Origin of the sequence: Methylobacterium sp. WSM2598, from assembly GCF_000379105.1 — a bacterium.
Taxonomy (GTDB): domain Bacteria; phylum Pseudomonadota; class Alphaproteobacteria; order Rhizobiales; family Beijerinckiaceae; genus Methylobacterium.
In genome coordinates this window covers 110493-220413 of record NZ_KB900609.1, presented here as the reverse complement: position 1 = coordinate 220413, position 109921 = coordinate 110493, and the positions used below count along the sequence as shown (strand labels likewise).

Annotated in this window: 106 protein-coding genes and 1 pseudogene (2 of these 107 only partly in view); 65 read left to right on the top strand and 42 right to left on the bottom strand. The window is 73.9% G+C overall.

The window, feature by feature from the left end; all coding sequences use genetic code 11:
• The 6 genes from MET2598_RS0101095 to MET2598_RS0101070 form a co-directional block, all read left to right on the top strand.
• Nucleotides 1-512, top strand: the 3' end of a protein-coding gene (locus MET2598_RS0101095) for an MFS transporter (RefSeq protein WP_012334471.1). The gene continues 892 nt to the left of window position 1, outside the view; 512 of the gene's 1404 nt are visible here — the last part of the coding sequence; its start codon lies off the left edge, out of view; the stop codon is at nucleotides 510-512.
• 83 nt (nucleotides 513-595) lie between these two features.
• Entirely contained in the window at nucleotides 596-2506 is a 1911-nt protein-coding gene (locus MET2598_RS0101090) for a bifunctional sugar phosphate isomerase/epimerase/4-hydroxyphenylpyruvate dioxygenase family protein (protein WP_018259576.1), read from the top strand.
• A gap of 14 nt (nucleotides 2507-2520) precedes the next feature.
• The gene (gene aroQ / locus MET2598_RS0101085) at nucleotides 2521-2946 is read left to right on the top strand and encodes a type II 3-dehydroquinate dehydratase (RefSeq protein WP_012334473.1); all 426 of its coding nucleotides are present in this window, start codon (nucleotides 2521-2523) and stop codon (nucleotides 2944-2946) included.
• 90 nt (nucleotides 2947-3036) lie between these two features.
• Nucleotides 3037-3747 (top strand): SDR family oxidoreductase, encoded by a 711-nt coding sequence (locus MET2598_RS0101080; protein ID WP_012334474.1) that lies wholly within the window; start codon nucleotides 3037-3039, stop codon nucleotides 3745-3747.
• 50 nt (nucleotides 3748-3797) lie between these two features.
• Nucleotides 3798-4292, top strand: a complete 495-nt coding sequence (locus tag MET2598_RS0101075) for a 2,4'-dihydroxyacetophenone dioxygenase family protein (RefSeq protein WP_198293047.1) — start codon at nucleotides 3798-3800, stop codon at nucleotides 4290-4292.
• A 105-nt stretch (nucleotides 4293-4397) separates the two neighbouring features.
• Nucleotides 4398-5663 (top strand): ABC transporter substrate-binding protein, encoded by a 1266-nt coding sequence (locus MET2598_RS0101070; protein ID WP_018259575.1) that lies wholly within the window; start codon nucleotides 4398-4400, stop codon nucleotides 5661-5663.
• Between the two features lie 102 nt (nucleotides 5664-5765).
• On the opposite strand, the gene MET2598_RS0101065 is transcribed toward MET2598_RS0101070, so the two are convergent.
• Nucleotides 5766-6656 carry a LysR substrate-binding domain-containing protein gene (locus MET2598_RS0101065; protein ID WP_018259574.1) on the bottom strand — a complete coding sequence of 297 codons (891 nt, stop codon included), beginning with the start codon at nucleotides 6654-6656 and terminating at the stop codon, nucleotides 5766-5768.
• Between the two features lie 122 nt (nucleotides 6657-6778).
• Between MET2598_RS0101065 and MET2598_RS0101060 the strand changes: the two genes are divergently transcribed.
• The 5 genes from MET2598_RS0101060 to MET2598_RS0101040 all read left to right on the top strand — a co-directional run bounded on the left by MET2598_RS0101060 (nucleotide 6779) and on the right by MET2598_RS0101040 (nucleotide 12646).
• A complete protein-coding gene (locus MET2598_RS0101060; protein ID WP_018259573.1) occupies nucleotides 6779-7771 on the top strand; it encodes a DMT family transporter in 993 nt (330 codons plus the stop codon).
• A gap of 156 nt (nucleotides 7772-7927) precedes the next feature.
• The gene (locus MET2598_RS0101055; RefSeq protein WP_012334479.1) at nucleotides 7928-9202 is read left to right on the top strand and encodes an ABC transporter substrate-binding protein; all 1275 of its coding nucleotides are present in this window, start codon (nucleotides 7928-7930) and stop codon (nucleotides 9200-9202) included.
• An 88-nt stretch (nucleotides 9203-9290) separates the two neighbouring features.
• A complete protein-coding gene (locus MET2598_RS0101050; protein ID WP_012334480.1) occupies nucleotides 9291-10166 on the top strand; it encodes a branched-chain amino acid ABC transporter permease in 876 nt (291 codons plus the stop codon).
• Between the two features lie 16 nt (nucleotides 10167-10182).
• Nucleotides 10183-11109 carry a branched-chain amino acid ABC transporter permease gene (locus tag MET2598_RS0101045; protein WP_012334481.1) on the top strand — a complete coding sequence of 309 codons (927 nt, stop codon included), beginning with the start codon at nucleotides 10183-10185 and terminating at the stop codon, nucleotides 11107-11109.
• Between the two features lie 28 nt (nucleotides 11110-11137).
• Nucleotides 11138-12646 carry an ATP-binding cassette domain-containing protein gene (locus tag MET2598_RS0101040; RefSeq protein ID WP_012334482.1) on the top strand — a complete coding sequence of 503 codons (1509 nt, stop codon included), beginning with the start codon at nucleotides 11138-11140 and terminating at the stop codon, nucleotides 12644-12646.
• An 18-nt stretch (nucleotides 12647-12664) separates the two neighbouring features.
• On the opposite strand, the gene kdsA is transcribed toward MET2598_RS0101040, so the two are convergent.
• From kdsA to MET2598_RS0101025, 3 genes are all read right to left on the bottom strand, one after another.
• Nucleotides 12665-13516 (bottom strand): 3-deoxy-8-phosphooctulonate synthase, encoded by an 852-nt coding sequence (kdsA, locus tag MET2598_RS0101035; RefSeq protein ID WP_018259572.1) that lies wholly within the window; start codon nucleotides 13514-13516, stop codon nucleotides 12665-12667.
• Nucleotides 13517-13631: 115 nt separating this feature from the next.
• Entirely contained in the window at nucleotides 13632-14153 is a 522-nt protein-coding gene (locus MET2598_RS0101030; RefSeq protein ID WP_018259571.1) for a GNAT family N-acetyltransferase, read from the bottom strand.
• A 9-nt stretch (nucleotides 14154-14162) separates the two neighbouring features.
• Nucleotides 14163-14744, bottom strand: coding sequence for a helix-turn-helix domain-containing protein (locus tag MET2598_RS0101025; protein WP_012334485.1), 582 nt, complete (start codon nucleotides 14742-14744; stop codon nucleotides 14163-14165).
• A 131-nt stretch (nucleotides 14745-14875) separates the two neighbouring features.
• Between MET2598_RS0101025 and MET2598_RS0101020 the strand changes: the two genes are divergently transcribed.
• Nucleotides 14876-15775 carry a hypothetical protein gene (locus MET2598_RS0101020; protein ID WP_018259570.1) on the top strand — a complete coding sequence of 300 codons (900 nt, stop codon included), beginning with the start codon at nucleotides 14876-14878 and terminating at the stop codon, nucleotides 15773-15775.
• 110 nt (nucleotides 15776-15885) lie between these two features.
• Here the strand turns inward: MET2598_RS0101020 and MET2598_RS0101015 are convergent, their stop codons facing one another.
• Nucleotides 15886-17226: a sigma-54-dependent transcriptional regulator gene (locus MET2598_RS0101015; protein ID WP_018259569.1), complete on the bottom strand. Its 1341-nt coding sequence runs from the start codon at nucleotides 17224-17226 to the stop codon at nucleotides 15886-15888.
• Nucleotides 17223-19097 carry an ATP-binding protein gene (locus MET2598_RS0101010; protein WP_012334488.1) on the bottom strand — a complete coding sequence of 625 codons (1875 nt, stop codon included), beginning with the start codon at nucleotides 19095-19097 and terminating at the stop codon, nucleotides 17223-17225. Before MET2598_RS0101010 ends, MET2598_RS0101015 begins: the two co-directional genes overlap by 4 nt.
• Nucleotides 19098-19304: 207 nt before the next feature.
• On the opposite strand from MET2598_RS0101010, the gene MET2598_RS0101005 reads away from it, so the two are divergent.
• Entirely contained in the window at nucleotides 19305-20654 is a 1350-nt protein-coding gene (locus MET2598_RS0101005) for a dicarboxylate/amino acid:cation symporter (protein WP_018259568.1), read from the top strand.
• Between the two features lie 83 nt (nucleotides 20655-20737).
• On the opposite strand, the gene MET2598_RS0101000 is transcribed toward MET2598_RS0101005, so the two are convergent.
• Nucleotides 20738-21943, bottom strand: coding sequence for an acyl-CoA dehydrogenase family protein (locus MET2598_RS0101000; RefSeq protein WP_018259567.1), 1206 nt, complete (start codon nucleotides 21941-21943; stop codon nucleotides 20738-20740).
• A gap of 304 nt (nucleotides 21944-22247) precedes the next feature.
• On the bottom strand, nucleotides 22248-23267 hold the full coding sequence (locus MET2598_RS0100995) for a TRAP transporter substrate-binding protein (RefSeq protein WP_012334491.1): 1020 nt from the start codon (nucleotides 23265-23267) through the stop codon (nucleotides 22248-22250).
• A 188-nt stretch (nucleotides 23268-23455) separates the two neighbouring features.
• Here MET2598_RS0100995 and MET2598_RS0100990 point away from each other — a divergent pair, with 188 nt between their 5' ends.
• The 6 genes from MET2598_RS0100990 (at nucleotide 23456) to gor (ending at nucleotide 28553) form a co-directional block, all read left to right on the top strand.
• The gene (locus MET2598_RS0100990; RefSeq protein WP_018259566.1) at nucleotides 23456-23818 is read left to right on the top strand and encodes a hypothetical protein; all 363 of its coding nucleotides are present in this window, start codon (nucleotides 23456-23458) and stop codon (nucleotides 23816-23818) included.
• 69 nt (nucleotides 23819-23887) lie between these two features.
• Nucleotides 23888-24316, top strand: coding sequence for a hypothetical protein (locus tag MET2598_RS0100985; protein ID WP_018259565.1), 429 nt, complete (start codon nucleotides 23888-23890; stop codon nucleotides 24314-24316).
• Nucleotides 24317-24458: 142 nt separating this feature from the next.
• Entirely contained in the window at nucleotides 24459-25166 is a 708-nt protein-coding gene (rpiA, locus tag MET2598_RS0100980) for a ribose-5-phosphate isomerase RpiA (protein ID WP_018259564.1), read from the top strand.
• A gap of 95 nt (nucleotides 25167-25261) precedes the next feature.
• Nucleotides 25262-25825, top strand: coding sequence for a DUF2059 domain-containing protein (locus tag MET2598_RS0100975; protein ID WP_018259563.1), 564 nt, complete (start codon nucleotides 25262-25264; stop codon nucleotides 25823-25825).
• A gap of 4 nt (nucleotides 25826-25829) precedes the next feature.
• Nucleotides 25830-27062, top strand: a complete 1233-nt coding sequence (locus MET2598_RS0100970) for an O-antigen ligase family protein (RefSeq protein WP_018259562.1) — start codon at nucleotides 25830-25832, stop codon at nucleotides 27060-27062.
• Between the two features lie 90 nt (nucleotides 27063-27152).
• The gene (gor, locus tag MET2598_RS0100965) at nucleotides 27153-28553 is read left to right on the top strand and encodes a glutathione-disulfide reductase (protein WP_012334497.1); all 1401 of its coding nucleotides are present in this window, start codon (nucleotides 27153-27155) and stop codon (nucleotides 28551-28553) included.
• 72 nt (nucleotides 28554-28625) lie between these two features.
• On the opposite strand, the gene MET2598_RS0100960 is transcribed toward gor, so the two are convergent.
• Nucleotides 28626-29039 carry a DUF3830 family protein gene (locus MET2598_RS0100960; protein ID WP_012334498.1) on the bottom strand — a complete coding sequence of 138 codons (414 nt, stop codon included), beginning with the start codon at nucleotides 29037-29039 and terminating at the stop codon, nucleotides 28626-28628.
• A 39-nt stretch (nucleotides 29040-29078) separates the two neighbouring features.
• Complete coding sequence (gene mdoH / locus MET2598_RS0100955) at nucleotides 29079-30896, bottom strand: glucans biosynthesis glucosyltransferase MdoH (RefSeq protein ID WP_018259561.1); 1818 nt, start codon at nucleotides 30894-30896, stop codon at nucleotides 29079-29081.
• Nucleotides 30897-31034: 138 nt separating this feature from the next.
• Here mdoH and MET2598_RS0100950 point away from each other — a divergent pair, with 138 nt between their 5' ends.
• Genes MET2598_RS0100950 through MET2598_RS0100935 form a run of 4 tightly spaced genes read left to right on the top strand, consistent with a single transcriptional unit; the run spans nucleotide 31035 to nucleotide 34202 of the window.
• A complete protein-coding gene (locus MET2598_RS0100950; RefSeq protein WP_018259560.1) occupies nucleotides 31035-31904 on the top strand; it encodes an NAD(P)-binding protein in 870 nt (289 codons plus the stop codon).
• Nucleotides 31904-32308, top strand: a complete 405-nt coding sequence (locus tag MET2598_RS0100945) for a 6-pyruvoyl trahydropterin synthase family protein (protein WP_018259559.1) — start codon at nucleotides 31904-31906, stop codon at nucleotides 32306-32308. The genes MET2598_RS0100950 and MET2598_RS0100945 overlap by 1 nt, the downstream gene beginning before the upstream one ends.
• Nucleotides 32305-33357 carry a glycosyltransferase family 4 protein gene (locus MET2598_RS0100940; RefSeq protein WP_018259558.1) on the top strand — a complete coding sequence of 351 codons (1053 nt, stop codon included), beginning with the start codon at nucleotides 32305-32307 and terminating at the stop codon, nucleotides 33355-33357. The genes MET2598_RS0100945 and MET2598_RS0100940 overlap by 4 nt, the downstream gene beginning before the upstream one ends.
• Nucleotides 33354-34202 (top strand): class I SAM-dependent methyltransferase, encoded by an 849-nt coding sequence (locus MET2598_RS0100935; RefSeq protein ID WP_018259557.1) that lies wholly within the window; start codon nucleotides 33354-33356, stop codon nucleotides 34200-34202. Before MET2598_RS0100940 ends, MET2598_RS0100935 begins: the two co-directional genes overlap by 4 nt.
• A 25-nt stretch (nucleotides 34203-34227) precedes the next feature.
• Here MET2598_RS0100935 and MET2598_RS0100930 read toward each other — a convergent pair whose 3' ends face one another.
• The 5 genes and pseudogenes from MET2598_RS0100930 to MET2598_RS0100910 all read right to left on the bottom strand — a co-directional run bounded on the left by MET2598_RS0100930 (nucleotide 34228) and on the right by MET2598_RS0100910 (nucleotide 37074).
• Entirely contained in the window at nucleotides 34228-34989 is a 762-nt protein-coding gene (locus MET2598_RS0100930; RefSeq protein WP_012334504.1) for an anti-sigma factor family protein, read from the bottom strand.
• Nucleotides 34986-35504, bottom strand: a pseudogene (locus MET2598_RS0100925) (sigma-70 family RNA polymerase sigma factor); the annotation flags it as partial. The gene MET2598_RS0100930 and the pseudogene MET2598_RS0100925, both read right to left, overlap by 4 nt.
• Before the next feature lie 42 nt (nucleotides 35505-35546).
• The gene (locus tag MET2598_RS41975; RefSeq protein ID WP_018259555.1) at nucleotides 35547-35702 is read right to left on the bottom strand and encodes a hypothetical protein; all 156 of its coding nucleotides are present in this window, start codon (nucleotides 35700-35702) and stop codon (nucleotides 35547-35549) included.
• A 51-nt stretch (nucleotides 35703-35753) separates the two neighbouring features.
• Nucleotides 35754-36104 (bottom strand): cupredoxin domain-containing protein, encoded by a 351-nt coding sequence (locus tag MET2598_RS0100915; RefSeq protein ID WP_012334507.1) that lies wholly within the window; start codon nucleotides 36102-36104, stop codon nucleotides 35754-35756.
• Nucleotides 36105-36114: 10 nt separating this feature from the next.
• A complete protein-coding gene (locus tag MET2598_RS0100910; protein WP_018259554.1) occupies nucleotides 36115-37074 on the bottom strand; it encodes a metallophosphoesterase family protein in 960 nt (319 codons plus the stop codon).
• A 149-nt stretch (nucleotides 37075-37223) separates the two neighbouring features.
• Here MET2598_RS0100910 and MET2598_RS0100905 point away from each other — a divergent pair, with 149 nt between their 5' ends.
• Both MET2598_RS0100905 and MET2598_RS0100900 read left to right on the top strand, forming a co-directional pair.
• Nucleotides 37224-38051 carry an FAD binding domain-containing protein gene (locus MET2598_RS0100905; protein WP_018259553.1) on the top strand — a complete coding sequence of 276 codons (828 nt, stop codon included), beginning with the start codon at nucleotides 37224-37226 and terminating at the stop codon, nucleotides 38049-38051.
• Nucleotides 38048-40846, top strand: a complete 2799-nt coding sequence (locus MET2598_RS0100900) for a molybdopterin-dependent oxidoreductase (RefSeq protein ID WP_018259552.1) — start codon at nucleotides 38048-38050, stop codon at nucleotides 40844-40846. Before MET2598_RS0100905 ends, MET2598_RS0100900 begins: the two co-directional genes overlap by 4 nt.
• Before the next feature lie 265 nt (nucleotides 40847-41111).
• Here MET2598_RS0100900 and MET2598_RS35780 read toward each other — a convergent pair whose 3' ends face one another.
• The 3 genes from MET2598_RS35780 to MET2598_RS0100885 all read right to left on the bottom strand — a co-directional run bounded on the left by MET2598_RS35780 (nucleotide 41112) and on the right by MET2598_RS0100885 (nucleotide 44480).
• Nucleotides 41112-42683 (bottom strand): L,D-transpeptidase family protein, encoded by a 1572-nt coding sequence (locus MET2598_RS35780; protein ID WP_018259551.1) that lies wholly within the window; start codon nucleotides 42681-42683, stop codon nucleotides 41112-41114.
• Between the two features lie 127 nt (nucleotides 42684-42810).
• The gene (locus MET2598_RS0100890; protein ID WP_012334512.1) at nucleotides 42811-43530 is read right to left on the bottom strand and encodes a papain-like cysteine peptidase; all 720 of its coding nucleotides are present in this window, start codon (nucleotides 43528-43530) and stop codon (nucleotides 42811-42813) included.
• Nucleotides 43527-44480, bottom strand: coding sequence for an acetyl-CoA carboxylase carboxyltransferase subunit alpha (locus tag MET2598_RS0100885; RefSeq protein WP_012334513.1), 954 nt, complete (start codon nucleotides 44478-44480; stop codon nucleotides 43527-43529). The genes MET2598_RS0100890 and MET2598_RS0100885 overlap by 4 nt, the downstream gene beginning before the upstream one ends.
• 257 nt (nucleotides 44481-44737) lie before the next feature.
• On the opposite strand from MET2598_RS0100885, the gene MET2598_RS0100880 reads away from it, so the two are divergent.
• The gene (locus tag MET2598_RS0100880) at nucleotides 44738-45865 is read left to right on the top strand and encodes a patatin-like phospholipase family protein (protein WP_198292993.1); all 1128 of its coding nucleotides are present in this window, start codon (nucleotides 44738-44740) and stop codon (nucleotides 45863-45865) included.
• Nucleotides 45866-45911: 46 nt separating this feature from the next.
• Nucleotides 45912-46697 (top strand): 3-hydroxybutyrate dehydrogenase, encoded by a 786-nt coding sequence (locus MET2598_RS0100875; protein ID WP_018259549.1) that lies wholly within the window; start codon nucleotides 45912-45914, stop codon nucleotides 46695-46697.
• Between the two features lie 32 nt (nucleotides 46698-46729).
• Here the strand turns inward: MET2598_RS0100875 and MET2598_RS0100870 are convergent, their stop codons facing one another.
• Nucleotides 46730-47974, bottom strand: coding sequence for an amidase (locus tag MET2598_RS0100870; protein ID WP_018259548.1), 1245 nt, complete (start codon nucleotides 47972-47974; stop codon nucleotides 46730-46732).
• A 197-nt stretch (nucleotides 47975-48171) separates the two neighbouring features.
• Between MET2598_RS0100870 and MET2598_RS0100865 the strand changes: the two genes are divergently transcribed.
• The 7 genes from MET2598_RS0100865 to MET2598_RS0100835 all read left to right on the top strand — a co-directional run bounded on the left by MET2598_RS0100865 (nucleotide 48172) and on the right by MET2598_RS0100835 (nucleotide 55447).
• The gene (locus MET2598_RS0100865; RefSeq protein ID WP_012334517.1) at nucleotides 48172-48561 is read left to right on the top strand and encodes a hypothetical protein; all 390 of its coding nucleotides are present in this window, start codon (nucleotides 48172-48174) and stop codon (nucleotides 48559-48561) included.
• Nucleotides 48562-48754: 193 nt separating this feature from the next.
• Nucleotides 48755-49087: a hypothetical protein gene (locus MET2598_RS0100860; protein WP_012334518.1), complete on the top strand. Its 333-nt coding sequence runs from the start codon at nucleotides 48755-48757 to the stop codon at nucleotides 49085-49087.
• A 51-nt stretch (nucleotides 49088-49138) separates the two neighbouring features.
• The gene (locus tag MET2598_RS0100855) at nucleotides 49139-52603 is read left to right on the top strand and encodes a helicase-related protein (protein WP_012334519.1); all 3465 of its coding nucleotides are present in this window, start codon (nucleotides 49139-49141) and stop codon (nucleotides 52601-52603) included.
• A gap of 9 nt (nucleotides 52604-52612) precedes the next feature.
• A complete protein-coding gene (locus tag MET2598_RS0100850; protein ID WP_012334520.1) occupies nucleotides 52613-52894 on the top strand; it encodes an RNA-binding S4 domain-containing protein in 282 nt (93 codons plus the stop codon).
• A gap of 127 nt (nucleotides 52895-53021) precedes the next feature.
• A complete protein-coding gene (gene fdxA, locus MET2598_RS0100845; protein ID WP_012334521.1) occupies nucleotides 53022-53360 on the top strand; it encodes a ferredoxin FdxA in 339 nt (112 codons plus the stop codon).
• A gap of 389 nt (nucleotides 53361-53749) precedes the next feature.
• The gene (locus MET2598_RS0100840) at nucleotides 53750-54343 is read left to right on the top strand and encodes a CarD family transcriptional regulator (RefSeq protein ID WP_012334522.1); all 594 of its coding nucleotides are present in this window, start codon (nucleotides 53750-53752) and stop codon (nucleotides 54341-54343) included.
• A 222-nt stretch (nucleotides 54344-54565) separates the two neighbouring features.
• The gene (locus MET2598_RS0100835; RefSeq protein ID WP_012334523.1) at nucleotides 54566-55447 is read left to right on the top strand and encodes an RNA polymerase factor sigma-32; all 882 of its coding nucleotides are present in this window, start codon (nucleotides 54566-54568) and stop codon (nucleotides 55445-55447) included.
• Between the two features lie 98 nt (nucleotides 55448-55545).
• On the opposite strand, the gene MET2598_RS0100830 is transcribed toward MET2598_RS0100835, so the two are convergent.
• Together MET2598_RS0100830 and MET2598_RS0100825 are read right to left on the bottom strand one after the other, a co-directional pair.
• Nucleotides 55546-56280 (bottom strand): 4'-phosphopantetheinyl transferase family protein, encoded by a 735-nt coding sequence (locus MET2598_RS0100830; RefSeq protein ID WP_012334524.1) that lies wholly within the window; start codon nucleotides 56278-56280, stop codon nucleotides 55546-55548.
• Nucleotides 56281-56361: 81 nt separating this feature from the next.
• Nucleotides 56362-57300, bottom strand: a complete 939-nt coding sequence (locus MET2598_RS0100825) for a LysR family transcriptional regulator (protein WP_018259546.1) — start codon at nucleotides 57298-57300, stop codon at nucleotides 56362-56364.
• 257 nt (nucleotides 57301-57557) lie between these two features.
• Between MET2598_RS0100825 and argJ the strand changes: the two genes are divergently transcribed.
• From argJ to MET2598_RS0100810, 3 genes are all read left to right on the top strand, one after another.
• A complete protein-coding gene (argJ, locus tag MET2598_RS0100820; protein ID WP_012334526.1) occupies nucleotides 57558-58796 on the top strand; it encodes a bifunctional glutamate N-acetyltransferase/amino-acid acetyltransferase ArgJ in 1239 nt (412 codons plus the stop codon).
• Nucleotides 58793-59485: an SIMPL domain-containing protein gene (locus MET2598_RS0100815; protein WP_018259545.1), complete on the top strand. Its 693-nt coding sequence runs from the start codon at nucleotides 58793-58795 to the stop codon at nucleotides 59483-59485. Before argJ ends, MET2598_RS0100815 begins: the two co-directional genes overlap by 4 nt.
• 85 nt (nucleotides 59486-59570) lie before the next feature.
• Entirely contained in the window at nucleotides 59571-59987 is a 417-nt protein-coding gene (locus MET2598_RS0100810) for a (deoxy)nucleoside triphosphate pyrophosphohydrolase (RefSeq protein ID WP_012334528.1), read from the top strand.
• Between the two features lie 139 nt (nucleotides 59988-60126).
• Here the strand turns inward: MET2598_RS0100810 and MET2598_RS0100805 are convergent, their stop codons facing one another.
• Both MET2598_RS0100805 and MET2598_RS0100800 read right to left on the bottom strand, forming a co-directional pair.
• Complete coding sequence (locus MET2598_RS0100805) at nucleotides 60127-60492, bottom strand: DUF427 domain-containing protein (RefSeq protein WP_012334529.1); 366 nt, start codon at nucleotides 60490-60492, stop codon at nucleotides 60127-60129.
• Nucleotides 60493-60496: 4 nt separating this feature from the next.
• Nucleotides 60497-61375, bottom strand: coding sequence for a methyltransferase domain-containing protein (locus MET2598_RS0100800; protein ID WP_012334530.1), 879 nt, complete (start codon nucleotides 61373-61375; stop codon nucleotides 60497-60499).
• Between the two features lie 377 nt (nucleotides 61376-61752).
• Between MET2598_RS0100800 and MET2598_RS0100795 the strand changes: the two genes are divergently transcribed.
• Nucleotides 61753-62592, top strand: coding sequence for a ComF family protein (locus tag MET2598_RS0100795; protein ID WP_018259544.1), 840 nt, complete (start codon nucleotides 61753-61755; stop codon nucleotides 62590-62592).
• Here MET2598_RS0100795 and cynS read toward each other — a convergent pair.
• The 4 genes from cynS to MET2598_RS0100775 all read right to left on the bottom strand — a co-directional run bounded on the left by cynS (nucleotide 62579) and on the right by MET2598_RS0100775 (nucleotide 66348).
• A complete protein-coding gene (gene cynS, locus MET2598_RS35775; RefSeq protein ID WP_012334532.1) occupies nucleotides 62579-63067 on the bottom strand; it encodes a cyanase in 489 nt (162 codons plus the stop codon). The two genes, MET2598_RS0100795 and cynS, sit on opposite strands and share 14 nt — an antisense overlap.
• A gap of 129 nt (nucleotides 63068-63196) precedes the next feature.
• On the bottom strand, nucleotides 63197-64129 hold the full coding sequence (locus tag MET2598_RS0100785) for an ATP-binding cassette domain-containing protein (RefSeq protein WP_018259543.1): 933 nt from the start codon (nucleotides 64127-64129) through the stop codon (nucleotides 63197-63199).
• Between the two features lie 4 nt (nucleotides 64130-64133).
• On the bottom strand, nucleotides 64134-64973 hold the full coding sequence (ntrB, locus tag MET2598_RS0100780; protein WP_018259542.1) for a nitrate ABC transporter permease: 840 nt from the start codon (nucleotides 64971-64973) through the stop codon (nucleotides 64134-64136).
• Between the two features lie 4 nt (nucleotides 64974-64977).
• On the bottom strand, nucleotides 64978-66348 hold the full coding sequence (locus MET2598_RS0100775; RefSeq protein WP_018259541.1) for a CmpA/NrtA family ABC transporter substrate-binding protein: 1371 nt from the start codon (nucleotides 66346-66348) through the stop codon (nucleotides 64978-64980).
• A gap of 267 nt (nucleotides 66349-66615) precedes the next feature.
• Here MET2598_RS0100775 and MET2598_RS0100770 point away from each other — a divergent pair, with 267 nt between their 5' ends.
• On the top strand, nucleotides 66616-68466 hold the full coding sequence (locus tag MET2598_RS0100770; protein ID WP_236728882.1) for a sigma 54-interacting transcriptional regulator: 1851 nt from the start codon (nucleotides 66616-66618) through the stop codon (nucleotides 68464-68466).
• Between the two features lie 63 nt (nucleotides 68467-68529).
• Here the strand turns inward: MET2598_RS0100770 and MET2598_RS0100765 are convergent, their stop codons facing one another.
• The gene (locus MET2598_RS0100765; protein WP_018259539.1) at nucleotides 68530-69657 is read right to left on the bottom strand and encodes an acyl-CoA dehydrogenase family protein; all 1128 of its coding nucleotides are present in this window, start codon (nucleotides 69655-69657) and stop codon (nucleotides 68530-68532) included.
• 217 nt (nucleotides 69658-69874) lie between these two features.
• Between MET2598_RS0100765 and MET2598_RS0100760 the strand changes: the two genes are divergently transcribed.
• Nucleotides 69875-70714 (top strand): SDR family NAD(P)-dependent oxidoreductase, encoded by an 840-nt coding sequence (locus MET2598_RS0100760; protein ID WP_012334538.1) that lies wholly within the window; start codon nucleotides 69875-69877, stop codon nucleotides 70712-70714.
• Between the two features lie 111 nt (nucleotides 70715-70825).
• Nucleotides 70826-72307, top strand: a complete 1482-nt coding sequence (gene zwf, locus MET2598_RS0100755) for a glucose-6-phosphate dehydrogenase (RefSeq protein WP_012334539.1) — start codon at nucleotides 70826-70828, stop codon at nucleotides 72305-72307.
• Between the two features lie 28 nt (nucleotides 72308-72335).
• On the opposite strand, the gene MET2598_RS0100750 is transcribed toward zwf, so the two are convergent.
• Nucleotides 72336-73136, bottom strand: a complete 801-nt coding sequence (locus MET2598_RS0100750; protein ID WP_236728881.1) for an FkbM family methyltransferase — start codon at nucleotides 73134-73136, stop codon at nucleotides 72336-72338.
• Between the two features lie 262 nt (nucleotides 73137-73398).
• On the opposite strand from MET2598_RS0100750, the gene MET2598_RS0100745 reads away from it, so the two are divergent.
• Nucleotides 73399-74076, top strand: a complete 678-nt coding sequence (locus MET2598_RS0100745) for an invasion associated locus B family protein (protein ID WP_018259537.1) — start codon at nucleotides 73399-73401, stop codon at nucleotides 74074-74076.
• A 274-nt stretch (nucleotides 74077-74350) separates the two neighbouring features.
• Nucleotides 74351-75607, top strand: a complete 1257-nt coding sequence (locus MET2598_RS0100740) for a nitrate/nitrite transporter (RefSeq protein WP_018259536.1) — start codon at nucleotides 74351-74353, stop codon at nucleotides 75605-75607.
• A 63-nt stretch (nucleotides 75608-75670) separates the two neighbouring features.
• On the opposite strand, the gene MET2598_RS0100735 is transcribed toward MET2598_RS0100740, so the two are convergent.
• Nucleotides 75671-76306 carry a glutathione S-transferase family protein gene (locus tag MET2598_RS0100735; protein ID WP_018259535.1) on the bottom strand — a complete coding sequence of 212 codons (636 nt, stop codon included), beginning with the start codon at nucleotides 76304-76306 and terminating at the stop codon, nucleotides 75671-75673.
• A gap of 297 nt (nucleotides 76307-76603) precedes the next feature.
• On the opposite strand from MET2598_RS0100735, the gene MET2598_RS0100730 reads away from it, so the two are divergent.
• Together MET2598_RS0100730 and tsf are read left to right on the top strand one after the other, a co-directional pair.
• Entirely contained in the window at nucleotides 76604-77653 is a 1050-nt protein-coding gene (locus MET2598_RS0100730; RefSeq protein WP_012334544.1) for a 30S ribosomal protein S2, read from the top strand.
• 113 nt (nucleotides 77654-77766) lie between these two features.
• Nucleotides 77767-78690, top strand: a complete 924-nt coding sequence (gene tsf, locus MET2598_RS0100725) for a translation elongation factor Ts (RefSeq protein WP_012334545.1) — start codon at nucleotides 77767-77769, stop codon at nucleotides 78688-78690.
• Nucleotides 78691-78774: 84 nt separating this feature from the next.
• Here the strand turns inward: tsf and MET2598_RS0100720 are convergent, their stop codons facing one another.
• Nucleotides 78775-79383, bottom strand: coding sequence for a helix-turn-helix domain-containing protein (locus tag MET2598_RS0100720; RefSeq protein ID WP_018259534.1), 609 nt, complete (start codon nucleotides 79381-79383; stop codon nucleotides 78775-78777).
• Nucleotides 79384-79527: 144 nt separating this feature from the next.
• Between MET2598_RS0100720 and MET2598_RS0100715 the strand changes: the two genes are divergently transcribed.
• The 3 genes from MET2598_RS0100715 to MET2598_RS0100705 are packed head-to-tail and all read left to right on the top strand — an operon-like array spanning nucleotide 79528 to nucleotide 82412.
• The gene (locus MET2598_RS0100715; RefSeq protein WP_018259533.1) at nucleotides 79528-80856 is read left to right on the top strand and encodes an MFS transporter; all 1329 of its coding nucleotides are present in this window, start codon (nucleotides 79528-79530) and stop codon (nucleotides 80854-80856) included.
• A gap of 34 nt (nucleotides 80857-80890) precedes the next feature.
• Complete coding sequence (locus MET2598_RS0100710) at nucleotides 80891-81460, top strand: MOSC domain-containing protein (protein ID WP_018259532.1); 570 nt, start codon at nucleotides 80891-80893, stop codon at nucleotides 81458-81460.
• 4 nt (nucleotides 81461-81464) lie between these two features.
• A complete protein-coding gene (locus MET2598_RS0100705) occupies nucleotides 81465-82412 on the top strand; it encodes a PDR/VanB family oxidoreductase (protein ID WP_018259531.1) in 948 nt (315 codons plus the stop codon).
• 32 nt (nucleotides 82413-82444) lie between these two features.
• Here the strand turns inward: MET2598_RS0100705 and MET2598_RS0100700 are convergent, their stop codons facing one another.
• From MET2598_RS0100700 to chpT, 7 genes are all read right to left on the bottom strand, one after another.
• A complete protein-coding gene (locus MET2598_RS0100700; RefSeq protein ID WP_012334550.1) occupies nucleotides 82445-82663 on the bottom strand; it encodes a hypothetical protein in 219 nt (72 codons plus the stop codon).
• Between the two features lie 533 nt (nucleotides 82664-83196).
• Nucleotides 83197-84087 (bottom strand): CheR family methyltransferase, encoded by an 891-nt coding sequence (locus MET2598_RS0100695; protein ID WP_012334551.1) that lies wholly within the window; start codon nucleotides 84085-84087, stop codon nucleotides 83197-83199.
• Nucleotides 84088-84127: 40 nt separating this feature from the next.
• Nucleotides 84128-85288, bottom strand: coding sequence for a protein-glutamate methylesterase/protein-glutamine glutaminase (locus tag MET2598_RS0100690; RefSeq protein ID WP_012334552.1), 1161 nt, complete (start codon nucleotides 85286-85288; stop codon nucleotides 84128-84130).
• Between the two features lie 88 nt (nucleotides 85289-85376).
• Nucleotides 85377-85742 carry a response regulator gene (locus tag MET2598_RS0100685; protein ID WP_012334553.1) on the bottom strand — a complete coding sequence of 122 codons (366 nt, stop codon included), beginning with the start codon at nucleotides 85740-85742 and terminating at the stop codon, nucleotides 85377-85379.
• Between the two features lie 16 nt (nucleotides 85743-85758).
• A complete protein-coding gene (locus MET2598_RS0100680; RefSeq protein ID WP_012334554.1) occupies nucleotides 85759-86268 on the bottom strand; it encodes a chemotaxis protein CheW in 510 nt (169 codons plus the stop codon).
• A gap of 107 nt (nucleotides 86269-86375) precedes the next feature.
• Entirely contained in the window at nucleotides 86376-89180 is a 2805-nt protein-coding gene (locus MET2598_RS0100675) for a hybrid sensor histidine kinase/response regulator (RefSeq protein ID WP_026190435.1), read from the bottom strand.
• A gap of 585 nt (nucleotides 89181-89765) precedes the next feature.
• Nucleotides 89766-90413 carry a histidine phosphotransferase ChpT gene (gene chpT / locus MET2598_RS0100670; RefSeq protein WP_018259528.1) on the bottom strand — a complete coding sequence of 216 codons (648 nt, stop codon included), beginning with the start codon at nucleotides 90411-90413 and terminating at the stop codon, nucleotides 89766-89768.
• Between the two features lie 603 nt (nucleotides 90414-91016).
• Between chpT and MET2598_RS0100660 the strand changes: the two genes are divergently transcribed.
• On the top strand, nucleotides 91017-91853 hold the full coding sequence (locus tag MET2598_RS0100660; RefSeq protein WP_012334557.1) for a 3'(2'),5'-bisphosphate nucleotidase CysQ family protein: 837 nt from the start codon (nucleotides 91017-91019) through the stop codon (nucleotides 91851-91853).
• Nucleotides 91854-91856: 3 nt separating this feature from the next.
• On the opposite strand, the gene MET2598_RS0100655 is transcribed toward MET2598_RS0100660, so the two are convergent.
• The gene (locus MET2598_RS0100655) at nucleotides 91857-92336 is read right to left on the bottom strand and encodes a hypothetical protein (RefSeq protein ID WP_018259526.1); all 480 of its coding nucleotides are present in this window, start codon (nucleotides 92334-92336) and stop codon (nucleotides 91857-91859) included.
• Nucleotides 92337-92467: 131 nt separating this feature from the next.
• Here MET2598_RS0100655 and MET2598_RS0100650 point away from each other — a divergent pair, with 131 nt between their 5' ends.
• From MET2598_RS0100650 to MET2598_RS0100640, 3 genes are all read left to right on the top strand, one after another.
• On the top strand, nucleotides 92468-93073 hold the full coding sequence (locus MET2598_RS0100650; RefSeq protein ID WP_012334559.1) for a DUF1134 domain-containing protein: 606 nt from the start codon (nucleotides 92468-92470) through the stop codon (nucleotides 93071-93073).
• 148 nt (nucleotides 93074-93221) lie between these two features.
• Entirely contained in the window at nucleotides 93222-94139 is a 918-nt protein-coding gene (locus MET2598_RS0100645; RefSeq protein ID WP_012334560.1) for a hypothetical protein, read from the top strand.
• Nucleotides 94140-94268: 129 nt separating this feature from the next.
• Nucleotides 94269-94529, top strand: a complete 261-nt coding sequence (locus tag MET2598_RS0100640) for a 3',5'-cyclic-nucleotide phosphodiesterase (protein WP_018259525.1) — start codon at nucleotides 94269-94271, stop codon at nucleotides 94527-94529.
• A 38-nt stretch (nucleotides 94530-94567) separates the two neighbouring features.
• Here the strand turns inward: MET2598_RS0100640 and MET2598_RS0100635 are convergent, their stop codons facing one another.
• Nucleotides 94568-96673 (bottom strand): ATP-binding protein, encoded by a 2106-nt coding sequence (locus MET2598_RS0100635; RefSeq protein ID WP_012334562.1) that lies wholly within the window; start codon nucleotides 96671-96673, stop codon nucleotides 94568-94570.
• Nucleotides 96674-96848: 175 nt separating this feature from the next.
• Here MET2598_RS0100635 and MET2598_RS0100630 point away from each other — a divergent pair, with 175 nt between their 5' ends.
• From MET2598_RS0100630 to MET2598_RS0100610, 5 genes are all read left to right on the top strand, one after another.
• Nucleotides 96849-97133: an LptM family lipoprotein gene (locus MET2598_RS0100630; protein WP_012334563.1), complete on the top strand. Its 285-nt coding sequence runs from the start codon at nucleotides 96849-96851 to the stop codon at nucleotides 97131-97133.
• 328 nt (nucleotides 97134-97461) lie between these two features.
• Entirely contained in the window at nucleotides 97462-98733 is a 1272-nt protein-coding gene (gene lysA, locus MET2598_RS0100625) for a diaminopimelate decarboxylase (protein ID WP_012334564.1), read from the top strand.
• 111 nt (nucleotides 98734-98844) lie between these two features.
• Complete coding sequence (locus MET2598_RS41970; RefSeq protein WP_018259523.1) at nucleotides 98845-99006, top strand: hypothetical protein; 162 nt, start codon at nucleotides 98845-98847, stop codon at nucleotides 99004-99006.
• Nucleotides 99007-99093: 87 nt separating this feature from the next.
• Nucleotides 99094-101739: a TIGR02302 family protein gene (locus MET2598_RS0100615; RefSeq protein ID WP_018259522.1), complete on the top strand. Its 2646-nt coding sequence runs from the start codon at nucleotides 99094-99096 to the stop codon at nucleotides 101737-101739.
• 102 nt (nucleotides 101740-101841) lie between these two features.
• Nucleotides 101842-102027, top strand: a complete 186-nt coding sequence (locus tag MET2598_RS0100610; protein ID WP_012334566.1) for a twin transmembrane helix small protein — start codon at nucleotides 101842-101844, stop codon at nucleotides 102025-102027.
• Nucleotides 102028-102169: 142 nt separating this feature from the next.
• On the opposite strand, the gene MET2598_RS0100605 is transcribed toward MET2598_RS0100610, so the two are convergent.
• Complete coding sequence (locus MET2598_RS0100605) at nucleotides 102170-103231, bottom strand: sensor histidine kinase (protein ID WP_018259521.1); 1062 nt, start codon at nucleotides 103229-103231, stop codon at nucleotides 102170-102172.
• Between the two features lie 264 nt (nucleotides 103232-103495).
• On the opposite strand from MET2598_RS0100605, the gene MET2598_RS0100600 reads away from it, so the two are divergent.
• Nucleotides 103496-103897 carry a hypothetical protein gene (locus tag MET2598_RS0100600; RefSeq protein ID WP_018259520.1) on the top strand — a complete coding sequence of 134 codons (402 nt, stop codon included), beginning with the start codon at nucleotides 103496-103498 and terminating at the stop codon, nucleotides 103895-103897.
• Nucleotides 103898-103924: 27 nt separating this feature from the next.
• On the opposite strand, the gene MET2598_RS0100595 is transcribed toward MET2598_RS0100600, so the two are convergent.
• Complete coding sequence (locus MET2598_RS0100595; RefSeq protein WP_018259519.1) at nucleotides 103925-105010, bottom strand: AI-2E family transporter; 1086 nt, start codon at nucleotides 105008-105010, stop codon at nucleotides 103925-103927.
• Between the two features lie 345 nt (nucleotides 105011-105355).
• On the opposite strand from MET2598_RS0100595, the gene MET2598_RS0100590 reads away from it, so the two are divergent.
• From MET2598_RS0100590 to MET2598_RS0100560, 7 genes are all read left to right on the top strand, one after another.
• Entirely contained in the window at nucleotides 105356-105643 is a 288-nt protein-coding gene (locus MET2598_RS0100590) for an acyl carrier protein (RefSeq protein ID WP_012334570.1), read from the top strand.
• A gap of 36 nt (nucleotides 105644-105679) precedes the next feature.
• Nucleotides 105680-106144: a 3-hydroxyacyl-ACP dehydratase FabZ family protein gene (locus MET2598_RS0100585; protein WP_012334571.1), complete on the top strand. Its 465-nt coding sequence runs from the start codon at nucleotides 105680-105682 to the stop codon at nucleotides 106142-106144.
• Nucleotides 106141-107286 carry a beta-ketoacyl-ACP synthase gene (locus MET2598_RS0100580; RefSeq protein WP_018259518.1) on the top strand — a complete coding sequence of 382 codons (1146 nt, stop codon included), beginning with the start codon at nucleotides 106141-106143 and terminating at the stop codon, nucleotides 107284-107286. The genes MET2598_RS0100585 and MET2598_RS0100580 overlap by 4 nt, the downstream gene beginning before the upstream one ends.
• Nucleotides 107283-108548, top strand: coding sequence for a beta-ketoacyl-ACP synthase (locus MET2598_RS0100575; protein WP_018259517.1), 1266 nt, complete (start codon nucleotides 107283-107285; stop codon nucleotides 108546-108548). The genes MET2598_RS0100580 and MET2598_RS0100575 overlap by 4 nt, the downstream gene beginning before the upstream one ends.
• On the top strand, nucleotides 108545-109315 hold the full coding sequence (locus MET2598_RS0100570; RefSeq protein WP_018259516.1) for an SDR family oxidoreductase: 771 nt from the start codon (nucleotides 108545-108547) through the stop codon (nucleotides 109313-109315). Before MET2598_RS0100575 ends, MET2598_RS0100570 begins: the two co-directional genes overlap by 4 nt.
• A 92-nt stretch (nucleotides 109316-109407) precedes the next feature.
• Nucleotides 109408-109689, top strand: a complete 282-nt coding sequence (locus tag MET2598_RS0100565) for an SH3 domain-containing protein (RefSeq protein WP_018259515.1) — start codon at nucleotides 109408-109410, stop codon at nucleotides 109687-109689.
• 155 nt (nucleotides 109690-109844) lie between these two features.
• Nucleotides 109845-109921 carry the 5' end (the start) of a zinc-binding dehydrogenase gene (locus MET2598_RS0100560; protein ID WP_012334576.1) on the top strand. It continues 946 nt past the right edge of the window, so only the first 77 of its 1023 coding nucleotides appear in the window; its start codon is at nucleotides 109845-109847; its stop codon lies off the right edge, out of view.

Below are 109921 nucleotides of genomic sequence, written 5' to 3'. Positions count from 1 at the left end.
TCCCCTTCGTCGGCAACCTCTCGGACCGGATCGGGCGGCGCCCGCCGATCATCGTGGGCGCCCTCGCCTCGGGCCTGCTGTCCTTCGGCTATCTCTACGCCATCAGCATCCACAACGTGCCGCTCGCGATCCTGATGTCCCTGCTGATGTGGGGCGTCGTCTACCAGGGCTACAACGCGGTCTATCCGAGCTTCTACCCGGAGCTCTTCCCGACCCGGACCCGCGTCTCGGCGATGGCGATCTCCCAGAACGTCGGCACGGCGATCACCGCGATGCTGCCGGCCCTGTTCACCGCGGTGGCGCCGCCCGGCGCGGCCAACATCCCGCTCACCATCGGGGCGCTCGCCTTCGGCATCACGGTGATCGCGGCGGCGGCGGCCTACAGCGCCCGCGAGACCTACCGCATTCCGATGAAGGACCTCGGCGAGCCGGGCGCGCAGCCCCTCGGCAAGCAGGATTACGAGCGCCTGCGGGCGCAGGAACTCTCGGGCGGCCGCCTCGCGGGCGCCTGATCCGACGGGCGGGCGCGGGGCAAGGCTCCGCGCCCGCCCGGTGCCGGGCTCCGGAAGCCCCACCTGCCAACGGGAGACCCCGCATGAAGCTCGCGATCGCGACCGTTTGCCTGAGCGGCACCCTCGGCGAGAAGCTGGAGGCCATCGCCGCGGCCGGCTTCTCGGAGGTCGAGATCTTCGAGAACGACCTCCTCTCCTTCAGCGGCACGCCCCGGGACCTGCGCCGCCGGGCGGAGGATCTCGGCCTCGCCGTCGCCGTCTACCAGCCCTTCCGCGACTTCGAGGGGATGCCGGCGCCGCAGCGCGCCAAGGCCTTCGCCCGGGCCGAGCGCAAGTTCGACACGATGCAGGAGCTCGGCTGCGACCTCCTGATGGTGTGCTCCAACGTCTCGCCCGACAGCCTGGGCGGGCTCGACCGGGCGGCGGAGGATTTTCGCGAACTCGGCGAGCGCGCGGCCCGGCGCGGCATGCGGGTCGGCTACGAGGCCCTGGCCTGGGGCCGGCACGTCAGCGATTACCGCGACGCCTGGGAGATCGTGCGCCGGGCCGATCATCCGGCCGTGGGCTTCGTCCTCGACAGCTTCCACGTGCTCGCCCGGGGCACCGATCTCGGGGCGATCCGCTCCATCCCGCGGGAGAAGATCGTCCTGGTGCAGATGGCCGACGCGCCCCGCCTCGCCATGGATCACCTCTCCTGGAGCCGCCACTACCGCTGCTTCCCGGGCCAGGGCGACCTGCCGATCCCGGCCTTCGTGGACGCGCTCGGGGCGACGGGCTTCGACGGGATCCTGTCGCTGGAGATCTTCAGCGACCGCTTCCGGGCGGGCTCGGCCCGCGGCGTCGCCCTCGACGGGCGCCGCTCGCTCCTCGTCATGCTCGACGACCTGCGCCGCCGGGCGGGCGCGCCGGAGGATCCCGCCGGGCGGGGGCCGGCCCCTCTCCTGCCCGCCCTGCCGCCGCGGGCCGCCTGCGAGGGGATCGAGTTCATCGAGTTCGCCATGGACGAGGAGGCGCGGGCCTTCGAATCGGTCCTGTCCGGCCTCGGCTTCGCCCGGACCGCCCGCCACCGCTCCAAGGCCGTGACCCGCTGGAGCCAGGGCGCGATCAACCTCGTGGTCAATACCGAGAAGGAGGGCTTCGCCCATTCCTTCCAGGTCACGCACGGCGCCTCGGTCTGCGCGGTCGCGCTGCGGGTCGACGACGCGGGCGCGGCTCTGGAGCGGGCGCGCGCCCTCCTCGACGAGCCGTTCCGGCAGGCGGTGGCGCCGGGCGAACTCGACATCCCGGCCGTCCGCGGCGTCGGCGGCAGCCTGCTCTACCTCGTCGATCGCCGCAGCGGCCTCGACCGCCTCTGGGACGTGGATTTCGAGCCCCTCGCTCCGGAGCCGGTCCGCGGCGCCGGGCTCGTCGCCGTCGATCACCTCGCCCAGAGCATGCGCCACGAGGAGATGCTGACCTGGCTCCTGTTCTACACCGGGCTGTTCGACCTCGCGAAGCTGCCCGTGCAGGACGTGGTCGATCCGGGCGGCGTGGTCGAGAGCCAGGCCGTCGAGGCCCCGGGCGCGGCCCTGCGCCTCGTCCTCAACGCCTCGCAGAGCAGCCGCACCCTCTCCTCGCGCTTCCTGTCGGAGGCGCTCGGCGGCGGGGTGCAGCACGTGGCGCTCGCCACCGACGACATCGTCGCCACCGTCGCGTCCCTGCGCGCCGCCGGGGTCGCGCTCCTGCCGATTCCGGAGAACTACTACGACGACCTGGAGGCCCGCACCGACCTGCCGCCCGAGACCCTGGCGCGGCTGCGCGACGGGAACATCCTGTACGACCGCGAGGGCGGGGCCGAGTTCTTCCAGGTCTACACCCGCGGCCTCCTCGGCGGCGGCTTCGCCTTCGAGATCGTCGAGCGGCGCGGCTATCGCGGCTACGGCGCCGCGAATGCCCCGATCCGGCTTGCGGCCCAGACCCGCCTGGCCCCACATCCGGCCCTCCCCACCCGGTAAGGCACGACCCCGTCATGCGCTCGATCCACGTCCTCAACGGCCCCAACCTGAACCTGCTCGGCACCCGCGAGCCGGGGATCTACGGGGCGCTGACCCTCGCCGACATCGAGGCGCGCCTGCGCGCGCGGGCCGCCGACAGGGTGGCGCTCACCTTCCGCCAGTCGAACCACGAGGGCGACCTCGTCACCTGGGTGCAGGAGGCGGGCGCCGCGGGGGCCGGGGTGATCCTCAATGCCGGTGCCTACACCCACACCTCGGTTGCCCTGCGCGACGCGATCGCGGGCGCCAAGGCGCAGGTGATCGAGGTCCACCTCTCGAACGTGCACGCCCGCGAGAGCTTCCGGCACCACTCCTACATCGCCCCCGTCGCGCGCGGCGTGATCGCGGGATTCGGCCCGCTCTCCTACGACCTCGCCCTCGACGCCCTGCTCGCCGGCTGACGGCGCATCCTCCCGTTGCAGTGTTTGCAGGTCTGCGCCCCGGCGGGGCGTGGCATACATCCGGCAACGACGCGACGATCGGGAGGAGACATGAGGTTCGACCTCGCGGGCCGCACGGCCCTGGTCACGGGCGGCCTGAGCGGCATCGGCGCGGGCATCGCGGCGGGCCTCGCCGAGGCGGGGGCCGCCGTCACCGTCGCGGACATCGCCGGCGGGACGGATCCGGACGCGGCGGGCCGACCGTCGCTGCGGCTCGACGTCACCGATGCGGGCAGCGTCGAGGCCCTGGCCGCGCGGCTGGAGGGGCTCGACATCCTGGTCAACGCCGCCGGCATCATCCGGCGCGAGGCCGAGTACGACCTCGCCACCTTCGAGCAGGTCGTCGCCGTGAACCTCACCGGGACGATGCGGCTCTGCACCGCCCTGCACCCCCACCTCGCCCGCAGCCGCGGCTGCGTCGTCAACATCGCCTCGATGACGAGCTTCTTCGGGGCCGGCCTCGCGCCCGCCTACAGCGCCAGCAAGGGCGGCGTCGCCCAGCTCACCAAGAGCCTCGCCGGCGGCTGGGCCAAGGACGGCATCCGGGTCAACGCCGTGGCGCCGGGCTGGATCAGGACGCCGCTCACCCGCGCCCTGCAGGAGGATCCCGCCCGCGAGGAGGCGATCCGCGCCCGCACCCCGCTCGGCCGCTGGGGCACCCCGGAGGACGTGGCCGGGGCCGCGATCTTCCTCGCCTCGCCGGCCGCCGCCTTCGTCACCGGCGTGATCCTGCCGGTCGACGGCGGCTACCTGATCTACTGAGGGAGGCCGCCGTGGCCGACGCATCGACGCCCGAGACCGACCCGCGCCGCATGCCTTACCAGCTCCCCTTCCCGCCCGAGGCGGGGGAGGAGATCGTGGTGCCGCGGGCGATCCCCGAGGACGAGCGGATCTGGGTGCCGCAGGCCGAGAACGTCTGGTTCCGGCCCCTTTGCCTGAACGCCTCGCAGGGCTACTGGGTCAACCTGCTGCGGGTGCGCCGGGCCGGCATCCTCAGCCGCCACCGCCACCCCGCCCCGGTCCACGGCCACGTGCTCCGCGGCCGCTGGCACTACCTGGAACACGATTGGGTGGCCGAGACCGGCTCCTACGTGTTCGAGCCCCCGGGCGAGACCCACACCCTCGTGGTGCCCGAGGATTGCCCCGAGATGATCACGCTCTTCCACATCACCGGCGTGATGATCTACGTCGATCCCTGGGGCAAGCAGACCGGCTACGAGGACGTCTTCACCAAGATCGAGATGTGCCGCCGGCATTACGGCGAGGTCGGACTCGGCGCCGACTTCGTCGATCGCTTCGTGCGCTGATCCGGGGACGGCCTCGACGGCCGGCTTGTGGCGCTTGCCGCCCGCGCTACTCTCCGGGAGAGCCGCCGCGCCCGAACGACGAGCGGCACCGGAGAGGAAACCCTCATGTCGTCGCACGTCTCGCGCCGCCGCAGCGGCGGGCTCCTGGCCTCCACGCTGCTGGCCACCACGCTCCTTGGCGCGGCCCTGGCCGCGCCGGCCGACGCCGCCGATCCCATCCGCATCGGCATCATCGCGGAGGCCCAGGCGCTCGCCGGCGCCTCGATCCCGCAGGCCGCCCAGCTCGCCGCCGACGAGATCAACGCCAAGGGCGGCGTCGACGGGCGCAAGATCGAACTCGTCACCTACGACGACAAGAGCTCGGCCGCCGACGCGGTCCGGGCCTTCCAGCGCGCCGCCAGCGAGGACAAGGTCCACGCGGTCATCGCCAGCTACATCAGCGAGGTCGTGCTCGCCCTCCAGCCCTGGTCGGCCCGGCTGAAGATGCCCTTCATCACCCCGGGCGCCGCCTCGAACGACATTCCCCTCAACGTCCACAAGGATTACGCCCGCAACAAGTACTCCTTCCACGGCTACCTCACCTCGAAGGCGCTCTCGCAATCGGTCTGCGACGCCGCCAAGGCGATCCTGGTCGAGGGCCGCAAGATGAAGACGGCCGTCATCATGAGCGAGGACGCCGCCTGGACGAAGCCCCTCGACGCCGGATACGAGGAATGCCTGCCGGTCGCCGGGCTCAAGGTGCTCGACCACATCCGGTTCTCGCCGAGCACGACCGATTTCAGCCCGATCTTCAGCCGCATCGAGGGCGCCAAGCCGGACGTGATCATCACCGGCATCTCCCATGTCGGCGTGCAGCCGACCGTGCAGTGGAAGAGCCAGCAGGTGCCGATCCCCATGCTCGGCATCTCCTCGCAGGCCACCAACGCCACCTTCTGGAAGGAGACCAACGGCGCCGCCGAGGGCGTGCTGTTCCAGATGTTCGCGGCGCCCGGGACCACCGTCACGCCCAAGACCGCCCCCTTCGCCGACGCCTTCAAGGCCCGGTACGGCAATTACCCGAGCTATGCCGGCTACACGACCTACGACGAGGTCTACTACATCGCCGACGCCGTGAAGCGGGCCGGCTCGACCGATCCCGACAAGCTCGTGGACGCGCTGGAGAAGACCGACTGGGAAGGCACGATGGGCCGCGTCCAGTTCTACGGCAAGGACGACGACTTCACCCACTCGGTGAAGTACGGGCCGGGCCTGATCTCCGGCATGATGATGCAATGGCTCGACGGCCGGCAGACCGCCGTGTGGCCCGCAACGGTGGCCAACGGCAAGCTGACCTTTCCCGCCTTCGTGAAGGCGGGTGCGCCTGCCGAATGATCCGCTGTCCGGACGATCACGTCCGGACAGCGACGCCACGGCCGCGCGGCGCGTGAGCCCGCGCGGCGCGTGAACGACGCCGACATCCGCATGGCGAAGCAATCAGCACGCGATGCCCGTGGCCGCGGAGGCAAGCGGGCGCGGCTGGAAGGCGTGCGCGATGGCGCCGGCAAGCTGGTGAGCGCTGTCGTCGGCAGCGCGACCGATCTTGATGATGAGCGGCGCGCAAGGGAGTTCGAGCAGCCCATGCTCCGGACCGACCTGCACCAGGTCCTTCGGCACGGCGCGAAGGGGCAGGACACCGATCGCCTCGCCATGGGTGATCGCGGTCCGCAGCGGCGTGAACTGGTTCGCGCTGAAGGCCACGCGCCAGCGCCGCCCGATCCGGTCGAGCGCCTCGACCGCCATGTCCCGCACGCGGCACCCCTGCGGGAACAGCGCCAGCGGCAGCGTGTCCAGCGACGCGGCGGCCGAATGCGGTGCCGCGACCCAGGCCAGAGGCTCCTCGGCCAACCGGATCCCCTGAATACCGGACGCCCACGTGACAAGGGCGAGGTCCAGATCGCCCGAATCGACCATGCGGGAGAGGTTGACCGACAGGTCGGAGACCACGTGGAATTCCACGTGTCGGTTCTCCCGTGAGAGCGTCCCGATGATCTCGGGCAGGATGAGCTGAGCATAGTCATCGGGTGTGCCGACGCGCAGGACATTCGTCTCGGGCCGATGCGCGACCTCGCGGACGAGTGCGTCGTTGAGCTTGAGGATCTCGATCGCGTAGCGGCGCACCATCTCTCCGGCCTCGGTGAGCCGGATCTCCCGCCCGCTGCCGCGCTCCACCAGCCGCTGGCCGACGACCTGCTCCAGGCGCTTCACCTGGAGGCTGACGGCCGACTGCGTCCGCAGCAGCCGCTCTCCCGCGAGCGTGAAGTTCTTCGCGTCAGCGACGGCGAGGAGGGTCCGCAACAGGTCGATGTCGACGTTCACGAGACCCATGACGATGTCTCATCCTCTCGATGATCCGAAGTCATTTCCCGACCTGGCCGCCGGCAGGCACCATCGCGGCGTCGAAATCCTAGGGGCTGTTTTGGCCCGCAAGCAAGCTGACGGAGACGGAAATGAGCGGCGACGCCGGTTCTCTTCGGGATTCCGGTACCGACCTGTGCGGTGCGGACCGCATCCTCGTCAACACGGATGTCCATCGGGAAGGGCAACCTTGCGTCAGCCTCGCTCCGAGGGCGGCGGCCTTCGCCGTCCTGGTCGCCGGCGGCATCTGCCTCGGCACGGCGCCGGTGGTCGTGAAGGCCACCGGCCTGCCCCCCGAAATCTCGGCCTTCTACCGCGTCGCCCTCGCCGCACCCCTGTTCCTGGCCTGGAGCCTCGCGGCTTGCGCGGGCAGGCCCCCGGCGCCGCGCGCCGCCGGGCGTCCCCTCGCCGCGCTGACCGGGCTCGCGGCCTTCCTGTTCGCGGCCGACCTCGCGGTGATGCACTACGCCATCGGCGCCACCAACGTCGCGGTCGCGACGCTCTTCACCAATTGCGCCCCGTTCTTCGTGGGCCTGTTCGGACTCATCGGACTCGCCGATGCGCCGACCGCCCGGTTCTGGCAGGCCCTGCCGGCGGCGCTGGCCGGCACGGCGCTGCTGATCGGCCTCGACGGGACGAATCCGGCGGGCGGTCTCGCGGGCAGCGCGGCGGCCCTCCTCGCAGGCGCGCTCTACGGCGGCTACCTGACCGTCGTGAAGGCGCTGCGGGCGAGGGGCGCGACGCCGATCCGCGTCATGGCGGCCGTCAGCGTCGGGAGCACGCTCCTGCTGCTCCCGCTGTTCTGGCGCCAGGGCATGCCGGTCCCGAACGCCGTCCGGGTCTGGCTGCTCCTCGCGGTCCTGGTGCTGTTCGGCCAAGTCGTCGGGCAGGGGCTCGTCACCGTCGCGCTCCGGCACTTGCCGGTGGCCCTGAGTTCCCTCGTGCTGCTGATCCAGCCGGTCGTCGCGGCGCTCCTCTCCCGGATCCTCCTCGGCGAGACGCTCTCCCTGATCCAGGCCTCGGGCATCGGGCTCGTTCTCGCGGCGATCGCCCTCGCGGCGATGCCGGTCCGACCGCAGGCTTAGCCGGACGCGGCCATGCAGCCCGTGCATGGCCGCGGCAGCGCTGCCATTCTGGTCGACCAAACCGGCCCGCGGGCGCTTGTTGTCCGGGAATCCCACGCTACACTTCGGCCTAAGCCGCATCGCGCAGACGAGAAGCGGCAACGGAGAGGAAAGCCCATGTCCGTTCCCGCGCCGGCCGCGCCGCGGCGGCACGCCCGTGCCCTGCTGGCCACGACCCTCCTGGCCTCGACCGTCCTGCTCGGCCTGCCGGTCCGCGACGCGCGGGCGGCGGATCCGCTGCGCATCGCGGTGATCGCCGAGGCCCAGGCCATCGCCGGCGCCGCGATCCCGCAGGCCGCCCAGCTCGCCGCCGACGAGATCAACGCCAAGGGCGGCGTCGACGGGCGCAAGATCGAGCTCTTCACCTACGACAACAAGAGCTCCGCGGCCGATTCGGTCCGGGCCTTCCAGCGCGCCGCCAGCGAGGACAAGGTCCACGCGGTCATCGCCAGCTACATCAGCGAGGTCGTGCTCGCCCTCCAGCCCTGGTCGGCCCGCCTCAAGCTGCCCTTCATCACCCCGGGCGCCGCCTCGAACGAGATCCCGCTCAACGTCCACAAGGATTACGCCCGCAACAAGTACTCCTTCCACGGCTACCTCACCTCCAAGGCCCAGTCGCAGGCGGTCTGCGACGCCACCAAGGCGATCCTGGTCGAGGGCCGCAAGATGAAGACGGCCGTCATCATGAGCGAGGACGCCGCCTGGACGAAGCCCCTCGACGAGGGCTACAAGGAGTGCCTGCCCCAGATCGGCCTGCAGGTGCTGGACCACATCCGGTTCTCGCCGAGCACGACCGATTTCAGCCCGATCTTCAGCCGCATCGAGGGCGCCAAGCCGGACGTGATCGTCACCGGCATCTCCCACGTCGGCGTGCAGCCGACCGTGCAATGGGCGAGCCAGCAGGTGCCGATCCCGATGATCGGCATCGCCTCGCAGGCCACCAACTCCACCTTCTGGAAGGAGACCAACGGCGCGACCGAGGGCGTGCTGTTCGAGATGTTCGCGGCGCCCGGGACCAACGTCACGCCCAAGACCGCCCCCTTCGCGGAGGCCTTCAAGGCCAAGTACGGCAGCTATCCGGGCTACGCGGGCTACACCGCCTACGACGAGGTCTACTACATCGCCGACGCCGTGAAGCGGGCCGGCTCGACCGATCCCGACAAGCTCGTGGACGCGCTGGAGAAGACCGACTGGGAGGGCACGCTCGGGCGCATCCAGTTCTACGGCAAGGACGATCCCTTCACCCACTCGATCAAGTACGGGCCGGGCCTCGTCTCCGGCATGATGATGCAGTGGCAGGACGGCAAGCAGCTGGCCGTCTGGCCGCAGACCGTCGCGAACGGGAGCCTGAAGTTCCCGAGCTTCGTGAAGGCCGGCACGCCCGCCAACTGAAGACCTCCGGTCCGCCCCGGGGGCGCCGCCCCCGAGGCCCCCGGCGAAGGGACCGCGTCCCTTCGCGACCCCCCCGTTCCGGATCCTCATGACCGCCCTTCAGATCCTCATCGACGGCTTCGCCATCTCGGCCCTCTACGCGCTGGGCGCCACCGGCTTCACCCTGATCTTCGGCGTCTCGGGCGTCCTCAACCTCTCGCACGGCGCCCTGATGGTCACGGCCGCGGTCGTGGCCTGGGCGGCGTCGAGCGAGTACGGGCTCGGCGCCTACGCGGGCGCGGCCACCGGCGTCGCCGTCTGCACCCTGCTGACGCTCGCCACCTACGGCGTTGTGGTGAAGCCGATCGACCGCTCGAAGGCGATCCCCGCCGAGGAGAAGGAGATCTTCATCCTCACCGGCACGCTCCTCTGGGGCATCATGATCCAGGAATTCATTGCCTACCTGTTCACCAGCAACGCCAAGACGGTGATGCCGATCGTCGAGGGCGTCGTCACCATCGCGGGCGTGCGCACGCCCTGGAACCAGATCTTCACCGCATTGGTCTGCTGGGGCACCATCGCCCTCCTGTGGGTGCTGGTGAACCGCACCCGCACCGGCAAGGTCGTGCTCGCCGCCTCGATGAACCCGCGCGGCGTCACGCTGCTGGGCTTCGAGTTGTCGAAGATCTACGTGGCGATCTGGGCGATCTACGGCGTGCTCGCGGGCATCGCGGGCGTGCTGCTCGGCCAGTTCCTCGGCGTCTCGTCCTACAGCGTCGGCCCGCTCACCGCGAGCGCCTTCTCGATCGTGGTGCTCGGCGGCCTCGGCAGCGTGTCGGGCTCGCTCATCGCCGCCTACGTGGTCGGCTACCTGGAGACCATCACGGCCTACCTGATCTCGCCGGCCTACCGGACCATCCCGGCCCTGCTCCTGCTGGTGGCGGTGATGTACGTGCGGCCCCAGGGCCTGCTCGGGCGCCGCTGAGCACGAGGAACGCCGCATGACCGCCAAGCTCCTCCGCAGCCCGCTCCTCTGGCTCAGCCTGATCGGCCTCGCCCTGGCGGCGGTGCTGCCCCTCTGGGTCTCGGGCTACATCCTCGGGCTCCTCACCGTCGCCTATTACTTCGGCGTGTTCTCGATGGCCTGGGACCTCCTGTTCGGCTTCGCCGGCGAGGTGAATTTCGGGCCGACCTTCCTGATCGGGCTCGGCGCCTACACGGCCGGCATCCTCAACGGCGACGGGGTCTCGATCCCGCTCTGCCTCGTCGCCGGGGCGGTGGCGGCGGTGATCGGCGGCCTCGTCCTCGCCCTGCCGGCCCTGCGGGTGCGCGGCCCCTATTTCGGCCTCACCACCGTCACGGCCGTCCTGATCCTGCAGAACCTCATCGTGGTCTTCGCCGACACCACCGGGGGCGAGATCGGCCTGACCGTGCCGGACGTGATCAGCGTCGACGCGGCCACCAATTACTGGCTCGCCCTGGGCTTCATGACGGTGAGCGGCCTCGTGCTCCTCGCCATCGCGACCTCGCCGGTCGGGCTGATCCTGCAGGCGAGCGGGCAGGACCCGGTCGAGGCCGGCGCGCTCGGCTTCAACGTCGCCAAGCACAAGCTGGCCGCCTTCTGCGTCAGCGCCTTCTTCTCCGGCCTCGCGGGGGCGCTGTTCGTCTTCTACATGGGCACGGCGTCGGTCGGCACGCTCGTCGACGTCTCGGTGGGCGTGCAGGTCATCATCGGGGCGGTGCTCGGCGGCCGGCGCACCATCCTGGGCGGCGTGCTCGGCGCGCTCTTCCTGATCACGGCGGGCGAATTGCTGCGCCCGCTCGGCGCCCTCTCGACCTTCGTCGTCTCCGCCGCGGCCCTCGCGGTGATCCTGTTCGTCCCCGCCGGCCTCCTCGGGATCCTCACCCGCCAGGGGCAGCGCGCGTGAGGACCCGTCCGCGTCACGAGGTGCGTCCATGACCGCAGCCGCCCTGCACCGGCCCGTGCCCCCCGCCACCGCCACGGCGGCGCCGCTCCTCGCCGTCGAGGGGCTGCAGAAGCGCTACGGCGGTCTCGTCGCCGTGAAGTCGGTGAGCTTCGCCATCCGACCGGGCGAGATCCTGGGCCTGATCGGGCCGAACGGCTCCGGCAAGTCCACCGTGATGAAGCTGATCATGGGCCTGGAGCGGCCCAATGCGGGCAGCGTGGTCCTCGACGGCACCGAGATCGCCGGCTGGCCCTCCCACCGGGTCGCCCGGGCCGGGGTCGGCCTCGTCTTCCAGCATTCCCGGCCGCTCCACCGGCAGACGGTGCTGGAAAACATCAAGCTCGCCCTGCTGCCCGACAACCTGCTGCGGCTCTTCGCCGACCCGCACGTGGAGGATCGCGCCCGCGCCATCGCCGAGCGGGTCGGCCTCGGCGCCGTCCTCGACCGGCGGCCCGCCACCCTGCCCTTCGCGGATCTGCGCCGGATGGAACTCGCCAAGGCGATCGCCCGCGACCCCAAGGTGGTGCTGGTGGACGAGCCCTTCGCGGGCCTCACCCAGGGCGAGGTGGCGGATTTCTCCGCGCTGATCCGCGGCTTCCGCGACGAGGGCAAGGCGGTGCTCCTCGTCGACCACAACGTGAAGAGCGTCGCGGCCCTCGTCGACCGGGTCTACGCCATGTATCTCGGCGAGCGCGTCGCCGAGGGCTCGGCCGCCGAGGTGATGCGCAACGAGACCGTGCGGCGCGTCTATCTCGGCGGCAGCATCGAGACCGCCGCCCGCCCGGAATCCTCCTTCTCGGGCGCGCCGCTGCTCGCGGTCGAGGAGGTCGGCGTGCTCTACGGCAAGGCCCAGGCGCTCCAGGGCGTGAGCCTGCACGTCCACGAGGGCGAGTTCGTCTCGATCGTCGGCCTCAACGGCGCCGGCAAGACGACGCTGTTCAACGCGATCTCGGGCCTCGTGCCCTATTCCGGGCAGATCCGTTTCGGCGGCGAGGCCCTGGCCCGGCGCACGCCCGCCTCGATCGCCCGCGAGGGCATCGTGCAGGTGCCGGAGACCCGCGAATTGTTCGGCGAGATGAGCGTGCGCGAGAACCTCGACCTCGGCGGCCAGCACCTGCCCAAGGCCGAGAGCGCGCGCCAGCTCGACTGGCTGCTTGAGCTGTTCCCGATCCTGCGCAGCCGCAGCGGTCAGATGGCCCGCACCCTCTCGGGCGGCGAGCAGCAGATGCTCACCATCGCCCGCGCCCTCATGATGCGGCCCAAGCTCCTGATCCTCGACGAGCCGACCCTCGGCCTCGCGCCGGTGATCCTGGAGCAGCTCTCGAAGGCCCTGGAGCGCCTGCGCCAGACGACGCCGATCACCGTGCTGCTCGGCGAGCAGAACGTGACCTTCGCGCTGCCCCACGCGGACCGGGTCTACGTGCTGGAACACGCCCGCATCGTCTGGGAGGGCACGCCGGACCGCTTCGCCGCCGAGGCCGGGACCGGGTATCTGTGAGGCGCGGAGGGCCCTGGCTCAGAGCCCCTTGGCGAGCCGGTCGAAGGCGACGAGGCGGGCGAGCAGGTCCGGCATCGCCCGCAGCGGCACCATGTTGGGCCCGTCCGAGGGGGCGCGGTCGGGATCCGGATGGGTCTCGATGAACACGCCCGCCACGCCCACCGCCACCGCCGCCCGGGCGAGCACCGGCACGAATTCCCGCTGCCCGCCCGAGGTCGCGCCCTGGCCGCCCGGCTGCTGCACCGAATGGGTCGCGTCGAACACCACCGGCGCGCCGCCCGTGACCTGCGCCATGATCGGCAGCGCCCGCATGTCGGAGACGAGGGTGTTGTAGCCGAAGGAGGCGCCGCGCTCGGTGACGATCACCTTGGAATTGCCCGCGCCCGTGATCTTGGCGGCGACGTGGGCCATGTCCCAGGGGGCGAGGAACTGGCCCTTCTTCACGTTGACGGCCCGGCCCGTCGCGGCGGCCGCGAGGAGCAGGTCGGTCTGGCGGCAGAGGAAAGCCGGGATCTGCAGCACGTCGACGGCCTCCGCCGCGGGCGCGCATTGCCCGGCCTCGTGCACGTCGGTGAGGACCGGCAGGCCGAGCCGCTCGCGGATCTCGGCGAAGATCGGCAGCGCCTCGTCGAGGCCGAGGCCGCGCGCCGAGCCCGCCGAGGTGCGGTTGGCCTTGTCGAAGGAGCTCTTGAAGACGAGGCCGAGGCCGAGCGGCGCCACGATCTCCTTGAGCGCCGCCGCGACTTCGAGGGCGTGGCCGCGGCTCTCGAGGGCGCAGGGCCCCGCGATCAGGCTGAGCGGGAGGTGATTCCCGAAGCGCACGGGGCCGACCGTGACGACGGGGCCGGGGGACGGGGAAGCGGTCGACATCGACGGGGTTTCCGGATCGCATGAGGTGCCGGCCCTCGCAGGCCATGATGGCATTCGCGAGGCGCCGCCCGGCGAGGCGCAGGCCGTTCGGGCCGGAGGTCCGGCGACCAGACACCTAAGGCAAGACTTTGTAGTAGAAGACCGTGTCGCAGGGCCGCCCGTCCGGCAGCAGCGCGTAGCCGGGGATCGCGCCGACCCGCTGCCAGCCCTCCCGTCGGTACAGCCGCTCCGCCTCGGGGCTCGCCGTGTCGAGGACGAGGAGCGTCTTGCCCGCCGCGCGGGCCGCCGCATCGGCCGCCCGCATCAGGGCCGCCCCGACTCCGCGGCCGCGGGCGCGGGTGAGCACCAGCACCTTGGAGACGTCGGCCCGGTGGGGCTGGTTCTCGGGCTGGGCGAGCACGACCTGCACGGTGCCGATCGGCCGTCCCTCCGCCTCGGCCACGATCAGGCGGCGCTCGCCGCGCCCGACGCTCTCGGCGACGCCCCGCCAATAGGCCAGGGCCGTCGCGGGGCGGAGCGGCGCCATGAAGCTCACCGAGGCGCCCGCCTCGACGCAGTCGATCAGGATCTCGGCGAGGGGCTCGGCCATGCCCCGGGCCTCCTCCCCGGACAGGGCGCGCAGGGTCGGGTCGGTCACGGCGGCACCTCAGCGGGGCAGGCTCCCGGCGGCGATGGCCACCAGGGTGCGGGCGGGTTGGTCGGCGGGGTTGTGGAAGGCGACCGGCCGGTCGACGCGCATCGCCAGGCAATCGCCGGCCCCCAGGTGATGCACGCTCTCGCCCAGGGTCACGGTGAGCGCGCCGTCGAGCACGACGACCTGCTGCTCCAAGGGCGGCACCCGCAGGCTGTCGTAGGCGACGGTGGCGCCGGGCGGGATCTCCACCTCGACGAGTTGGAGCGGCGAGGCGAAGCTCGGCGGCGAGAGGTTGCGGCGCCGGTAGCCCGTGCCGGGATCGCGCCAGCAGCTCTGCTCGGCCCGGCGGCAGAGCGGCGAGGCATCCTCCCGCGCCGCGGCGGCGAACAGGGCCGCGAGCGGCACGCCGAGCCCCGCCGCCAGCCGCTCCAGCACCGTGGCGGTCGGGCTGCTCTCCGCCCGCTCGACGAGCGAGATCATCGACCGGCTCACCCCGGACCGCTCGGCCAGGGCGTCGAGCGTCAAGCCCCGCTCCGCGCGCAGGGCCCGCAGCCGGGCCGCGAGACGGCCGTCGAGGTCCGAGGACGATTCCATGATTCAAGATTGAATTTCCGGTATCCTGGAGTCAAGCCCGGCGCGGCAGGCCAGGGGTCCGGTCGCGACGGGGTTGGCGCGAGGCCCGGCCCCGGTTATAGCTGCTGCTATAAGTGTGAGGGAGTGCTTTGATGCCGTCGAGACGCAAGGATCCCGGGCGGCGCCGATCAGCGGCCGGCCTCGCCGCCTGCCTGATCCTCGGCGCGGCGGCACCCGCCCGGGCCGAGCCCGGCCGCGCCGACCACCTCGACAGCGAGCACCTGTTCGGTTTCACCGAGGGCAGCGACATCGGCGTGCCGGGCGAGCGCGAGGTCGAACTGGAGACGACCGGCCGGCTCGGCCGCCGCGGCGGCCGCTTCCGGGCCTTCGATCCGACGCTCGCCCTGAAGCTGCCCGTGAGCGCGCAGCTGCGCGTGGCGCCCGGGCTCAGCTTCGCGGGTTACGCGGTGGCGCCCGGCCCGGGCCTCCCGGCGGCGATCCGCGGCGGCCTCAACGGCGGCTTCGTCGAGACGCGGCTGCGCCTCCTCGACCGGGATGCCTCCCCGGTCAGGCTGACGCTCAGCGTCACCCCGAGCCTCGGCACCCGGGACGGCACCGACGCGCGGCCGGCCCGCGCCTACGGGCTCGACGCCGCCCTGCTCGCCGACCACGAATTCGTCCCCGGCACCCTCGTCGGCGCGGTCAATCTCGGCCTCTCCCTCGCCTGGAGCCGGGCCTCCGGCACCGGCGAGATCCTGCGCGGCTCCGGGCTCGACCTCTCGGCCGCCCTCGCGCGGCGGGTCTCGGCCGGCCTGTTCCTGGGCGGCGAGCTGCGCTACCTGCGCGCCTTCGACGGGCTCGCCCTCGATCGCTTCGCCGGGGAGGCGGTCTATCTCGGGCCGACCCTCTACGCCGCCCTCGGCGAGACCGCCTGGATCGGGCTGACCCTCGGCGTCCAGGTCGCGGGGGGCGCGGTCGGCGACGGGCGGCCCCTCGACCTCGCCGGCTTCGACCGCCAGCAGCTGCGCCTGCGCATCGGCGCCTCGTTCTGAAACAGACTCTAGGGCAGCACCCGAGCACGTTGCAATCGGGTACTGCTCTCGATCTTTGATTTTGCCGCATTCTCTGCGACGAACCGGCATCCACTTCGTCGGAAAATGCTCTAGCGGAAGTCGGTCGGGTCGAGCCCGTGCCGGGCGAGCTTGTCGTAGAGCGTCTTGCGCGGGAGGCCGAGCGCCTCGGCGGCGAGGCGCACGTCGCCCCGGGCCATGATCAGCTCGTCGCGGATGCGCCCGCGCTCGAAGCGGTCGACCTCCTCGGCGAGGCTGAGCGGGCGCGCGGGCGCGCGCTCCTCCGGCGCCGCCGGGCCGAGGCCGAGCGCGCAGCGCTCCGCGAAATGGCCGAGTTCGCGCACGTTGCCGGGCCAGGCGTGACGGTTCAGCATCTCGCGGATCGCCGGGGTGAGCGCCGGGACCGGCCTGTTGAAGCGGGCGGCGGCGCGAGAGAGGAAGTGCTCGAAGAGCAGCGCCACGTCCTCGCGGCGCTCGCGCAGGGGCGGGATCGTCACCGTGACCACGTTGAGCCGGTAGTAGAGGTCGTCCCGGAAGGTGCCCTGCGCGGCGGCCTGGCCGAGATCGACCTTGGTGGCGGCCACGACCCGCAGGTCGACCGCCCGCACCTCGTTGGTGCCGAGGGGCTCGACCGCGCGCTCCTGCAGCACCCGCAGCAGCTTCACCTGCAGCCCGAGGGGCATGCTCTCGATCTCGTCGAGGAACAGCGTGCCGCCGCTCGCGTGCTCGATGCGCCCGACCCGCCGCTTCGCCGCCCCGGTGAAGGCGCCGGCCTCGTGGCCGAACAGCTCGCTCTCCACCACGCTGTCGGGCAGCGCCCCGCAATTCATCGCCACGAACTGGCCGCGCCGCCGCCGGCCCCAGCGGTGCAGCGCGCTCGCCACCACCTCCTTGCCGGAGCCGGTCTCGCCGAGGATCAGCACGTCGACATCGGCCTCGGCCACGTCGCGGACGAAGCGGCGCAGCCGAACGATCTCGGGCGAGATGCCGAGGAAGGCCGGATCCTCCGCCACCGCCGCGTCGAGCCGCTCGCGCAGGGTCCGGTTCTCGACCACGAGGCGGCGGCGCTCCAGGGCCCGGCGCACCGAGCCGATCAGCTGCTCGGCCGGGTAGGGCTTGGCGAGGAAGTCGTAGGCGCCCTCCCGCATGGCCCGCACCGCCATGGTGATGTCGCCGTGGCCGGTGATCAGGATCACCGGCAGGTCGGGATCGGCCTCGGCCACGGCGCGGAACAGGCCGAGCCCGTCGAGGCCCGGCAGGCGCACGTCGGTCACCACGACGCCGGGCGGGTCGGCGAGGATCGCCCGCAGGGCCGGCTCGGCCGCCGGGAAGGCCTCGACGGCGAGCCCGTCGAGTTCGAGGCTCTGCCGGTTCGCCCGGCGCACGTCCTCCTCGTCGTCGACGAAGACGATCCGGTCGGATCCGCCGCTCATGCCGCCTCCGCCACCTCTGCGCGGGCGAGGTCGACGCGGAACAGCGCGCCCCCCGCCTCGCTCCGCGCGGCCGCGAGCGTGCCGCCGCATTCCTCGACGATGCCGCGGGCGATCGCGAGGCCGAGCCCGAGCCCCTGCGGCTTGGTGGTGAAGAAGGGATCGAACACCCGGCCCGCCTCGCCCTCCGGCAGGCCGGGGCCGTTGTCGGACACCTCCAGCACGGCGCGCGGGCCGGACGCGGCGCAGCGCACGCTCACCCGCGGATCGGGGCGGCCCGCCACGGCGTCGAGGGCGTTCTGGATCAGGTTCACCACCACCTGCTCCAGCCGCGCCTCGTCGCCGAGGACGATCAGGTCCGGCCCGCCGGCCTCCACCGCGAGGGCGACGCCGCGCTCGGCCGCCTGGCTCGCGACGATCTCGACCGCCTGGGCCAGCACCCGCGCGAGCCGCACCGGCTCGCGCCGGCCCGAGGCGCGCCGGGCGAAGCCCTTGAGCTGGCGCGTCAGGCCGGCGATCCGCTCGGTCAGCCGGCCGATGGCGGAGAAATTCTCGGCCGCCTCCCCGGCCCGGCCGCGGCCGATCAGGATCGCGGCGTTGTCCGCGTAGGAGCGGATCGCCGCGAGCGGCTGGTTGATCTCGTGCGCCATGCTGGCGGCGAACTGGCCGAGGGCGGCGAGCCGCGCCGCGTGGGCGAGGTCGCGCCCGAGGCGCTCGCGCTCCGCCTCGGCGCGCTGGCGCTCCGCCATCTCCTCCCGCAGCTGCGCGTTCGCCTCGCTCAGCGCGCGGGTGCGCTCGGCCACCGCCGCCTCCAGCTCCGCCCGGCGGGCCGCCTCCTCGGCGAGGCGGGCCCGCACGCGCTGGCGGCGCTGGCGCAGGAGGACGAGGCCGAGGCAGGACGCCGCCGCCACCAGCCCGGCCAGCACCTGGGCCTGGAGCCGCTCGCGCCTCACCGCCGCCCCGACCGGGGTGAGGGTGTGGAGCCGCCAGCGCGTCCCCGGGACGGGCGCGTCGACCGGCAGGACGAGCCGCGCCGGCGCGGCCCCGCCCGCCACCCGCAGGAGCCCGTCCTCCGGACCCGGATGGAAGGGCAGCGGCGAGAGCGGCGCATCGCCGAATTCGAGCCCCTCGCGGATCCGCCGCCGCTCCTCCTCGGAGATCGGGCCGAGGGTGCGGAAGCGCCGGGCGGGGTCGCTCGCCACCAGGACGATGCCGCGGGGATCGGTGACGAAGACCTCGGCGCCCCCGCCGCGCCACCCCGCCTCGACCGCCTCGAACTCGACCTTGACCACGACCACCCCGCCGCCGCCCGCGACGCGCCGCGACAGGAACAGGCCGGGCCGGCCGCTCACCGTGCCGAGGGCGAATTGCGCGCCCGACCCGGCCGCCAGCGCCTCGCGGAAATACGGGCGGAACGTGTAGTCGTTGCCCACGAAGCTGGTGGGCGTGCCGGCGTTGCTCGCCGCCACCGTGAGCCCGTCCGCCCGCACCACGTAGATCGCGGCCGCGCCCGTCGCCTCGGCGATCCCGGCGAGCCGGCCGCTGACCTGGGCGGTCAGCCCGGGCGGCGCGGCGCGGGCGAGGCTCGCGGCAATCTCCGGATCCGCCGCCAGCGCGAGCGGCAGGGAGGATTGCTTCTGGAGTTCCGCCCGCAGCGCCGCCACGTGGAGGGTCAGCCCGGCCTCGGCGGCGCGGCGCAGATCCGCCAGGGCGGCCCGCTCCGCCGCGTGGCCGCCGAGCCAGGCGGCGAGACCGACGGCCAGGAGGGCCGCCGCCCAGAGCAGGACCCGGCCGGGCTGTCCGGAATCCCGCAAGGCGGCCGGCCCCGCCGTGCGGCCGGCCGGAACGGGGCCGTTCGCGGGTTCGCCCGGCATCGGAAATTTCCTCCCATTCACAACATCTTAACGAAAAACTCGACGCTCCGCCCCGTTGGCACGCCGGTTGCCATCCGGTCTCCCGATCGCGGCCTGCGGGATGAGCAGGCTGCACGCCGCAAGGTCAAGAGCAAGAGCCGCGCGGCGCGCCGGATCCACCGTCGCGCCGGCCGGCCCCCCGCAACCCAACCACCGGGAGAACGCCGCATGGCCGTCACCGTCCCCAGCCCCCTGACCGCGCCGCACGACCCGCCCGCGCGCAGGCCCTTCTACCGCACCCTCTACTTCCAGGTGCTCGTCGCGGTCGCGATCGGCATCCTGCTCGGTCATTTCTATCCCCAGCTCGGGGCCGAGATGAAGCCGCTCGGCGACGCCTTCATCAAGCTCGTTAAGATGATCATCGCGCCGGTGATCTTCCTCACCGTCGTCTCCGGCATCGCCGGCATGACCAACCTGGAGAAGGTCGGCCGGGTCGGGGCCAAGGCCCTGATCTACTTCCTCACCTTCTCGACGCTGGCGCTGCTCGTCGGCCTCGTGGTGGCGAACGTGCTGCAGCCCGGCCACGGCCTGCACATCGACCCGAAATCCCTCGATCCCAAGGCCGTCGCCACCTACGCGGGCAAGGCCAAGGAGCAGAGCATCGTCGACTTCCTGATGAACATCATCCCGTCGACGGCGGTGGGCGCCTTCGCGGGCGGCGAGATCCTGCAGGTCCTGTTCTTCTCCGTGCTGTTCGGCTTCGGCCTCGCCTTCATGGGCGAGCGCGGCAAGCCGGTCCTCGACATCATCAAGACCACCTCCGAGGCGATCTTCGGCGTCGTCCACATCATCATGAAGGTGGCCCCGCTCGGCGCCTTCGGGGCGATGGCCTTCACCATCGGCAAGTACGGCGTCGCGTCGCTGGCCAACCTCGCCTACCTGGTCTTCGCCTTCTACCTGACCTCGGCGATCTTCGTCCTGGGGGTGCTGGGGGCGGTGGCCCGCTACAACGGGTTCTCGGTGGTCCGGCTGGTGCGCTACATCAAGGAGGAACTCCTCCTGGTGCTCGGCACCTCCTCGTCCGAATCGGCCCTGCCCTCGCTGCTCGACAAGATGGAGCGGGCGGGCTGCTCGCGCCCGGTCGTCGGCCTCGTGGTGCCGACCGGCTACTCCTTCAACCTCGACGGCACGAACATCTACATGACGATGGCGGCCCTGTTCATCGCCCATGCGACGGACACCCCGCTCTCGCTCGGCGAGCAGGCCCTGCTGCTGCTCGTGGCGATGCTGTCCTCGAAGGGCGCGGCGGGCGTGACGGGGTCGGGCTTCATCACCCTGGCGGCGACGCTCGCGGTGGTGCCCTCGGTGCCGGTGGTCGGCATGGCGCTGATCCTCGGGATCGACCGCTTCATGTCCGAGTGCCGGGCGCTCACCAACTTCATCGGCAACGCGGTGGCCTGCATCGTGGTCGCGCGCTGGGAGGGGGAGCTCGACGAGACGCGCCTCGCCGCGGCCCTCGCCGGCACGCCGATGCCCCTCGCCGAGGAGATGCCGGCCCTGCTCCAGCCGGCGGAATAGGCGGCGTCTGCGCCCCCGCGCGGCCTCCCCCCGGGGAGGTCGTCGCGCGGGGGCCGCCCCGGGAGGAGCCTGCCGCCCGGGCCCTACCCGACCGGCCAGGCGAAGAAGCCGCGGCCCTCCTTCTCCAGGTGCCGGTTGAGCACCATCCGGTGCACCTCGTCGGCCCCGTCCACCAGCCGCGCCTGCCGCGCGTAGCGGTAGATCCACTCCAGCACCGTGTCCTTCGAGTAGCCGCGCGCGCCGTTGATCTGGATCCCGACATCCGCCGCCCGGTGCAGCAGGTTGGCGACCTGGATCTTGGCCATCGAGATCTCCTTGCGGGCGAAGCGCCCCTGATCGAGCTCCCAGGCCGCCCGCATCACCAGCAGCCGCCCGATCTCGATGTCCATGGCGAGCCCGCCCAGCATCAGCTGCACGCTCTCGCGCTCGGCCAGCCGCACCCCGAACCCCTCGCGCTCGGCCGCGTAGGCCCGCGCGATCTCCACGCAGCGCATCGCCAGGCCGAGCCAGCGCATGCAATGGGTCAGCCGCGCCGGGCCGAGCCGCACCTGCGTCACCTTCAGGCCCTGGCCCTCCCCGAGCAGCACGTCCTCGGGCGCGACCTCGAGGCCGTCGAAGGCGAGCTCGCAATGGCCGCCGTGCTCCTCGGGCCCCATGATCTCGATCCGGCGCAGGATCTCCCAGCCCGGCTGGTCGCGGTGGAACAGGAAGGCGGTGAGCCCGTAGCGCGGGTCGTCCGAGGTGCGGGCGATCAGGATGAAGTGCGCCGCCTCCGCGGCTCCGGTGATGTACCACTTGCGCCCAAAGATGCGGTAGCGCCCGTCCGGGAGCCGCTCGGCGCGGGTGCGGATCATGGACGGGTCCGAGCCGCCGCCCGGATGGGGCTCGGTCATGGCGAAGGCGGAGCGCACGCTCCCGGCCACGATCGGGTCGAGCCAGCGCCGCTTCTGCTCCGGGGTGGCGAGGGCCTCCAGCACCATCATGTTGCCGTCGTCGGGGGCGGCCGAGTTGAACACGGCGGGGCCGAAGATCGAGCGGTTCATCTCGGTGTAGCAGGCGGCCATGCCGACCTTGCCGAGCCCCTGGCCGCCGGTCTCGCGCCGCAGCTGGAGGCACCACAGCCCGGCCGCCTTCGCCCGGGCGCGCAGGTCCTCCAGCAGGTCGAGGCGGATGTTCTCGTGCGGGTCGTAGTTCGCCCGATCAGCCTCGACCGGCAGGATCTCCCGCTCCACGAAGGCGGCCACGCGGGCCCTGTAATCCTCGACTTCCGGGGACAGCGTGAAATCCATGGCAGACCTCGCCTCGGTTCCAGGAGCATTTCGAACGGATCTCGGGCGGCCGGCAACTTCTCGCGGCCGCCGACGTCAACCATCGTCCAATTGATCGGGCCGCCCGGCCGCAACGCGGCGGCAATCTTGTCGCTTTGCCGTCTCCGATGCTGAGGCCGCGGGAATCTGCGGCCAGGATTCACCTGTGTACATGGCGGAACGGAGCCCCGCTCCTAGTGTTTCCCACCAGGAGCGAGCGCTCCGGCCGGCGCCTCTGGCTTGTCCTGCTGCCAGCACTCGCCAGAGGACCCGGCCTCCGCCCCGCTCAGGCGATCGGGCCGGTGTGCTTCTCGAGCAGCGCCCACGCCTCCGGGCCGAACTTGCCCTTCCACTCCTTGTAGAACCCGGCCGCCTGCAGCTTGGCCTGGAACGCCTTGGTGTCCACGTCGTGGAAGGTCAGGCCCTTGGCCGCGAGGTCCTTCTCGGTCGAGACGTTGCGGCGCGCCGTCTCCTCGCGCTGCGCCACCGCCTGGGTGTTGAAGTGCTTGGCGATCACGCCGCGCACGTCCTCCGGCAGGCCGCGCCAGACCTTGCCGTTGGCGAGCAGCCAGAAGCCGTCCCACATGTGGTTCGTCTTCGAGAGGTGCTTCTGCACCTCGTAGAGCTTGGCCGCGTCGATCAGCGCGAGCGGGTTCTCCTGGCCCTCCGCGATCTTGGTCTGCAGGGCCGAGTAGACCTCCGCGAAGTTGATGGTCATCGGCGCCGCGTCGAAGGCCTTGAACATCGAGGTCCAGAGCGGGCTCGGCGGGACCCGGATCTTGAAGCCCTTGAAGTCGTCCGGCGTCAGGATCGGCTTGGTGGAGGAGGTGGTCTGGCGGAAGCCGTTCTCCCAGATGCGGTCGAAGGCGTAGAGGCCCGACTTGCCGATCAGCTCGCGGACATGGGCGCCGAGATCGCCGTCGATGGCCGGCCACAGCTTGTCGTAGGACGACCACGCGAAGCCGATGCCGCTGATCGCCGCGCCGGGCACCAGGGTCGCCAGGATCAGCGGCGAGAGGCTGAAGAACTCGAGCGCTCCCGAGCGCAGCTGGCTCAGCATGTCGGTGTCGCCGCCGAGCTGGTTGTTCGGGAAGACCTTGATGTCGACCTTGCCGCCGGTCTCCTCGCGGATCCCGTCCGCGGCCTTCTGCATGTAGATGGTGAGCGGATGGCTGACCGGGCTGTTGTTGGCGACCTTGAGGTTGAAGTCGGCGGCCTGCGCGCGGCTGATCCGCATCACGGCCGGGGCCGCGACGGCGCCCGCGAGGGAAAGCTGGAGCGCGCGGCGGCGCGAGATCGAAGTCATGGCGTCCTCTCCTGGGCCGCAGCCGGGCCCGCGCGGCCCGGCCGGGCCACTTTCTTGATTGGGCGGCCCCGTCCGGCCGGACGGGCCCGCGGCGCGCTTAAAGCACGTTTCGCACGCCTGGGCATCAGGCCGCGGCGGGAACACGCCCCGCCGTGCGGGGATGGTCCGGCGGAGCCGGAGACGACGCCATGATCAGCACCCGCCTGCACGCCGCCATCGACTACACGGTCCCGGCCCTCGTGACGCTGCTCGCGGCGGGCCCGGGCCGCAGCCCCGCCGCCCGGCGCCTGATGCGGGCCGTCTCGGGCTGGAACTACGCCTACTCGCTCTGCACGAGCTACGAGGGCGGACTCGTGCGGGCGATCCCGATGCGCGGGCACCTCGCCCTCGACACGGCCGGCGCCCTCGCCTACCTGGGCAGCGCGGCGCTCGGCGACCGCCTGCCCGCCCGCGACCGCCTGCTCCTGGCGGGGATCGGGGCGGCGCAGCTCGCGGTGATCGGGCTCAGCAACCGCGGCGGCGCAAGGTCCACACCAGCCAACCGGCAGTAGAAGAAGCGCGAGGGCCGGTCGCGTCGCGCGCCGGCGACGGGTTCGGGACCGAGCGGAGGAAGCGGCGCCATGGGCGGCAGGACGCAGTTTCGGGTCGGCATCGCGGCGCTCGCCCTGGCGGCGGGTTTGGTCCCGGCGGCGGCCGGATCCTTCGAGTTCGTGCCGGCCCCGCAGGCCGACCTCAACCGCGTCTACCGGGTCGACAAGGTCACGGGCGAGGTGACCTCCTGCCAGTACGGCCTGCAGGAGAACACGATCGGCACCACCCTGTGCTTCGGCCCGGGCGAGGGCGCGGGGCCGCAGGCCCCGTCCGAGTACGGGCTCGTGGCCTCGCGGCACCTGCGCGAGGCGGGCGTGTTCCGGGTCAACCACCGCACCGGCGCCATGAGCATCTGCTACGTCCTCGACGAGGCCGTGGTCTGCACGCCCCAGGCGGCGGCGGGCGGCGAGGCGGCACCGAGGGGCAACGTGGCGACGGCGCAGCCCGCCCGGCCCTGAGCGGCGCCGGACGGGACTCTTCCCGGGCGGCAGCGCCGCGTGCTAGGGCCAGCGCGCCCGGGCGGCCAGCCCGGGTGAGCCAGCCGAGAGCCGCGCCGATGCCGTCCGCACGCCCCTCCCCCCGTCCCGCCGGAGGCCCGGCGTGAGCGCCGCCCTCAAGCGCGCGGCCGCCGCCAGGGCGCTCGACCTCGTCGCGGACGGGATGCGCCTCGGCCTCGGCACCGGCTCCACCGCGGCCGAATTCGTCGAGCTGCTGGGCGCGCGGGTGCGGGCCGGGCTCTCGGTCGTCGGGGTGCCGACCTCGGAGGCCACGCAGCGGGCCGCGCAGGCGGCGGGCATCCCCCTCACCACCCTCGACGAGACGCCCGAACTCGACCTGACCATCGACGGCGCCGACGAGATCGACGGGGCGCGCCGCCTCATCAAGGGCGGCGGCGGCGCGCTGCTGCGCGAGAAGATCGTGGCGGCGGCGAGCCGGCGCATGGTCGTGATCGCGGATGCGGGCAAGCGGGTCGAGACGCTCGGGCGCTTCCCGCTGCCGGTCGAGGTGGTCCCCTTCGGCCTCGCCGCCACGCGGCGCGCCGTGGAGGGCGCCCTCGGCCGCGCCGGCTGCGCGGGCGAGGTCGCGCTGCGCCGGGCCGCGGACGGCGCGCCCTTCGTCACCGACGGCGCCCACCTGATCCTCGACGCGCATCTCGGCCGCATCCCGGATCCCGAGGCCCTGGCCGCCGCGCTCGCGGCCGTCCCCGGCGTGGTCGAGCACGGCCTGTTCCTCGGCCTGTGCAGCGGCGCCATCCTGGCCGCCGATGAGGCGGGCGAGGTGCGCCTCCTGACCCTCGGCACCCTCTGAGCGCCCCCGGGCCCGCGACCTCGCGGCCCGCCCCCGATCCTCCTCCGCGCCGCAATCGCCCCCGAAACCGGCGCGCCTCACATCGGAGCCTCCCCATGCCCCTGCATCCCGCGCCCGCCCTGGCGGGCCTCCTCGTCGCGCTCCTGGCGACCGCGCCCCTGGCGACCGCACCCGCCGCAGCCCAGAAGGCGGCGCCGGCCGCCCCCGCCGCGCCGGCCCCCGCCGCGCCCAATCCGGCGATCTCGCCGAGCCACTTCGCCCTCGCCAAGGAGGTGATGCTGAGTTCCGGCATCGCCCGCTCGTTCGACTCGATCGTCCCGGTCTTCAGCGAGCAGATCAAACAGGCGGCGGTCACCCGGCCCGAACTGACCAAGGATCTCGACGACGTCCTCGCCAAGCTGCAGCCCGAGATGGAGCTGCAGAAGCAGCGGATGATCGACACCGCCTCGCGCATCTACGCCGAGAAGCTGAGCGAGGCGGAGCTGCGCGACATCGCCGCCTTCTTCCGCTCGCCCGCGGGCAAGCGCTACGTCGAGACCCAGCCCCAGGTCCTCGACGACATGGTGCAGGCGATGCAGGCCTGGACGCAGGAAGTCTCCGAATACGTGATGGTCCGGGTGCGCGCCGAGATGGGCAAGCGCGGCCATCAGATGCAGTGATCCCTTGACCGCCGCCCTGACGCGCAACCGGGGCGCCGCCCGGTCCGACATCGCGCAGCGCCTCTCCGGCGCCGGAGCCCTGCTCCTCGTCGCCCTGCCGCCCGCCATGGCGGCCGCGAACCGGTCGAGCCCCCTGGTCGTGGGGGCGGCCGCGCTCGCGCTCCTGGCCGGGGCCCTGCTGGCGGAGGGCGGCCGCGCCGTGGGGGCGCGGCTCGCCGCGCCCCTCGCGACGCCGCTCGGGCGGGTCGCCCTCGCCTTCCTGGCCTGGTCCGCCCTCAGCCTCGCCTGGAGCCCGGTGCCGGCGACCTCGCTGCGCATGGCGGGGGAGTTCGGCCCGACCCTGCTCGCCGCCTACCTGGTCGCGACCCTGGCGCCGCCCCACCTCGCGCCGCTCGCCCGGCCGGCCGCCCTCGTGCTCCTCGCCACCTGCCTCGCCGTCGAGGCGGACCTCGTCAGCAACGTGGCCCTGCGGCGGCTCCTGCACGAGCGGGCCTTCGACTACGTCTACAACCGGCCGCTCGAACTCGCCGTGCTGCTCGCGGTGCCGGTGGCCGCGCTCACCGCCCGGGCCGGGCGCCCGCTCCTGGCGCTCGCGGCCCCGGCCGCCGCGGCGCTCGCCGCGTGGTACTCGGCGAGCGGCGCCTCCGCCCTCGCGGCGCTCGCGGCGGCCGGGGCCTACGCGGCCGCGCGGCTCCTGCCGCGTCGCGCGGTGCTGGCCCTCGCCGGGGCGGGGCTCGCGGGCGCGGTCGCCCTGGCCCCGCTCGAAGGGGACATCCTCGCGGCCCTGTTCCCGCCCAAGCTCCACGAGCGCATGGCGGCGAGCAACACGCGCGAGCGCGTGGTGATTGCCCAGAGCTTCGGGGCGGCGGTGGCGCAGGATCCCTGGCGCGGGGCCGGCTTCGGCACGAGCGCGCGGTTCGACCGGCTCCCCGTGGCGGAGCGCCTCGATCCCGAGATGCGGCCGATGCTGACGGCCGGCCACCCGCACAACAGCTTCCTGCAGGTCTGGGCCGAGCTCGGCCTCGTCGGCGCGGCGCTCGCCGCCGCGGCGCTGCTCCTGACCCTGCGCGCCCTCGCGGCCTGGCCGGACCGGGCCCGCGTGGCGGCGCTCGCGGCGCTCGCGGGGGCGGCCTCGATCGCCTTCGTCGGCCACGGGGCGTGGCAGGGCTGGTGGATCGCCGGGCTCGGCGCCCTCGCGGCGTGGCTGCGCGCGCTCAGCGCCGCGCCGCGGGTCTGACGGCACCCGGCCGCTCCCCGCGGCCGGGCGGCTCTGCTTATATGCCGCTCGGGTCCCGGCAGGGCCGGGCCGGCGTCAGGGAGATCGGCGATGAGCAGCGGGACCGGCGGTGAGGGCTTCGACGTCGACCTCTTCGTGATCGGGGGCGGCTCCGGCGGGGTGCGCGCGGCGCGGATCGCGGCGGGCTACGGGGCCCGGGTGATGCTCGCCGAGGAGTACCGTGTCGGCGGCACCTGCGTCATCCGCGGCTGCGTGCCGAAAAAGCTGATGGTCTACGCGAGCCGCTTCGCGGACGAGTTCGAGGACGCGGCCGGCTTCGGCTGGACCGTCGAGGCGCCGCGCTTCGACTGGGCGACGCTCAAGCGCCACCGGGACGCCGAGGTGACGCGGCTCGAGGGCATCTACGCCACGAACCTGATGCGGGCGGGCGTCGAGGTCGTGGCCGAGCGGGCGGTGATCGAGGGCCCGCACGCGGTGCGGCTGCTGCGGTCCGGCCGCAGCGTGCGCGCCCGGATCATCCTGGTGGCGGTCGGCGCCCACCCGGTGAAGGAGCCGCCGATCCCGGGGGCGGAGCTCGGCATCACCTCGAACGAGATCTTCGAGTTGGAGGAGCAGCCGCGCCGCATCCTGGTGGTCGGCGGCGGCTACATCGCGGTGGAATTCGCGGGCGTCTTCGCGGGGCTCGGCAGCCGCACCACCCTGCTCCATCGGGGCGACAAGCTGCTGCGCGGCTTCGACGACGAGATCCGGCAGGCCCTCGGCGAGGCCTATGCGCGGCGGATGGACCTGCGGCTCAACCGCACCATCGGGCGGCTGGACCGGGAGCCCGACGGGATCCGGGCCTCGCTCGACGACGGGTCGAGCCTGGTGGTCGATCAGGTGCTGGTGGCGACGGGCCGCCGCCCGAACGTGCAGGGTCTCGGCCTGGAGACGGTCGGGATCGGCCTCGACCGGGCGGGCGCGATCCCGGTCGACCGCTTCTCGCAGACCGGGGTGCCGTCGATCTACGCGGTCGGCGACGTGACGAACCGGGCCGCCCTGACGCCGATCGCGATCCGGGAGGGCCACGCCTTCGCCGACACGGTGTTCGGCGGCAAGCCCTGGGCGGTGGACCACGGCCTGATCCCGACCGCCGTCTTCTCCACGCCCGAGATCGGGGTGATCGGCCACAACGAGGACGTGGCGCGCGGCCTCTACGGCGAGGTCGACGTCTACGAGGCGCGGTTCCGGCCGATGAAGGCGACGCTGTCGGGGCGCGAGGAGCGCGTCCTGATGAAGCTGGTGGTGGCGCGGGACGGCGACCGGGTGGTCGGGGTGCACGTGCTCGGCCACGACGCGGGCGAGATCATCCAGGCGGCGGCGATCGCCGTGACGATGGGCGCGACCAAGGCGGATTTCGACCGCACGATCGCGGTCCACCCGACCGCGGGCGAGGAACTCGTCACCCTGCGCACGCCCGCGGCGATCAAGCGGCCGGTGGGAGTGGGGTAGCGGGCGGCGCGACGGGCCGGTCAACCCCTCGGGCCCCACCGCGACGACCATCGCGGCCTGCGCGCCGCCCCGTCAGGCCGGGTCGAACCGGATCGGCTGCGCGCCCTTGTAGAGCGTCATCCGGCCGAGATCGTAGACGTGCTCGAGGCCGGTCGTGACGGTGAGGAAGTGGTTGCCGGCGAGCTGGCCGACCTTGCTGGCGAAGTGCACGCCGCCATAGGCCAGCAGGATCTCGGTCTCGCTGATCCCGCCCGGATACAGGATCATCTGGCCCGGGGCCGGGTAGCTGGTGTGGTTCTCGTAGCCGACGCCGAAATCGAGGTCGCCGAGCGGCATCCACACGCCCTCGCCGCTCCAGCGGACATGCACGATCTCGCTCACGAAGGGCAGCGCCTTGACGAAGGCCGCGCAGGTGTTGGGCGCCTTCTCCAGTTCGAGCCGGCCGACGAGGTCGTAGGGCCCCGCCTTGATCTTGAGTTCCTGCACGGTTGAGTCTCCTCGGGATGGGGATGATGGTGCGCCGCCTCAGGCCGGGCGGCCGACGGGAGCAGGATCCGAGCCAGCCCGCATCGCCCGGATCTCCTCCGGCGGCGCGATCTCCTCCGGCGTCGCGCAGAGGCGCAGGCGGCGCATCCGGGCGCCGAGGCGCGGCGAGGCGGTCAGCACCGCGAGCGGCACGGCGAGCAGGGGCCCGAGCAGGAGCGGCGCGAGCCAGGGCAGCAGGCCGGGCGCGACGAGGCCGACGGCGAGGCCGAGGCCGGCACCGATCAGCACCACGTCGGCGAGGCCGCGGATGGCGGCGCCGAGCGTCACCCCGGCCGCGTCGCGGCGCTGCCGCCCCCAGACCGGCCGGCGCCCGAGCAGCAGCCGGACCACCACGACGCTGAGCCGCAGCATTGCGATCCCGTAGAGCAGGAAGGAGAACAGCGTCTCCGCCAGGATGCCGGCCAGGAAGGGCAGGAGGCCGCCGTGCCGGGCGGTGTCGCGCCGCGCCAGGACCTCCGCGTAGCCCGCCGCCTTGGGCGCGACCGAGAGGGCGAGCCAGGCGAGGTACAGGGCCGCCGCGAGCCCGGCCGGCGTCTCCCGCGGCAGGTCGAGGAGCCGCCAGGGCAGCAGGAGCAGGACCAGCAGCGTCGCCGGGGCGCCGCAGAACATCAGGATCGCCCAGAGCAGCTGGACGCGGCTCACCGCGAGCAGGCCGGGCAGCCGCAGCAGGCGCACGTATTGCAGGTTGCCCTGGCACCAGCGCGCGTCGCGGGCGAGGTGGTCGAGGAGGGTGGGCGGATTCTCCTCGAAGCTGCCGGTCTCCAGGGGCAGCAGCCGCACCTCGTAGCCCGCCCGCCGCATCAGCACGGCCTCGACCTGGTCGTGCGACAGGATCGGCCCGCCGAACCGGCCCGGGCGGAGGACCGGCAGCCGGCAGGCGGCCGCGAAGGGGGCGATGCGCAGGAGGGCGTTGTGGCCCCAGAACGGCCCGCACTCCCCGCTCCACCACGCCATGGCGAGGCTGTAGGGCCGCATGCCGTGGCGCATGCCGAACTGGAACAGGCGCGTGAAGGGGCTCTCGGCGGGCGCCCCGACCACGAGGCCCTGCAGGATCCCGATCCGCGGATGCGCCTGCACGATGCGCACGAGAAGCAGGATGGCCTCGCCGGTCATCAGGCTGTCGGCGTCGAGGGGCAGCATCAGCTCCTCCTCGGCCCGGGCGCAGAAGTCCTGCAGGTTGCCGGCCTTGAAGCCGGCATTCTCGGCCCGGCGCCGGTAGTGCAGCCGCGCCGCCTCCGCGGGCGGCAGCGCGGCGCGCCACGCGGCGAGGCAGGCTTCCTCGCGCGCCGCGATCGCGGGATCGTCGGTGTCGCTGAGCACGTGGAAGCCGAACCAGGCCCCGTGGCCGGTGCGCGCGAGGCTCTCCTGCACGACGCGCAGGCGCGCGAGGGCGCGCTCGGGCTCCTCGTTGCGCAGGGTCATCACCACCGCGGTGCGCAGCCGCGGCGGCTCGGGCCGCTCGCCCGCGGCCGCGAAGGGGGCCGCCGCCGCGAGCCCGGCCGGCCCGGCGCGCAGCAGCCAGAGCCCGATCAGCGCGTGCCAGAAGCCCAGCACCGTCCAGGGCAGCGCCACGAGGCACAGGGCCAGGAGGGCGAGGTCGAGGGCGTCGAGGCCCCCCGCCCCGAGCACCGCGACGAGGCCGGCAGCGAAGCCCGCGCAGGTGACGAGCGCGGCCGCGAGGAGGAGAAGGCGCCGCCGGCGCAGGGTGCCGGAGGCTTGCGGCCCCGCCAGCGTCGTGAGAGGAGCGGAGCCGCCGGGGGGACCCTCGGCCAGGACCGGGGAGTCAGGGTGCCGCATCGGTCGCAATCCGGCGCAGGCGACGAGGGGATCGGACCGGTCTCGGCGCGGGCGCTGTGGTACACCGCGCCCGGTCGGGCGGAGCTGCGACGCCAGACATTGCCCCCTCTCAGCCCCGGCGAGGTCCGGGTTCGCACGGTGTGGACGGCGCTCAGCCGCGGCACCGAGCGCCTCGTCTACGAGGGGCGGGTGCCGGAGCGCGTCCGCGCGCGGATGCGCGCCCCCGCCCAAGAGGGCGATTTCCCGTTTCCGGTCAAGTACGGCTACTGCGCGGTCGGGCGGGTCATGCCGGACGGCCCTGTGGTGTTCGCGCTGCAGCCTCACCAGGAGGCCTTCGCGAGCCGCCCCGAATCCCTGGTGCCGCTGCCGCCGGACCTGCCGCCCCGGCGCGCGCTGCTGGCCGCCAACATGGAGACGGCGCTGAACGGTCTGTGGGATTCGGGGGCGGGGCCGGGCGACCGCGTCGCGGTGGTGGGCGGCGGGCTGGTGGGGCTGCTCGCGGCCCATCTGGCGGCGGGGCTGCCGGGGGCCGAGGTCACGCTGATCGACCGCGACCCGGCGCGCGCCGGCCTCGCGCGGCATCTCGGCCTCCCCTTCCGCCTCCCGGCCGAGGCGCCGGGCGAGGCCGACGTGGTGATCCACGCCAGCGCCGCGGCGGAGGGCCTCGCCCTCGCCCTCGACCTCGCGGGCGAGGAGGCCTGCGTGACCGAACTCAGCTGGTACGGCGACGGCGAGGTCGCGGTCCCCCTCGGCGCGGCCTTCCACCCGCGCCGCCTGCGGCTGGTGTCGAGCCAGGTCGGGCAGGTGCCGGCCGCCCGCCGCCCGCGCTGGGACCGCCGCCGCCGCCTGCTGAAAGCCCTCGACCTCCTGCGCGACCCGCGCCTCGACGCGCTGATCACCGAGGAGGTCGCCTTCGAGGCCCTGCCGGCCGCCCTGCCCCGGCTGCTCGCCCGCGACGCCCCGGGCGTCTGCACCGCCATCCGCTACCAACCCGCCGAGATCGCCTGATGTACGCCGTCGAAGTCCGCGACCACGTGATGATCGCCCACAGCTTCCTGGGCGAGCTGTTCGGGCCCGCCCAGGCGCTGCACGGGGCGACCTTCGTGGTCGACGTGGCCTTCTTCCGCGAGGCCCTGAGCCCGGACGGGGTCGTGGTCGATATCGGCCGGGCGGGCGAGGCCCTGCGGCGGATCCTGGCGCCGCTCAACTACCGCAACCTCGACGACCTGCCCGCCTTCGCGGGCCGCAACACGACGACCGAGTTCCTGGCCGGCCACATCCACGCCGCCATGGCCGCGGCGGTGCGGGCCGGGGAGGTCGGGCCCGGCGCCGAGGGGGTCGCGCGCCTGCGCGTGACGCTCCACGAATCGCACGTCGCCCGGGCCTGGTTCGAAGGACCGCTCGCGCCGTGAGCGACGCCTTCCTCGCCGTCCCGGGCGACCTCGCCGCGCCGACCGGGGGCTACGCCTATGCGCGCCGCCTGCTCGCGGCGCTCCCGGGCCAGGGGCTGCGCGCGTCGCACCTCGCCCTGCCGGGCGGGTTCCCGATGCCCACGGACGAGGATCTCGCGGCGACGCGGGCGGCCTTCGCCGCCCTGCCGCCCGGCCCTCCCCTGATGGTCGACGGCCTCGCCTACGGGGCGCTTCCCGCCGAGGCGATCCGGGCGGCCGGCGACCGGCCCCTCGTCGCCCTCGTGCACCACCCGCTCTGCCTGGAGGAGGGCCTGTCCGACGAGGCGGCGGCCCGGCTGCGCGCGCGCGAGCGCGCCGCCCTCGGGCTCGCGCACCGCGTGGTCACGACGAGCGGCACGACGCGCGACCTGCTGGTGCGCGACTTCGGGGTGGCGCCGGGGCGAATCACCGTGGCGGAGCCCGGCACCGATCCCGCGCCCCCCAATCCGGTCCGGCCCGGCCCGGCGGTCTCGCTCCTCGCGGTCGGGACCCTGATCCCGCGCAAGGGTTACGCGGTGCTGATCGAGGCGCTGGCGCCCCTGCGCGGCCTCGACTGGAGGCTCGCCGTCGCGGGCGCCCTCGACCGCGACCCCGCCTGCGCCGCGGCGGTGCGGGAGGCCGCGACGGCGGCGGGCCTGGGCGGGAGGGTGCGCTTCCTCGGGGCGGTCGACCCCGTCCGGCTCGACCGGCTCTACGCGCAGGCCGACCTCCTCGTCTCGCCCTCCCTGTTCGAGGGCTACGGGATGGCCCTGGCCGAGGGGCTCGCCCGCGGCCTGCCGATCATCGCCACCACGGGGGGCGCCGCCGCCGCGACCGTGCCGGACGCGGCCGGGCTCAAGGTGCCGCCGGGCGACGCGCCGGCCCTGCGCGAGGCCCTGCGCGGCCTGGTCACCGATCCCGACCGCCGCCGCGCGGCGGCCTGCGCCTCCCGGGCGGCCGGCCTCGCCCTGCCGCGCTGGGAGGACACTGCCGCGCGGGTCGCGTCCTGCTTGAGGGAGGCCGGGAGATGAGCGGGTTCAGCCCCGCATGGCTGGCCCTGCGCGAGCCCGCCGACCACGCCGCCCGGGATCGCGACCTCGCCGCGGCGCTCGGGCGGGCGATGGCGGCGCGCGGCGAGAGCGTGCGCGTCCTCGATCTCGGCTGCGGCACCGGCTCGAACCTGCGCGCGCTCGCGGGGCTGCTGCCGGCCCGCCAGGACTGGCTCCTCGTCGACCACGATCCCGCGCTCCTCGGCGCCGCCCGGGCGGCCCTGATCGCCTTCGCGGACCGGGCGGAGGCGCGGGGCGACGACCTCCTCCTCTCCGTGGCCGGGCGGGCGCTCAGCGTCGCGTTCCGCCGCGCGGACCTCGCGGACGGCCTCGTCCCGCTCCTCGCCCCGGCGGCGCCGCCCGACCTCGTGACCGCGGCCGCCCTGTTCGACCTCGTCTCCGAACCCTGGATCGCGGCGGCTTCGGACGCGGTGGCGCGGGCGGGCGCCCTGTTCTACACCGCGCTCACCTTCGACGGCGCCGAAAGCTGGACCCCGCCCCATCCGGACGACGCGGCGATCCACGCCGCCTTCCTGGCCCATCAGGACCGGGACAAGGGGTTCGGCCCCGCCGCGGGACCGCGGGCGACGCGGGCGCTGGAGGCCGCCTTCCTGGCCCGCGGCTACGCGGTCGCGCAGGCCGAGAGCCCGTGGCGGGTCGGCGCCGGCCCCCTGCAGGACGCGCTCGCCGCCGGCAAGGCGGCGGCGGCGACGGAGACCGGGCTCGTCCCGGCCGAGCGGGTGGCCGCGTGGCGCGCCGCCCGGGCCGGCCGCGCGGGCGAGGCGGTGATCGGACATCGCGACCTGCTCGCCCTGCCGCCCGGGTGAGCAGCGCGCGCCGCGCCGAGCCGCCTCAGCGCGGCGCGCGGGCCGCGAAATCCTGCTCGAATTCCTGCAGCTCGGTGGGGTTGAGGTCGGAGACGGCCCAGAAGGTCAGCCCGGCCTGCGACCAGTGCAGCAGGCCGTAGCCCTCCCGCGCGCTGCCGGCGGACCAGCCGCCGCTGCCCGGCCAGACGAACAGGTTGATGACGTGCCCGCGCCGCCGGTAGACCAGCGCCGCCACGACCCGGCCGCCGACATAGTCGAGGCGCCCGCCGACCAGGTCGAAGCCGCGATCCGACAGGTCGACGACCGGCGGCGCGAAGTCGAGCCTGCCGGAGAACCACGGCTTCACGGTGTGCTGGTCGCTGGACGGGACGTCCGTGAGGTGGTTCGCGAGGAGCGAGCGGACATGGCCGGAGACGAGGTCGTCGCGCAGGGCCCCGTTCCGGTCGAGGCCGAGCGGCAGGAATGCGACCGCGAGGCTCGCCGCCAGGGCCAGGGCGGCCGGGGCGAGCAGCCGGCGCAGCGGCCGCGCCGGGGACCGGGCGGCCTCCTCCGCGTCGAGGGCCGCCGCCACGCGCCGCCGCAAGGCCGCCGGGGCGGAATGGCGCACCCCGTCGCGGCGGCGCAGGTCGCGCTCCTCCCGCAATCGCCCGTACGCCGCGCGGCAGGCCGGGCAGGACTCGAGATGCGCCTCCAGCCCGAGCGCGTGGGCGGCGTCGAGCTCCCCGTCGAGGAGCCCGTGGAGCAGCAGCGCGCGGTCGCGGCAGGGATCGGGACGGGGCGCGCTCATGGCGTTTCGTGCTCCTTGGGGACGGGCGGGGATTCCTCCCCGAAGCGGCGGCGCCAGGCGGCGCCGAACAGGGCCCGCGCCCGGGCGAGGCGCGACATCACCGTGCCGACCGGCACGCCCGTCACCGCCGCGACGTCGCGGTAGGACAGATCCTCCAGCTCGCGCAGGACGAGCGTCTCCCGGAACGGCTCCGGCAGGGCCGCCACCAGGGCGCGCACGGCGGCGATCTCGTCGCCCCGGGCGAGGGACGCCTCGGGCGTCTCGGCCTCCCGGTCCCAGGGGTCCTCGGGGCCGCCCTCCTCCGCCGCGCCGGCGGCCGCCCGGGGGCGCGCCGCCGCCCAGCTCCGGGCGCAGTTGCGGACGATGGCGAGGAGCCACGCCCGGGCGTCGCCGCCCCGGAAGCCGTCGAAGCCGCGGAAGGCCCGCAGCATCGCCTCCTGCACGATGTCCTCGGCCGCATCCGCGTCCCGGGCGAGGAAGCGCGCGAGGCTGTAGGCCGCGTCGAGATGCGGCAGCACGGTCGCGTCGAAGAGAGCCCTCGCCCGGGTCATCGGCGCTCACCGGGCGGCGAGCGCGGGCCGGGCGGGAGCCGGCACCTCGACGGGGATCCGCGCCGGCAGCGCCGCCAGCCCCATCAGCAGGCCGGCGAAGAGCGCGAGGCCGGCCACCGGGTCGCGCCAGGAGCAGGCGTGATCCTGCGGATCATAGGGCATCGCGCGACCTCCCGGGCCGGAGCCGGATCCGGGCCCTCATGGCGGGGATCTTCATGGCGAGGCCTCCGCGGAGGCCCGGATCTCGATCACGCCCACCATATGCGGATGCAGGGCGCAGAAGTACCGGACTTGCCCCGGGCGCTCGAAGCGGGCCGCGAAGCGCTCGTCCGTGTCGAGGGCGGGCGAGTGGAAGGAGCCATCCTCCGCCGCCACGACGTGGGGGATGTCGTCCGCGTTGGTCCAGGTCACCACGCTGCCGGGCGCCACGACCAGCAGGGCGGGCGAGAACACGAAGTTCTCGATGCGCACGGAGGCGGCGGCCGCCCGGGCGGGGCCGAGGGCGGCGAGGAGCGGGAGCGCCAGGACGGCGCGGCGGGACGGCGCCGGGAGGGAGGTCGGCATCGCGCGCTCCTCAGGCGGTCAGCGGCGCGTCGAGGATGGCGAGCGGGCCCGCCCCCGGCACGAAGGAGACGCTGGCGATGCCGAGGTGGCGGCGCAGCTCGCCCGGCGGCAGCCTCATCGGCCCCGGCGAGGGCGCGGCGCCGGGTGCGGGCTGCGGGAAGGCCGTCGAGCGCGCGGTGTGGAAGGCGACCGTCCCCTCGACCTTCTGCATGACCTGGTGGATGTGCCCGTTCAGCACGGTCACCGAGCCGAAGCGGCGCAGCAGCGCGAGCGCCCGCGCGCCGTCCTCGGTGCCCCAACCCCACTCGGGATAGACGCTCCAGAGCGGGATATGGGCGAAGACCACGATCGGGGTCGAGGAGGACAATCCGGCGAGGTCGGCTTCGAGCCAGGCGAGCTGCTCGGCCCCGAGCGTGCCGAGCCCGCCCGCCCTGAGGTCGACCACGTTGACGAGGCCGACGAAGTGGAGGCCGCCCTGGTCGAAGCTGAACCAGCCGGCACCCCGCGTCCCCCGCCCGTAGCGCGCCAGATAGGCGCGGCCTCGCCCCTCATCGAGGATGTCGTGCTCGCCGGGCACGAAGACGAGCGGCAGGCCGGTCTCGCGCAGGATCTGGTCCGCGTCGTCGAACTCCCCCTCCCGCGACAGGTGGCTGATGTCGCCGGTGTGCAGGATGAAGGCCGGCTTCTCCGGCAGGGCGCGGATCCGCGCCACGGCCTCGCGCAGGGTCAGGCGCGCGTCGGGATTGGCCGCCTTGTCGAAGCCGACATGGCTGTCACTGATCTGCAGGAAGCGCAGGCCTCCCTCCGGCTCCGCGGCGCGCGCCGCACCGAGGCCGACCGCCCGCGGCAGGCCGCCGCCCGCGCTCCAGAGAAGGCCGGTCCCGGCCCAGGTCATGCACTCCAGGAAGCCGCGCCGGTCGATGCCGTCCGCGTCCCGTCCCGCCTCGCCACGCCCGCCGTTCCGCGCCATGGTGACCTCCTCGCGGGGCATCCTCGCGCCCCACCCGTCCAGACCCGGGCCGGCGCGGATTTATTCCCGGCGCCTCGCGGAAGCTGGACGGATTCTTGCCTCGGCGGCTTCCTGCGGCCAGGGCAGCGCGGGAGGGGACGGGAGAGCAGATGGACCTCAACACGATCACCGCCCATCTGACGCCGCGCGGGCGGGAGGATCTGGCCGCGTGGCGGCCGGGCGACGCGTGGCTCGCGGGCGGGACCTGGCTGTTCTCCGAGCCGCAGCCCGGCGTGACGCGGCTCATCGACCTCGCGCGGCTCGGCTGGCCGCCCCTCGAGATCGACGCGGAGGGCATGCGGATCGGCGCGACCTGCACCATCGCGCGCCTCGACCGTGCGGAATGCCCCGCCGCCTGGATCGCGGCGCCGCTGATCGGCCAATGCTGCCGGGCGCTGCTCGGCTCCTTCAAGATCTGGACCATGGCCACGGTCGGCGGCAACCTCTGCATGGCCCTGCCGGCCGGCCCGATGATCGCGCTCACCGCCGCCCTCGACGGCACCTGCCTGATCTGGCAGCGCGACGGCGGCGAGCGGTGGCTGCGCGTGACCGAGTTCGTGCGCGGCCCGCAGGAGACCGCCCTGCAGCCCGGCGAGGTGCTGCGCCGGATCGACCTGCCGGCCGAGGCGCTGCGGCGGCGCGCCGCCTTCCGGCGGATCTCGCTCAGCCCGAACGGGCGCTCGGGCGCGCTGCTGATCGGCACGCGGGACGCGGCGGGCGCCCTGGCCCTGACCGTCACGGCCTCGACCCGCCGCCCGGTGCGGATCGCCTTCCCGGCCCTGCCCGCTGCCGGCGCGCTGGCGGCGGCGCTCGCCGACGCGATCCCGCCGGGCCTCACCCACGACGACGTCCACGGCGCGCCGGAATGGCGCCGGCAGGTCACCCTCCTCCTCGCCGAGGAGATCCGGCAGGAGCTCGACGGAGACGCGCGCGGATGATGCTGACGGTCAACGGCCTCTCCCAGGAGGCGGCGCCGCGCCCCGGCCAGTGCCTGCGCACCCTGCTGCGCGACCTCGGCTGGTTCGGCGTGAAGAAGGGCTGCGACGCCGGCGATTGCGGCGCCTGCACGGTCCATCTCGACGGGGAGCCGGTGCATAGCTGCCTCGTCCCGGCCCTGCGGGCGGAGGGGCGCGCCGTCACGACGATCGAGGGCCTGTCCGGCCCCTGCGGGCCCGATGCGGCGGTGCCCGACCGGCTGCACCCGGTCCAGGAGGCCTTCCTGGCCGCGCAGGGCTTCCAGTGCGGCTTCTGCACGCCCGGCATGGTGATGACCGCCGCCGCCCTCGACCAGGGCCAGCGGCGCGACCTCGGCGCCGCCCTTAAGGGCAATCTCTGCCGCTGCACCGGCTACCGGGCGATCGCGGACGCGATCGCCGGGATCGCGGACGCGATCGCCGGGATCGCCGACGCGAGCGCCGGCAGCGCGGACGCGAGCGCGGACAGCGCCGTGGCCGAGGGCGACGGGGCGGGGGGTGATCCCTGCGGCCGCAGCCTGCCCGCCCCGGCCGGGCCGGCGGTGGTGAGCGGGCGGGCGCGCTACACGTTCGACCTCGCGGTCGAGGGGTTGCTCCACCTCAAGGTGCTGCGCTCGCCCCACGCCCACGCGGAGATCCTGCAGGTCGACCGCGCCGCCGCCCTCGCGGTGCCGGGGGTGGTGGCGGTATTCACCCACGAGGACGTGCCGGCATCCCGCTACTCGACCGGGCGCCACGAGGATCCGCGCGACGACGCGCCCGACACCCTGATGCTCGACCGGATCGTGCGCTTCGTCGGGCAGCGGGTCGCCGCGGTGGTGGCGGAGAGCGAGGCGGCGGCCGAGGCGGGTGTGGCCGCCCTCGTCGTGACCTACGCGCCGCGCCCGGCCCTGCTCGATGCCGAGCGGGCCCTCGATCCGGACGCGCCGCGCGTCCACGATCCGGGGCCGCCCGGCGCCGACGCCCCGCCGCTCCACCCTCATCCGAACCTCGCGGCCGAGGTGCACGGACAGGTCGGCGACGTCGAGGCCGGCTTCGCCGAGGCCGACCTGGTGATCGAGGGCACGTACCGCTCGCAGCGCATCCAGCACGCCCACCTGGAGACGCACGGGGCGCTGGGCTGGCGCGACGAGGCGGGCCGCCTCGTCCTTCGCACCAGCAGCCAGGTGCCCTTCCTGACCCGCGACGCCCTCGCGGCGCTGCTGGGCCTCGACCGGGCGCAGGTGCGGGTGCTGTGCGGGCGGGTCGGCGGCGGCTTCGGCGGCAAGCAGGAGATGCTGACCGAGGACTTGGTGGCCCTGGCGGTGCTGCGCCTCGGGCGGCCGGTGAAGTGGGAATTCACGCGCAGCGAGCAGTTCACCGGGGCGACGACCCGCCACCCGATGCGGGTCCGCGTCAAGCTCGGCGCGCGGCGCGACGGCACGCTCACCGCCATCGCCCTCGACGTGCTCGCCGAGACCGGCGCCTACGCCAACCACGCGGGCGGCGTGCTCCACCACGGCTGCAACGAGGTGATCGGCGTCTATCGCTGCCCGAACAAGCGGGTGGACGGCGTCTCGGTCTACACCCACACGGTGCCGGCGGGGGCCTTCCGGGGCTACGGCCTGAGCCAGACCATCTTCGCGGTCGAATCGGCGATGGACGACCTCGCGCGCGGCCTCGGCCTCGACCCCTACCTCCTGCGCCGCCGCAACGCGGTGCGACCGGGCGATCCCCTGGTCTCGACCAGCCTGGAGCCCCACGACGTCGCCTACGGCTCCTACGGGCTCGACCAATGCCTCGACCGCGCCGAGGCGGCGATGCGGGAGCCCGGCGGCGAGGCCCCGCCCGGGCCCGGCTGGCGCGTCGGCGAGGGCATGGCGATGGCGATGATCGACACGATCCCGCCCCGCGGGCACCGCGCCGAGGCCCGCCTCTCGCTCACCGGGGCGGGCACCTACGCGCTCGCGGTCGGCACCGCCGAGTTCGGCAATGGCACCGCGACGGTGCACGGGCAGATCGCCGCCTCGGTGCTCGGGACGCGGCCGGGGCGGGTGCGCCTGCACGCCTCCGACACCGACGCGGTCGGCCACGACACCGGCGCCTACGGCAGCACCGGCACGGTGGTGGCCGGGCAGGCGACGTTGCGGGCGGCGGAGGACCTGGCGCGGGCGATCCGCGCCGCGGCGGCGGCCCGCACCGGCACGGACCCGGCGGCGTGCCGGCTCGCGGGCGAGGCGGTCGAGACCCCGGCCGGCCCGGTGCCGCTCGCGGATCTCGCGCCGCTCGACGCGGTCGGGCGCGCGGATGGCAGCCCGCGCTCCGTGGCCTTCAACGTGCAGGCTTTCCGGGTCGCCGTGCATCCGGGGACCGGCGAGGTGCGGATCCTGCGCAGCCTGCACGCGGCGGATGCGGGCCGGGTCATCAACCCGATGCAGTGCCGCGGCCAGATCGAGGGCGGCGTGGCGCAGGCGCTCGGCGCGGCGCTCTACGAGGAGGTGCGCCTCGACGGCGCGGGCCGCGTGGAGACCCAGAGCTTCCGCAGCTACCATATCCCGGCCTTCGCGGACGTGCCGCGCACCGAGGTCCTCTTCGCCGACACCTACGACCGGATCGGTCCGCTCGGCGCGAAATCGATGAGCGAGAGCCCGTTCAACCCGGTGGCGGCGGCGCTCGGCAACGCCATCCGCGACGCGACCGGCGCCCGGCTCACCGAGACTCCCTTCGCGCCGGACCGGATCTACCGGGCGGTCGCGGCGGCGCGCACCTGCGGGTCCTGACCCTGCTGCGCCGGCGCCTCAGGGTGAATGTGTCGTACGACATCCGGCGGATTGCGTCGCCATGCGGATGTCGGCTTCGCTCAAGCCCTGAAGAATCAAGGACGCATATCGGCAGAGCGCCGTGAACCTGCTGATCCTTCCAATTCCCTACAAGTGCCGCCGGTGAGGCGGGACCGTTGCGGCATCCGCATCGTTCCTCCTGCTGCGGGTGCCAGGAGCATCGTGCCGAAGCCGTGCAGCGCGCGCGTCGGCCCGCGCAGCCGCCTCAATTGGCCTTTGCGGTCGCCGCCGCGTCGGCCCGCTTGGCCGGCGCCCCCGACGCCTTGGCCTCGCCGCCCGCCTGCTTCTGGGCGGCGGCCTTGGGATTGGCCGGCTTGTGCGCCTCGGCAGGCTTGTGCGCGTCGCTCGTCTTGGCCGCCGGGTGGGCGTGCGGCGCCTTCCTGGGGGCCGGCGGCGTCGGCTCGGGCGCGGGCGGCGGCGGCAGCGCCGCCTGGGCGGTCGGCGGCGCCGCGGCGGTGCCGAACAGGTTGCCGAGGAGCTTGCGGTAGGCCGACGGGTCGTCCTCCGCGCTCGCCACGGTCACCGGGGCGGGCGCCGCCGCGCCGGCGGCCGGCGCGGCGGCGAGCGCCTGCGCGGCCTCCCGGCTCGGGATCGCGGGCGGCTCGGCGGCGGGCGCCGCGAAGGCGAGCGCGGTCGGCTTCGCGGAAGGCTTCGCACCGCCGAGCTTGCGGGCCGCCGCCCCGTTCGCGGCCTCGGCCCGGCCGTCATGCGCCTTGCCGTCCGGCGCCTTCGCGTCCGCCGCCTTCGCGTCCGCCGCCTTGGCCTCGGCCATCAGGATCGGCCGGCCCTTGGCGTCGACCGGGATCTCGTCGGGTCCGGCCGCGATCGCTTCCGGCCGGCTCACCATGCCGAGATCGGGCCGCCGCGCCTGCTCGGCGAAGAGCTGCGCGCTCGGCGCCGTCTCGCGGAAGAACGGGTGCTGGCCGCCATCCCTGTAGACCACCCGCACGGACGGAGCGCCCTTGGCGATCAGCTCGGCGACCTGCTGCTCGTCCTTGCCGCGCTTCTCCGCCACCAGCGGGTCGACCTTCGGGGCGCAGGACCCCGCCGCCGCATCCTGGCCGCCGAACACGTAGCGGGTGCCGCAGACCCCGACCCGCGGCTCCTCGTGCAGGGCCTCGAAATAATCCGAGCCCTCCTTGAGGTTCTTCCAGAACGGCATGTTCGGGTCGTTGCGGTACTTGGCGAGGTTCTCCGCATTCATCCGAAACGGGTAGGACTGGAACTGGAAGGCCCGCTGCCCACCCGCGAAGGCCTCGCGGGCGATGGCGTAGATCTCGGCGATCGCCTCGTCGGTCATCGCGAAGCAGCCGGCCGAGGAGCAGGTCCCGTGCACCATCAGGTAGGTGCCGGTGCGGTTGTTCGCCCGGTCGAAGGCGTTCGGGAAGCCGGTGTCGAACGAGAGGTAGTAGGAGGAGTTCGGGTTCATCTGGCCCGGAGTGATCGGGTAGAACCCCTCGGGCGCCTGGCGGTCGCCCTGCCGGATCTTCGGGCCGAGCTGGCCGGACCAGCGGCAGATCGGGAAGGTCTTGAGGAGCGCGTAGCGGCCGTCGCTGCCGCGCTTCCACACCTCCATCTCGGATTCCTTCTTGAAGGCCCGGATGAGGATCGGATCGCCCGGCGACATGCCCTTCTGGGACATCAGCGCCACGGTCTTCTGCGGGATCGGCTGCAGGTGGCGGGTCGAGCCGCCGGAGTACATCCCGCCGTCCTGGCAGGCCCCGAGGGACAGGGCGAGCAGGAGACCGCTTGCCGCCAGCACCGCACGCTTCGCCATGGGGCTCCCCGTTCTCGCCAAATGCCCGAAGCACAATGCCGCTTCGGATCGACCTCGCCCAACCCCATAGCTTCGTTAAGCTTGACCGGACCTTACCGCAAGCAGCGGCGGCCCGCCTGTCCCTCGCTCAACGATGGCCGGGACGGTCGCGCCGCGCGGCGGCCCGGACGAGATCGCGCACCAGGGCATCGTCGCCGTCTTCGGCGAAACGAAGGCCGAGCGAGGCCGAGCGCGTGTGAATCCTGTGGAAGTCGAGATCCTCCATCCCCAGGTCGATCCGCTCCGCCCGGGGGCTCGCGGCCCCGGGCTCGACTTGCAGGACCAGGACGCGATTGCGCGACGGCGCGCGTGACAGCATGTCGCAGATGGCGATCGCGTCCTCGGGCGCCACCGGCCAGGCCGACAGAATGTAGTGCTGGTTGACCGCCTCCGGATCGGCGAGCGCCGCGCGCAGGCGGCGCACGCCGGCCTCCAGGAAGCGGTAATCCTCGGGCGAGGTCGCCGGATCGTGGTGGTTGAACACCACCGGCACGCCGCAGCAGGCGCGGTAGTAGCGGTGGCGGCAGCGGGTCAGCGCCGGGTCGGGCCGTTCCTCGGGCGGCACGGTCTCGTACTCGGCGGGGTCGAGGAGCCGGGCGAAATCGTTCGCGAGGCAGTCCCGGACCATCGCGGCCGAGGAGAAGATCCAGTCGAAGGGCCCCGACCAGCCGCGCAGGCCCGTCTCCTTCAGCACCTGCGCCATGTGGCAGTGGCTGCCCAGCGAGATGTGGTTGGTGCGGCCCGGCTCGCGGCTGTCGGCGTGGCGGCCGAGGCGGCCGAGCAGCCGGGCCGCGAGCCCGCCGGTCACAGCTTGCGCCCGATCTCGAGGAATTTCTGGGCGCGCTGGTCGCGCAGGGCCTCCGCGTCGAGGCCGTCGAGCCCGGCGAGACCCTCGGCGATGGCCTCCTCGGCGGCGCGGAATGCGGCCGCCGGGTCGCGGTGGGCCCCGCCGGTCGGCTCGGGCACGATGGCGTCGATCACGCCGAGGCGCAGCAGGTCCTGGGCGGTGATCTTCATCGCGGTGGCGGCGTCCTGCGCGCGCCCGGCGTCGCGCCACAGGATCGAGGCCGCCCCCTCGGGCGAGATCACGCTGTAGATCGCGTGTTCGAGCATCAGCACCCGGTTGGCGGTGGCGAGCGCGATGGCGCCCCCCGAGCCGCCCTCCCCGATCACCAGGGCGAGGTTCGGGGTGCCGAGGGCGAGGCAGGCCTCCGTCGAGCGGGCGATGGCCTCGGCTTGGCCGCGCTCCTCGGCGTCGATGCCCGGATAGGCCCCGGCCGTGTCGACGAAGGTGAGGACCGGCAGCCCGAAGCGCCCGGCGAGGTCCATGAGGCGGACCGCCTTGCGGTAGCCCTCGGGGCGGGCCATGCCGAAATTGTGGCGGATGCGCGCCTCGGTGCTGGCGCCCTTCTCCTGCCCGATCACGCAGACGGGCCGCCCGCGGAAGCGGCCGAAGCCGCCCACGATGGCCTCGTCCTCGCCGAAGCTGCGGTCGCCGGCCAGCGGCGTGAACTCGCTGATCAGCGCGTCGCAGTAATCGACGAAGTGCGGGCGCTGCGGATGGCGGGCGACCTGCGTCTTCTGCCAGGGCGTGAGGGCGGCGTAGAGCTCGGCGAGGGCCGCGGCGGCCTTGCTCTCGAGCCGCGCCACGTCCTCGGCGATCGCCACCGCGCCGTCGCGGGCGCCGAGGGCGCGCAACTCCTCCAGCTTGGCCTCGAGTTCGGCGACCGGCTTTTCGAAATCGAGGTAGGAGCGCATCGGATCCCGTGCTGATCGGTCCGTCGGGGGCGCGCGGCCGGCTCCTGACAGGGCCCGGCCCCGCATGCGGAGCGTCCGGCCGGCGAGGGCCGCGCGGCGGGCGGGCACCGCTTGGCGGACGGGCCCGGCCCTGTCAACCCGCGATCGGCGCGGCCCGCGCCGGCCGCGGGGCTGCGCCCGCCCGCCCGTCCCTTGCTCTTCGTCACCGGAGCGTCATGCTGGCGCGCGAGATCGGACGGGATGCGGAGACGGGCCGGATGGCATCGCGCGAGGGCAACCGGGACGAGTGCCACGTGCTCGTCCTGCAGGGGGGCGGCGCGCTCGGCTCCTACCAGGCCGGCGTCGTCGAGGCGATGCAGGAGGGCGGGATCGCGCCCGAATGGGTCGCCGGCATCTCGATCGGGGCGATCAACGCCGCGATCGTCGCCGGCAACCCGCCGGAGCGCCGCGTGGCGCGGCTGCGCAGCTTCTGGGAGCAGGTCAGCTCCGGCTTCCAGGTGCAGCCGCTCTGGCCGGGCGAGCAGGCGCGCAGCCTGCTCAACGAGATCAGCGCGAATTTCGGCGCCACCTTCGGGATCGCGGGCTTCTTTCAGCCCCGGCTGCCCCCGCCCTACCTGTTCCCGCCCGGCGCGCCCGAGGCGCTGAGCTACTACGACACCGCGGCGTTGCGCGAGACGCTGCTCCAGCTCGTCGATTTCGACCGGATCAACCGGCGCGAGACGCGCCTCAGCGTCGGGGCCGTCAACATCCGGACCGGCAACTTCACGTATTTCGACAACCTGCGCGACGAGATCGGCCCCGAGCACATCATGGCCTCGGGCGCCCTGCCGCCGGGTTTCCCGCCGGTCGAGATCGAGGGCGAGCATTACTGGGACGGCGGCCTGGTCTCGAACACGCCCCTGCAGCACGTCCTCGACGAGGAGCGCTGCCGGGACCTGATGATCTTCCAGGTCGACCTGTTCAGCGCCCGCGGGCCGATGCCCCGCACCCTCTCGGAGGCGGCCGAGCGCGAGAAGGACATCCGCTACTCCAGCCGCACGCGGATGAACACCAACGACCAGGTCGAGATCCGGCGGGCCAAGACCGCCTTCCGGCGCCTCGCCGAGAAGCTGCCGCCGGAGCTGCGCGAGGACCCGGACGCGGCCTTCCTCTCGGAGATCAGCCACGAGAACGCGGTGTCGATCCTGCAGCTGATCTACCGGCGAAAGACCTACGAGGGCAACGCCAAGGATTACGAGTTCTCGCGCCAGACCATGCTGGAGCATTGGTCGGCCGGCCGCAGCGACGTGCGCCGCTCGTTCCGCCACCGCGAGTGGCTCGCGCGCTGCCGGCCGGATGAGGCGGGCGTCGCGGTGTTCGACCTCACGCGGGACGCCCGCGACTGAGCCCCGCCCCGGCGGTCCCCCTTCCCCATCGAGCCAGGAGGCTTGCATGACCCTCACCGCGAAGACCGCTGTCGTGACCGGATCGACGAGCGGAATCGGCCTCGCCATCGCGCGCGCCTTCGCCAAGGAAGGCGCCAACGTGGTGCTCAACGGCTTCGGGAAGCCGGAGGAGATCGAGCGCGAGCGCGCCGGCATCGAGTCCGAGTTCGGCGTGAAGGCGCTCTACTCGGGCGCCGACATGTCGAAGCCGGAGGAGATCGCCGGGATGATCGCCGAGGCGGAATCCGCCTTCGGGGCCGTCGACGTGCTGGTGAACAACGCCGGCATCCAGTTCGTCTCGCCGATCGAGGAGTTCCCGCTCGCCAAGTGGGATCAGATCATCGCGATCAACCTCTCCTCCGCGTTCCACGCGATGCGGGCCGCGATCCCCGGCATGAAGCGCAAGGGCTGGGGCCGGATCATCAACACGGCCTCGGCCCACTCGCTGGTGGCCTCGCCCTACAAGTCCGCTTACGTCTCGGCCAAGCACGGCATCGCCGGGCTCACCAAGACCGCGGCGCTCGAACTCGCGCCGCACAAGGTCACGGTGAACTGCATCTCGCCGGGCTACGTCTGGACGCCGCTCGTGGAGAGCCAGATCCCCGACACCATGAAGGCGCGGGGCCTGACCCGGGAGCAGGTGATCAACGACGTGCTGCTGGCGGCCCAGCCCACCAAGGAATTCGTGACCGTCGACCAGGTGGCGGCGCTCGCGGTCTTCCTGTGCTCGGATGCGGCGAGCCAGATCACCGGCGCCAACATCTCGGTCGACGGCGGCTGGACCGCCGCCTGACGGCGCCCGGCCGGCTCCGCGCCGGCCGGCCCTCAGCCGAGGGCGCGCTCGATCAGCCGCGCGGCGGCCAGCGCCCGGCCGTCGTCGCCGAAGCGGGCGATGACCTGCACGCCGAGCGGCAGGCCGTTCGCGTCGGTCTCGACCGGCACGGTCACGCAGGGCACCCCCATCAGCGTCCAGAGGCGGTTGAAGCGCGCGTCGCCCGTGGAGGCGAGGCCCTCCGGCGCCGGCCCCGGGGCCGCGAGGGTCAGGATCACGTCGACGCCGTCCTCCGCGAAGACGTCCTTGAGGCTGCGCCGGGCCCGGTGGGCCACGCGCCGGCCCGAATCGTAGGCCTCGGTGGGGATCTCGCGCGCCGCGTCGAGCTGGGCGCGCAGGAGCGGCGGCAGCGCGTCGCGGTGGGTGTCGTATTCCCAGGCGAGCGCCTGGGCGGCCTCGTAATCCTGGATCACCGGGTGGACCGCGAAGGCCTCGCCGAAGAGCGGCGGCAGGGCGAGGTCGCGCACCCGCGCGCCCGCCCGCTCCGCCGCCGCGGCGGCGCGGTCGAGGGCGGCGAGCGCCTCGCGGGCGGGCGGCGCGCAGAAATCCTGCCGCACCACGCCGATCCGGGGCTGGCCGGGATCCCCCGCCGGAAGGTCGATCGCCGGCCGCGCGGCGAGGAGCGCCAGGGCCCGGGCCGCGTCCGCCACCCGGGCCGCGAAGAGGCCGACCGTGTCGAGGGCCCAGGAATAGGTCTTCACCCCGACGGTGGGCAGCAGGCGGAAGGACGGCTTGACCCCGACCACCCCGCAGAAGGCGGCGGGGCGGATCACCGAGCCGCCGGTCTGGGTGCCGAGGGCGAGCGGCACCAGCCCGGCCGCGACCGCGGCGGCGGAGCCGGCCGAGGAGCCCCCCGGCGTGTGCGCGAGGTTGCGGGGATTGCGGGTCGGCGTCGGGTCGAGGAAGGCGAAGGCGGTCGTCGTCGTCTTGGCGAGGGGCACGGCGCCGAGGCGGCGCAGCCGCGCCACCACGGGCGCGTCCGCCCGCGGGCGCCAGCCCGCGTAGATCGCCGAGCCCATCTCGGTCGCGAGGTCGGCGGTGTCGATGATGTCCTTGACGCCGACCGCGATGCCGGCGAGCGGCCCCTCCGCGGGCACCGGGCCGGGAGGCAGGGTGCGCAGGATCGCGCCGACCTCGCGGTCGCCGGCAGCGATGGCCTCCCGGGCCTGGGTGATCGCCCCCTCGGCCGTGAGGCGGCCGTCGCCGATGCGGGCGCGCAGATCGAGAAGCGAGAGCATCCGAGCCTCCTGTGCCGTCACGGACCCGGCAGCGGGCCCTGCTCCCGCTTGGACGCACGCGCACTGGTGGTGTCAAGGACGTCCCGGTCGTGGGGCGCGAGAACCGCGCCGTCTCCCGCCCTCAATGCAGGGGCCGCCCTCAACGCACGCTTAAGTCAGGTCTGGTTTGGTGGGCCGGTCGATCGAGGGGGCGACGGATGGCGCGACACGACCAGCACGGCGCGGACCGCGCGGCAGCGGCGCTGCCCGACCGGATGGCGCGGCTGACGCGCCGGCCGGGCGCGCCCGAGATCCACTACGAATCGGCCGCCCCACCCTCCCGCGGCAGCAGGAAGGAGCCGGGGGAGCGCCCGGCCTCCTACATCCCCTGGCCGATCCGCCTGGTGCTGAAGCTCCTCGTCACGGCCGCCGTGATGCTCGGCGTAACCTACGGGCCGGGCTACCTCAACTGCCGCAGGCTGCGCGAGGAGGGCGGCTTCTTCTACGGCATGACGATGCCGGCCTGCACCCGACAGGCGACGCTCGACCGGATCTCGACGATGCAGCACCAGTTCGAGGACGTCGCCCGCGCCATCGGAGCGCATTGAGCCGCGCGGGCCGGGCTCGGGCCGGCATCCCGGGCCGGGCTTGAGCGAAGCCGACATCCGCCGGGGTCGGAGCGGATCAGCACCCCGGCACCGGGCAGGCCCGGCGGCAGGCCCTGACGGCGCGGGCCCGCTGCATCTTTTGGCAAGGAAGCGCCCTTAGCCTGGCACGACCGTCCGACCCGGCAGGGACACGATGATCATCCGCCTCGCCGCCGCGCTCGCGGCCCTGACCGCCGCGCTCGCGGCGCTGCCCCCCGCGCTGGCGGCCGAGGCCGGCTGCGGCGGGGACGCCTACTCCTCCGCCCAGGTGACGGCGGGCGGCCGGCCCGGACCGATCACCGCCGTGCCGGAGACCCTCTGCGCCGACCTCTCGGGCACGCGGCGCACGCCGCTGCGCCTCGACCTCTACGCCCCGGCCCCCGCGTCGGGCGCGGATGGCGCGACGGGCACGCCCGCCCCATATGGAGACGAGACGCGGCATTCCGGCCCGCGCCGCCGCGACGGGAGCCGCCCCCTGCCGCGTTGAAGGCCCGCCCGCCGATCCGGGCGACAGCCGCGAGGACTGACACCCGCCTTGATGACCCGCCGCTCCCTCCCCCCGCAGGCCCGTGCGCGCGGCGTCACGGCGGTGCTCGGCCCGACCAATACCGGCAAGACCCACCTCGCGATCGAGCGCATGCTCGCCCACCCGACCGGCATGATCGGGCTGCCCCTGCGGCTCCTCGCCCGGGAGGTCTACCACCGGGTCGTTGAGCGCGTCGGCCCCGAGCGCGTCGCCCTCGTCACCGGCGAGGAGAAGATCAAGCCGGACCGGCCGAGCTACTGGATCTGCACCGCCGAGGCGATGCCGCGCGACCGCGGCGTCGATTTCGTCGCCGTCGACGAGATCCAGCTCGGCGCCGACATGGATCGCGGCCACACCTTCACGGACCGGCTGCTGCACCAGCGCGGCCGCGAGGAGACCCTGCTGATCGGCTCCGGCACGATGGGGCCGCTGGTCCAGGCCCTGATCCCCGGCGTCCACGTCACCACGCGGCCGCGCCTGTCGCAGCTCGGCTTCGCGGGCGAGAAGCGCCTGTCGCGCCTGCCCCACCGCACCGCCATCGTGGCCTTCTCGGCCGAGGAGGTCTACGCCATCGCCGAGCTCCTGCGCCGCCAGCGCGGCGGGGCCGCGGTGGTGCTCGGCGCCCTCTCGCCGCGCACCCGCAACGCCCAGGTCGAGCTCTACCAATCGGGCGACGTCGACTACCTCGTGGCGACCGACGCGATCGGCATGGGGCTCAACCTCGACGTCGACCACGTCGCCTTCGCGTCGAACCGCAAGTTCGACGGCACCCGCTTCCGCGGCCTCAGCCCGGCCGAGATGGCGCAGATCGCCGGCCGCGCCGGGCGCCACCTGCGCGACGGGACCTTCGGCTCGACCGGCCGCTGCCCGCCCTTCGAGCCCGAGATGGTGGAGGCGCTGGAGAGCCACAGCTTCGAGCCCACGCGCGTCCTGCAATGGCGCAACCCCGACCTCGATTTCACGTCCGTGGCCACCCTGCAGGCCAGCCTCGCCGAGCACCCGGCCGAGCGCGGGCTCGTGCGCGCGCCGCGCGGGGACGACGAGGCGGCCCTCGACCTCCTCGCCCGCGAGGACGACATCCGCGACGTCGCGTCGGGCCGCGGCGGCGCGGTCGAGCGGCTCTGGGCGGTCTGCGGGGTGCCCGACTACCGCAAGACCCCGATCCAGACCCATGCCGACCTGATCGCCCAGCTCTACCGCTTCCTGATGCGGGGCATGGCCGGGCGGATCCCGGCCGATTGGTTCGCCAAGCACGTCGCCATGGTCGACCGGATCGACGGCGACATCGACACCCTCTCCCAGCGCATCGCCCAGGTGCGGACCTGGACCTTCGTCGCGAACCGCCCCGACTGGCTCCAGGACCCGGAGCATTGGCAGGGCGAGACGCGTCGGGTAGAGGACAGGCTGTCCGACGCGCTTCACGAGCGGCTGGCGAGTCGCTTCGTGGATCGGCGCACCAGCGTCCTGATGCGGCGCCTGAGAGAGAACACCATGTTGGAAGCTGAGATCACCGCGGGCGGCGACGTGACGGTCGAAGGCCAGCACGTCGGCCACCTGCACGGGTTCCAGTTCGTGCCGGACCCTGGCGCGGAGGGCCAGGAAGCCAAGACCCTCCGGAGCGTCGCCGAGAAGGCGCTTGCGGGCGAGATCGAGGCGCGGGCCGACCGCTTCGCCGCCGCCGCCGACGCGGCCCTGGTCCTGTCGAACGACGGCACCATCCGCTGGACCGGCGACCCGGTCGCCAAGCTCGTGCCCGGCGACAAGCTCTACGCGCCGGCCCTGCGCATCCTCGCGGACGAGCAGCTGACCGGCCCGGCCCGCGACAAGGTCGAGGGGCGCCTGCAGGCGTGGCTCAAGGCCCACATCGTGCGCCTGCTCGGACCGGCCCTCGAACTCGAGGCCGCCGAGGACCTCGCCGGGCTCGCCCGCGGCATCGGCTTCCAGGTCTCGGAGTCGCTCGGCGTGCTGGAGCGCGCCCGCGTCCTCAACGAGATGCGCAGCCTCGACCAGGAGGGCCGCGCCGCCCTGCGCAAGCGCGGGGTGCGCTTCGGCGCCTACCACATCTACATGCCGGCCCTGCTCAAGCCCGCGCCGCGCACGCTGGCCGCCCAGCTCTGGGCCCTGCAGAATGGCGGCCTCGATCAGGCCGGCCTCGACGAGATCGCCCATCTGGCGAGTTCGGGCCGCACCTCGATGCCGGTCAACCCGGAGATCGCCAAGGGCCTCTACCGGGCGGCGGGCTTCCGGGTCTGCGGCGGGCGCGCGGTGCGCGTCGACATCCTGGAGCGCCTCGCCGACCTGATCCGGCCGGCCATCGCCTACGTGCCCGGGACCACGCCCGGCGAGCCCCCACCCGGCGCCGCCGACCGGGACGGCTTCGTGCCGACCGTCGGCATGACCTCGCTGGTCGGCTGCTCGGGAGAGGACTTCGCCTCGATCCTGAAATCCCTCGGCTACGTCGTGGACCGGCGCGCCGGCCCAGCCATCACGGTGCCGCTGCGCCCCGCCGCCGCCACCGCGCCGGTCCGGCCCGCTTCCGCGGCGCAATCCGCCGGGGCGGAGGAGCACGGACAGCCGGAGGCCGAAGCCGCGCAGGCCGAGTTGGGCCAGCCCGAGGCGGGTCAAGCCGAGACGAACCAAGCCGAGACCGCGCAGGCGGAATCCGCGGCGGCCGAGGACGCGGCACAGGCGGAATCGACCGAGGCGGGGCCTGCCGAGGCGGCGGGATCCGACGAGGCCGTGACGGCCGAAGCGGCGGCCGAGGCTGCCCCGGCCGAGCCGGCGGAGCAGGACAGCGCCCCGGCGGCCGAGGCCGAGGCCGCGGCAGCGGCGGAGTTCGGCGCGGAGGCGCAGCCCGAGGTTCCGGCCGACGCGGCGACGGAGCCGACCGAGGCGGCGGAGCCGGCGCACGGGGTCGAGGCGTCCGATGCGGGGCAGGAGGCTGCGCCGGACCAGGACGGCGAACCGGCGCAGGAGGCCGCGCCGGCCGTTCCCGCCGAGCCGATCCTGATCGAGGTGTGGCGCCTCCACCGGCACCCGCGGGGTCAGGCCAACCGGCACCAGGGGCGCGGCCGGCCGCAGAACGGCCCGCAGGCCCAGGGACGCTCCCACCAGGACGGACGCCCCCCGCGCCGCGACGAGAACCAGACCGGCGATCGCCCCCGCCCGCAGGGCCGGCCGGGGCCGCGCTGGGGCGAGCGCCCGGCGGACGGGGTCCGGGCGGACCAGGGTCGGGCGGAGCACGGCCGTCAGGAGGGTGCCCGCGCCGAGGGGCGGCCGCCCCGCGGCGCCCAGAACGGCCGCGGGCCGGACGAGCGCGGCGGCCGCCCGCCGCAGGAGCGGCGCGACGGCGGCTATCGCGGTCAGGGCGACAGCCGCCCGCCGCGCCGCGAGCGGGCCCCGGACCCGGATTCCCCCTTCGCCAAGCTCCTCGCCCTCAAGGCGCAGATGGAGGCGAGGGATTCCGAGAAGCGCTGACGCGGCGCCATGCGGGACGATCGCCAGCGCCTCGACAAGTGGCTGTGGTTCGCCCGCTTCGCGAAGACGCGCAGCCTCGCCGCCCGCCTGATCGCGGACGGCTACGTGCGGGTGAACGGGCAGCGCGCCGAGGCGGCCTCGAAGGCGGTCGCGGTGGGCGACGTCGTCACGGTGGCGGCCGCGCACGCCACCGTGGCGGTGCGCGTGGTGGCGCTCGGCGAGCGCCGCGGCCCCGCCCCGGAGGCCCGCCTCCTCTACGCGGACGTGGCGGGCGGCGTCGCGCCCGGGTGACGACCCCGCCGAAGGCGTCGGTTGCGGCGTTCGGGTGCTTGCCAGCGTCCCGGTCAGGGGCTAGAGCGCGGCGGAGAATGCCGGGCTTCGCAACGCCCCCTCACGCTCCTCAAGGACCGACAGGCTCATGACCTACGTCGTCACCGAGAATTGCATCAAGTGCAAGTACATGGACTGCGTGGAAGTGTGCCCGGTCGACTGCTTCTACGAGGGTGAGAACATGCTCGTCATTCACCCGGACGAGTGCATCGACTGCGGCGTCTGCGAGCCGGAATGCCCCGCCGAGGCGATCAAGCCCGATACCGAGCCGGGCCTGGAGCGCTGGCTGAAGCTCAACGCCGACTTCGCCAAGAACTGGCCCAACATCACGCAGAAGAAGACCGCCCCGAGCGACGCCAAGGAGTGGGACGGCGTCGCGGGCAAGTTCGACGCCCATTTCTCGAGCAATCCCGGGACCGGCGACTGAGCCGCGCCGCCGCGGCCGCGGCCGCGGTTCCGGGCTGATTGTATACGGTGCACGGGGCGCTGGCATGCGCGCCGTGCGCCTGAATTTTTTTGATTTTCGGGGCTCTCCGTGCTAGGGTCCATATCGCCGTCGCTTACGTCCGACGTGCGGCACTCGCCCGCCGAGCGGGACTATTTCTCGAAGGGGCCCCGCCGCATGAGGTTCAGCCGTGGAGGGTTTTTCCTGATCCGCGGCCTGATCGGACGTTCCTTAGCTATCGGTTGACAGGGACTGGCGGGCGCTTCCTCGGGCGTCCGACTGGCATTGTTTTCAGCCGGGCCCCCTGACCCGGACGAATGACCCGCCCGCGGCGAGTAGACCGTGGACGGCGATCTGGAGGCCACCCCCGCATGACGACCGCCAAGAAGACGACTGCTGCCCGCCAGGGCTTCAAGACCGGCGAAGCGATCGTGTATCCCGCTCACGGTGTAGGCCGCATCACGGCCATCGAGGAGCAGGAGATCGCCGGCTACAAGCTCGAGCTTTTCGTGGTGTCGTTCGAGAAGGACAAGATGGTGCTCCGGGTCCCGACCGCGAAGGCGAACGCGGTCGGCATGCGCAAGCTGGCCGAACCCGACCTGGTCAAGAAGGCGCTCGACGTGCTCACCGGCCGCGCCCGGGTGAAGCGCACGATGTGGTCGCGCCGCGCCCAGGAATACGAGGCGAAGATCAATTCCGGCGACCTCATCGCGGTCACCGAGGTGGTGCGCGACCTCTACCGCTCGGAGGCCCAGCCCGAGCAGTCCTATTCCGAGCGCCAGCTCTACGAGGCGGCGCTGGATCGGGTGGTGCGCGAGATTGCCGCGGTCAACAAAATCACGGATACGGAATCGCTCAAGCTGATCGAGCAGAGCCTCGCCAAGTCGCCCCGGCGCGCCAAGAACGCCGAAGCGGAGGCGGAAGGCGACGCCGAGGACATTCAGGACGAGGCCGAGGCGGCCTGATCGGGCCTTTTTCGCACGATTTTTCGAGAGCCCGGCCGCGAGGCCGGGCTTTTTGTTGCCTTCGCGCCACACCTCCCCTGAGTTCCCGCGCCGGCCCGCCGCGGCGCGGAACCAACGCTGCGGATGGGCCGTTGTCGGAGGCCCGTCGGGACACCGATCGGATGCGCGCGGTCTCGCGCGATCCCGCCCGGGCAACGAGCGCGCGTGCTGGCGGAGGCGGGGATGGCGGAAATCGCAGGAATTCGTCGGCAGTTCGTCCGCATGGCGATGGACGCGCCCTTCCTCGAACGCGAGGAGGAGCGCGGGCTCGCGGTGCGGTGGAAGGACAAGCGCGACGAGCAGGCCCTGCACCGCCTGATCTCCGCCCATATGCGCCTCGTCATCGCGCTGGCGGGCCGCTTCCGCCATTACGGCCTGCCCATGGCCGACCTCGTCCAGGAGGGCCATGTCGGGCTGATGGAGGCGGCCGCCCGCTTCGAGCCGGAGCGGGACGTCCGCTTCTCCACCTACGCGACGTGGTGGATCCGGGCGTCGATCCAGGACTACATCCTGCGCAACTGGTCGATCGTGCGGGGCGGCACCTCCTCGGCGCAGAAGGCCCTGTTCTTCAACCTGCGGCGCCTGCGCGCCCGCCTGATGCAATCGACCGACGAGCGGGTCGGCGACGAGATCCACCGGCGCATCGCCACGGCGATCGGCGTCTCGCGGGAGGACGTGGCGCTGATGGATGCGCGCCTGTCGGGCCCCGACATGTCGCTCAACGCCCCGATCACCGACGAGGGCGACGCGTCGGCGGAGCGGGTGGATTTCCTGGTCGACACCTCGCCCCTGCCCGACGAGGCGGTCTCGGACGCGGTGGACGGCGAGCGGCGCCTCACTTGGCTCAGGCAGGCCCTCACCGTCCTGTCGGAGCGCGAGCTGCGCATCCTGCACGAGCGGCGGCTGGCCGAGGATCAGGCGACCCTGGAGGCCCTGGGCCACCGGCTCGGCATCTCGAAGGAGCGCGTGCGCCAGATCGAGAACCGCGCCCTGGAGAAGCTCCGCCGCGCGCTGGCCGAGCGCTTCCCGCAGCAGCCGGGCGGCGGCATGAGCGCGATCATCTGAGCCGCGCGGCTGTTGCGACAGCGGCCGCCGATCCCGCCACGAGACCCCGCGACCCGTCGTGATCCGAGCGGACGCCGCGCCGCTCCTCGCCGGGAGCCTCACGCCACCCCGCGCAGCACCTGCCAGCGCAGGCTCTCCTCGCCGGCCCAGGCGAGGCGGGCGCCGTCGGGCAGCAGGCGCGATCGCGCCCGCAGCCGCAGACCCTCGCGGCGAAGCGACCAATGCTCGTCCGCGGCCGCGAGCAGCACGGTCTGGGGCGCGGCGGCGATTCCCTCCCCGCTCGCCTTCACGAACGCCTCCTTGACGGTCCAGAGTTCGAGGGCCCGCGCCGGGCGCCGCGCCTCCGGCAGGGCCCGGTACTGGCTCAGCTCGGCCGGGTGCAGGAAGGACCGCGCCACCCCGTCCCAATCGACCGGACGGCTCGCCCCCTCCACGTCGATGCCGACGCGCCCGCCCCGGGCCAGAGCCACCGCGATCCAGCCCGCCCCGTGGCTGATGTTGAAGTCGAGATCCGGCGTGCCGGGAAGGGCCGGCCGCCCGGACGCGTCGCGGATCAGCACGATCCCGCCCGGCGGCCGGTCGAGGGCGGCGGCGAGGAGGTGGCGCAGGAGCCCGTGGGCCGCCTCGCGCTCGAAGCGGTCGCGCTCCTGCAGGAACCGCGCGATCCGCGCGGCCTCGTCCGGCGGCAGGGCCCGCTGCGCCGGGGACAGACCGGCCACGACCGCCTCCGCCCGCGCAACCACGGCGAGGGCCGCCCCGGGAGCGAGACGCGGCGCGAGCCCGGCGAGGGCCGCCGTCCCGTCCCGGTCGTCGCCGTTCTCCGCGGTCGTCATCGCGCCCCTCCCCGCCCGGCAGGGAGCTAGCAGGGCGGCGGCGCGCCGCAAAGCGGGGCCTCGCGCGTCGGGCGTCGCGCCTCAGGCGCAGCGCGCCGCGGGCGCCGCGTCCTCGAGGCCGGGCAGGCCCTCCGCGACGCCGAGGAGCGCGGACAATTCGCGCCCGGCCACCTCGATGAAGGCCCGGGCCTTCGCGGGCGTCAGGTGCGAGGTCGTCACCAGAAGCACCGGGACCGGCGGGCCGCTCCACTCGGGCAGGACGCGCCGGAACGCGGGCCCGTGGCCGTCGATCAGCGGCAGCAGGGCGAGGCCGTCGCCGGAGGCCGCGAAGCGCCGGGCGAGCGGCCCGCTGGTGCAGGAGACCGCCCCGCTCGCCGTGACCGTGACGACCTCGTCGTCGCGCCGCAGCTCCAGGGACTCGCCGCCCGGCGCCGCGGCGAGCAGCGCGTGCTGCGCGAGCTCGCCCGGGTGGCGCGGGGTCCCGACGCGGGCCAGGTAGGCGGGGGCCGCGAACAGGCCCGTCTCCAGGCTGCCGAGCCGGCGGGCGACCATCGAGGCCTCGCGCGGCGGCGCGGTCAGGATGGCGAGGTCGCAATCCTCCGCCGCCGCGTCCGTCCCCGCCGCGCGCAGCTCGACGTGGACGCGCACCTGCTCGTGGGTCCGCAGGAAGGCCCCGATCACCCCCGGCAGGTGGCGCATCACCCACTCCTCCGCCGGGACGCTGATCCGCAGCAGCCCGCTCGGGCCCCGCGCCTGCGCGATCATCTCGTCGAAGCTGCGCTGAGCCTCCTCGACCACGCGGATCGCGCGCTCGTAATAGGCCTCGCCGTGAGGCGTCAGCGCGAGCTTCCGGGTCGTGCGGTCCAGAAGCCGCAGCCCGATCGCGGCCTCGAACTGCGTGATTCGCCGCGAGAGCGACGATATCGGCACATTGAGCGCGACGGCCGCTTGGCTGAAGCTCTTGCGCTTGGCGACCTCCACGAACAGCGCGAGGTCGCGCAGGACTTGCGGGTGAGGCAAACGGACCTCCGGCAGGGGTGCGGGTGTTACGTCACTCCTCCGGAGATTGCCTCTCTAGGTGCTGAATTTCAACTCTAGATCAGGTCGATTCGTCATCCGGGCGGCGTGGAAGCCGGCCCGGGCAGCGATTTTCCGCGATCGCGGGCCGCTCCGGCGGCGCGCCGGCCGGGGCCGGGACGCGCCCGGTTGACGGCTGGGCACGCGCCGGGCCACACCGCCGCGCCGGCCGAGGGGCCGGCGGAAGGCCGGAGATTCGCATGTCCCATCCCGTCTCCCCGCTCGCCCCCGCCGACGTGCCCGACCTGCCGCCGATCGCGGGCGTGCGCCTCGCCACCGCGCAGGCGGGTATCCGCTACAAGGGGCGCACGGACGTGCTCCTCGTGCTGCTCGATCCGGGCGCGCAGGTCGCGGGCGTCTTCACCCGCTCGAAATGCCCCTCGGCGGCGGTGGATTGGTGCCGCGCCCAGCTCGGCGGGGGCGAGGCGCGCGCCCTGGTCGTCAATTCCGGCAATGCCAACGCCTTCACGGGGCTGAAGGGCCGCCAAGCCGTCGCGCTCACGGCGGAGATCGCCGCCGCGGCCGCGGATTGCGCGCCCGAGCAGGTCTTCGTCGCCTCGACCGGGGTGATCGGCGAGCCCCTCGACGCCAGCAAGTTCGAGGGCGTGCTCACCGCCTGCGCCGGCCGCGCGAGCCCCGGTTCGGAGAACTGGGCCGAGGCCGCCCGGGCGATCATGACCACCGATACGTTCCCGAAGCTCGCGACCCGCCGCGTGCGGCTCGGCGACCGGGAGGTGACGATCAACGGCATGGCCAAGGGGGCCGGCATGATCGCTCCCGACATGGCGACGATGCTGTCCTTCGTGTTCACGGACGCGGCGGTCGCGGCGCCGGTGCTGCAGGAACTCCTGCGCGCCGGGGCGGAGCGGAGCTTCAACTGCGTCACCGTCGACGGCGACACGTCCACCTCCGACACGCTGCTCCTCTTCGCCACCGGCCGGGCCGGCCACGCCCCGGTGACCACGGCGGAGGATCCGCGCCTGGCGGAATTCGCGGCCGCGCTCGACGACCTCCTGGTCGAACTCGCCCAGCTGGTGGCGCGCGACGGCGAGGGCGCCCGCAAGTTCGTGACCGTGCGGGTCGAGGGCGCCGCCGACGACGCCTCGGCGCGCCGGATCGCCTTCTCGATCGCCAACTCGCCCCTGGTGAAGACCGCGGTGGCCGGGGAGGACGCCAATTGGGGCCGCGTCGTGATGGCGGTCGGCAAGGCCGGCGAACCCGCCGAGCGCGACCGCCTCGCGATCTGGTTCGGGGACGTGCGCGTGGCGGTCGATGGGGCCCGCGACCCGGCCTACAGCGAGGAGGCGGCCAGCGCCGTGATGCGCCGCCAGGAGGTGACGATCCGGGTCGATCTCGGCCTCGGGGCCGGCGCGGCCCGGGTCTGGACCTGCGACCTGACCAAGGCCTACGTGGAGATCAACGGGGATTACCGCTCGTGAGGCGCGCCCTCGCCGCGGCGGCCCTCGCCCTCCTGCTCGCCGGGCCGGCCGCCGCCCAGGAGGCGGGCCGGATCCGCGTGATCGGCCGCGCGAGCACCGCGCTCCCGCCCGACGAGGTCACGGTCACGATCGCGGTGGAGCGCCGCGGCCCGAGCGCCGCCGCCGCCCTCGACCAGAACTCGGAGGCGGCGCGCCGGCTCATCGACCTCGCCAAGGAGTTCGGCGCCGAGGTCTCGACCTCCGCGGTGACGCTGCAGCCGCTCACCCGTCCGGCCCGGGAGCCGGGCGGGACGGTCCGCGACGCCCCGGACGGCTACCTGGCGGTGAACGCGGTGCAGATCCGGCTCGCCGAGCCGGGCCGCCTCGGCGACCTGATGCGCCGCACCGTCGACGGCGGGGCCGACCGCATCAACGGGGTGAGCTTCGGGCTGCGCGACCCCGCCCGGGCCGAGGACGAGGCGCGGGCCGCCGCCGTCGCGGACGCGGTCAGGCAGGCGGAGACCCTGGCGCGGGCGGCCTCGCTGCGCCTCGGCCGGATCGTGGCGATCGTCTCCCCGCCCCGCAGCGACGCGCCGGTCCCGCTGGGCCGGGCCTTCGCCGCGAAGGCGAGGGGCCCGGCGGTGCCGATCGAGGCCGGAACCGTCGAGGTGAGCGCCGCGGTCGAGGTCACCTGGACCATCGCCCCCTGAGGGGCCTTGCCCCCTGAGGGGCGGCCGCCCCGATCGGGAGGCCGGGCGAGCTTCCCATACCGCTCCCGCCGGGATAACCGCGTCCATGGCCGACCCGCTGAAACTCCTCCTCGTCGTCGCCGTCGCCCTCGTGGACGCGGACGGGCGCGTGCTCCTGGCCCAGCGCCCCGAGGGCAAGAGCTTGGCCGGCCTCTGGGAATTCCCGGGCGGCAAGATCGAGCCGGGAGAGCGCCCCGAGGCGACGCTGATCCGCGAACTGGCCGAGGAGCTCGGCATCGTCGTGCGGGAGGCCTGCCTCGCCCCCCTCACCTTCGCGAGCCACGCCTACGAGGGCTTCCACCTGCTGATGCCGCTCTACATCTGCCGGCGCTGGGAGGGGCCGGTGCAGCCGCGCGAGGGCCAGGCGCTCAAGTGGGTGCGCCCGCGCGACCTCGCGACCTACCCGATGCCGCCCGCCGACCTGCCCCTGCTGCCGGCCCTCGTCGACCTGCTCGGGCCGTGACGGCGGGCGATCCGCGCCCTCATGCGACATCCGGTTGATGGCTTCGCCATCTCGCATTTCGGCCATGCGGATGTCGGCTTCGCTCAGGCGCCGCGCGGGCTTGGGATATGGGATCCGCTTGGATCAAGCGGATCCCGGATCACTCCGTGAATTCCTCGATCGCGTCGACCTTGTTCGGGTAGAAGGCGAGGTGGTCCTTGATCGCCGCCACCGCCTGGAACGGGGATTCGTAGCTCCAGACCGCGTTGGCGCGCTCCACGCCGCCGGCCGTCAGCGCGTAGTAGCTCGCCTCACCCTTGTAGGGGCAGTGGGTGGTGTGGCTGGTCTTCTCGAACAGGTCCCAGGCGGCGTCCTCGCGCGGGATGTACTGGACGGGCGGCAGCCCGGCCTCGCGGAGGGTGAGGGCGCGGGTGGTCTCCGCGACGATGACGCCGCCCAGCACCACGCGGATGCGGTGCGGGTTCGGCGTGACGGCGATCGGGTGGTCGGGACCGGGCTCCTTCATCGGGTCAGCTCCTGTGCTCGGTGGTGCCAAGGGCGTCGGCGAGGCGCATCCGGGCGCTGCCGGGCCGGAGGGGCTTCTGCTGGCTCTCGTGCGGCACCCAGCCGGACAGCCAGATCAGCTCGAAGGTGGCGCGCACGCGCCCGTCCGGATCGGCGAAGCGCTCGGCGTAGAGCGCCGCGGCCCGCAGCAGCGTCGCGCGGCGCAAGCTGCCGCGCCGCTCCCGCAGGGCGTTGGTGAGGCCCATGGCGCGCAGGTCGCGCATCAGGCCGAAGGGGGTGGCGTAGCGCACCGGCACGGTCTCGACATCCGTCACCGGCAGGGCGAAGCCGGCGCGCTGCAGCAGCGCCCCGAGGTCGCGCACCTCCGCGAAGGGCGCGACGCGGGGGCTGACCCCGCCCTCGACCTCGCTCTCGGCCTCGGCCAGCACCTGACGCAGCTCGGTGAGCGAGCGCCCGCCCATCAGGCAGCCGACGAAGAGCCCGTCGGGCCTGAGGGCGCGCCGCAGCTGGATCAGCGCCCCGGGGAGGTCGTTGGCGTGCTGCAGGGCGAGGAGCGACAGGGCGAGGTCGAAGCGGGCCTCGCCGAAGGGCAGCGCCTCCGCGTCGCCGACCGCGAGCGCGATCCCCGCACGGGGCGGCTCCGGGATCGGGGCGAGCCGCACCACCGAGGCGGCGCGGCCGCTCTCCCGCAGCCACGCGGCGGCGCCCGTCGTCGGGCTGCCGCAATCGAGGGCGGCGTCGAAGCGGCGCAGCACAGTGCCGAGGCGCTCGCCGAGATCCTCGGAGGCCCGCGCCACCAGGAAATCGGCGAAGCCGGAGGCCCGAGCCCGGGCGAGGCGCTTGCGGATCAGGGCGGCGTCGAAGAGGGGCGGCGGAGTCGACATGCGCAGGGTAGATGGCGCGCGCGCGCTCCCGGCGCCAGGGCGGACCGGCCGCGGCGGCGGAGAATGTCGCGAGGGCCGCCGCCCCGGGCTGCGGCGATCGCGGCAGGTCGCGCCCCCCGCGCTCGGCGCCGAGCGGAACGACCCCCGCAATCCTGCTCGGCCCGCCGTTCCGGCCTCGTCCGTGCCGCCGAACCGGTGATACGACATCCGACGGATTGCTTCGCCATCTCCCATTTCGGCCATGCGGATGTCGGCGTCGCTCAAGCGCCGCGCGGGCTGGTCATCCGCCTTCCGGAAGTGATCTTCCGGAAGGCGGATGACTTCATCGGGCGATGAGGCCTATTCTGACGCAGCGGAATGCGGGCGGTCGGGCGGAGATGAACGGACAGGCGGGTGCCGCGAGCCGGATCCGGCGGGGAACGCTCCGCCTCGCGGCGTCCCTGCCCGGCGCCGCCCGCGACGCGCTCCTCGGCCTCGTCTACCCGCCGACCTGCATCGCCTGCGGGGCCGCCACCGGCCTGCCCCACGCCCTCTGCCCCGCATGCTGGCGCGGGGTCCGCTTCATCGAGCGCCCCTATTGCGAGCGGCTCGGCACCCCCTTCGCGGTCGATCTCGGCGTCCCGGGGCTCCTCTCCCCGGCCGCGATGGCCGACCCGCCGGTCTTCGCGCGGGCGCGGGCGGCCCTGCGCTACGACGCCACCGCCAAGCGCCTCGTGCACCGGCTCAAATACGAGGACCGGCTCGATCTCGCCGCCGCGATGGGCGCCATGATGGCGCGGGCCGGGCGGGAGCTGATCGCCGAGGCCGACGTCGCGGTGCCGGTCCCGCTCTGGCGCTGGCGCCTGTGGTGGCGCCGCTTCAACCAAGCGATGCTGCTCGCGCGCCACGCCACGCGCGGCAGCGGCCTCGCGGTCGCGCCGGACCTGCTCGCGCGCGTGAAGCGCACCCGGCCCCAGGTCGGGCTCAGCCGCGCGGCGCGGGCCGAGAACCTGCAGGGCGCCTTCCGGGTGCCGGAGGCGGCGAGGCCGCGGCTCGCCGGCCGGCGCGTCCTCCTGGTCGACGACGTCATCACGACGGGCTCGACCGCCAACGCGGCCGCCCGGGCGCTGCTGCGCGGCGGCGCCGCGGCGGTCGACGTGCTCGCCTTCGCCTGCGTGGTGCAGGACGGGCGCGTCCTCGGCGGGGAGGCCGCGCCCGAGCCGCTCACGGCTCCTTGAAGCCGTATTCCGGCACCCCCTCCTCGTTGCCGTAATACTTGTAGGGCAGGAACTTGCCCGACATGGTGAGCTTCACTCGGTCGCCCTTGTTGTTGGCCTCGCGCGCCATCTCCATGTTGAAGTCGATCGCCGACATGATGCCGTCGCCGAACTCCTCCTGGATCAGCTCCTTCCAGGTGGTGCCGTAGACCATGACCAGCTCGTAGAAGCGGTAGATCAGCGGGTCGGTCGGCGGCATGGACGGGATCGAGCCGCGATAGGGCGCCTCGTTGAGCAGGCGCTCCTCCGCCTCCGACAGGCCGAACAGGGCGGCGGCCTTGCGGGCCTGGGCCTTCGGCAGCTTCATCTGGCCGAGGCAGGCCGCCGTGATCAGGATCGGCGACACGCCGCCGATCTCCTCCTGGATGAACTTCCAGGTCCAGCCCTTCTCGCGCTTGATGTCGAGCAGCTTCTCCGTGAGGTCTTCGCGCTTCATCGGTGTCTCCCTTGCTGGTGGGTCACATACGAAATCCGACGAATTGCCTCGCAATGCGGATTTCGACTTCGCTCAAGCGCCGCGCGGGCTTATGATCCGCTGTCCGGACGTGATTGTCCGGACAGCGGATCAGGCGCGCCGGGCGGCCGCGAGGGCATCGGCCTCGCAGGCGGCCGGGCGCAGGACGGGCGGGTGGCGCGGGTCGTAGCCGGGCGGCGGCGCCTCCCGGAAGGTGCGGCTGCGCGTGACCAGGAAATCGATCAGGTGGTTGCGCAGGGCGGTGTAGCCGGGGGCGTGGTGCAGGTTCGCCCGGTCGCGGCCGGCCGGCAGCGGGTTCTCGACGATCTCGGCCAGCCGCGCCTCGGGCCCGTTGGTCATCAGCACGATCCGGTCGGCGAGGTAGATCGCCTCGTCGACGTCGTGGGTGATCATGAAGACGGTCTGGCCGGTGGTGAGGCAGATCCGGCGCACCTCGTCCTGCAGGGTGCCGCGGGTGAGCGCGTCGAGCGCCGAGAAGGGCTCGTCCATCAGCAGCATCTTCGGCTCAATGGCGAGCGCCCGGGCGATGCCGACGCGCTGCCTCATGCCCCCCGACAGCTCCGCCGGGCGCTTGTGCTCGGACCCGGCGAGCGCGACCGTGGCGATTGCCCGGCGCGCCCTCGCCTCGATCTCGGCCCGGCGCGCCCCGCGCCAGCGCGAGGCGACCGCGTAGGCGACGTTGCCGAGCACCGTGCGCCAGGGCAGCAGCGCGTGGCCCTGGAAGATCACGGCCCGATCGAGGCTCGGTCCCGCGATCTCGCGGCCGTCCGCGATCACGACGCCCTCGGAGGGGGCGTCGAGCCCGGCCAGGATGTTGAGGAGAGTGGTCTTGCCGCAGCCGGAATGGCCGACCATGCAGACGAACTCGCCGCGCCGGATCGGCAGCCACAGGTTCTCGAACACGGTGGTGGTGCCGCCGGGCGCGGCGTAGCGGCGCGCGATCCCCTCGATCGAGACGTAGCGGTCGTCGGACATGGTGAACCCGGGCGCAGGAGGGGTGCGGAAGGGGAGCAGCGTCGCCACGGCCTCACTCCGGGAAGGTCACGAGGCGCTGCGCGCGGGCCAGCAGCTGGTCGAGGACCATGCCGACGAGGCCGATCACCAGGATCGAGGTGATCACGTTGGTGATCGAGAGGTTGTTCCACTCGTTCCAGACGAAGTAGCCGATGCCGGTGCCGCCAACCAGCATCTCGGCGGCGACGATCACGAGCCACGCGATGCCGATCGAGATGCACATGCCGGTGAGGATGGTGGGGGCGGCGGCCGGCAGGATCACCGTGAAGGCCCGCCGCAGGGGCCCGACCTCCAGGGTGCGGGCGACGTTGAGCCACTCCCGCCGGGTCCCGGCGACCCCGAAGGCGGTGTTGATCAGCATCGGCCAGAGCGAGCAGATGAAGATCACGAAGATCGCCGAGAGGCCGGAATCCTTGATCGTGTAGAGGGCGAGCGGCATCCAGGCGAGCGGCGAGACCGGCTTCAGCACCTGGATGAACGGGTCGAGCGCCCGGCTCATCAGCGGCGACATGCCGATCAGGAAGCCGAGCGGGAGCGCCACCAGCACGGCGAGGAGATAGCCGAGCCCGACCCGCGCGACCGAGTGGGCGAGCTGGATGCCGAGCCCCTTGTCGTTCGGGCCGCGGTCGTAGAACGGATCCCGCAGGTGGCGCCAGATCGTGGCGCCGACGTCGAGGGGGCCGGGCATGGCGGACCTGCCCGTCGTGGCGCTCTGGCCCATCAGGGCGGCGTATTCGGGGTCCATCGCCTCCGTCCGGCCGGTGCCCGCGACGCCGAGGTGCCAGACCAGCAGGAAGGCGAGGAGGAGGAGCGCGGAGACGAGCCCCGCGCGCACGGACAGGGAGGCGCGCACCGGGTCAGCTCGCGCGCCTGATGGCGAAGGAGTCGAGGTACTCCTTGGGCCTGTCGGGGTCGAAGGTCCGGCCCATGACCGCGAAGGTCTTCGAGGTGGCGGCGGGGGGGTTGAGCCCGGCCTGCGCCATCAGCTTGGCGGCGTCCGTGGCGCGGTAGACCTTCTCGGCCACCGCCCGGTAGTCGAGGTCGCCCTTGACCTGCCCCCAGCGCTTCATCTGGGTGAGGATCCAGACCGCGAAGGAGTGCCACGGGAACGCGTCGAAATCGATCCGGTCGGGCACCCTGCGCACGCTGCCGAGCCCGTCCGCGAAGGTGCCGGTGAGCACCTGCTCCACCACCGTCACGGGCTGGTTGAGGTAGTTGGCCGGCGCGATCTGGGCCGCGATCTCCTTGCGGTTCTCCGGCTTCGAGGCGTAGGCGGTCGCCTCGATGATCGCCCGCAGCAGGGCCGCGTAGGTGTTGGGCGTCTCGGTGGCGAAGGCCTGCGAGGCCGCGAAGGCGCAGCAGGGATGCCGGTCCCAGATCTCCTTCGAGAGGAGGTGGATGAAGCCGACCCCGTCGTAGACCGCGCGCTGGTTGACCGGGTCCGGCGCCAGGAACCCGTCGATGTTCTCGGCCCGCAGGTTGGCGACCATCTCGGGCGGCGGCACGGCCCGGATCTGCACGTCGGTGTCCGGGTCGATGCCGTGCTCCGCGAGGCAGTAGCGCAGCAGGTAATTGTGCATCGAGTAGTCGAACGGCACCGCGAGCCTGAAGCCCTTCCAGGACTTGGGATCGCGCCGGTCCTTGTGCTTCACCGAGAGGGTGATCGCCTGCCCGTTGACGTTCTCGACCGCCGGCATCGTGTAGGGCTGCGGGGTCGAGCCGATGCCGAGCGAGATCGCGATCGGCATCGGCGCGAGCATGTGGGCGGCGTCGTACTCCTTGTTCAGGGTCTTGTCGCGGATGACGGCCCAGCCGGCGGTCTTCACCACCTCCACGGCGAGGCCCTGCTTGGCGTAGAAGCCCATCGGCGCCGCCATGATGATCGGCGTCGCGCAGGTGATCGGGATGAAGCCGACCTTGAGGTCCTTCCGCTCCGGCGCGCCGGCCTGCGCGAAGGCCTCCGTGGCGAAGCCGATCGGCAGCACCTCGCGCAGGGCGGCCGCCGCCGCCCCCGCCCCCACCGCCGCCAGGAAGGCCCGGCGGGTGGCGTCGCGGGGGAAGAGCGCCCGCATCACCGCGCCCTCCACCAGCCGCTCGGCCCGCGCCTCCGCCGGAGCCTCCGCGGCCGCGGCCGCGTCGTGCGCGGCCTGGTTCTCGTGCGCGCCGCAGGCGCAGCCGCCCCGCCGCAGGCGGCGCCGCGCGTCGAAGGGATCGTCGAACAGGGCCATCGTATCCTCTCGCGAGCCGGACTCCATGGGCCGGCAGGTTGGCAAGGTGCGTGCCAAGCCGGCCCGGCCACGAAAACCTTGCGGAACGAGAAGCTTAGCCTTACAGGGGAGGACCACGAGATGTCGTGATTCACGATCCTTCGCAGTGTCTGCCACGAGATCTCGTGATCCCGCGACGGTCCCGGCCCGGAGGACCCCTTGCACGCGCCCGCCCGCCCCGACGCCCCGCCCGCCCTCGGCCCGGTCTTCGAGGGCGCGCCCGAGGCGATGCTGGTCCTCGACCCGGCCGAGGACGCGATCCTGGACGCGAACCCGGCGGCCGAGCGCCTGCTCGGCCACGCCCGGGCGGCGCTGCGGGGCATGCGGGCGAGCGCCCTGCATCCGGGTCAGCTGCCGGCCCTGGTGGTCTTCACCGAGGCGGCCCTGGCGAAGGGCCGCGCCTGGACCCACGCCCTCACCCCGCGCCACGCGGACGGGACGGCGCTGCACCTCGACTGCGCGGCCTCGCTGCTCGACCTCGACGGGCGCCGCACCCTCCTCCTCTGCCTGGCCGATCCGGAGGAGCGGCACCGCCGCCTCGTCGACGCCGAGGCCGACCGCCACATGCGCGCGGGCATCGCCGAGTGGCAGCGCGTGGAGCGGATCTTCCGCGACATCGAGCGGGAGAATCAGCTGATCCTGCGGGCGGCGGGCGAGGGCATCTACGGGGTCAACGCGGAGGGGGTGACCACCTTCATCAACCCGGCCGCCGAGCGGATGCTCGGCTGGTCCGCCGCCGACCTCGTCGGCAAGGACATGCACGCGACCGTCCACCACACGCGGCCGGACGGCCACCCCTATCCGCACCGGGACTGCCCGATCTACGCCGCCTTCCGGGACGGCGCCGTGCACCACGTCGAGGACGAGGTGTTCTGGCGCCGGGACGGGTCGTGCTTCCCGGTCGAGTACACCTCGACGCCGATCCGCGACCGCGGCCGGCTCCTCGGCGCGGTGATCGTGTTCCGGGACATCAGCCAGCGCCGCGAGGCGGAGGAGCGCCTGCGCCACGCGCTCGCCGAGGTCGAATCGCTGCGCGAGCGCCTGGAGCGCGAGAACGCCTACCTGAAGGAGGAGATCCGGCTGGAGAGCCGGCACCTCGGGATCATCGGGCGCAGCCCGGCCACCGAGCGCCTGCGCCAGCAGATCGACCTCGTCGCCGCCACCGACGCGACCGTGCTGGTCACGGGCGAATCCGGCACCGGCAAGGAGCTGATCGCCCGGGCGATCCACGAGGCGAGCCGGCGGCGCGAGCGGCCGCTGATCCGGGTGAACTGCGCCGCCGTGCCCCGCGAACTCTTCGAGAGCGAGTTCTTCGGCCACGCGCGCGGCGCCTTCACGGGAGCCCTGCGCGACCGGGTCGGCCGCTTCGAACTGGCCGATGGCGGCACGCTCTTCCTCGACGAGGTCGGCGAGATCCCCCTCGACCTGCAGGGCAAGCTGCTGCGGGTGCTGCAGGAGCGGCAATTCGAGCGGGTCGGCGAGGAGCGGACGCGGGCGGTCGACGTGCGGGTGATCGCGGCGACGAACCGCGACCTGCGGGCGGAGGTCCGGCGCGGGCGCTTCCGCGAGGACCTCTACTTCCGCCTCAACGTCTTCCCGATCCTGGCCGCCCCGCTGCGGGAGCGGCCCGACGACATCCCGCTCATCGCCCAGCACGTGCTGCGGGGGGTGTCGCGCAAGCTCGCGATCCCCGACCTGCGCCTGACGGAGGGGGACGTGCGCCGGCTCACCGCCTACGCCTGGCCGGGCAACGTGCGGGAGTTGGAGAACGTGATCGAGCGGGCGGCGATCCTGGCCGTGCGCGGGCGCCTGCGCCTCGACCTGCCGGAGACCGACGCGCCCTCCCCGCCCGCGGCCTCCCGGCCGGCGCCGCGGGAGGCGCCCCTCACCGAGGCGGAGCGCCGGGCCCGCGACCGGGCCGACATCGAGCGGGCGCTGGCGCTCTGCGGCGGACGGGTGTTCGGGCCGGGCGGGGCGGCGGCGCTCCTCGGCGTCAAGCCGACGACGCTCGCCTCGCGGATCAAGGCGCTCGGCCTGCGGCGCCGCTCCGGCTCGCCCGCGCCCTGCCCGGACGCGTGACCCCTTGGCGCGGGGCGATCCGGGGACGGCGCGGGCGCGGCGCCTCGGCCCCCGCGCCCCACCCTAGTGCTGCAACTCGGCCAGCATCCGCTTGAGGTGCTTGATCGCCGGCGTCGCCACCGCCAGGAAGCACGCCTCGCGCAGGCGGCGCTGCGCCCCGGCCCCGGCGAGCAGGCCCGCCGTCCCGCAATGCAGGAGCGCGTTCTGCGCCGCGCAGAGGGCGAGTTCGCTCGCCGCCAGCCGCGCCTCCAGCACGCGGCGCCAGTAGGCCGGATCGGTCTCGAAGGGCGTGGCGGCGAGGCGGTCGACCTCGTCCTCCAGGGCGTCGAGCCGGTCGGAGACCTCGCGGGGCTGGACGTCGAGGGCGCGGTTCGCCGGCGCCAGCACGCGGGCGACGTCGCACATCAGGCGCAGGGAGCCGCGCACGAGGCCGATCGCCATGCCGGTCTGGAGCAGGAGCACCGCCGCCCGGACGCGCTTGTAGAAGCCCTCGAGGGGATCGGCGAGCAGGTCCTCGTCGGGCACGAAGACGTCGCGGAACTCCACCGCCCGGGTCCGGGCGCCGCCGAGGGCGAGGAAGCGGCCCGGCTCGCCGAGGCGCAGCCCCTCGGCGCCGCAGCGCATCACCGCCATGGCCGAACGCCCCTCCGGCCGGGCGAAGACCGCGGCGAAGACGTGATCGGGACCGAGATTCGAGACGAAGGGCAGCGTCCCGCTCACCCGGTAGCCCCCGGCCGCGCGGGCGCCGTCGAGGGCGATGCGCTCCAGGCCCAGATAGGTCTTGATCGGGTTGGCGAGGCCGACGCCGCCGAGCACCGTGCCCGCGGCGACGCGCGGCCCGAGGCCGTCGCGCAGCTCGGCATTGTGGCTGCAGGCGATCACGAAGGCGAGGGCGGCCTGGCAGGTCATGCAGTAGGCGGCGGTGAGGCAGTGCTCGCCGGCCTCCGCCACGGCCTGGATGGCGCCGCCCAGATGCGCCGCACCCCGCGGCCCGCCGGCCGGGAGATGCGCCGCGTAGGCCCCGGCAGCCCCGAAGGCGCGCAGGGCCGCCTCCGGGTAGAGGCCCTCCTCGTCGATGCGGCGCACGAGGGGAACGAGGTCGCGGTCGGCGGCGCGGCGAAGCGCCGCCAGCATGGTCTCGATCGCGGCGGGGCCGTCCGGCTCCGCCTGCATCGTCATCACCCGCAGCATGGTCGTCTCCCCGGCGGACCCCGGAGGCCCGGCTGGCCCCCTCCGCGGTCGGGCCCGGCGCCGGGCCATATCCAAGAACCGTGCCACCCGCTCCCGCCGAGGCCCCGCCGCGGGTTCGGGCCGAGGCCCGCCCCGCGGCCGCGGGCGCCCCGGTGGGCGCCGGGGCGCATCGCCCTATCTCGCCGGCGCATCCCTCCGCCTCAGCAGGATCCGCAGCATGACAGATCATCCCGCCCTGGCGCCGGGCCGGGTCGCCGTCGTCACCGGGGCGGCGAGCGGCATCGGCCTCGCCGCCGCCCGCCATTGCGCCGGCCGCGGCATGGCCGTGGTTCTCGCCGACCTCCCGGGCGAGGCGCTCGACGCCGCCGCGGCCTCGGTCGCGCAGGCGGGCGCCGCCGCGGTGCGCGCCGTGCCCACCGACGTGGCGCGGCGGGAGGCGGTCGCCGCCCTGCACGCGGCCGCGACGGATCTCGGCCCGATCTCCTTCGTGATGGCGAATGCCGGGATCGAGGCCGGCGGGCGCTTCTTCTCGGACGAGGCGACCTGGCGGCGCATCCTCGACACGAATCTCTGGGGCGTCATCAACGCCCTGCAGGTCTTCGTGCCGGGGCTGATCGAGGCAGGGGCGCCGGCCGCCCTGGTGGTGACCGGCTCCAAGCAGGGCATCACGACCCCGCCGGGCAACACTCCCTACAACGTCAGCAAGGCGGGGGTGCGGGTCGTCGCGGAGGCGCTCGCCCACGAATTGCGCCAGCACGCCGTGCCGGTCACCGCCCACCTGCTGATCCCGGGCTTCGTCTATACGGGCCTCACCCGCGCCCGCGGGGTGTCCGAGAAGCCGGCCGCCGCCTGGACGCCCGAGCAGACGGTGGCCCTGATGGTGCGGGGCGTCGCGGCCGGCGACTTCTACATCCTGTGCCCCGACAACGAGACCACCCGGGAGCAGGACGAGAGGCGGATGCGCTGGGGCCTCGACGACATTCTCCTGAACAGACCGGCCCTGTCCCGCTGGCACCCCGATTACAAGGACGCATTTTCGGTCTACATGGGCGCGTGACGCGGCTTCCCGAAGGGCACCCGCCCTTCGGGGAAGCGCGGGGCGCCGTTCCAGGCCCGTGGCGGCTTGCTTGCATCGTGCCGCGGCCGATTACCGGAGATTGCAGGCCGTATGCCCAAGATCATTCCCGTCGCCTCCTTCGACGGCGTCGTGTTCGGCGCCACCGGCGACCTGACGATGCGCAAGCTGCTGCCGGCGCTCTACTACCGGTTCCGCGACCGGCAGATCCCGGAGACCAGCCGCATCGTCGCGGCGGCGCGCAGCCACCACCCCGATTCGGAGTACCGCGAGATGGCGCTCGCGGCGCTCAGGCGGCACGTGCCGGCGGCGGATCTCGACGCCGAGACCGTGCAGGGCTTCCTGAGCCACATCACCTACGTGGCCGTGGACGGGCTCGGCGAGGAGGGCTGGGACGACCTCGCGCGGCTCCTCGACGAGCGCCCGGACCAGGTGCGCTCGTACTACCTCGCCACCTCGCCGAGCCTCTACGGCCCGATCTGCCGCAACCTCGCGGCCCACGGGCTGATCGGGCCGAAGGCGCGGGTCGTCCTGGAGAAGCCGATCGGCCACGATCTCGCCTCCGCGCGGGCCATCAACGACCAAGTCGGCGAGGTCTTTCCCGAGAGCCAGATCTTCCGCATCGACCATTATCTCGGCAAGGAGACGGTGCAGAATCTGCTGGCCCTGCGCTTCGCCAACACGATCTTCGAGCGGCTGTGGAACGCCGACGTGATCGACCACGTGCAGATCACGGTCGCCGAGACGGTCGGGGTCGAGGGGCGCGGCGGCTACTACGACACGTCCGGCGCCCTGCGGGACATGCTGCAGAACCACCTGCTGCAGCTCCTCTGCCTCACCGCCATGGAGAGCCCGCTCTCCCTCGACCCGGATTCGGTGCGCGACGAGAAGCTGAAGGTGCTGCGGGCGCTCAAGCCGATCCCGTCGCACGAGATCCCGCACCTGACGGTGCGCGGCCAATACGCGGCGGGCGCGGTCGACGGCAGGCCGGTGCCGAGCTACCTCGCCGATCTCGGCCAGGGCGCCCGCAGCCACACCGAGACCTTCGTGGCCCTGAAGCTCGAACTCCTGATGCCGCGCTGGGCGGGCGTGCCGTTCTACCTGCGCACCGGCAAGCGCATGCCGCAGAAGATGTCCGAGATCGTGGTGCAGTTCCGCTCCTCGCCCTTCAGCATCTTCCCGCCGGAATCCTTCGCCCGGGAGCCGAACCGGCTGGTGATCCGGCTGCAGCCCGAGGAGGGCATCAAGCTCGAGGTGATGACGAAGGAGCCCGGCCCGGGCGGCATGCGGCTGCGGCCGACGGGGCTCGACATCAGCTTCGAGGAGACCTTCAACCAGCGCTACCCGGACGCCTACGAGCGCCTGCTGATGGACGTGGTGCGGGGCAACGCGACCCTGTTCATGCGCCGCGACGAGGTCGAGGCGGCCTGGGCCTGGGCCGACGGGGTGCTGCAGGCCTGGGCGGACCGGCCCGAGCCGCCCCGCCCCTACCCGGCCGGCACCTGGGGGCCGACCGCGGCCATCGCGCTGATCGAGCGCGACGGCAGGACCTGGCACGAGAACCTCGTCCCCTGAGCCCCTCCCCGTCCGGGCGCGCCCCGCCTCAGGCGCGCGCGACCGGCAGGCCGAGCAGGGCCTCCCCGGCGCCCGGCGCGTCGAGGGTCGCCACCTCCCCGTCCGAGCGGATGCGGTGGAAGCGGTAGCCGGGCAGCAGCGCGGCGAGGTCGGCTTGCGCCGGGACGCCCTCGACGACCAGCCAGGGCGCGAAGCGCGCGAGGCTGCTTGCGGCCCCGCGCAGGGCGGCCAGCGGCCGTCCCTCGCCGCCGAGGCGGATCCCGTCGAGGCGCTCCAGCCGGTACTGGCCGGCGACCGCGTCGATGGTGGTGACCTCCGCCCGCAGGGTCGCGGCGCCCCGCGGCCCGGCCCCGGCGCGCGCCTCCCCGAAGAAGCGGCCGGCGCGGGCCTCGACCGGGCGGGTTCCCGGGGCGGCGCCGGCGTCGCAGGGCACGTAGCGGACCTGGTTCAGGCGGTTGGCCGCCACGTTGGCGGCGAGCTTGCGCTGCTGCGCGGCCTGGGCCTCGAAGGCGAAGACGGCGCCGGATGGGCCGACCCGCTTGGCCGCCACCAGGGTGACCTCGCCGATCCGGGCGCCGACGTCGAACAGGACCTGGCCCGGCCCGAGCAGGCCGTCGAGGCAGCGCACCACGCCGGGCCGGTGATAGCCGCACCAGAAGATGTCGCTCGCCGCCTGCTCGCAGAGGTCGAGGGCGATGCGCAGGTTCCCGTCGAAATCCGCGACTTCCTGCACGCCGAAGCGGGCGGAGCGGCGCTGGATCGCCTCCACGACCGGCTGGGCCGCGCGCAGCCGATGCAGCCGCAATGTCAACCGGCGCGCGAGCTGCATCGACACCACGCAATCCTCCTCCCTGCTCAACCTTGGCGATAGTGTGGTGAAGAGCATCGGCCGCGACCCTCCGCTAAGATTACCGAAGGATGACGGCGATGTCGGTGCCGAGGCCGACCGGAAACGCCCTGTAGCTTGTATAATTCCAAAATTTATCAATGGGATACGGCAGCGCCGGGACGCCTTCCCTTCCCGATCCGGTCGCACTAGAGGGTGGCCGTCGCGCCCGGCCGGGCGCCGATCTCCCGAGGGTGCCGCCGCCATGCCGTCCTGCCGTCCGTTCCGTCTCGCCCTGACCCTCGCCCTGGCGCTCGGCGCGGGCCGCGCGCTCGGCCAGGAGGGCGAGGCGCCGGCCGCTCCGGAGCCCGCCCCGGCCCCCGCTCCCGCTCACGCCCCGGCGAAGCCCGCGCGCCGGCCCTCCCCGGCCCACCGGCCCGCGCCGCCCCCCGCCGCCCCGGCCCCCGCGGCGGCCCCGTCCGCCGCGCCGGCCGGCTGGCCGCCGGGGGCGAGCGCGGTGAGCGAGGTCTACGGGGACTGGACGGTCAGCTGCAGCCGCGAGGGCGAGGCGCGGACCTGCCAGGTCTCGCAGGCCCAGGGCGATTCCCAGACCGGGCGGCGGCGCTTCAGCATCGAGCTGCGCCAGCCGCAGAACGGCCGCAGCGAGGGCGTCGTGCTGGTTCCGCTCGGGCTGCAGGTCGAGCCGGGCATCACCTTCAAGCTCGACGACGCGACGCTGGGCAAGGGAGCCCCGTTCACCACCTGCGTGACGGCCGGCTGCATTGCCCCGATCAGCTTCCCGACCGTCGCCACCGACGCCATGCGGACCGCCGTCGCCCTGCGCGTGACCGGCACGAAGCAGAACGGCGAGGCCGAGACCTTCACGGTGCCGCTCTCGGGCTTCGCGGCGGCCTTCGCCCGCATGGCCGCCCTGTCGGGCTGATCCGGGCAGGTTGCCCGCGCTTTCAGCAGCGCTGCCCACGCCCTGCGCCGCGGTCCCGGCGCGCGGGCCCGCGCCCCCGGGGAGGATCTGGCACGACTCCTGCTTGCGGCGAGGAAGGCTGGCCGAAGGCGCCACCGGGCAAAGACGCCCGAGCCACGGACAGGGTCGTCCGCATCGACGGGATCACGGACACGGCCATGCGCGCCGGGCGTCCGCACGTCCCACCCTGAAGCGCACGGACGTCCCCGCGGGGGCTCCGCGTGAGGCTCGATCCATGGCCGATCTCAAGACCGTGATGAAGTCGGGGCACCCCCCGACGCTCTTCGCCGCGTTCCTCTACTTCGATTTCTGCTTCGCGATCTGGGTGCTGAACGGCGCGATGGGCCCGTTCATCACCGAGGCCTTCAGGCTCACCCCGGCCCAGACCGGCTTCATGATCTCCCTGCCGATCCTCGCGGGGGCCGTCATGCGCTTCCCGCTCGGGGCCCTCGCCCAGTATATCGGCCGCAAGAACGCCGCGCTGACCGAGATGTCGCTGATCATCCTGGCGATGGCGTACGGCTTCTTCGCGGTGTCGAGCTACGGCGACGTGCTCGCCATGGGCGTGCTGCTCGGCATCGCGGGCGCCTCCTTCGGGGTGGCGCTGTCGCTCGGCTCGGGCTGGTTCCCGCCGGAGCACAAGGGCCTCGCCATGGGCATCGCGGGCGCGGGCAATTCGGGCACGGTGCTCGCGGTGCTGTTCGCCCCGCCGCTCGCCCAGGCCTATGGCTGGCAGGCGGTCTACGGCTTCGCCGGCCTGGTCATGGCCGTGCCGCTCCTCGTCATGGTGATCCTCGCCAAGGAGCCCCCGGACCGCGAGCATCAGAGCTTTCGCGAGCACGTCGCCTGCCTGTTCGAGAAGGACGGCTGGGCCTTCAACCTGATCTACGTGATTACGTTCGGCGGCTTCATCGGGCTGTCGAATTTCCTGCCGACCTTCTTCTACGAGCAGTTCGCCGTGACCAAGGTCGAGGCGGGCCGGCTGACCATGCTGGCGGCGCTGATGGGCTCGGGCATCCGGGTGGCGGGCGGCTACTTCGCCGACCGGATCGGCGGCATCCTGGTGCTGACCGTGGTGCTGCTCGCGGCGGTCGGCTCGTTCCTGCTCCTCACCGCCTCGCCGCCGCTCCTGGCGACCACGATCCTGTTCATGGTCTGCTTCGCGGCGCTCGGGGCCGGGAACGGAGCGCTGTTCCAGCTCGTGCCGCTGCGCTGGCCGACCAACACCGCGGTGGCGGGCTCGATGATCGGCGAGATCGGAGCCCTCGGCGGGGCGATCCTGCCGAACGCCATGGGCCTGTCGAAGCAGGTCACGGGCGGCTTCGCGGCCGGCTTCGTCCTCTACGCGGCCTTCGCGGCCGCGGTGCTCGGCTGCCTGGCGCTGTGGTCGCGCCGGTGGGTCGGACGCTGGGTCGGCCCGCGCGGCAAGGTGCTGAGCGCCGAGCCCGCGCGGGAGGGCGGCGTCCTGGCGGCGGGCGCCCAGCGCGCCTGATGCCCGGGACGGCGCGCGGGACCACCCCGCCGGGCGCGGCCCGGCGCCGGGCGGGGCGAGGGCTCAGGCGGCCTGCGCGGCGGCGAGGGCCGCGTCCCTCTCGCGCACCCGCGCCACGGCCGGGCGCGCCTGGTGGCGCGCCACGTAGGCGGCGATCTCCGGCGTCTCGGGCACGAATCCGAACATCGTCGTCCAGGTGAGCGCCGCCCCCCAGAGGATGTCGGCGGCCGTGAAGCGCTCGCCCAGGAGGTAGGGCCCCTGGCGGAGCTGGTCGTTCACCACCGCGAGCGCGGCCTCGTAGCTGCCGTAGGGCAGCATCGCGCGGACGGACTCGTCCGAGGCGAGCCCGCGCGCCTTGTCGACCACCGCCGGCTCGAAGCTGCTGCCGTAATAGACCATCCAGCGCAGGTAGGGTCCCCGCAGGGGATCGCCGATCGCCGGGGCGAGGCCCGCCTCCGGGAAGGCGTCGGCGAGGTACAGGAACACCGCGACCTGCTCGGTGACCAGCGCGCCGCGATGGCGGATGGCCGGGACCTTCCCCATCGGGTTGACCGCCAGGTAGGCCGGCTGCCGGTTCTCCCCCGCCTTCATGTTGAGCACCTGGAGGTCGTAGGGGGCGCCCAGCTCCTCCAGCAGCAGCAGGGCGCTCGACGAGCGCGTGTTCAGCGAGTGGTAGAGCGTGACGCGGTCCGCATTCATGCAGGCATCCTCCTTGGCTCCGTGCCGCGGGCTCCGTGCCGCGCGGCCGCGGCCCCTTGCCGGGGACGGGCGTGGCGGCGCGCCGGAGCGCGAGCGGCCCCGATTCGGGGCCGAGGCCACGCTCGGGCGACCGGCCGGCCGGATCAAGGGGTCGCCTTGCCTTTCGGAACCCGATCCGATAAAGCGCCCGCCATCCCACACGCGGAGCCGGCCTCATGCCTGAATGAGGCGTTTCCGGTGGCCGGCACTCGGCCGGCTGCTTCCTCCGCGGCGGATCGAACCGGAGCATTGAGACCCATGGCCCTTCCCGATTTCTCGATGCGTCAGCTCCTCGAAGCCGGCGCCCATTTCGGCCACCAGTCGCACCGCTGGAACCCGAAGATGCAGCCCTTCATCTTCGGCACCCGCAACAACATCCACATCATCGACCTCGCCCAGACCGTGCCGGCGCTCTACCAGGCGCTGCAGGCGGTGAGCGACACCGTCGCCAAGGGCGGCCGGGTGCTGTTCGTCGGCACCAAGCGCCAGGCCGCGGACGTGGTGGCGGATTCCGCGCGCCGCTCGGCCCAGTACTTCGTGAATTCCCGCTGGCTCGGCGGCACGCTCACCAACTGGAAGACCATCTCGGGCTCGATCCAGCGCCTGCGCAAGGTCGACGAGGTCCTGGCCGGCGGCGGCCAGGGCCTCACCAAGAAGGAGCGCCTGATGCTGTCCCGCGAGAAGGACAAGCTCGAGAAGGCGCTCGGCGGCATCAAGGACATGGGCGGCGTGCCCGACCTGCTGTTCGTGATCGACACCAACAAGGAGCAGCTGGCGATCAAGGAGGCCAAGCGCCTCGGGATCCCGGTCGCCGCCATCGTCGACACCAACTGCGACCCGGACGGCATCACCTACGTGGTCCCGGCCAACGACGACGCGGGCCGCGCGATCGCGCTCTACTGCGACCTCATCGCCCGCGCGGCGATCGACGGCATCTCCCGCGGCCAGGGCGCGCTCGGCCTCGACATCGGTGCCTCGGAGGAGCCGGTCGCCGAGGAACTGCCGGCCAACCTCAACGAGCCGGAGGTGGCGCAGGTCGACATCAGCGAGCCCTACGTGGGCGAGCCCTTCGAGCTGCTCGCCGCCCCGCGCGGCGCGCCCGACGACCTGACCAAGCTCACGGGCGTCGGCCCGCAGCTCGTCCAGAAGCTCAACGACGCCGGCATCTACCACTACTGGCAGATCGCCGCGATGGCGCCCGAGGACGTGGCCAAGGTCGATGCCGAGCTGAAGCTCAACGGCCGCATCGCGCGCGACGGCTGGATCAACCAGGCCCGCGCCTTCGTGGAGGCCGCCGCGGCCGCGTGAGCGGCCGGCGCCTCGGCGCCTGGCCGCGCCGGCACAGCGTTGACGACAGATCAGCCCGGCGCTGCATCAGCGCCGGGCTCCCTTTATCCGGTTGAGTGGAAAGGACACGTCCGATGGCCAACATCACGGCAGCGATGGTCAAGGACCTGCGCGAGAAGACCGGCGCGGGCATGATGGACTGCAAGTCCGCCCTGAACGAGACGGCGGGCGACATCGAGGCCGCGGTCGACTGGCTGCGCAAGAAGGGTCTGGCCAAGGCCGCAAAGAAGGCCGGCCGTGTCGCCGCCGAGGGCCTGGTGGCCGTCGAATCGGCCGGCCGTCACGCCGCCCTCGTCGAGGTGAATTCCGAGACCGATTTCGTCGCCCGCAACGACGGCTTCCAGGCCTTCGTGCGCGAGGCCGCCAAGGTCGCGCTCAACAGCCAGGGCAATGTCGAGTCGCTGGAGGCCGCGCATTTCCCGGGCTCGCAGACCACGGTCAAGGACCGCCTGCAGGAACTCATCGCCACGATCGGCGAGAACATGACCCTGCGCCGCGTGGCGACGCTCGCCGTGTCGCAGGGCGTGATCGCCACCTACGTGCACGGCCAGGTGAGCGAGGGCCTCGGCAAGATCGGCGTGCTGGTCGCGCTCGAATCCGCCGGCAACGTCGAGTTCCTGTCGACGCTCGGCCGCCAGATCGCCATGCACGTCGCCGCCACGAACCCGCTGGCGCTCGACGCCTCGGGCATCGACCCGGCCACGGTGGAGCGCGAGAGCGCCATCCTGCGCGAGAAGAACGCCGGCAAGCCCGATCACGTGCTGGCCAAGATCGTCGAGAGCGGCCTGAAGAGCTACTACAAGGAGGTCACCCTCCTGGACCAGCCCTTCGTGCACGACACCTCCAAGACGGTGTCGCAGGTGCTGAAGGAGGCCGAGGGCAAGGCCGGCGGCCCGGTCAAGCTCGCCGCCTTCGTGCGCTACGCCCTCGGCGAGGGCATCGAGAAGGAGGAGGGCCCGGACTTCGCCAGCGAGGTCGCGGCCGCCGTCAAGGGCTGACGCCCTCCCCATCGCCGGATCGTTCCGGGCCGGAGCGGGCCGCGCGCCCGCTCCGGCCCTTGTCGTCTCGGGACCGGGCTCGGCTCAGCGGGCCCGCGACGGATCGATGACCAGGAGGTAGTCGCAGGGCTCCGCGGCGGGGTTGGCGAAGGCGTGGCCGGCATCGGCCTCGAAGTAGAGGCTGTCCCCCGCCTCCATCTCGACCGTGCGCTCCCCGATCGTCACGCGAAGCCGCCCGCCGAGCACGTGGACGTATTCCGAGACGCCGCGGCGATGGGCCACGAACTCGCCGGTCCGGGCCCCGGGCGGCAGGGTGTTGCGCACCCAGTCGATGCCGCGCCCCGGCAGGACCGGCGAGAGGATGCGGCGCGTGAGGCCCGAACTCTCGTCGCGCAGCACGGGCTGGCGGGCCGCCTTGATCAGCAGCACCTCCTGCTCCGTCGCGGGCACCATCAGGCGCGCCGCCGTCACCCCGAGCGCCTCGGCGAGGCGCGAGAGCACGACGGTCGAGGGCACCGCCTCGGCCCGCTCGATCTTGGAGATCATCGAGCGGCTCACCCCGGAGCGGGCCGCCAGCGCCTCGAGGGAGAGGCCGAGCTCCCGCCTGCGGCGTCGGATCTCCTCGGCGATGTGGACCTGGGTCGGGGTCGGGCCCGGGGCCGCCTCCTCGGGCGGTGTCTCGTTCTGCCCCATCCTCGTCCCACCTCCCGTCCGGCCGGCCTCGCGGCACGCGCAATCCCCTCCGCCGCCCGGAGGCGCCCGTCAACCGGGGCTGTGGCACGCCGCTTGCCTCCACTGTGGTGGAAATTCCTCCAAGGCAGTGGATGGGGTTGGGCCATGGTCGATGCAGCACTCCCGATCGAGTCCGGGGCACCTCAGCTGGCCGGGGCCGTGCCGTCGGCTGATCGCCGGCAGATCGTCTGGTCGAGCGTGATCGGCACCACGGTCGAGTGGTACGACTTCCTGATCTACGGGACCGCGAGCGCACTCGTCTTCAACAAGCTTTTCTTCCCGAGCTTCGACCCGCTGGTCGGCACGGTGGCGGCCTTCGGCTCCTACGCGGTCGGCTTCCTGGCGCGACCGCTCGGCGGGATCATCTTCGGGCATTTCGGCGACCGGCTCGGCCGCAAGGCGATGCTCTCGCTCACCATCATCATCATGGGCCTCGGCACCTTCCTGATCGGCTGCCTGCCGACCTACGCGCAGGCGGGCCTCCTCGCCCCGGTCATGCTCGTGGCCCTGCGCCTCGTGCAGGGGATCGGCATCGGCGGCGAATGGGGCGGCGCCGTCCTGATGGTGGTGGAGACCGTGCCCGCCGAGCGGCGGGGCCTGTTCGGAAGCATCGTCCAGCTCGGCTACCCGCTCGGCGTCATCACCTCGACCGGCGCCTTCGCGCTGACCGGCCTGATGCCGGAGGCGGATTTCCTCGCCTGGGGCTGGCGCCTGCCCTTCCTGGGCAGCCTGCCGCTGATCGTCGTCGGGTTGTTCATCCGCCTGCGCCTGCACGAGACGCCCTCCTTCCGGCGGATCAAGAGCCGGGACGCGGTCGCCCGCCTGCCCGTCCTGGAGATCCTGACCGCGCATCCGCGCACCTTCGCGACGGCGGTCGGGCTCAAGCTCTCGGAGATCGCCTATGTCAGCGTCGTCACGGTGTTCGGCATCGCCTACGTCACCGGCCAGCTCGGCCTGCCGCGCAGCGTCATCCTGAACGGGATCCTGGTGGCGGCCATCATCGAGCTGTTCACCCTGCCAGCCTTCGGCTGGCTCTCGGACCGCTACGGGCGAAGGAGCCTGTTCGTCGCGGCCTGCCTGTTCTCCATCGCCTTCGCGTTCCCGCTGTTCTGGCTCCTCGGCAGCCGCGACCCGCTGGTCATCAGCCTGACGGTGGCGGTGGCCGTGAGCTTCGGCCAGGGCATCATGTTCGGCACCGGGGCGGCCTGGATGTCGGAGCTCTTCGACGCGCGCCTGCGCTACAGCGGGGCCTCCCTGGGCTTCCAGGTCGGGGCAGCCCTGAGCGGCGGCTTCACGCCGCTGATCTGCGCGGCCCTGCTGGGCGGGAGCGGCGGCGCGACCTGGCCGATCTCGGTCTACCTCGTCGTCCTCGCCAGCGTGACGCTCGCGGCGGCCCTGATCGCCCCGGAGACGGCCCGCCGCCCGATCGACTGAGCGACGGCCCGCCCCCGTCCGGAGACGAACCCGCATGACCGAGATGCCCGCGCCTCGCATGATCCCGGCCCTCGCGCACCCGGCCGGCGCCGCCGCCGCGGAGGTCCCGGGCGGCGCGACCGGGTGGAGCGGCCGCCTGCTCCACATCCACGTCGCCCCGGCCGCGAGCTACGAGATGGAGGAGCGCGCCGAGGCCCTCTGCGTGGCCGGCCGCGGCATCGAGGGCGACCGCTACTTCGCCGGCACCGGCACCTACTCGGCCAAGCCCGACGTGCGCGAGGTCACCCTGATCGAGCAGGAGGCCCTCGACGCCCTCGCACGCAACGACCCGCCGCTTCAGGGCGGGCCCCTCCGCCTCGCGCCGGGCGACCACCGGCGCAATCTCACGGTCGTCGGCGTGCCGCTCAACCACCTGGTCGGCCGGCGCTTCCGGGTCGGCGAGGTGATCCTGTGCGGGGGTCGGCTCAACTTCCCGTGCAAGTACCTGGAGGAATTGCTCGGCATGCCCGTCTACCTGCCGCTCTACAACCGCTCCGGCCTCAATTGCGGCATCGAGCGGGGCGGCCTCATCCGGCCGGGCGACCCGGTCGCGCTCCTGGATTGAGCCGGTGACCGCTCGCCTGATCATGAAGCTGCGGGTCGCGGCGGCGGAGGCGGCGACGCCGCAGGTGCGGCGGGTCGTCCTCGTCCACCCCCGGCGCCCGGACCTGCCGGCCTGGGAGGCCGGCGCCCACGTCGCGCTCCACCTCCCGGACGGGCGGGTGCGGGCCTACTCGCTCTGCGGCGACCCGGCGGATCGGAGCCGCTACGAGATCGCGATCAAGCGGGAGGAGGCCGGCCGGGGCGGGTCGGTCTGGGCGCACGACGCGCTGCGGCCAGGCGCGATCGTGCCCGTCGCCGCCCCGCGCAGCGCCTTCCGCCTGGCCGGGGAGGCGCGCCACCACGTCCTCGTCGGCGGCGGCATCGGCGTGACCCCGCTGCTCGCGATGGCCCGGACGCTCGCGGCCGAGGGCGCAGACTTCGCGCTGCACCTGTGCGCCCGGTCGGCCGGGGCGGCCCCGCTCCTGGGGGAGGCCGAGGCGGTCTGCGGCGGGCGCCTGCGGCGCTGGTTCTCCGCCGAGGGCCGGCGCTTCGACCCCGCCGTGCTGGCGGAGCGCCGGGAGGGCTCGCACCTCTACCTGTGCGGCCCGGAGAGCCTGATCGAGGCGGCGCGCCGCGCCGCCGCGGCTCACGGCTGGCCGCCCGCCTCGGTGCACGTGGAGCGCTTCGCCCCCGCGGCCGAGGACCGGGCGGCGGACGAACCCTTCGTCGCGGTGATCGGCTCCACCGGGCAGGAGATCGAGGTGCCGGCCGGCCTCTCGCTCCTCGCGGCGCTGCGGGCACGGGGATTCTCCCTGCCCTCATCCTGCGAGACAGGCCTGTGCGGCGCCTGCGCCTGCGGGTATCGCGAGGGGACCGTCCTGCACCGCGACGCGGCGCTGTCGCCCGCCGCGCGGACGGCGCAGCTCACGCCCTGCGTCTCCCGGGCCCGGGGCCGCGTCGTGCTCGCTCTGTGACGCGGCGGGCCCGGCGCGCCGCCTGCCCGCCGTCAGCGCGCCGTGTCCGACAGGAGCCGCTGCAGGCCGCGCTGGTCGAGGCCGGCCGGCCTGCGGCGGGCCGGCAGCGCGCCCGTCGTCGCCGGGTCGCGGATCGTCGCGGCGAGGGCCGGTCCCTTCGGCTCCTCCCGCCGCGCCGCCCAGTGGGCGGCGAGGGACAGCCCCGTGATCACCAGCATCGCCTTGATACCGCCGGTCAGGAGGCGCCACATCGCCGGGATCTCGCCATCGCGTCAGAGTGGCGCCCACCTTAGGCCGCGGGCGTTAACAAGCGGGTCATCCGACATCCGGTTGATCGCTTCGCGATGCGGATGTCGGCTCCGCTCAGGCGCCGCGCGGGCTTGTCATGCGCCATCCGGTTGATGGCTTCGCCATCTCGCATTTCGGCGATGCGGATGTCGGCTCCGCTCAGGCGCCGCGCGGGCTCGTGATCCGGGATCCGCTCGATCGAGCGGATCCCGGATCAATCCGCCGGAGAGAGGTGGGCCATGCGCCAGGGTAGCGGTTCCTGTTCCCCGAACCCGTGACGCTCCTGCGACTACTCGGCCCACTGAGCCTCACAGGCAAGGTTGCAGAGAACTGGTCCGCACCGTCCCGTCGTCGCCGGCCCTCCCACCGCGCGGCCCAGACGGGTTCCGGAAGCCTCCGGGCGCGCTGGCGGTCAGGACGGCCCGTGTAGCAGACCCCGGGCCCGGAGCAACAGGAATGGTCGCGCTCGCCTGCGTCGAAACGTGGCGGTCGCGTCTCAGCGCACGGCGAAGCGCGGCAGGCTCGGGACCGGCGCCGCCGCGGGCGCGGCGACCGGCGGCACCAGGGAGGCGCGCGCGCCGCCGTGGCGATAGAGGCCGCGGTGCTTGGGGTCCGGGGTCAGCGCGTCGGTGATGCCGATCACCGTCTCGGCCGCCCCGAGCAGCACCGCCCCGTCCGGGGCTAGCTGCGCGGCGATCCGCCCGAGCACGTCCGCCTTGGTCGGCGCGTCGAAATAGATCAGCACGTTGCGGCAATACACGATGTCGAAGGTGCCGAGCTGGTCGAACCGGTCCAGCAGGTTGAGCGGGCGGAAATCCACCATCTGCCGCAGGGCCGCGCTGATCCGCCACTGCTCGCCGACCTGCTCGAAGTACTTCAGCATGAGCTGGACCGGCAGCCCGCGCTGGACCTCGAACTGGTTGTAGAGGCCGAGCCGGGCCTTCTCCAGGACCTCGGTCGAGAGGTCGGTGCCGACGAGCTCGATCCGCCAGCCGGCCAGGAGCGGCGCCGCCTCGGTGAGCAGCATCGCCAGCGAGTAGGGCTCCTGCCCGGTCGAGGCGGCCGCGCACCAGATGCGCAGCCGGCGCGCCGCGGCGCGCGCGGCGATCATCTGCGGCAGCAGCACGTCGCGGAACAGGTCGAAGGGCGCCCTGTCCCGGAAGAAGAAGGTCTCGTTGGTGGTCATCGCCTCGACCACCGCCTTCTCGATCGCGCCCTCGCGCGCGACCCGCAGGGCGCCGACGAGTTCGGTGAGGGTGGCGATCCCGAAGCGGCGGCAGACCGGCGTGAGCCGGCTCTCGATCAGGTAGCGCTTCTCGGGGGTCAGGGCGAGGCCGGACCGCTGCTTGAGATAGCCGCGCAGGAACTCGAACTCGGTCTCGGTCATCGCGGCGGGCCCTTCCCGGCGGTGTCGCGCGTCGAGGGCATCAGGGCTGCCCGCCCGTGATCTGGGCGCGCAGCGCGGGGCCGATCGCGGGGAGTGCCAGGATCTCGTGGGCGTAGCCGGCCTTGGCGATGCTGCCGGGCATGCCCCAGACGGTCGAGGAGGCCTCGTCCTGCACCAGCATGGTGCCGCCCGCATCCACCAGAGCCTTGGCGCCGTGGGTCCCGTCCGAGCCCATCCCGGTGAGCACCACCGAGAGCGTCGAGGCGCCGTAGAGCTCGGCCGCGTCGCGGAACAGCACGTCCACCGCCGGCCGGCAGAAATTCACCGGCGGGCCGTCGTCGAGGCGGATGGCGATCTCCGCGCCATGGCCGGAGAGGCCCATGTGCCGCCCGCCCGGCGCCACGTAGAGGGTGCCGGGCCGCACCGGCTCGCCGTGCTTGCCCTCCGCCGCCGGCAGGCCCGTGCGGGTGCGCAGGTGCTCGGCGAAGACGCCGGTGAAGACCGGCGGCATGTGCTGCACGATCAGGATCGGGAGCCGCCGCAGGGCCGCCGCGCCGATCCCCTCCAGCACCTCGCCCACCGCCCTCGGACCGCCGGTCGAGGCGCCGATCAGCAGCACCTTCGGCGGCGTGCGGGCGTGCCGCGGGCGCAGGGAGACCGGGGGGGCGGCGGGCCGCGGCGGCGGCGGCACGGCGCCGGCCCGCTCCGGCGCGGGCCGCTCGGCGACGGCGCGCCGCAGGGCCCCCGCCCCGCCGCGCAGGGCGGCGCCGAGCATCCGCACCTTCTGGATCAGGTCCTCCCGGAAGGTCGCCGTGGTGGTCACGCCCCGGTTGCCCTCGGGCTTGGGCAGGTAGTCCACCGCCCCGAGGGCGAGGCAGCGCAGGGAGATCTCCGCGTTGCGCTGCGTCAGGGTCGACATCATCACGACCTGGAGGCCCGGCCGCTTGGCCAGCATGCGCGGCAGGGCCTGCGTGCCGTCGAGCTCCGGCATCTCGACGTCGAGGAGGACGATCTCCGGGCTGACCCGGTCGAGGGTTTCGAGGGCGATCCGGCCGTTCGAGGCGGTCGCCACCACGTCGCATCCCGCCTCCTGCAGCCAGCGCGAGACGAGGCCGCGCACCACGGCGGAGTCGTCGGCCACCATCACCTTGACACGCGGCGCTGCGGGGCTGGCCTGGGACGGCGCGAGGGAAGCTGCCATGATACTCTCGGCACTTGGAATACGGGAGACGCGCGCGGGCGCGCGGCCGGCGCGGGAGCGGGGCGCCCGGTCCGAGACCGCGCGAGGATCAGGCGAGGCCGACTTCCTGGAGCTTCGCCGTGATGATGTCCTTGTCGAACGGTTTCATGATGTACTCGTCCGCCCCCGCGTGCAGGGCGCGGGCGATGGAGCTCACGTCGTTCTCGGTGGTGCAGAACACCACCTTGGGGTGCTCGCCCGAGGGCAGCCGGCGCAATTCCCGCAGGAACTCGTAGCCGTCCATCTGCGGCATGCGCCAGTCGAGCAGGATCGCGTCCGGCATCGCCTCCCGGCACAGGCCGATGGCGTCGGCGCCGTCCTCCGCCTCCGCGACGCGGAACCCGATCCCCTCCAGGATGCGCCGCGCCACCTTCCGGATCACGGCGGAATCATCGACGATCAGGCAGGTTCTCATCGCGCTGCGTCCCTGCTCAGGCGGCCGAGGCGTTGGCCCGGTCGTCGCCGAAGGCCAGGACCGCGTCGACGTCGAGGATGATCAGCAGGCGCCCGTCGAGGCGGTGCACCCCGCGCGAGACGGCGCGCCAGCGCGTGTCCATGTGCACCGGGTTCGGCCCGTAGGTGTCGGCGGAGAGCTTCATCACCTCGCCGACCTGATCGACCAGGAGCCCGTAGGCCTCGCCGCCGAGCTCGAAGCCCACCGCCATCTCGCGCCCCTCCGAGACCCGGTCGGGCAGGCCGAGGCGGCGGCGCAGGCAGATCGCGGTCACCACCCGCCCGCGCAGGTTGAGCAGGCCCTTGATCTCGGGCGGCGACAGCGGAACGTCCGTGAGGTTGGTGGCGATGAAGACGTCGTGGACCCGGTCGATCGGCAGGCCGAACATCTCGTCGCCGAGGGTCACGGTGACGTAGTCGATGGTGTCGCCGATCACGGCGGAGCTGGTCTCGCCCGCGCGGGCGACGTTGCTGTTGGCGGCCATCATGGGCGTCGCTCGGTTCTCATCGGGTTGCGGGAGGGCGCCGCCGCGGGCGGGGCGCCGGGAGGCCTGCGCGGACCGCCGCGGGCGGGCCGCTCAGGCCGGGGCGGCGGTCAGGCCGCGGCGTCGAGGCTGGGCGCGGTGATCTCGTTGAGGGCGGCGACGAGGCCGCTGCGGTCGAACTTCGCGACGAAGTCGGCGATCCCGAGGGCGCGCGCCCGCTCGATCCCCTCCGGGGCGACGCTCGAGGCGAGCGCGATCACCGGCATCTCGGCGAGGCGCGGCCCGGTCCGGCGCATCTGCTCGATCAGGTCGAAGCCGGAGCGGCCCGGCATCTCCAGATCGGCGACGACGACGTCGATCGGCGTCTCGCCGGTGAGCACCGTGAGAGCCTCCTCGGCGCTGGCGGCCGGGATCACCCGGTAGCCGGCGGCCTTCAGCACGGGCGTCAGCATCTCGCGGAAGAAGGCCGAGTCGTCGACCAGGAGCAGCCGCCGCGGCGCCTGCTCCTCCTTGCGGCGCGGCGCGCGCGCCCAGTCGTCGTGCGCGAGCGGCAGGTAATGGGCGATGTTGACGATCTCGGTCGCGCGCCCGCGCACCACCGCCGAGCCGATCAGGTCGGACCGGTCCGCCGTGAGTTCGACGTCGAGCACCTCGTCGACGATGTCGACGATCTCGTCCACCGCGAGGCCCATCGAGCGCTCGCCGTCCGAGAACACCACCAGGGCCTGCGCGCCCTCGCGCCGCAGCACCTGATCGGGATCGACGGGCACCAGGGGCATGAGCCGGCCCCGGTACTGGATGAGCGGCCGCCCGCCCACCCACTCGACCTTGGCGCCGTCGACCTCCTCCAGGCGCGTGACCAGCGACAGGGGCACCGCCTTCAGCGCGTCGCCGCCGCCCTTGAACACCAGCAGCGTGACGGTCTGATCGGCCGACGCCGCCGCCTCCTCGGCCTCGGCATCCGCCTCCGCGGGCTGCCCGGTCGCCGTGCCGGAACCGACCATGCGGGCGACCCCGTTCGGGTCGATGATCAGCACGACCGCGCCGTCGCCCAGGATCGTGTTGCCGGAGAAGAGCGGGATGTGCCGCAGCTTCGTCGACATCGGCTTCACGACGATCTCTTCCGTGTGGAAGACGCCGTCCACCAGGATGCCGAAGCGCTGGCGCCCGACCTGGCTCACCACCACGAAGCCCTCGTCGGAGGAGGCGGTGGTGGGATCCTTGTCCAGGCCGAGCATGGCGGCGATCGGCACGATCGGCAGCAGGCGGTCGCGCAGGCGCAGCACCGGCGAGCCGTTGATGCGCTCGACCTGGTGGTCGCTGCCCGGCTGCACCCGCACGAGTTCGAGCACCGAGACCTGCGGGATCGCGAAGCGGTGGTCGCGGGCCGAGACGATCAGCGCCGCGACGATGGCGAGCGTCAGCGGGATCTTGATCGTGAAGGTGGTGCCCTGGCCGAACTGGGTGCGGATGTCGACGGTGCCGCCGATCAGCTCGATGTTGGTCTTGACCACGTCCATGCCGACGCCGCGGCCCGAGACCGAGGTGACGGCCTTGGCGGTCGAGAAGCCGGCGTGGAAGATGAACTTCGCGACCTGCGCGTCGGTCATCCGCTCGACCTCGGCCTCGGTGGCGATGCCCCGCTCCACGGCCTTGCGGCGGATCGTGGCGAGGTCGAGCCCCTTGCCGTCGTCCGAGATCTCGATCGTGATCGTGCCGCCCTCGTGGAAGGCGTTGAGGCGGATCGTCCCCTTCTCGGGCTTGCCCGCGGCCTTGCGCTCCAGCGCCGACTCGATGCCGTGGTCGGCGGAGTTGCGCACCATGTGGGTGAGCGGGTCCTTGATGACCTCCAGCACCTGACGGTCGAGTTCCGTCTCGGCGCCCTGCATCACCAGGTCGATCTTCTTGCCGAGTTCCGACGAGAGGTCGCGCACCACCCGCGGCAGCTTCTGCCACGCCGAGCCGATCGGCTGCATGCGGGTCTTCATGACCCCTTCCTGCAGCTCGGCGGTGACGTTCGAGAGCCGCTGCAGCGGCACCTTGTAGCTGTTGTCCTCCTGCCGGCGGGCGATCTCGAGGAGCTGATTGCGGGTCAGCACCAGTTCCGAGACCATCGTCATCAGGTGCTCGAGGGTGTCGACGTTCACCCGGATCGTCTGCACCTTGTTGATGGCGGCGCCGTCCGTCTCGGGCGCGGCGTCGGCGCGGGGCGCCTCGGCCGGAGCGGGCGCGGCCTTCGGCGCGCTCACCGCCTTGGCGGGCGCCGCGGAGGGCCCGGGCGTGTCGCGGAAGGCGCGCTCCAGGTCGTCCAGGGAGACCTCGCCCGGCTTGAGCGCCCGCTCCAGCGTCTGCGGCACCAGCGAGCCCGTGGTCATGGGCGCGGGCGAGGCCTCGGGCCCGGGCGTGTCGCGGAAGGCGCGCTCCAGGTCGTCCAGGGAGACCTCGTCGGGCTTGAGCGCCCGCTCCAGCGTCTGGGACACCAGGGAGCCGGTGGTCATCGGGACGGGCGGCGGCGGGGCGGGCGCCGGGGCGGGAGCGGCCTCGCCCTCGGCCATGCGCTCCAGGGCGCCGATCAGGTCCTCGTCGGCGCCCACGGGCTCGGCCGCCGTGCGCTCCAGCTCCGCGACGATCACCTTGATGCGGTCGAGCGTCTGCAGGATCAGCGTCACCGCCTCGCTCGTGACGCCCATCCCGTCGCGGAACTTGCCCATCAGCGTCTCGGCCGCGTGGGCCAGCGCCTCGAGGCGCGGCAGTCCGAGGAAGCCGCAGGTGCCCTTGATGGTATGCACGAGCCGGAAGATGTTCCGGAGGATCGTCTGGTTGTTCGGATCCTGCTCGAAGCGGACGAGCTCCAGGTCGACCGTATCCAGGTGTTCACCGGTCTCGGTCAGGAATTCACGCAGCAAATCGTCCATGTCCGCCACTCGCCGATCGTCGCAGGGCCTCCCCGCTCCATGACAGTGGCACCGGAGCGTTGATGATCCGTTGCCACAGTCGATCGGCCCCGAGCGATGTTGCAGGGGCGCGGGTCACGCAGCGGAGTCCCGCGCCCGGCCGAGTGCCGCCGGCGACAGCGAGAATTCATGTCACGACAATGAGATAAGGCGCCACCCGGAAGGCGCTTCGCGGCCCCGGTCATCCGCCGTCGGACTAATCCATCAGGCGGAACGCGCGCCGCTCCACTCGCGAAAAATATTCGTTTCACGGAACTCCCGCGCTCTTTCCTCAACGGCACGTGCGCCGCGGCGCGGCGGAAGGCGGGCCGCGACCCTGCGCGGCGGCAAGAGCGCGGGCGCGCGGGCCCGCCAGGGGCTCGGGGCGGGACGCTCGGGGCTTGCGCGGCGAGGCTCCCGTGCCGGCCGACGGGCGCGCGGGCGGCCGCCGGCCGGAGGGAGAGCGACGGGTCGCGCGCGAGGGGCCGCTCGCCCTCAGCCGCAGCGCGCGCGCCCTCGCGCCGGTACCCTGCGCGCGGCGCGGCCTGCGGAACGGTGCGGCGCGGCTCAGGCGGCGGCGGGCTCGGCGCGGATCGTCACGGTGTCGCCGTCGATCCCGAAGGAGACGGTCATGCCGGCGGCCCGGGCCACGAGGCCCGCGTAGTAGGGCTGCACGCCGTGCGCGTCGACCGTGCCGCTCTCCGGGCTGCCGGCGATCAGCGCCTCGACATGGGCCGGGATGCGCGCATGCGAGCCCCGGCAGGTGAGCACGAAGACCGGCGCCTCGGCCTCGCCGGTCACCGCCACGTCGATCAGGCCGCCGCGCGGGATCGTGGTGACGGCGATCACCACGAGGTTGAGCAGGAGCTTGACCTTGTTCTTCGGAAACAGGGCGCGGGGGGCGCTCCAGGCGAGCTTCGTCTTCTCGTCCGAGAACAGGCCGCGGGCGACGCCCTCGGCATCGGCGAGGTCGATCGTCGCCCCGACCGAGCCCGCCGCCCCGAAGGCGATGCGGGCGAATTGGAGACGCGCCGAGGCCTGCTTGGCGCTCTTGCGGATCAGGTCGATGGCGAAGTCGCGCATCCCCGGATCGTCCTCGTCCTCCAGAACCTCCAGGCCGTTCACGATCGCGCCGACCGGGCTGATCACGTCGTGGCACACGCGGGAGCAGAGCAGCGCGGAGAGGTCGAGGGCGTCGAGCGTGACGGTGATCATCGGGGGTCTCCGGGGCCCGGTCCGGGGCATCCGGCGCGGGATTCGCCGTGTGCGGAGCGGCACGGATAGCGGCCCCGCACCGGTTTGGAAAGCGTGCAGCCGGCAGGGATTGGGCGCGGGAGGCCGTGCGGAAGCCGCCCCAGTGCCGCCCGCGCACCCGGATCGGCGCGTCGACCTCCTTCATGGGCACGCGCTGCCCGCCGCCCATGTCGCGGATGTCGGATTGGACCAGCACCGGCGCGGCGGAGCGCGCCGCCACCAGCCCGGCGCGGTCGTCGACGATGCGGCGGTTGCGGCAATTGGCGGCGTTCCAGACCGGATCCCCCGGCCGCCGCGGACTTGGCCACGGACTTGGCCGCGTTTTTGGCCGCGGACTTGGCGTTGCGAACCGGCAGGGCGCCGTTGCGGTCGGCGGCGGCGCAGACGACCATGCCGGCGTCCGAGGCGAGGAGCCGCTCCTGGATGGGTGCGAGCACCGCCTCCAGCGCCGGCACCGCCCGGGTGAGGTAGGCGCGGCGCGGACGAGCGCCCCGCAGAGCGTCCCGCGCCTGGCCAGGCGGGACCGCCATCGACAAACCCGCGGGCTCGGGGCATGAGGACCCGATGTCCGTCGACCTGACCCAGGACCGCGTGCCGGACGCGGCCGAGCGCGACGCCGTCGCCGCCCTCCTCGCCGAGATCGCCTGCGCGGCCGGCGCCATCCTGCGCGCCTACGAGACCGGGTCCTGCCCCCACCGCGTGAAGCAGGACGGCTCGCCGACCTCGGACGCCGACCTCGCGGCCGAGGCCCACATCGTGGCGGAACTGAACGCGCGGTGGCCCGCCATCCCGGTGATCGCCGAGGAGACGGCGAACCGCCGGGAGGCGGCGCGCCTGTTCTTCCTGGTCGATCCCCTCGACGGAACCCGCGACTTCCTGCGCGGCACCGGCGAGTACAGCGTGAACATCGCCCTGGTGGCGGAGGGCCGGCCCGTCGCCGCGGCGCTCGCCGCCCCGGTCCTCGGCCGGGTCTGGAGCGCGGGCCAGCACGCCGTCGAGGCGCCGATCGCCGACGGGCGGCCGGGTCGCGCCGCCGCGATCGCGGTGCGCCCGACCCCGCCGGAGGGCATGGTCGCCCTGGTGAGCCGCAGCCACGGCGAGGCGGCGGACGAGACCTGCCTGGCGGGATTGCCGGTGGGCCGCCGCCGCCCGGCCTCCTCGGCCCTCAAGTTCGGCCTGATCGCGGCCGGGGATGCCGACCTCTACGTGCGCTCGGGCCCGACCATGGAATGGGACACGGCGGCGGGCGACCACATCCTCACCCAGGCGGGCGGCTGCGTCGTCGATCCGGCGGGCCGCCCGTTCCGCTACGGCCGCAGCGCGGCGGGCTACCTCAACGGGCCCTTCGCGGCGCTCGGCGATCCCGCCTATGCGAGCCGCGTGGTGCTGCCCGCCGCCTGAGCCTCAGACGCCGTGGCGCTGGCGCAGGGCCGGCCAGCGCGCCTCCGCGGCCGCGAGCAGGGCCGGGTCGGCGGCCGCGCGGCGCTCCGGATTGCGGAAGAGGTAGAGCAGGTCGCCGCGGCGCAGCGGCACCGCGGGGTCGGCGCCCACGAGCCGCCCATCGGCCACGCCGAGAGGATCGTAGCCTCCGAGCCGCGGCGCGTAGACCTCCGGGTCATGCGCGAAGGCGGCGCGGTTGGCCGGGCCGGCGAAGCGCCAGGTCAGGCCCGCCCAGAGCATCTCGATCCCCTCCCGACCCGGGACGGGCCCGTCGCCGAGGGCGTAGCTGACCGCGTCGCGGCCGCGCAGCGCGATCCCGGTGAGCGGGTCGGCCGCGTAGAGATCCGGCAGGACCGCGTTCCCGGCCTCGGCGGCGCCCGGGGCGGCCGGCCAGGCCAGGGCCAGCGACAGCACGCCGCGCCGCGTTAACGAGTTCTTGCCCATATCGCGCGCATCCTGGCGTGACCGGCGCCGGCCGGCCGCCCTTCCGCGGCGCCGTCCCCCGCCGGACGTCTTTGGTTCCGCCTCGGCCGGCTCCCGCGCCGGCCCGATGCATAGCGCCGGGAGCCTAACAGATGCTCTTCGCCCCATCCCCCGGCCCCGCGCGCCCGACGCGCCGGGCGGTGCTGCGCGCCGCGGCTTTCCTCGCTGCGGCCGCGCCGCTCGCGGCCCGCGCCGCCGCGCAGGAGCCGAGCCCCGAGAGCTTCGACAGCCGGGAGATCCTCGATTCCGGCCACCGCTTCTTCGGCGCGACGACCCGGGGCCTCGCGCTCGCGGTGCAGGAGGCGGCCCGGCGCTGGGGCGAGCCGAACGGCTACATCCTCGGCCAGGAGGCCTCGGGCGCGGTGATCGGCGGCGTGCGCTACGGCGAGGGCACGCTCTACACCCGCAATGCCGGGCAGCGCCGGATCTACTGGCAGGGTCCCTCCCTGGGTTTCGACGTCGGGGGCGACGGCGCCCGCACCATGATGCTGGTCTACAACCTGCCCTCCCTGCGCGGGCTCTACCGGCGCTTCGTCGGGATGGACGGGTCGGCCTACGTGGTCGGGGGCGTCGGCATGTCGGCCGCGACCGCCGACAACATCGTGGTGGTTCCGATCCGCACCGGGGTCGGCGCCCGGTTCGGGATCAATGTCGGCTATCTGAAGTTCACCGAGGCGCCGACCTGGAACCCGTTCTGAGCTGGGCGCTTGCTTGGTCGAACTTGTCCGCTCGCGGTGTCGACCCCGATCGGGCCTTGGCCCGGGCCCCGGTCCCGTGGCAGGGTCCGGTCGGTCCCGGAACCCGGGCCCGTAACCCTGGCGAGCGCCCGATGAGAGTTCTGCCCGCGTGATCGAATCCGTCATGATCTTCGCGCTGGGCGCCCTCGGCGCAAGCCTGTGCGCGCTCCTCGTCCTGCCCGCCCTCAACGCGCGGGCCGAGCGGCTCGCGCGGCGGCGGCTGGAGAGCCAGTTCCCGATGTCGATCGCCGAGCTGACCGCCGAGAAGGACCATCTGCGGGCCGAGTTCGCGGTGCTGCAGCGCCAGCTCGAGCGCAAGGTCGAGGAGGCGCGCGGCGAGCGCCGCGCCGAGATGGAGGAGCTCGGCCGGCGAGCCGTCAGGATCGGGGCGCTCACCACCGAACTGGCGCAGCGCGACGAGCGCCTCGCCGGGCTGGAGCGGGACCTCGCCAAGACGCGGGCGCGGCTCGCCGCGGTGGAGACGGAGCGGGACGAGCTGCGCGTGGCCCGGGCGGCGGCCGAGGAGGCCCTGCGCGCCCTCGAAGGCCCGCACCAGCGCGCCCTCGCCGACCTCGACGGCAGCCGGGCCGAGCTGGAGAGCACCCGCCGCGCGCTGAGCGAGGCGCAGACCGCCCGCGACCTCGCGCAGGCGCAGGCGCTGGAGGCCCGCGAGCGCCTCGCCAGCATCGGCGAGAGCGTCGCGGCCGGGGCCCGCGCCCAGATCCAGGCCCTGGAGGACGCCCTCGCCGACCTGACCAGCCGCCACGTCGCCGCCGAGGAGGAACTCGCCGCGCTCCGCCCCGCCCATCAGGCCGCCCTCGAAGGCTTGGCGGGCGCCCGCCGGGCCCTGGCCGAGGCGCAGGCGACGCCGCCCGCCGAGCGGCTGCTCGCCGAGAACGCGGCCCTGGAACGCCGGATCGTCGAGGTGGCGGAGGCCCTGATGGCCCAGGCGCGCGGCCCCGCCGCCCGGGCCGAGCCGCGGCTGCCCCCGGCCACCCCGATACCCTCCCAGGCCGCGGCGCGCTGAGCGGCCTCGCCCGGGCGGTCCGCCGCGGTGCCTGACCTCGCGTCGCCCGAACGCCGCGGCGCTCTTGCCAGGGCCGCCGTTTCGGGCCATCTCCGCGCCATCCCCTCACAAGCTGCGAGGCTCAACGCCATGACGCTCAAGCCGACGTCGTTTGCTCTCTTGCTCGCGGGCGCCTCGCTGATCGCCGCCCCCGCCCTGGCGCAGCGGGACGATCCGACCCTGAAGAAATACTGCACCGGCGATTACCTGACCTATTGCGGCAATCTTCCGCCCGAGAGCCCCGAGGTCGACCGCTGCTTCGAGAAGAACATGAAGAAGATCTCGGTCAACTGCAAACGGGCGATCGACGCCTACGAAGAGGGCCTGAAGCAGAACAGCAGCAAGAACTGAGCGGCGCGAGGGCGGGACGGGCGGCGCCGCTGCCCGGATCAGGCGGAGGCTTCCTCGCGCGAGACCGCCTGCAGGGCGGCGGCGAGATCCTCGATGGTGAAGGGCTTGCGCAGCACGGTCTCGCCGGGTCCCGGCAGCGGCCCCTCCCGGCCCTCCTCGCGGCCGTGCCCGGTGGCGAAGACCACCTTGAGGTCGGGCCGGCGCCGCCGCGCCTCCGCCGCGAGGCTCGGCCCGTCGAGGCCCGGCATCACCACGTCCGTGAACAGCACCGCCACGTCCCGGTTGCTGTCGAGGCAGGCGAGCGCCGCCGCGCCGTCCGGGGCGGTGATCGTCCGGTAGCCGAGTTCGCCGATCGTCTCGGCGCTGGCCCGGCGCACCATCGCGTCGTCCTCGACCACCAGCACGGTGCGGGCCTGACGCGGCGGCGCGGGGCCGCCGACGCGCCCGCGCCCCGTCCCCTCGACCGGTGCGCTGCCCTCGTAGACGGGCAGGATCAGCACGACGGCGGTGCCGAGACCGGGGGCGCTGTCGATCCGCACCTCGCCCCCCGATTGAGTGACGAAGCCGTAGACCTGGGACAGGCCGAGCCCGGTGCCGCGGCCCTGCGGCTTCGTCGTGAAGAAGGGCTCGAAGGCGCGGGCCACGACCTCGGGCGGCATGCCGGTCCCGGTGTCGCGCACCGTGACCGCCACCGCCGCGCGCCCGTCCCGGGCGCCGTCGCGGGCGGTCTCCAGGGTCAGGCGCCCGCCCCCCGGCATCGCGTCGCGGGCATTGACCGCGAGGTTCAGGATCGCGTTCTCGAGCTGGTTCTGGTCGACGAAGATCGGCGGCACCCCGACGGCGAGCCGCGTCTCGACCGTCACCGTCTCCCCGAGCGTGCGCCGCAGGAGGTCGACCATGCCGGTGATCAGCCGGTTCGGGTCGGTGGGGCGCGGCTCCAGCGGCTGCTGGCGCGCGAAGGCGAGGAGCCGGTGGGTGAGCTTGGCCGCCCGGTCCGCCCCGTCGAGGGCGCCCTCGATGAAGCGGCCCACGTCGGTGTCGCCGCGGGCGAGGCGCCGCTGCAGCACCTCCAGCGAGCCCGTGATCACGGCGAGCAGGTTGTTGAAATCGTGGGCGATGCCGCCGGTGAGCTGGCCCACCGCCTCCATCTTCTGCGACTGGCGCAGCCGCTCCTCGGCGGCGGCGCGCTGGGCCGTCTCGCGGGTGAGGCGCGCCAGCGCCTCCTCCTCGGCCCTGGCGCGGCGCAGGGCGAGCCAAGCCATCAGCACCAGCGTGAGGGCCGAGACCGTCGCGACCGCCCCGTAGAGCTGCAGGTTCTCGTACCAGCGCTCCTCGGCGACGCGGCTCTCGACCGAGAAGGCGACCTGAACCGGGTAATCCCCGACCCGGCGCCAGGCCACCCGCGCCTCGCGCCGCCCGGGGGGCGTCGCGACCGCGAAGCCGCCCTGCGGGCCGCCGTGGATCGCCCGCATGAACGGATCGCCCGGAGGGAGCCGCGGCTCGGCCCCGACGCGCTCGGGCTCGCGCACCAGGACGGCCCCGTCGGCGCGCAGGAGCAGCGCCTCGTGGGCGGTCGGTGCCGCGACCTCCGCGTAGAAGCGCCCGAAATAGCCCGTGCCGAGGGCGATCACGATGACGCCGTCGAAGCGGCCGTCCTCGGTCGAGCGCCGCCGGCTCACCGCGAAGGTCTCCTGCTCGCCCTCGCGCAGGGCCGGCCCGACATAGATCCCGATGTCGCGGGCGCGGTGCACCGCGAAGATGTCGCGGCCCGCCAGCGCCGCGCCGACGTCGCCCGCGCGGCTGCTCGCCCGCACCACGCCCTCGGGATCCACCACCCAGACCGCCACCGCCTGGGCCAGCGGCGCCTTGAGCGTCGACAGGAAGGCGTTCGTGGCCGGGGCCCCGATCTGGCCCCAGGGCCGGTCGAAGACGTAGTCGTCGACGCGGTCCATGGCGAGTTCGGCGGTGTCGAAGACCTTCGAGGCGTGCTCGTGCATCACTGCGGCCGTGCGCTGGACGGCGCTGTCGGCCTCCCGCAGCACCTCCGTCCGGTTCCACCACGCGGCCCCGAGGAGGACCACGCACGGCACCAGGAAGGCCGCGGCGACGAGGAGCTGGTGCAGGCGCACCGTCGAAAGACTCACGAATCTCCCTCTCCGCGCAGCATCGGGACGATGCGCGTACTACGTAAGCTTAACCGTTCAGCAACACGATGGCGAGCGGCGTCTTGCGGCCCGTCCCCAGCGCGCGACGCGCCGGCCGGGCTCGCCTCGCCGCGTCCGCGCCGCTATGGTGCCGCCGCCACGCTTCGGATCCCGGATGACCCTGCTCCGCCTCCTCCTCGTGATCGGTACGGTCGCGCTCCTCGGCGCCTGCGGCCGGCGCGGACCGCTCGAAGCGCCCCAGGCGGTCGCCCCGGCCGCCTCCGGCCTGCCCGGCACGTCGGGCGCGGCGGCGCGCGCCGAGGATGAGGATGTCGATCCCGCCCTGCCGCAGATCCCCGACACGCCCGGCGTCGCCCAGCCCTCGCGGCAATCCTCGGGCAACAGCCGCAAGCGCTTCACCGTGCCCCGGGGACCCTTCCCGCTCGATCCGCTGCTCTGAGCATCCTTCGCCGAAGGGGTCACCGTTTCGGCGGCGAACCGAAGCACCGCGTCAGCGGAAAATGATGCAAGAACAAGGGCTAAGCGGAGTTGCCGCGCGCCACTCCGCTGAGAGGCCGTGATGGCCCGCGCGGCGAGACCCCGCGGCGGATCGGGCGACCGAGCAGGGGGCGCGGCGATTCCGCTCGGGGTGCCGGACCCGCGTGGTTCCTGCCGCATTCCTGCCGCCCGAGCGGCGACCGCTTCGGCGAAGGGGGCCGGGCAGATTGGCGTTGGCGCGCCGGCGCAAATCTGCGTAAGCCGCCAGCCGCAGATCCGTCGAGAGCCCGATGCACCACTTCACCTACCGGGACGGCACGCTCCACGCCGAGGAGGTCGACCTCGCGCGGCTCGCCGAGGCCGTCGGCACCCCGTTCTACTGCTACGCCTCCGCCACCCTGGAGCGGCATTTCCGCGTCTTCGCCGAGGCCTTCGCGGGCGACGATCCCCTCGTCTGTTTCGCCGTGAAGGCGAATTCGAACCAGGCGGTGCTCGCCAGCCTGGCCCGGCTCGGCGCCGGCATGGACATCGTGTCGGAGGGCGAGCTGCGCCGCGCCCTCGCGGCGGGCGTGCCGGGCGAGCGGATCGTGTTCTCGGGCGTGGCCAAGACCCGCGCCGAGATGGCGGTCGCGCTCGACGCCGGCATCCTGTGCTTCAACGTCGAGAGCGAGCCGGAACTCGAAGCCCTCTCGGAGGTGGCGCGGGCGCGCGGGCAGACTGCCCCGGTCTCGATCCGCGTCAATCCCGACGTCGATGCCCGGACCCACGCCAAGATCTCGACGGGCAAGTCCGAGAACAAGTTCGGCATCCCGATCAGCCGCGCCCGCGAGGTCTATGCCCGCGCGGCGGCGCTGCCGGGGCTCGCGGTCGCGGGCGTCGACATGCATATCGGCAGCCAGATCACGGATCTCGCCCCCTACGACAACGCGGCTTCCCTGCTCGCCGAACTCGCCCGCGACCTGATGGCGGCGGGGCACCGGCTCCACCACATCGATTTCGGCGGCGGCCTCGGCATCCCCTACCGGGACGACAACGCGCCGCCGCCGGACCCGGCGGCCTTCGCGGCGGTGATCCGCCCGCACTTCCGGCCGCTGGGGCTGCGGCCGGTCTTCGAGATCGGCCGGATGATCGCCGGCAATGCCGGCATCCTCGTCACCCGGGTCGTGTACGTGAAGGAGGGCGAGGGCCGCAGCTTCGTGATCGTGGATGCGGGGATGAACGACCTGATCCGCCCGACCCTCTACGAGGCCTATCACGCGCTGCGCCCGGTGCGGCAGCCGGACCCGGAGGCGCCGCGCCTCACCGCGGACGTGGTGGGGCCGGTCTGCGAGAGCGGGGATTACCTCGCGCTCGGCCGCGAGATGCCGGCGGTGGCGCCCGGCGACCTCCTCGCGGTGATGAGCGCGGGCGCCTACGGGGCGGTGCAGGCCGGCACCTACAACACGCGCCGCCTGGTGCCGGAGGTGCTGGTGCGCGGCGCCGCCCACGCGGTGGTGCGCCCGCGCCAGAGCTACGAGGAGCTGATCGGTCTCGACCGCGTGCCCGACTGGCTGGCGCCCTGAGCGCGGCCGGGGCGGCCCCGGGCGACGGGATTCGCTCAAATGCGACCGATCGGCGAAACGGCGCGGCGACGGGGGGGTGCGAGGCTGCAGGCATCAGGTTCGAGGCCCGCCATGTCGCAAACCCGCTCCCTCACCGCCCGCGCTGAGGCCGTCGTCGCCCAGGCGCGCCAGCTCGCCGCGGATCACCACGCGCTGCTCGCCGCCGTGCGCGCCGCGCTGAAGGACGCCCCGCAGGACCCGCCCGGCCGCGCCCGGACGCCTGAGCGGATTTGACCCGCTGGTCGGCGGCGCCCCGCGTGCTAGCCTCCCCCACGGTCCGGCGAGGGAGGTTCGGCGGGCGGGCGTGAGCGGGAGCAGCCGATGAGCGAGGCCGGGCCGAAGAGAGCGGAGCATCCGTCCGATGCGCCGGCCCTGCGGGCGGGCCTCGACCGGCTGGTCCTCCGCGCCGCCCGGGTCACCGCCTGGGAGCGGGCCTGGCCGATCCTGTGGCGGGGGCTCGCGGTGGCGCTCCTCTTCCTCGCCGCCTCCTGGCTCGGGCTGTGGCTCGACCTGCCGCCGTCCTGGCGCATGGCGGGCGTCGCCGCCTTCGGCCTCGCCTTCCTGGCCGCCCTGCTGCCGCTCCTGCGCCTGCGCCCGCTGCCGCGCGGCGAGGCCCTGGCGCGGATCGACCGCGACGCGGGCCTGCGCCACGGCCCGGCGCGCGCCCTCGAGGACACGCTCGCGATCGGCCGGCAGGACCCGGCCACCCGGGCGCTCTGGGACCTGCACCGTCGGCGCGCCGCCCAGACCCTCGGGCGCCTGAAGGTCTCGGGCCCGCGACCCGGAATGGTGCGGCGCGATCCCTACGCGCTGCGGGCCGGCGCGCTGCTCGCCGCGGTGGCCGGCGCCTTCGTGGCCGGGCCGGAGGCGGGCGAGCGGATCGCCGCGGCCTTCGACTGGCGCGGCCCCCCGGCCGCGGCGCCCGCCTTCCGCGTGGACGGCTGGATCGACCCGCCCCTCTACACGCGGCTGCCGCCGCTGATCGTCGCGATCGCGGAATCCGACCAGCACCTGCGGGCGCCGATCAACTCCACCCTCGTCATCCGCATCGCCGGGGCGGCGGACGCCGCGGTCACGCCGGGGAGCGGCCTCAAGCCGGTGCCGCCGGCCGGGCCGCAGAAGCCGGAACTCCGCGAGGAGCGCTTCACCCTGACCGGCGGCAGCGCCGACCTCTCGGTGCAGACCGGGCTCGCCCGCGGGCACCGGCTCACCGTCGAGACCATCCCCGACAAGCCGCCGGAGATCGCCTTCGCGGGGCCGCCGGAGGCGAACGGGCGCGGCACCTTCACGATCGCCTACCGGGCCAAGGACGATTACGGCATCGCCTCCGCCGAGGGGCTGGTCGAGCCGCTGCGGCGCGGGGCGCGCAGCCTCGTGCCGCCGCCGCGCCTCGCCCTCAGCCTGCCGGCCGAGGCGCAGGGCGGGCAGGACACCCGCACCCTCATCGACCTGACCGACAATCCCTGGGCGGGGGCGCGGGTGCGCCTCACCCTCGTCGCCCGGGACGAGGCGGGCCAGGAGGGCCGCAGCGAGACGCTGACCACGACCCTGCCCGGCCGGGTCTTCACCCAGCCCCTCGCCCGCGCCCTCGCGGAGGAGCGCCGCCGCCTCGTGCTCGACCCGGACGGCAGCCGGGCGCGGGTGCAGACCTCCCTGGAGGCGCTGCTGATCGCCCCCGAGCGCTTCACGCCGCAATGGGGCGTCTATCTCGGCCTCAAGGAGGCGCTGCGGCGCCTCACCGCCGCCCGCAGCGACGAGGCGCTCGGCGAGGTGGCCGACCTCCTCTGGGCGATGGCGCTGCAGATCGAGGAGGGCGACCTCTCCGACGCCGAGAAGGCCCTGCGCGCCGCCCAGGACCGCCTGAAGGAGGCCCTCGACCGCGGCGCCTCCGACGAGGAGGTCCGCAAGCTTACCGAGGACCTCAAGCAGGCGATGGACCGGTTCCTGAAGGAATTCGCGCAGCGCCAGCAGCGGGACCAGCAATCCGGCGACCCGAACCGGCAGCAGCAGGCCGACCGCACCGTCACGCCCGACGACCTCAACCGCATGCTCCAGCAGATGCAGGAGGCGATGAAGCGGGGCGACGTGGCGGAGGCGCAGCGGCTGCTCGACCAGCTGCGCGGGATCCTGGAGAACCTGCAGATGGCGCAGCCCGGATCGCGCATGTCCGACCCGGCCATGCGCGAGATGAACCGCTCGATGCAGGAATTGGAGACCATGGCCCGCGAGCAGCAGGGCCTGCGCGACGAGACCTTCCGGCAGGGCCAGGAGCGGCGCTTCGGCCGCAACGGCCAGCAGCCCCAGAGCGGCCAGCAGGGCGAGCGCCAGCAGCAGGGCCCGCGCGGGCGCCAGGGCCAGCGCCCGGGCCAGCAGCCCGGCGAGGGCGAGCAGGGGCAGCCAGGACAGCAGGGGCAGAAGGGGCAGAAGGGGCAGAAGGGCCAGCAGCCGGGCCAGGGCAGCCTCGGCGAGCGGCAGCAGGCCCTGCGCGAGCGGCTGGAGGAGCTGCAGCGGCGCATGAAGGAACTCGGCATGCAGGGCGAGCAGGGCCTCGCCGATGCCGAGCAGGCCATGCGCGAGGCCGAGCAATCCCTGGGCCAGGGCCAGGAGGGCAGCGCGGTCGACGCCCAGGGCCGCGCCCTGGAAGGGCTGCAGCGCGGCACCCAGGGCATGGCTCAGCAGATGCAGCAGATGGGTCAGGACGGCCAGGACGAGCAGCCCGGCGAGGGCCAGCAGAGCAACGGCCAGCCCGGCCAGCAGGGCCGCCAGGGCTCCCGCGACAACGATCCCCTCGGCCGCCCGACCCGCAGCCGCGACTACCAGAACGGCAACGTGCGGGTGCCGACCGCCGAGGAATCCGGCGTCGAGCGCGCCCGCCGCATCCTGGAGGAGTTGCGGCGCAAGCTCGGCGACCCGAACCGCGCCCGCGAGGAACTCGACTATTTCGAGCGGCTGCTGCGACGCAACTGAGGCGCCCGCCGCCCCTTCCGACCGCCCCCACGCCCGGGCTCCCTGCGCGGACGATCGTCCGACGCCGGGTGCCCGGCTTCGCCTCACCTCCGGATCCGACCGATGTCCGCCGACACCCTCGTCCTCATCGCCTGCCTCGCCGTCGCGGTCGTGCTGCTCTTCGGCCTCGCCAACATGCTGCGCGGCGGCAGCGCCAACCTCTCGCAGCGCCTGATGCGGCTGCGGGTGCTCCTGCAATTCGTCGCGATCGTGCTGATCATGGGCGTGATCTGGTGGCGCGGCGCCTGAGACCGGCGGTCATGTCCCATGACCGCCGGTTCCGTTCTCGCATTCTCGCCACGCCGTCAGCGCGGTGTCGACCCTTCGAGTGGGTCGACGGCCCGATGCGCCGGCATCCCGGGCCGCTGGGATGAGGGGCCGGCCGCCGCGGTCACAGCCCGAAATCGAGCCGCGCGACGGTGCCGCCCTCGGAGGCGAAGCGGATCTCCCCGCCGAGTTGCGCGGCGAGGCTCTGAACGATCCGGAAGCCCAGGCGCGACCCGACCTGCCGGTCGAAACCCGCGGACAGGCCGCGCCCGTCATCCGCGATGGTGAGCCGGGCCCGCCCGGCCCCGAGGCGGTCCAGGCGGATCGTGATCGTGCCCGGCCCGCCCGGCGGGAAGGCGTGCTTGAGCGCGTTCGTGACGACCTCGACCACCAGCAGCGAGAGGGTGGTCAGGCGGCTCAGGTCGAGGCGCAGCGGCTCGATCTCGACCCGGCAGACGATCTCCCCCGCACCGGCCGTCGCGATCAGGTCCGAGCAGATCTCCTGCAGGTACTCGCCGACCGGCCGGTCGAGGCTGTCGGGATCGTAGAGCCGCCGGTGGATGCGGGCGATCGTCTCCAGGCGCGTCCGCGCCTCATCGAGCGCCAGCAGGGCCCGCTGCGGGTCGCCGGCCGCCTGCCGCCGCTGCAGCGCCAGCAGGGAGGCGACGAACTGCATGTTGTTGGCGACGCGATGCTGCAGTTCCTGGAACAGGACGCGCTGCTGCTCCGACAGGCGGTGGGACACCTCCTTCTCCCGCTGCAGCCGCTCGGAGACGCTCTGCATCGAGGCGATGACCAGGATGTCGACGCCGACGATGAAGGCGAAGAGGGCGAGCGCGAGGGCGCTCTCGCCGGTCAGCGTCAGGGAGAAGCGCGGGGTCAGGAATACGAACCAGGCCGCCACGCCCGACAGCACGGCGCAGATCGTGCCCGGCCGCGGGCCGCAGGCGAAGGTGGTGATGATGACGGCGGGAAAGAAGGTCAGGAACGGGAAGCCGGAGGACAGGATGCCGTCGAGGGCGAACCGGAGCGCGAGGGCGACCGCGAAGGCGGCCACCCCGCAGGCGTCGCTCAGCCGCCGGCTGCGCCGCACCTGCCGCGTCGCCTGCGTCCAGCGCTCGAGCCGGGTCAGGCGCGAGGGGGGCAGGGAGGTTGCGGCCTGCGTCGCGGTCATCTCGTCGTCCATGGTCCGTCGCGGCCGCCTCTCGCCGTACTGGCCGCCGGGTGCGGCCGGGCGACGCCGCGGCCGGGGAGCCGGCCGACGCGACCCGGCGCTGCATCGCGGCATGGTCGGCGGGAGCTGATGGCAGCTTTGTTAATAAATCCCCACAATCAGCCATCTCCCGCCCCGGCCAAGCCGTGCAGACGGCCTAGTTCGCCCTGGCTATGCCGCGCCCCCATCGCCCGGGCCGCGCCCGGTCGGCGCGCGGAGGCCCTGCGGAACGTCCTGGTGGCGGGTGCCGTCCTGGTCGGCCCGAGCGGCCCCGCACTCGGCCAGAGCGTCGTCGCGGCGACCATCCGGAACGCCACCCCGGTCCCGGTCGCGCTGTCGGCGCCCGCCGGCTGCCTGGGCACGCCCCCCGCCCCGGCGCTCGCCGCCGGCGGCAGCGCGGCGGCCGCCATCGTCAGCCCCCACGCCACCGCGAATGGCTGCTCAGTGCGCGCCGCGCGGCCGGACACGATGCGCTCCTGCACCTGGATCCTCTCGCGCCTGCGGGGCTCCCCGGCCGGCCCCTGGGCCTATCCGGCGGTGCGGACGACGCCGAGCGGGTCGGGCGTCACCTGCCTGTCCGCCATCGGCGCGGTCGGGCCGAACGGCGACTGGTCGGTCGCGCTGACGATCGCCCCGTAGCGGCGGCGGCAGGGTCCCGCTTGCGCCTCAGGCCACCGGGGCGCTCTCGCCCTCGGTGTATTCCCGCCACAGCAGCACCAGGGCGGCCATGATGGCCGGGCCGAGGAACAGGCCGAGGAGGCCGAAGGTCTCGACCCCGCCCAGGATGCCGAGCAGCACCCAGAGGAAGGGCAGGCGCGTCGCGCCGCCGATCAGGGCCGGGCGCACGAAGTGGTCGGCCACGAAGGTGACGACGAAGCCCGCGACCACCACGACCGCCGCGGCGACCAGGCTGCCCTGGGCGGCCGCGAGCGCGGCCGCGAGCGCGAACACCACCGGCGCCGCGAAGGGGATCATGGCCGCGAGCGCGGTGAAGGCCCCGAGCAGCACCGGGTGCGGCACCCCCGCGAAGGCGTAGACGATCCCGAGCAGGACGCCCTCCCCCAGGCCGACCAGCACGAGGCCGTCCACGGTGCCGTGGACCGAGGCGGCCATCTGGTGCGCCACGCGCTCGCCGCGCGGCCCGAACAGGCGGCGGCAGGCGGCGAGGGCCTGGCCGGCCAGGGCCGGCCCGTCGCGGAAGAGGAAGAACAAGGTCAGCAGCGTGAAGCCGAACAGCATCGCCCGATGCACGATCTGGCCCCCGAAGCTGCGCCCGACGCCGAGCAGCGAGGAGCGGTCGAGGCGGTGCAGGAGTTCGGAGGAGCCCGCCGGGTGGCTGAGCGTGTCCTGCCACCAGGACGCGACCTGCGACGCCCCGAAGGGCAGGCGCGCGACGAAATCCGGCACCGGCCAGCCCTGCTCCTCGATCTGGCGCCAGAAGTGGAGGACGTCGCGGGCCTCGCGCGCCGCCTGCACGGCCAGGACCGCGAGCGGCACCAGGACCACCAGGGCGGCCCCGAGGGTGAACAGGGCCGGCCACAGGACCGCCCCGCCGGCCCGGTGCCGCCCGGCGATCCGGGCGTAGAGCGGCCACAGGGCGATGGCGAGGATCACCGCCCAGACGAGGGCCGGCAGGAACTCGTGCAGGGTCCACAGGCCGACCGCCGCGAGGCCTAGCACCAGGGCGACCCGGGCCGCCGCGTGGAAGGAGTCCGGCTCCCGGCGCCTGCCCGGCAGCGTGACGTGCTCCATGATCCTCTCCCCTCCATGGGTCCTCCCCTCCATGCCGCGTCTCCCGCCCGGGCGAGCCCCCGCGGCGCGCGGCCCGGAACCTGCCCACACCGCGCGAGGGGCGAAGCGGCCTGCGGCGAAGCCGAGGCCCCGTCCCGCGGTTGCCCGCCGGGGCCCCCTCGTGTATGCGGGCCGCTCGACCGGGGCGGCGGCGCATCCGCACCGCCGGCCCGGCCCGCCCGATCGGCGGAGTATAACCAGACAGCTCGAGGCCGACGTCAGCGCGGTCCGTGACCGGGGGCTCGGGCGGAGGCCCATGCGTCGCGGGGTCGAGCCAGACCTCATCACGAAAGCGGCTGCACGCCCATGTCCGACACCTTCGACCGCGTTGCCGACATCATCGCCGAGACGGCCGACATCCCGCGCGACTCGATCACGCCGGAGAGCCACGCGATCGACGATCTCGGCATCGACAGCCTCGCCTTCCTGGACATCGCCTTCGCGATCGACAAGGCCTTCGGCATCAAGCTCCCCCTCGAACAATGGACCCAGGAGGTCAACGAGGGCAAGGTTCCGGCCGAGCAGTACTTCGTGCTCAAGAACCTCTGCGCGCGCATCGACGGCCTGGTGGCCGAGAAGGCCGCCAAGGTCTGACGCGACGGTCTGACGCGACTCCGGGGCCCCGCGCGCATGCGGCTCGAATATTTCGAGATGATCGATCGGGTGGTCGCCCTCGACCGGCAGGCAGGCCGGATCGAGGCGCTCGCCCGCGTGCCGCAGGAGAGCCCGGTCTTCGAGGGGCACTTCCCCGGCCACCCGCTGGTGCCGGGCGTGCTGCTGACCGAGACCATGGCGCAGGCCTCCGGCTACCTCCTCCTCGCCCGCTCGGATTTCACCCACATGCCGTTCCTGATGGGCGTCGACAAGGCGCGCTTCCGCGCCTTCGTCGGGCCGGGCGCCGACCTCGCCGTCGAGGCGAGCCTGGAGCATGACGGCTCGGGCTACGCGGTGACGAAGGCGGCGATCCGCGCCGAGGGCAAGCCCCTCTGCAATGCGGAGCTGCGCTTCCGGACGATGCCCTTCCCGGCCGGGCTCGACGGCCCGATGCGGGCGCGCGCCCGCGCCATCGGCCTCCTCGACGGGGCCGGCGCGTGAGCCCCCGCGACGTCGTCGTCACGGGCCTCGGGCTCGTCTCCTGCGCGGGCGAGGGCGTGGCCGCCCACCTGGCGGCCCTCGCCGCAGGCGCGCGCCCGCGCACCGACGCGGAGACCTTCGCGCCCTGGCCGGTCCACCCGGTCGCGCCCCTCGCCCTCGACGGGCAGATCCCCAAGAAGGCCGACCAGCGGCAGATGGAGCCCTGGCAGCGGCTCGGCGTCTACGCGGCCGGGCTCGCGCTCGACGCGGCCGGCCTCAAGGGCGACGCGGCGCGCAAGGGCGCGCTCCACCTCATCGTGGCGGCGGGCGGCGGCGAGCGCGACTACGCGGCGGACGGGCAGATCCTCACCGGGCTGCGCGACGCCGCCGATCCGGGCGCCTACCTCAACGAGCGGCTGCAGAACGACCTGCGCCCGACCCTCTTCCTCGCGCAGCTCTCCAACCTGCTCGCCGGCAACATCGCCATCGTGCACGGGGTGACGGGCGCCTCGCGCACCTTCATGGGCGAGGAATCGAGCGGCGTCGACGCGCTGCGGATCGCCGGCGCGCGCATCGCGGCCGGGCAGGTCGACAGCGTGCTGGTCGGCGGCTCCTATAACGCGGAGCGCGCCGACGTGCTCCTGGTCCACGAGATGGGCGGCTACCTCTACCGGCCGGACTACGCCCCGGTCTTCCGGCGCGAGGGGCGCGGCGGCTTCATCCTGGGCAGCGGCGCCGCTTTCCTGGTGCTGGAGGCCGCCGAGACCGCGGCGGCCCGCGGGGCGGCCCCGCTCGCGCGCCTCGCGGCGGTGGCGAGCGACCGCACGCGGCGCGCACCCGGCAGCGTCGCCGCCAGCCTCACGGCGCTCTGGCGCGAGGCGGGGCTCGAGGCGCCGGACGCGGTGATCTCCGGCGCCACCGGCTGCGCCGGCATCACGCGGGAGGAGGCGGAGCGCCTCGCCGACCTCGCGCCCGGCGCGCGGGTGAGCGCCCTCGGCGACCTCACCGGCCACACGCTCGAGGCGACGGCCCCCTTCGGGGCGGCCCTGGCGGCCGCCCTGGTGGCGCGGGGAGCGGCCCGCGAGGTCGCCGTGACGGCGGTCGGGCACCGCCGCGGCGAGGGCGTCCTGCGCATCCTGCCCGCCCGGGAGGCCGGCCGATGAGTGCCTATCGCGACGCCAAGGGACGCCCGCTCGTCGCCGTCACCGGCCTCGGCGTGGTGACCTCGCTCGGCCGGGGGGTGGCGGATAACTGGGCCGCCCTCACCGCCGGGCGCTCGGGCATCCACGCCATCACGCGGTTCCCGACCGACGGGCTGCGCACCCGCATCGCCGGCACGGTCGATTTCCTGGCTGCCGAGCCGATGGTGGCGCCGGTCCTGTCGGAGGCCCTCGCCGCCGCCGCCGCCGAGGAGGCGGTGGCCGAGGCGGGCCTGCCGGGCGATTTCCCGGGGGCGCTCTTCATCGCCGTCCCGCCCGTCGAGATGGAATGGCCGCAGCGCCAGGCTCTCGCGGCGCAGGCGACGGGCGAGGTCACCTACGCCGACCTGCTGCGGGCGGCGGCCACCCGCCGCTTCGACGACTGGCACGACCTCTTCATCTTCGGCACCGTGGCCGACCGCATCGCCGACCGCTTCGGCACCCGGGGCTCGCCGATCTCCCTCTCGACCGCCTGCTCGTCCGGGGCGACCGCGATCCAGCTCGGCGTCGAGGCAATCCGCCGCGGCGAGATGCGGGCGGCGCTCTGCATCGGCACCGACGGGTCGGTGAACCCGGAATCGCTGATCCGCTTCTCGCTGCTCTCCGCGCTCTCGACCCAGAACGACCCGCCCGAGGCGGCCGCCAAGCCCTTCGCCAAGAACCGGGACGGCTTCGTGATGGGCGAGGGTGCCGCCGCCCTGGTGCTGGAGGAGGCCGAGGCCGCCGCCGCCCGCGGGGCGCGCATCCTCGGCTACGTCCTCGGCTGCGGCGAGAAGGGCGACGGCTTCCACCGCACCCGCTCCAGCCCCGACGGCGCCCCGATCATCGCGGCGATCCGCGAGGCGATCGCCGATGCCGGGCTGGACCCGGACCGGATCGACACCGTGAACGCCCACGGCACCGGCACGCCCGAGAACGACAAGATGGAGGCGCTGGGCTGCCTCGCGGTGATGGGCGAGCGGATGCGCTCGGTCCCGATCTCCTCGAACAAATCGATGATCGGCCACACGCTGACGGCGGCGGGCGCCGTCGAGGCGGTGGTCTCGCTCCTCACCCTCCGGCACGGCCGCGTGCCGCCGACCCTGAACTACGCGCTGCCCGACCCGGCGATCCCCCTCGACGTGGTGACGCGGGCCCGCGACCTGCCGGTGCGCACCGTCCTGTCGAACTCCTTCGGCTTCGGCGGGCAGAATACCTGCCTGGTCTTCGGGGCGGAGCCGGCGTGACCGCCTCCCCCGCGCGCGGCGGGCGCGTCCTCGTCACGGGCGGGGCCCGGGGCCTCGGCGCCGCGGTCGTGCGGGCGCTCGCCGCCTCCGGCCACGACGTCGACTTCACCTTCCGCGGCTCGGCCGAGGCCGCGGCGGCGCTGGCGGCGGAGCTCGCGGCGGCGCATCCGGACCGGGCCGTGCGGGCGCTCCCCCTCGACCTCGCCGACCGGGCGCGCCTCGACGCCTTCGCGGAGGCGGCGGCGGAGACCGGCTATCACGGGCTCGTGCACAATGCGGGCCAGTCCTCCGACGCGCTCGCGGCCATGCTCGACCAGGACCGGGCCGAGGCGGCGATGCAGGTGAACTTCTGGTCGCTCACCCGCCTCGCCAAGGCGCTGGTGCGGCCGATGACCCGGGCGAAGTCCGGCCGCATCGTGGCGATCGGCTCGGTGGCGGCCCTGCGCGGCAATCCGGGCAACGCCGCCTACGCGGCGAGCAAGGGCGCCCTCATCAGCTACTGCCGCACCCTGGCCCTCGAATGCGCCCGGCGCGGCGTCACCGTGAACGTGGTGGCGCCGGGCTTCGTCGACACCGCCATGATGGCGCCCTACGCGGCCCACCGCGCCGCCATGGAGAAGCAGATCCCGGCGGGGCGCTTCGCCGCGCCCGAGGACGTGGCCGGGCTCGTCGCCTTCCTGATGGGGCCGCAAGCCGCCTACATCACCGGGGCGGTGCTCCCGGTCGATGGCGGGCTCACCGCCATGATGGGCGTGCACCGGGGCTGAGCGCGCTCTTGAAACCGCCGCATTGTCTGCGCCCAACATCGTCACCGAAGCGGGTTGCGCCGATGACGGCGCGCAATCAGGGACCTCGCGCGATGCGCCGCATCCGCCTGGCGGCGGCCGCTCTCGTCCTCGCGACCGGAGCGGCCCTCGCCCAATCCGAGACGTTCCGGGTCGACGACGTGCCCCCGGGCGATTCCCTCAGCATCCGCGAGGCGCCCGACGCCACCGCGCCGGCTGTCGGCCGCGCCCCCTGGGACGCGCGCCTGCGCGGCTTCGGCTGCACCACCGACACGCCGAGCGGGCGCACGTGGTGCCGGGTCAAGTACGGCCGCATCGTCGGCTGGGCCCGACGCAAGTTCCTGGCGCCGGAGTGAGGATGGCCTCGCGCGCCGCGTTGCGGGATCCTGCGGCCGATGGCCATGACGTCTCCCGACACCCCGCGGCGCGGCTCCCCGGCGCCGCCGCGCCGCCCGCACCGGACTCCATCCCGGGCCCAGCGCCCGGCCTCGCCCCCACCCCGAGCAGAACCATGCAAGCCCTTCAGATCTTCGGCGAACGCGACCTGCGCCTGACGCAGGTCGACGCGCCGCCCCCGCCCGGCCCGGG

Excerpts from the sequence above, each read along its gene's own strand:
- MET2598_RS0101090 (WP_018259576.1), top strand. The coding sequence starts at position 596 with ATGAAGCTCGCGATCGCGACCGTTTGCCTGAGCGGCACCCTCGGCGAG.
- aroQ (WP_012334473.1), top strand. The coding sequence starts at position 2,521 with ATGCGCTCGATCCACGTCCTCAACGGCCCCAACCTGAACCTGCTCGGC.
- MET2598_RS0101080 (WP_012334474.1), top strand. The coding sequence starts at position 3,037 with ATGAGGTTCGACCTCGCGGGCCGCACGGCCCTGGTCACGGGCGGCCTG.
- MET2598_RS0101075 (WP_198293047.1), top strand. The coding sequence starts at position 3,798 with ATGCCTTACCAGCTCCCCTTCCCGCCCGAGGCGGGGGAGGAGATCGTG.
- MET2598_RS0101070 (WP_018259575.1), top strand. The coding sequence starts at position 4,398 with ATGTCGTCGCACGTCTCGCGCCGCCGCAGCGGCGGGCTCCTGGCCTCC.
- MET2598_RS0101065 (WP_018259574.1), bottom strand. The coding sequence starts at position 6,656 with ATGGGTCTCGTGAACGTCGACATCGACCTGTTGCGGACCCTCCTCGCC.
- MET2598_RS0101060 (WP_018259573.1), top strand. The coding sequence starts at position 6,779 with ATGAGCGGCGACGCCGGTTCTCTTCGGGATTCCGGTACCGACCTGTGC.
- MET2598_RS0101055 (WP_012334479.1), top strand. The coding sequence starts at position 7,928 with ATGTCCGTTCCCGCGCCGGCCGCGCCGCGGCGGCACGCCCGTGCCCTG.
- MET2598_RS0101050 (WP_012334480.1), top strand. The coding sequence starts at position 9,291 with ATGACCGCCCTTCAGATCCTCATCGACGGCTTCGCCATCTCGGCCCTC.
- MET2598_RS0101045 (WP_012334481.1), top strand. The coding sequence starts at position 10,183 with ATGACCGCCAAGCTCCTCCGCAGCCCGCTCCTCTGGCTCAGCCTGATC.
- MET2598_RS0101040 (WP_012334482.1), top strand. The coding sequence starts at position 11,138 with ATGACCGCAGCCGCCCTGCACCGGCCCGTGCCCCCCGCCACCGCCACG.
- kdsA (WP_018259572.1), bottom strand. The coding sequence starts at position 13,516 with ATGTCGACCGCTTCCCCGTCCCCCGGCCCCGTCGTCACGGTCGGCCCC.
- MET2598_RS0101025 (WP_012334485.1), bottom strand. The coding sequence starts at position 14,744 with ATGGAATCGTCCTCGGACCTCGACGGCCGTCTCGCGGCCCGGCTGCGG.
- MET2598_RS0101020 (WP_018259570.1), top strand. The coding sequence starts at position 14,876 with ATGCCGTCGAGACGCAAGGATCCCGGGCGGCGCCGATCAGCGGCCGGC.
- MET2598_RS0101015 (WP_018259569.1), bottom strand. The coding sequence starts at position 17,226 with ATGAGCGGCGGATCCGACCGGATCGTCTTCGTCGACGACGAGGAGGAC.
- MET2598_RS0101010 (WP_012334488.1), bottom strand. The coding sequence starts at position 19,097 with ATGCCGGGCGAACCCGCGAACGGCCCCGTTCCGGCCGGCCGCACGGCG.
- MET2598_RS0101005 (WP_018259568.1), top strand. The coding sequence starts at position 19,305 with ATGGCCGTCACCGTCCCCAGCCCCCTGACCGCGCCGCACGACCCGCCC.
- MET2598_RS0101000 (WP_018259567.1), bottom strand. The coding sequence starts at position 21,943 with ATGGATTTCACGCTGTCCCCGGAAGTCGAGGATTACAGGGCCCGCGTG.
- MET2598_RS0100995 (WP_012334491.1), bottom strand. The coding sequence starts at position 23,267 with ATGACTTCGATCTCGCGCCGCCGCGCGCTCCAGCTTTCCCTCGCGGGC.
- MET2598_RS0100990 (WP_018259566.1), top strand. The coding sequence starts at position 23,456 with ATGATCAGCACCCGCCTGCACGCCGCCATCGACTACACGGTCCCGGCC.
- MET2598_RS0100985 (WP_018259565.1), top strand. The coding sequence starts at position 23,888 with ATGGGCGGCAGGACGCAGTTTCGGGTCGGCATCGCGGCGCTCGCCCTG.
- MET2598_RS0100975 (WP_018259563.1), top strand. The coding sequence starts at position 25,262 with ATGCCCCTGCATCCCGCGCCCGCCCTGGCGGGCCTCCTCGTCGCGCTC.
- gor (WP_012334497.1), top strand. The coding sequence starts at position 27,153 with ATGAGCAGCGGGACCGGCGGTGAGGGCTTCGACGTCGACCTCTTCGTG.
- mdoH (WP_018259561.1), bottom strand. The coding sequence starts at position 30,896 with ATGCGGCACCCTGACTCCCCGGTCCTGGCCGAGGGTCCCCCCGGCGGC.
- MET2598_RS0100945 (WP_018259559.1), top strand. The coding sequence starts at position 31,904 with ATGTACGCCGTCGAAGTCCGCGACCACGTGATGATCGCCCACAGCTTC.
- MET2598_RS0100935 (WP_018259557.1), top strand. The coding sequence starts at position 33,354 with ATGAGCGGGTTCAGCCCCGCATGGCTGGCCCTGCGCGAGCCCGCCGAC.
- MET2598_RS0100930 (WP_012334504.1), bottom strand. The coding sequence starts at position 34,989 with ATGAGCGCGCCCCGTCCCGATCCCTGCCGCGACCGCGCGCTGCTGCTC.
- MET2598_RS41975 (WP_018259555.1), bottom strand. The coding sequence starts at position 35,702 with ATGCCCTATGATCCGCAGGATCACGCCTGCTCCTGGCGCGACCCGGTG.
- MET2598_RS0100915 (WP_012334507.1), bottom strand. The coding sequence starts at position 36,104 with ATGCCGACCTCCCTCCCGGCGCCGTCCCGCCGCGCCGTCCTGGCGCTC.
- MET2598_RS0100910 (WP_018259554.1), bottom strand. The coding sequence starts at position 37,074 with ATGGCGCGGAACGGCGGGCGTGGCGAGGCGGGACGGGACGCGGACGGC.
- MET2598_RS0100905 (WP_018259553.1), top strand. The coding sequence starts at position 37,224 with ATGGACCTCAACACGATCACCGCCCATCTGACGCCGCGCGGGCGGGAG.
- MET2598_RS0100900 (WP_018259552.1), top strand. The coding sequence starts at position 38,048 with ATGATGCTGACGGTCAACGGCCTCTCCCAGGAGGCGGCGCCGCGCCCC.
- MET2598_RS35780 (WP_018259551.1), bottom strand. The coding sequence starts at position 42,683 with ATGGCGAAGCGTGCGGTGCTGGCGGCAAGCGGTCTCCTGCTCGCCCTG.
- MET2598_RS0100885 (WP_012334513.1), bottom strand. The coding sequence starts at position 44,480 with ATGCGCTCCTACCTCGATTTCGAAAAGCCGGTCGCCGAACTCGAGGCC.
- MET2598_RS0100880 (WP_198292993.1), top strand. The coding sequence starts at position 44,738 with ATGGCATCGCGCGAGGGCAACCGGGACGAGTGCCACGTGCTCGTCCTG.
- MET2598_RS0100875 (WP_018259549.1), top strand. The coding sequence starts at position 45,912 with ATGACCCTCACCGCGAAGACCGCTGTCGTGACCGGATCGACGAGCGGA.
- MET2598_RS0100870 (WP_018259548.1), bottom strand. The coding sequence starts at position 47,974 with ATGCTCTCGCTTCTCGATCTGCGCGCCCGCATCGGCGACGGCCGCCTC.
- MET2598_RS0100865 (WP_012334517.1), top strand. The coding sequence starts at position 48,172 with ATGGCGCGACACGACCAGCACGGCGCGGACCGCGCGGCAGCGGCGCTG.
- MET2598_RS0100860 (WP_012334518.1), top strand. The coding sequence starts at position 48,755 with ATGATCATCCGCCTCGCCGCCGCGCTCGCGGCCCTGACCGCCGCGCTC.
- MET2598_RS0100855 (WP_012334519.1), top strand. The coding sequence starts at position 49,139 with ATGACCCGCCGCTCCCTCCCCCCGCAGGCCCGTGCGCGCGGCGTCACG.
- MET2598_RS0100850 (WP_012334520.1), top strand. The coding sequence starts at position 52,613 with ATGCGGGACGATCGCCAGCGCCTCGACAAGTGGCTGTGGTTCGCCCGC.
- fdxA (WP_012334521.1), top strand. The coding sequence starts at position 53,022 with ATGACCTACGTCGTCACCGAGAATTGCATCAAGTGCAAGTACATGGAC.
- MET2598_RS0100840 (WP_012334522.1), top strand. The coding sequence starts at position 53,750 with ATGACGACCGCCAAGAAGACGACTGCTGCCCGCCAGGGCTTCAAGACC.
- MET2598_RS0100835 (WP_012334523.1), top strand. The coding sequence starts at position 54,566 with ATGGCGGAAATCGCAGGAATTCGTCGGCAGTTCGTCCGCATGGCGATG.
- MET2598_RS0100830 (WP_012334524.1), bottom strand. The coding sequence starts at position 56,280 with ATGACGACCGCGGAGAACGGCGACGACCGGGACGGGACGGCGGCCCTC.
- argJ (WP_012334526.1), top strand. The coding sequence starts at position 57,558 with ATGTCCCATCCCGTCTCCCCGCTCGCCCCCGCCGACGTGCCCGACCTG.
- MET2598_RS0100810 (WP_012334528.1), top strand. The coding sequence starts at position 59,571 with ATGGCCGACCCGCTGAAACTCCTCCTCGTCGTCGCCGTCGCCCTCGTG.
- MET2598_RS0100805 (WP_012334529.1), bottom strand. The coding sequence starts at position 60,492 with ATGAAGGAGCCCGGTCCCGACCACCCGATCGCCGTCACGCCGAACCCG.
- MET2598_RS0100800 (WP_012334530.1), bottom strand. The coding sequence starts at position 61,375 with ATGTCGACTCCGCCGCCCCTCTTCGACGCCGCCCTGATCCGCAAGCGC.
- MET2598_RS0100795 (WP_018259544.1), top strand. The coding sequence starts at position 61,753 with ATGAACGGACAGGCGGGTGCCGCGAGCCGGATCCGGCGGGGAACGCTC.
- cynS (WP_012334532.1), bottom strand. The coding sequence starts at position 63,067 with ATGAAGCGCGAAGACCTCACGGAGAAGCTGCTCGACATCAAGCGCGAG.
- MET2598_RS0100775 (WP_018259541.1), bottom strand. The coding sequence starts at position 66,348 with ATGGCCCTGTTCGACGATCCCTTCGACGCGCGGCGCCGCCTGCGGCGG.
- MET2598_RS0100770 (WP_236728882.1), top strand. The coding sequence starts at position 66,616 with ATGCTGGTCCTCGACCCGGCCGAGGACGCGATCCTGGACGCGAACCCG.
- MET2598_RS0100765 (WP_018259539.1), bottom strand. The coding sequence starts at position 69,657 with ATGCTGCGGGTGATGACGATGCAGGCGGAGCCGGACGGCCCCGCCGCG.
- MET2598_RS0100760 (WP_012334538.1), top strand. The coding sequence starts at position 69,875 with ATGACAGATCATCCCGCCCTGGCGCCGGGCCGGGTCGCCGTCGTCACC.
- zwf (WP_012334539.1), top strand. The coding sequence starts at position 70,826 with ATGCCCAAGATCATTCCCGTCGCCTCCTTCGACGGCGTCGTGTTCGGC.
- MET2598_RS0100750 (WP_236728881.1), bottom strand. The coding sequence starts at position 73,136 with ATGCAGCTCGCGCGCCGGTTGACATTGCGGCTGCATCGGCTGCGCGCG.
- MET2598_RS0100745 (WP_018259537.1), top strand. The coding sequence starts at position 73,399 with ATGCCGTCCTGCCGTCCGTTCCGTCTCGCCCTGACCCTCGCCCTGGCG.
- MET2598_RS0100740 (WP_018259536.1), top strand. The coding sequence starts at position 74,351 with ATGGCCGATCTCAAGACCGTGATGAAGTCGGGGCACCCCCCGACGCTC.
- MET2598_RS0100735 (WP_018259535.1), bottom strand. The coding sequence starts at position 76,306 with ATGAATGCGGACCGCGTCACGCTCTACCACTCGCTGAACACGCGCTCG.
- MET2598_RS0100730 (WP_012334544.1), top strand. The coding sequence starts at position 76,604 with ATGGCCCTTCCCGATTTCTCGATGCGTCAGCTCCTCGAAGCCGGCGCC.
- tsf (WP_012334545.1), top strand. The coding sequence starts at position 77,767 with ATGGCCAACATCACGGCAGCGATGGTCAAGGACCTGCGCGAGAAGACC.
- MET2598_RS0100720 (WP_018259534.1), bottom strand. The coding sequence starts at position 79,383 with ATGGGGCAGAACGAGACACCGCCCGAGGAGGCGGCCCCGGGCCCGACC.
- MET2598_RS0100715 (WP_018259533.1), top strand. The coding sequence starts at position 79,528 with ATGGTCGATGCAGCACTCCCGATCGAGTCCGGGGCACCTCAGCTGGCC.
- MET2598_RS0100710 (WP_018259532.1), top strand. The coding sequence starts at position 80,891 with ATGACCGAGATGCCCGCGCCTCGCATGATCCCGGCCCTCGCGCACCCG.
- MET2598_RS0100700 (WP_012334550.1), bottom strand. The coding sequence starts at position 82,663 with ATGTGGCGCCTCCTGACCGGCGGTATCAAGGCGATGCTGGTGATCACG.
- MET2598_RS0100695 (WP_012334551.1), bottom strand. The coding sequence starts at position 84,087 with ATGACCGAGACCGAGTTCGAGTTCCTGCGCGGCTATCTCAAGCAGCGG.
- MET2598_RS0100690 (WP_012334552.1), bottom strand. The coding sequence starts at position 85,288 with ATGGCAGCTTCCCTCGCGCCGTCCCAGGCCAGCCCCGCAGCGCCGCGT.
- MET2598_RS0100685 (WP_012334553.1), bottom strand. The coding sequence starts at position 85,742 with ATGAGAACCTGCCTGATCGTCGATGATTCCGCCGTGATCCGGAAGGTG.
- MET2598_RS0100680 (WP_012334554.1), bottom strand. The coding sequence starts at position 86,268 with ATGATGGCCGCCAACAGCAACGTCGCCCGCGCGGGCGAGACCAGCTCC.
- MET2598_RS0100675 (WP_026190435.1), bottom strand. The coding sequence starts at position 89,180 with ATGGACGATTTGCTGCGTGAATTCCTGACCGAGACCGGTGAACACCTG.
- chpT (WP_018259528.1), bottom strand. The coding sequence starts at position 90,413 with ATGATCACCGTCACGCTCGACGCCCTCGACCTCTCCGCGCTGCTCTGC.
- MET2598_RS0100660 (WP_012334557.1), top strand. The coding sequence starts at position 91,017 with ATGTCCGTCGACCTGACCCAGGACCGCGTGCCGGACGCGGCCGAGCGC.
- MET2598_RS0100655 (WP_018259526.1), bottom strand. The coding sequence starts at position 92,336 with ATGGGCAAGAACTCGTTAACGCGGCGCGGCGTGCTGTCGCTGGCCCTG.
- MET2598_RS0100650 (WP_012334559.1), top strand. The coding sequence starts at position 92,468 with ATGCTCTTCGCCCCATCCCCCGGCCCCGCGCGCCCGACGCGCCGGGCG.
- MET2598_RS0100640 (WP_018259525.1), top strand. The coding sequence starts at position 94,269 with ATGACGCTCAAGCCGACGTCGTTTGCTCTCTTGCTCGCGGGCGCCTCG.
- MET2598_RS0100630 (WP_012334563.1), top strand. The coding sequence starts at position 96,849 with ATGACCCTGCTCCGCCTCCTCCTCGTGATCGGTACGGTCGCGCTCCTC.
- lysA (WP_012334564.1), top strand. The coding sequence starts at position 97,462 with ATGCACCACTTCACCTACCGGGACGGCACGCTCCACGCCGAGGAGGTC.
- MET2598_RS41970 (WP_018259523.1), top strand. The coding sequence starts at position 98,845 with ATGTCGCAAACCCGCTCCCTCACCGCCCGCGCTGAGGCCGTCGTCGCC.
- MET2598_RS0100615 (WP_018259522.1), top strand. The coding sequence starts at position 99,094 with ATGAGCGAGGCCGGGCCGAAGAGAGCGGAGCATCCGTCCGATGCGCCG.
- MET2598_RS0100610 (WP_012334566.1), top strand. The coding sequence starts at position 101,842 with ATGTCCGCCGACACCCTCGTCCTCATCGCCTGCCTCGCCGTCGCGGTC.
- MET2598_RS0100605 (WP_018259521.1), bottom strand. The coding sequence starts at position 103,231 with ATGGACGACGAGATGACCGCGACGCAGGCCGCAACCTCCCTGCCCCCC.
- MET2598_RS0100595 (WP_018259519.1), bottom strand. The coding sequence starts at position 105,010 with ATGGAGCACGTCACGCTGCCGGGCAGGCGCCGGGAGCCGGACTCCTTC.
- MET2598_RS0100590 (WP_012334570.1), top strand. The coding sequence starts at position 105,356 with ATGTCCGACACCTTCGACCGCGTTGCCGACATCATCGCCGAGACGGCC.
- MET2598_RS0100585 (WP_012334571.1), top strand. The coding sequence starts at position 105,680 with ATGCGGCTCGAATATTTCGAGATGATCGATCGGGTGGTCGCCCTCGAC.
- MET2598_RS0100575 (WP_018259517.1), top strand. The coding sequence starts at position 107,283 with ATGAGTGCCTATCGCGACGCCAAGGGACGCCCGCTCGTCGCCGTCACC.
- MET2598_RS0100565 (WP_018259515.1), top strand. The coding sequence starts at position 109,408 with ATGCGCCGCATCCGCCTGGCGGCGGCCGCTCTCGTCCTCGCGACCGGA.